Origin of the sequence: Paraburkholderia sp. BCC1884 (assembly GCF_900996225.1) — a bacterium.
Taxonomy (GTDB): domain Bacteria; phylum Pseudomonadota; class Gammaproteobacteria; order Burkholderiales; family Burkholderiaceae; genus Paraburkholderia.
The window spans coordinates 1-114,448 of the sequence record NZ_CAAJGL010000022.1; the positions used below are offsets into that span (position 1 = coordinate 1).

97 protein-coding genes, 1 tRNA gene, 1 pseudogene and 1 riboswitch (1 of these 100 cut by a window edge) are annotated in these 114,448 nt (G+C 61.9%); of the genes and pseudogenes, 46 read left to right on the forward strand and 53 right to left on the reverse strand.

The features are described from left to right. The 3 genes from FQ705_RS01160 to FQ705_RS01170 form a co-directional block, all read left to right on the forward strand. Positions 1–321: electron transfer flavoprotein subunit beta/FixA family protein (locus tag FQ705_RS01160; protein ID WP_409934666.1), on the forward strand; the 321-nt coding region annotated here is incomplete at its 5' end. Between the two features lie 22 nt (positions 322–343). After that, a complete protein-coding gene (locus tag FQ705_RS01165; protein WP_144137641.1) occupies positions 344–1,279 on the forward strand; it encodes an electron transfer flavoprotein subunit alpha/FixB family protein in 936 nt (311 codons plus the stop codon). A gap of 415 nt (positions 1,280–1,694) precedes the next feature. Next, positions 1,695–2,063 (forward strand): response regulator, encoded by a 369-nt coding sequence (locus tag FQ705_RS01170; RefSeq protein ID WP_144137642.1) that lies wholly within the window; start codon positions 1,695–1,697, stop codon positions 2,061–2,063. A gap of 127 nt (positions 2,064–2,190) precedes the next feature. Here FQ705_RS01170 and FQ705_RS01175 read toward each other — a convergent pair whose 3' ends face one another. From FQ705_RS01175 to FQ705_RS01200, 6 genes are all read right to left on the reverse strand, one after another. Next, complete coding sequence (locus FQ705_RS01175) at positions 2,191–3,570, reverse strand: MFS transporter (RefSeq protein WP_144137643.1); 1,380 nt, start codon at positions 3,568–3,570, stop codon at positions 2,191–2,193. 197 nt (positions 3,571–3,767) lie between these two features. After that, complete coding sequence (locus FQ705_RS01180; RefSeq protein ID WP_144137644.1) at positions 3,768–4,580, reverse strand: HpcH/HpaI aldolase/citrate lyase family protein; 813 nt, start codon at positions 4,578–4,580, stop codon at positions 3,768–3,770. Next, a complete protein-coding gene (locus tag FQ705_RS01185) occupies positions 4,577–5,977 on the reverse strand; it encodes an MmgE/PrpD family protein (protein WP_144137645.1) in 1,401 nt (466 codons plus the stop codon). The genes FQ705_RS01180 and FQ705_RS01185 overlap by 4 nt, the downstream gene beginning before the upstream one ends. Positions 5,978–6,046: 69 nt before the next feature. Next, positions 6,047–7,225: a CaiB/BaiF CoA transferase family protein gene (locus FQ705_RS01190; RefSeq protein WP_144137646.1), complete on the reverse strand. Its 1,179-nt coding sequence runs from the start codon at positions 7,223–7,225 to the stop codon at positions 6,047–6,049. 19 nt (positions 7,226–7,244) lie between these two features. Then, the gene (locus FQ705_RS01195) at positions 7,245–8,408 is read right to left on the reverse strand and encodes an acyl-CoA dehydrogenase family protein (RefSeq protein ID WP_144137647.1); all 1,164 of its coding nucleotides are present in this window, start codon (positions 8,406–8,408) and stop codon (positions 7,245–7,247) included. A gap of 29 nt (positions 8,409–8,437) precedes the next feature. Continuing rightward, on the reverse strand, positions 8,438–9,280 hold the full coding sequence (locus FQ705_RS01200; protein WP_144137648.1) for a MaoC family dehydratase N-terminal domain-containing protein: 843 nt from the start codon (positions 9,278–9,280) through the stop codon (positions 8,438–8,440). A gap of 242 nt (positions 9,281–9,522) precedes the next feature. On the opposite strand from FQ705_RS01200, the gene FQ705_RS01205 reads away from it, so the two are divergent. From FQ705_RS01205 to FQ705_RS01225, 5 genes are all read left to right on the forward strand, one after another. Next, positions 9,523–10,266, forward strand: a complete 744-nt coding sequence (locus FQ705_RS01205; protein ID WP_144137649.1) for a 2OG-Fe(II) oxygenase — start codon at positions 9,523–9,525, stop codon at positions 10,264–10,266. A gap of 297 nt (positions 10,267–10,563) precedes the next feature. After that, positions 10,564–12,486 carry an FUSC family protein gene (locus tag FQ705_RS01210; RefSeq protein WP_144137650.1) on the forward strand — a complete coding sequence of 641 codons (1,923 nt, stop codon included), beginning with the start codon at positions 10,564–10,566 and terminating at the stop codon, positions 12,484–12,486. A gap of 348 nt (positions 12,487–12,834) precedes the next feature. Then, on the forward strand, positions 12,835–15,384 hold the full coding sequence (locus FQ705_RS01215; protein WP_260854367.1) for a type VI secretion system Vgr family protein: 2,550 nt from the start codon (positions 12,835–12,837) through the stop codon (positions 15,382–15,384). A gap of 48 nt (positions 15,385–15,432) precedes the next feature. Then, positions 15,433–18,072, forward strand: a complete 2,640-nt coding sequence (locus tag FQ705_RS01220; protein ID WP_144137652.1) for an SH3 domain-containing protein — start codon at positions 15,433–15,435, stop codon at positions 18,070–18,072. Continuing rightward, entirely contained in the window at positions 18,056–18,898 is an 843-nt protein-coding gene (locus FQ705_RS01225; RefSeq protein ID WP_144137653.1) for a tetratricopeptide repeat protein, read from the forward strand. The genes FQ705_RS01220 and FQ705_RS01225 overlap by 17 nt, the downstream gene beginning before the upstream one ends. Positions 18,899–19,239: 341 nt before the next feature. Here FQ705_RS01225 and FQ705_RS01230 read toward each other — a convergent pair whose 3' ends face one another. Next, complete coding sequence (locus FQ705_RS01230) at positions 19,240–19,983, reverse strand: CbtA family protein (protein WP_144137654.1); 744 nt, start codon at positions 19,981–19,983, stop codon at positions 19,240–19,242. 11 nt (positions 19,984–19,994) lie between these two features. Next, positions 19,995–20,216 (reverse strand): CbtB domain-containing protein, encoded by a 222-nt coding sequence (locus FQ705_RS01235; protein WP_144137655.1) that lies wholly within the window; start codon positions 20,214–20,216, stop codon positions 19,995–19,997. A 52-nt stretch (positions 20,217–20,268) separates the two neighbouring features. Next, positions 20,269–20,354: riboswitch (adenosylcobalamin (AdoCbl) riboswitch) on the reverse strand. A 109-nt stretch (positions 20,355–20,463) separates the two neighbouring features. Between FQ705_RS01235 and FQ705_RS01240 the strand changes: the two genes are divergently transcribed. Next, entirely contained in the window at positions 20,464–21,051 is a 588-nt protein-coding gene (locus FQ705_RS01240) for a histidine phosphatase family protein (protein ID WP_144137656.1), read from the forward strand. 103 nt (positions 21,052–21,154) lie between these two features. Here FQ705_RS01240 and FQ705_RS01245 read toward each other — a convergent pair whose 3' ends face one another. From FQ705_RS01245 to FQ705_RS01260, 4 genes are all read right to left on the reverse strand, one after another. Next, positions 21,155–21,598 carry a hypothetical protein gene (locus tag FQ705_RS01245; RefSeq protein WP_144137657.1) on the reverse strand — a complete coding sequence of 148 codons (444 nt, stop codon included), beginning with the start codon at positions 21,596–21,598 and terminating at the stop codon, positions 21,155–21,157. 76 nt (positions 21,599–21,674) lie between these two features. After that, positions 21,675–22,685 carry an alpha/beta hydrolase gene (locus FQ705_RS01250; RefSeq protein WP_144137658.1) on the reverse strand — a complete coding sequence of 337 codons (1,011 nt, stop codon included), beginning with the start codon at positions 22,683–22,685 and terminating at the stop codon, positions 21,675–21,677. Positions 22,686–22,723: 38 nt separating this feature from the next. After that, the gene (locus FQ705_RS01255) at positions 22,724–24,082 is read right to left on the reverse strand and encodes an MFS transporter (protein ID WP_144137659.1); all 1,359 of its coding nucleotides are present in this window, start codon (positions 24,080–24,082) and stop codon (positions 22,724–22,726) included. After that, positions 24,079–25,155 (reverse strand): alpha/beta hydrolase, encoded by a 1,077-nt coding sequence (locus tag FQ705_RS01260; RefSeq protein ID WP_144137660.1) that lies wholly within the window; start codon positions 25,153–25,155, stop codon positions 24,079–24,081. Before FQ705_RS01260 ends, FQ705_RS01255 begins: the two co-directional genes overlap by 4 nt. Before the next feature lie 233 nt (positions 25,156–25,388). Here FQ705_RS01260 and FQ705_RS01265 point away from each other — a divergent pair, with 233 nt between their 5' ends. The 3 genes from FQ705_RS01265 to FQ705_RS01275 all read left to right on the forward strand — a co-directional run bounded on the left by FQ705_RS01265 (position 25,389) and on the right by FQ705_RS01275 (position 29,610). Then, positions 25,389–26,297 (forward strand): LysR family transcriptional regulator, encoded by a 909-nt coding sequence (locus FQ705_RS01265; protein ID WP_144137661.1) that lies wholly within the window; start codon positions 25,389–25,391, stop codon positions 26,295–26,297. A 132-nt stretch (positions 26,298–26,429) separates the two neighbouring features. Then, positions 26,430–27,947, forward strand: coding sequence for an ATPase domain-containing protein (locus FQ705_RS01270; RefSeq protein WP_144137662.1), 1,518 nt, complete (start codon positions 26,430–26,432; stop codon positions 27,945–27,947). 4 nt (positions 27,948–27,951) lie between these two features. Then, positions 27,952–29,610 (forward strand): ATP-binding protein, encoded by a 1,659-nt coding sequence (locus tag FQ705_RS01275; RefSeq protein WP_144137663.1) that lies wholly within the window; start codon positions 27,952–27,954, stop codon positions 29,608–29,610. A gap of 52 nt (positions 29,611–29,662) precedes the next feature. On the opposite strand, the gene FQ705_RS01280 is transcribed toward FQ705_RS01275, so the two are convergent. Then, the gene (locus FQ705_RS01280) at positions 29,663–30,940 is read right to left on the reverse strand and encodes a diguanylate cyclase (protein WP_144137664.1); all 1,278 of its coding nucleotides are present in this window, start codon (positions 30,938–30,940) and stop codon (positions 29,663–29,665) included. Then, entirely contained in the window at positions 30,937–31,308 is a 372-nt protein-coding gene (locus FQ705_RS01285) for a phosphonate transporter (protein ID WP_222105622.1), read from the reverse strand. The genes FQ705_RS01280 and FQ705_RS01285 overlap by 4 nt, the downstream gene beginning before the upstream one ends. Before the next feature lie 242 nt (positions 31,309–31,550). Here FQ705_RS01285 and FQ705_RS01290 point away from each other — a divergent pair, with 242 nt between their 5' ends. The 6 genes from FQ705_RS01290 to FQ705_RS01315 all read left to right on the forward strand — a co-directional run bounded on the left by FQ705_RS01290 (position 31,551) and on the right by FQ705_RS01315 (position 38,547). Then, positions 31,551–32,117 carry a MarR family winged helix-turn-helix transcriptional regulator gene (locus tag FQ705_RS01290; protein ID WP_144137666.1) on the forward strand — a complete coding sequence of 189 codons (567 nt, stop codon included), beginning with the start codon at positions 31,551–31,553 and terminating at the stop codon, positions 32,115–32,117. A 6-nt stretch (positions 32,118–32,123) separates the two neighbouring features. Continuing rightward, entirely contained in the window at positions 32,124–34,232 is a 2,109-nt protein-coding gene (locus FQ705_RS01295) for an FUSC family protein (RefSeq protein ID WP_144137667.1), read from the forward strand. Positions 34,233–34,286: 54 nt separating this feature from the next. After that, complete coding sequence (locus FQ705_RS01300) at positions 34,287–34,496, forward strand: DUF1656 domain-containing protein (protein WP_144137668.1); 210 nt, start codon at positions 34,287–34,289, stop codon at positions 34,494–34,496. Further along, on the forward strand, positions 34,493–35,500 hold the full coding sequence (locus FQ705_RS01305; protein WP_144137669.1) for an efflux RND transporter periplasmic adaptor subunit: 1,008 nt from the start codon (positions 34,493–34,495) through the stop codon (positions 35,498–35,500). Before FQ705_RS01300 ends, FQ705_RS01305 begins: the two co-directional genes overlap by 4 nt. Then, a complete protein-coding gene (locus FQ705_RS01310; RefSeq protein ID WP_144137670.1) occupies positions 35,497–36,987 on the forward strand; it encodes an efflux transporter outer membrane subunit in 1,491 nt (496 codons plus the stop codon). Before FQ705_RS01305 ends, FQ705_RS01310 begins: the two co-directional genes overlap by 4 nt. Before the next feature lie 84 nt (positions 36,988–37,071). Continuing rightward, positions 37,072–38,547 (forward strand): HD domain-containing phosphohydrolase, encoded by a 1,476-nt coding sequence (locus FQ705_RS01315; RefSeq protein WP_144137671.1) that lies wholly within the window; start codon positions 37,072–37,074, stop codon positions 38,545–38,547. Between the two features lie 232 nt (positions 38,548–38,779). Here FQ705_RS01315 and FQ705_RS01320 read toward each other — a convergent pair whose 3' ends face one another. The 3 genes from FQ705_RS01320 to FQ705_RS01330 form a co-directional block, all read right to left on the reverse strand. Continuing rightward, positions 38,780–39,241, reverse strand: coding sequence for a (2Fe-2S)-binding protein (locus FQ705_RS01320; protein WP_144137672.1), 462 nt, complete (start codon positions 39,239–39,241; stop codon positions 38,780–38,782). 29 nt (positions 39,242–39,270) lie between these two features. Beyond that, a complete protein-coding gene (locus tag FQ705_RS01325; RefSeq protein WP_144137673.1) occupies positions 39,271–41,544 on the reverse strand; it encodes a xanthine dehydrogenase family protein molybdopterin-binding subunit in 2,274 nt (757 codons plus the stop codon). A gap of 275 nt (positions 41,545–41,819) precedes the next feature. Continuing rightward, on the reverse strand, positions 41,820–44,564 hold the full coding sequence (locus tag FQ705_RS01330) for a TonB-dependent receptor (protein WP_144137674.1): 2,745 nt from the start codon (positions 44,562–44,564) through the stop codon (positions 41,820–41,822). Between FQ705_RS01330 and FQ705_RS01335 the strand changes: the two genes are divergently transcribed. Further along, positions 44,563–44,859, forward strand: a complete 297-nt coding sequence (locus FQ705_RS01335; RefSeq protein WP_144137675.1) for a hypothetical protein — start codon at positions 44,563–44,565, stop codon at positions 44,857–44,859. The two genes, FQ705_RS01330 and FQ705_RS01335, sit on opposite strands and share 2 nt — an antisense overlap. An 825-nt stretch (positions 44,860–45,684) precedes the next feature. Here the strand turns inward: FQ705_RS01335 and FQ705_RS01340 are convergent. The 4 genes from FQ705_RS01340 to xylA form a co-directional block, all read right to left on the reverse strand. Beyond that, entirely contained in the window at positions 45,685–46,884 is a 1,200-nt protein-coding gene (locus FQ705_RS01340) for a sugar ABC transporter permease (RefSeq protein WP_144137676.1), read from the reverse strand. Further along, positions 46,881–48,440 (reverse strand): D-xylose ABC transporter ATP-binding protein, encoded by a 1,560-nt coding sequence (gene xylG / locus FQ705_RS01345; protein WP_144137677.1) that lies wholly within the window; start codon positions 48,438–48,440, stop codon positions 46,881–46,883. The genes FQ705_RS01340 and xylG overlap by 4 nt, the downstream gene beginning before the upstream one ends. 79 nt (positions 48,441–48,519) lie before the next feature. Beyond that, positions 48,520–49,548 carry a D-xylose ABC transporter substrate-binding protein gene (xylF, locus tag FQ705_RS01350; protein WP_144137678.1) on the reverse strand — a complete coding sequence of 343 codons (1,029 nt, stop codon included), beginning with the start codon at positions 49,546–49,548 and terminating at the stop codon, positions 48,520–48,522. Positions 49,549–49,732: 184 nt separating this feature from the next. Then, positions 49,733–51,055, reverse strand: a complete 1,323-nt coding sequence (xylA, locus tag FQ705_RS01355) for a xylose isomerase (protein ID WP_144137679.1) — start codon at positions 51,053–51,055, stop codon at positions 49,733–49,735. Positions 51,056–51,326: 271 nt separating this feature from the next. Here xylA and FQ705_RS01360 point away from each other — a divergent pair, with 271 nt between their 5' ends. The 4 genes from FQ705_RS01360 (at position 51,327) to FQ705_RS01375 (ending at position 56,124) form a co-directional block, all read left to right on the forward strand. Next, positions 51,327–52,544, forward strand: coding sequence for a XylR family transcriptional regulator (locus FQ705_RS01360; RefSeq protein ID WP_144137680.1), 1,218 nt, complete (start codon positions 51,327–51,329; stop codon positions 52,542–52,544). A 31-nt stretch (positions 52,545–52,575) separates the two neighbouring features. Beyond that, a complete protein-coding gene (locus tag FQ705_RS01365) occupies positions 52,576–53,655 on the forward strand; it encodes an aldose epimerase family protein (protein WP_144137681.1) in 1,080 nt (359 codons plus the stop codon). Positions 53,656–53,826: 171 nt separating this feature from the next. Next, complete coding sequence (locus tag FQ705_RS01370; RefSeq protein WP_144137792.1) at positions 53,827–54,153, forward strand: DUF4148 domain-containing protein; 327 nt, start codon at positions 53,827–53,829, stop codon at positions 54,151–54,153. A 411-nt stretch (positions 54,154–54,564) separates the two neighbouring features. Continuing rightward, the gene (locus FQ705_RS01375) at positions 54,565–56,124 is read left to right on the forward strand and encodes a methyl-accepting chemotaxis protein (protein WP_144137682.1); all 1,560 of its coding nucleotides are present in this window, start codon (positions 54,565–54,567) and stop codon (positions 56,122–56,124) included. Positions 56,125–56,176: 52 nt separating this feature from the next. Here the strand turns inward: FQ705_RS01375 and FQ705_RS01380 are convergent, their stop codons facing one another. From FQ705_RS01380 to FQ705_RS01390, 3 genes are all read right to left on the reverse strand, one after another. Then, positions 56,177–56,914, reverse strand: coding sequence for a hypothetical protein (locus FQ705_RS01380; RefSeq protein WP_144137683.1), 738 nt, complete (start codon positions 56,912–56,914; stop codon positions 56,177–56,179). A 199-nt stretch (positions 56,915–57,113) separates the two neighbouring features. Further along, positions 57,114–57,530 (reverse strand): VOC family protein, encoded by a 417-nt coding sequence (locus tag FQ705_RS01385; protein ID WP_144137684.1) that lies wholly within the window; start codon positions 57,528–57,530, stop codon positions 57,114–57,116. Further along, a complete protein-coding gene (locus tag FQ705_RS01390) occupies positions 57,527–58,072 on the reverse strand; it encodes a helix-turn-helix transcriptional regulator (RefSeq protein WP_144137685.1) in 546 nt (181 codons plus the stop codon). Before FQ705_RS01390 ends, FQ705_RS01385 begins: the two co-directional genes overlap by 4 nt. A gap of 158 nt (positions 58,073–58,230) precedes the next feature. Here FQ705_RS01390 and FQ705_RS01395 point away from each other — a divergent pair, with 158 nt between their 5' ends. Then, positions 58,231–59,391 carry a patatin-like phospholipase family protein gene (locus tag FQ705_RS01395; protein ID WP_144137686.1) on the forward strand — a complete coding sequence of 387 codons (1,161 nt, stop codon included), beginning with the start codon at positions 58,231–58,233 and terminating at the stop codon, positions 59,389–59,391. Positions 59,392–59,440: 49 nt separating this feature from the next. After that, on the forward strand, positions 59,441–59,899 hold the full coding sequence (locus FQ705_RS33905; protein ID WP_186307759.1) for a hypothetical protein: 459 nt from the start codon (positions 59,441–59,443) through the stop codon (positions 59,897–59,899). A gap of 13 nt (positions 59,900–59,912) precedes the next feature. Here FQ705_RS33905 and FQ705_RS01405 read toward each other — a convergent pair whose 3' ends face one another. Then, positions 59,913–60,296: a hypothetical protein gene (locus tag FQ705_RS01405; RefSeq protein ID WP_144137688.1), complete on the reverse strand. Its 384-nt coding sequence runs from the start codon at positions 60,294–60,296 to the stop codon at positions 59,913–59,915. 115 nt (positions 60,297–60,411) lie between these two features. Next, positions 60,412–60,747: a YbjQ family protein gene (locus FQ705_RS01410; protein ID WP_144137689.1), complete on the reverse strand. Its 336-nt coding sequence runs from the start codon at positions 60,745–60,747 to the stop codon at positions 60,412–60,414. Positions 60,748–60,980: 233 nt separating this feature from the next. On the opposite strand from FQ705_RS01410, the gene FQ705_RS01415 reads away from it, so the two are divergent. Continuing rightward, complete coding sequence (locus FQ705_RS01415; protein ID WP_144137690.1) at positions 60,981–61,184, forward strand: hypothetical protein; 204 nt, start codon at positions 60,981–60,983, stop codon at positions 61,182–61,184. Positions 61,185–61,226: 42 nt separating this feature from the next. Here FQ705_RS01415 and FQ705_RS01420 read toward each other — a convergent pair whose 3' ends face one another. After that, positions 61,227–62,237 carry a beta-propeller fold lactonase family protein gene (locus tag FQ705_RS01420; RefSeq protein WP_144137691.1) on the reverse strand — a complete coding sequence of 337 codons (1,011 nt, stop codon included), beginning with the start codon at positions 62,235–62,237 and terminating at the stop codon, positions 61,227–61,229. 316 nt (positions 62,238–62,553) lie between these two features. Here FQ705_RS01420 and msrA point away from each other — a divergent pair, with 316 nt between their 5' ends. Next, positions 62,554–63,057: a peptide-methionine (S)-S-oxide reductase MsrA gene (gene msrA / locus FQ705_RS01425; RefSeq protein WP_144137692.1), complete on the forward strand. Its 504-nt coding sequence runs from the start codon at positions 62,554–62,556 to the stop codon at positions 63,055–63,057. A gap of 111 nt (positions 63,058–63,168) precedes the next feature. Here msrA and FQ705_RS01430 read toward each other — a convergent pair whose 3' ends face one another. Continuing rightward, positions 63,169–66,060, reverse strand: coding sequence for a DNA-binding protein (locus tag FQ705_RS01430; protein ID WP_144137693.1), 2,892 nt, complete (start codon positions 66,058–66,060; stop codon positions 63,169–63,171). Positions 66,061–66,525: 465 nt separating this feature from the next. Continuing rightward, positions 66,526–67,128: a hypothetical protein gene (locus FQ705_RS01435; protein WP_409934667.1), complete on the reverse strand. Its 603-nt coding sequence runs from the start codon at positions 67,126–67,128 to the stop codon at positions 66,526–66,528. A 240-nt stretch (positions 67,129–67,368) separates the two neighbouring features. Here FQ705_RS01435 and FQ705_RS01440 point away from each other — a divergent pair, with 240 nt between their 5' ends. Further along, positions 67,369–68,001: a helix-turn-helix domain-containing protein gene (locus tag FQ705_RS01440; RefSeq protein WP_144137694.1), complete on the forward strand. Its 633-nt coding sequence runs from the start codon at positions 67,369–67,371 to the stop codon at positions 67,999–68,001. 1 nt (position 68,002) lies between these two features. On the opposite strand, the gene FQ705_RS01445 is transcribed toward FQ705_RS01440, so the two are convergent. Further along, the gene (locus tag FQ705_RS01445; RefSeq protein WP_144137695.1) at positions 68,003–71,014 is read right to left on the reverse strand and encodes an FAD-binding and (Fe-S)-binding domain-containing protein; all 3,012 of its coding nucleotides are present in this window, start codon (positions 71,012–71,014) and stop codon (positions 68,003–68,005) included. A 50-nt stretch (positions 71,015–71,064) separates the two neighbouring features. Beyond that, a complete protein-coding gene (locus FQ705_RS01450; protein ID WP_144137696.1) occupies positions 71,065–72,102 on the reverse strand; it encodes a DUF1338 domain-containing protein in 1,038 nt (345 codons plus the stop codon). Positions 72,103–72,212: 110 nt separating this feature from the next. Here FQ705_RS01450 and FQ705_RS01455 point away from each other — a divergent pair, with 110 nt between their 5' ends. Further along, complete coding sequence (locus FQ705_RS01455) at positions 72,213–73,145, forward strand: LysR substrate-binding domain-containing protein (protein WP_144137697.1); 933 nt, start codon at positions 72,213–72,215, stop codon at positions 73,143–73,145. A 24-nt stretch (positions 73,146–73,169) separates the two neighbouring features. On the opposite strand, the gene FQ705_RS01460 is transcribed toward FQ705_RS01455, so the two are convergent. Together FQ705_RS01460 and pcaQ are read right to left on the reverse strand one after the other, a co-directional pair. After that, positions 73,170–74,303, reverse strand: coding sequence for a 4-hydroxyphenylpyruvate dioxygenase family protein (locus FQ705_RS01460; protein WP_144137698.1), 1,134 nt, complete (start codon positions 74,301–74,303; stop codon positions 73,170–73,172). 168 nt (positions 74,304–74,471) lie between these two features. Then, complete coding sequence (pcaQ, locus tag FQ705_RS01465; protein ID WP_144137699.1) at positions 74,472–75,476, reverse strand: pca operon transcription factor PcaQ; 1,005 nt, start codon at positions 75,474–75,476, stop codon at positions 74,472–74,474. Positions 75,477–75,584: 108 nt separating this feature from the next. Between pcaQ and pcaH the strand changes: the two genes are divergently transcribed. Next, positions 75,585–76,289, forward strand: coding sequence for a protocatechuate 3,4-dioxygenase subunit beta (gene pcaH / locus FQ705_RS01470; protein ID WP_144137700.1), 705 nt, complete (start codon positions 75,585–75,587; stop codon positions 76,287–76,289). A gap of 3 nt (positions 76,290–76,292) precedes the next feature. Beyond that, positions 76,293–76,880 carry a protocatechuate 3,4-dioxygenase subunit alpha gene (gene pcaG / locus FQ705_RS01475; RefSeq protein ID WP_144137701.1) on the forward strand — a complete coding sequence of 196 codons (588 nt, stop codon included), beginning with the start codon at positions 76,293–76,295 and terminating at the stop codon, positions 76,878–76,880. Positions 76,881–77,041: 161 nt separating this feature from the next. On the opposite strand, the gene FQ705_RS01480 is transcribed toward pcaG, so the two are convergent. Further along, positions 77,042–77,305, reverse strand: coding sequence for an H-NS family nucleoid-associated regulatory protein (locus FQ705_RS01480; RefSeq protein WP_144137702.1), 264 nt, complete (start codon positions 77,303–77,305; stop codon positions 77,042–77,044). A gap of 427 nt (positions 77,306–77,732) precedes the next feature. Here FQ705_RS01480 and FQ705_RS01485 point away from each other — a divergent pair, with 427 nt between their 5' ends. The 3 genes from FQ705_RS01485 to FQ705_RS01495 all read left to right on the forward strand — a co-directional run bounded on the left by FQ705_RS01485 (position 77,733) and on the right by FQ705_RS01495 (position 79,396). After that, the gene (locus FQ705_RS01485) at positions 77,733–78,368 is read left to right on the forward strand and encodes a LysE family translocator (protein WP_144137703.1); all 636 of its coding nucleotides are present in this window, start codon (positions 77,733–77,735) and stop codon (positions 78,366–78,368) included. 306 nt (positions 78,369–78,674) lie between these two features. Further along, positions 78,675–78,878: a cold-shock protein gene (locus FQ705_RS01490; protein ID WP_144137704.1), complete on the forward strand. Its 204-nt coding sequence runs from the start codon at positions 78,675–78,677 to the stop codon at positions 78,876–78,878. 293 nt (positions 78,879–79,171) lie between these two features. Then, complete coding sequence (locus tag FQ705_RS01495; RefSeq protein WP_144137705.1) at positions 79,172–79,396, forward strand: hypothetical protein; 225 nt, start codon at positions 79,172–79,174, stop codon at positions 79,394–79,396. 31 nt (positions 79,397–79,427) lie between these two features. Here the strand turns inward: FQ705_RS01495 and FQ705_RS01500 are convergent, their stop codons facing one another. Beyond that, on the reverse strand, positions 79,428–81,059 hold the full coding sequence (locus FQ705_RS01500) for an acyl-CoA synthetase (RefSeq protein WP_144137706.1): 1,632 nt from the start codon (positions 81,057–81,059) through the stop codon (positions 79,428–79,430). A gap of 228 nt (positions 81,060–81,287) precedes the next feature. On the opposite strand from FQ705_RS01500, the gene FQ705_RS01505 reads away from it, so the two are divergent. Next, positions 81,288–81,974, forward strand: coding sequence for a Crp/Fnr family transcriptional regulator (locus tag FQ705_RS01505; RefSeq protein ID WP_260854369.1), 687 nt, complete (start codon positions 81,288–81,290; stop codon positions 81,972–81,974). Positions 81,975–82,150: 176 nt separating this feature from the next. Then, the gene (locus FQ705_RS01510) at positions 82,151–83,710 is read left to right on the forward strand and encodes a methyl-accepting chemotaxis protein (protein ID WP_144137708.1); all 1,560 of its coding nucleotides are present in this window, start codon (positions 82,151–82,153) and stop codon (positions 83,708–83,710) included. Here FQ705_RS01510 and FQ705_RS01515 read toward each other — a convergent pair. The 9 genes and pseudogenes from FQ705_RS01515 to FQ705_RS01560 all read right to left on the reverse strand — a co-directional run bounded on the left by FQ705_RS01515 (position 83,688) and on the right by FQ705_RS01560 (position 93,746). Next, positions 83,688–84,035: a transposase gene (locus FQ705_RS01515; RefSeq protein ID WP_144137709.1), complete on the reverse strand. Its 348-nt coding sequence runs from the start codon at positions 84,033–84,035 to the stop codon at positions 83,688–83,690. The two genes, FQ705_RS01510 and FQ705_RS01515, sit on opposite strands and share 23 nt — an antisense overlap. Positions 84,036–84,252: 217 nt before the next feature. Beyond that, positions 84,253–85,398 (reverse strand): porin, encoded by a 1,146-nt coding sequence (locus FQ705_RS01520; protein WP_144137710.1) that lies wholly within the window; start codon positions 85,396–85,398, stop codon positions 84,253–84,255. Between the two features lie 859 nt (positions 85,399–86,257). After that, a complete protein-coding gene (locus FQ705_RS01530; RefSeq protein WP_186307760.1) occupies positions 86,258–86,467 on the reverse strand; it encodes a hypothetical protein in 210 nt (69 codons plus the stop codon). A 431-nt stretch (positions 86,468–86,898) separates the two neighbouring features. Beyond that, a tRNA-Ile gene (locus tag FQ705_RS01535) sits at positions 86,899–86,986 on the reverse strand. Between the two features lie 151 nt (positions 86,987–87,137). Then, entirely contained in the window at positions 87,138–89,534 is a 2,397-nt protein-coding gene (gene rpoD / locus FQ705_RS01540) for an RNA polymerase sigma factor RpoD (protein ID WP_144137712.1), read from the reverse strand. Between the two features lie 91 nt (positions 89,535–89,625). Continuing rightward, positions 89,626–91,497 (reverse strand): DNA primase, encoded by a 1,872-nt coding sequence (gene dnaG / locus FQ705_RS01545; RefSeq protein WP_144137713.1) that lies wholly within the window; start codon positions 91,495–91,497, stop codon positions 89,626–89,628. A gap of 81 nt (positions 91,498–91,578) precedes the next feature. Then, a complete protein-coding gene (locus tag FQ705_RS01550) occupies positions 91,579–92,025 on the reverse strand; it encodes a GatB/YqeY domain-containing protein (RefSeq protein WP_144137714.1) in 447 nt (148 codons plus the stop codon). A 223-nt stretch (positions 92,026–92,248) separates the two neighbouring features. Continuing rightward, positions 92,249–92,460, reverse strand: a pseudogene (gene rpsU, locus FQ705_RS01555) (30S ribosomal protein S21). Positions 92,461–92,528: 68 nt separating this feature from the next. Further along, the gene (locus tag FQ705_RS01560; protein WP_144137715.1) at positions 92,529–93,746 is read right to left on the reverse strand and encodes an NAD(P)/FAD-dependent oxidoreductase; all 1,218 of its coding nucleotides are present in this window, start codon (positions 93,744–93,746) and stop codon (positions 92,529–92,531) included. Positions 93,747–93,856: 110 nt separating this feature from the next. Here FQ705_RS01560 and tsaD point away from each other — a divergent pair, with 110 nt between their 5' ends. Then, positions 93,857–94,885 (forward strand): tRNA (adenosine(37)-N6)-threonylcarbamoyltransferase complex transferase subunit TsaD, encoded by a 1,029-nt coding sequence (gene tsaD / locus FQ705_RS01565; protein WP_144137716.1) that lies wholly within the window; start codon positions 93,857–93,859, stop codon positions 94,883–94,885. A 76-nt stretch (positions 94,886–94,961) separates the two neighbouring features. On the opposite strand, the gene folE2 is transcribed toward tsaD, so the two are convergent. From folE2 to FQ705_RS01585, 4 genes are all read right to left on the reverse strand, one after another. Further along, the gene (gene folE2 / locus FQ705_RS01570) at positions 94,962–95,768 is read right to left on the reverse strand and encodes a GTP cyclohydrolase FolE2 (protein WP_144137717.1); all 807 of its coding nucleotides are present in this window, start codon (positions 95,766–95,768) and stop codon (positions 94,962–94,964) included. A gap of 266 nt (positions 95,769–96,034) precedes the next feature. Beyond that, entirely contained in the window at positions 96,035–97,942 is a 1,908-nt protein-coding gene (gene dxs, locus FQ705_RS01575) for a 1-deoxy-D-xylulose-5-phosphate synthase (protein ID WP_144137718.1), read from the reverse strand. A gap of 85 nt (positions 97,943–98,027) precedes the next feature. Beyond that, complete coding sequence (locus FQ705_RS01580) at positions 98,028–98,909, reverse strand: polyprenyl synthetase family protein (protein ID WP_144137719.1); 882 nt, start codon at positions 98,907–98,909, stop codon at positions 98,028–98,030. Then, positions 98,906–99,214: an exodeoxyribonuclease VII small subunit gene (locus FQ705_RS01585; protein WP_144137720.1), complete on the reverse strand. Its 309-nt coding sequence runs from the start codon at positions 99,212–99,214 to the stop codon at positions 98,906–98,908. The genes FQ705_RS01580 and FQ705_RS01585 overlap by 4 nt, the downstream gene beginning before the upstream one ends. 286 nt (positions 99,215–99,500) lie before the next feature. Here FQ705_RS01585 and FQ705_RS01590 point away from each other — a divergent pair, with 286 nt between their 5' ends. Together FQ705_RS01590 and FQ705_RS01595 are read left to right on the forward strand one after the other, a co-directional pair. After that, positions 99,501–100,607, forward strand: a complete 1,107-nt coding sequence (locus FQ705_RS01590; RefSeq protein WP_144137721.1) for an aromatic ring-hydroxylating oxygenase subunit alpha — start codon at positions 99,501–99,503, stop codon at positions 100,605–100,607. A 139-nt stretch (positions 100,608–100,746) separates the two neighbouring features. Continuing rightward, positions 100,747–101,616 carry a sulfurtransferase gene (locus FQ705_RS01595; protein WP_144137722.1) on the forward strand — a complete coding sequence of 290 codons (870 nt, stop codon included), beginning with the start codon at positions 100,747–100,749 and terminating at the stop codon, positions 101,614–101,616. Positions 101,617–101,731: 115 nt separating this feature from the next. On the opposite strand, the gene FQ705_RS01600 is transcribed toward FQ705_RS01595, so the two are convergent. The 3 genes from FQ705_RS01600 to polA all read right to left on the reverse strand — a co-directional run bounded on the left by FQ705_RS01600 (position 101,732) and on the right by polA (position 106,974). After that, the gene (locus FQ705_RS01600; RefSeq protein WP_144137723.1) at positions 101,732–102,604 is read right to left on the reverse strand and encodes a dienelactone hydrolase family protein; all 873 of its coding nucleotides are present in this window, start codon (positions 102,602–102,604) and stop codon (positions 101,732–101,734) included. Positions 102,605–102,726: 122 nt separating this feature from the next. Next, positions 102,727–104,076 (reverse strand): NAD(P)/FAD-dependent oxidoreductase, encoded by a 1,350-nt coding sequence (locus FQ705_RS01605; protein ID WP_144137724.1) that lies wholly within the window; start codon positions 104,074–104,076, stop codon positions 102,727–102,729. Between the two features lie 156 nt (positions 104,077–104,232). Further along, positions 104,233–106,974 carry a DNA polymerase I gene (gene polA, locus FQ705_RS01610; RefSeq protein ID WP_144137725.1) on the reverse strand — a complete coding sequence of 914 codons (2,742 nt, stop codon included), beginning with the start codon at positions 106,972–106,974 and terminating at the stop codon, positions 104,233–104,235. 1 nt (position 106,975) lies between these two features. Here polA and FQ705_RS01615 point away from each other — a divergent pair, with 1 nt between their 5' ends. Further along, positions 106,976–107,719 carry a TIGR00730 family Rossman fold protein gene (locus tag FQ705_RS01615; protein WP_144137726.1) on the forward strand — a complete coding sequence of 248 codons (744 nt, stop codon included), beginning with the start codon at positions 106,976–106,978 and terminating at the stop codon, positions 107,717–107,719. A 31-nt stretch (positions 107,720–107,750) separates the two neighbouring features. On the opposite strand, the gene FQ705_RS01620 is transcribed toward FQ705_RS01615, so the two are convergent. Next, positions 107,751–108,668 carry a transcriptional regulator GcvA gene (locus FQ705_RS01620; RefSeq protein ID WP_144137727.1) on the reverse strand — a complete coding sequence of 306 codons (918 nt, stop codon included), beginning with the start codon at positions 108,666–108,668 and terminating at the stop codon, positions 107,751–107,753. Positions 108,669–108,765: 97 nt separating this feature from the next. Between FQ705_RS01620 and FQ705_RS01625 the strand changes: the two genes are divergently transcribed. Both FQ705_RS01625 and FQ705_RS01630 read left to right on the forward strand, forming a co-directional pair. Further along, the gene (locus tag FQ705_RS01625; protein WP_144137728.1) at positions 108,766–109,335 is read left to right on the forward strand and encodes a chromate transporter; all 570 of its coding nucleotides are present in this window, start codon (positions 108,766–108,768) and stop codon (positions 109,333–109,335) included. Beyond that, complete coding sequence (locus tag FQ705_RS01630; RefSeq protein ID WP_144137729.1) at positions 109,332–109,862, forward strand: chromate transporter; 531 nt, start codon at positions 109,332–109,334, stop codon at positions 109,860–109,862. Before FQ705_RS01625 ends, FQ705_RS01630 begins: the two co-directional genes overlap by 4 nt. Positions 109,863–109,916: 54 nt before the next feature. Here the strand turns inward: FQ705_RS01630 and FQ705_RS01635 are convergent, their stop codons facing one another. Further along, on the reverse strand, positions 109,917–111,443 hold the full coding sequence (locus FQ705_RS01635) for an AMP nucleosidase (RefSeq protein ID WP_144137730.1): 1,527 nt from the start codon (positions 111,441–111,443) through the stop codon (positions 109,917–109,919). 200 nt (positions 111,444–111,643) lie between these two features. Between FQ705_RS01635 and FQ705_RS01640 the strand changes: the two genes are divergently transcribed. The 4 genes from FQ705_RS01640 to FQ705_RS01655 form a co-directional block, all read left to right on the forward strand. Further along, positions 111,644–112,039, forward strand: a complete 396-nt coding sequence (locus FQ705_RS01640; protein WP_144137731.1) for a hypothetical protein — start codon at positions 111,644–111,646, stop codon at positions 112,037–112,039. 212 nt (positions 112,040–112,251) lie between these two features. Further along, on the forward strand, positions 112,252–113,247 hold the full coding sequence (locus tag FQ705_RS01645) for a homoserine kinase (protein WP_144137732.1): 996 nt from the start codon (positions 112,252–112,254) through the stop codon (positions 113,245–113,247). Beyond that, positions 113,238–114,044, forward strand: coding sequence for a BPSS1780 family membrane protein (locus FQ705_RS01650; RefSeq protein ID WP_144137733.1), 807 nt, complete (start codon positions 113,238–113,240; stop codon positions 114,042–114,044). Before FQ705_RS01645 ends, FQ705_RS01650 begins: the two co-directional genes overlap by 10 nt. A 183-nt stretch (positions 114,045–114,227) precedes the next feature. Further along, positions 114,228–114,448 carry the 5' portion of a MarR family winged helix-turn-helix transcriptional regulator gene (locus FQ705_RS01655; protein ID WP_144137734.1) on the forward strand. The gene runs 232 nt beyond the window's last position, so the window shows 221 of its 453 coding nt (coding positions 1–221); it begins with the start codon at positions 114,228–114,230; the stop codon falls past the right edge of the window.

The following is a 114,448-nucleotide window of genomic DNA, read 5'->3' on the forward strand; positions in this document are numbered from 1 at the left end:
TCGAAAGTCGTGGTGGCCGACGGTAAGGCGACGGTGTCGCGCGAAGTGGATGGCGGCGCTGAAACGCTGTCGCTGACGCTGCCCGCTGTGGTGACGACCGATCTGCGCCTGAACGAGCCGCGCTACGTGACGCTGCCGAACATCATGAAGGCGAAGAAAAAGCCGATGGAAACGATCAAGCCGGAAGACCTCGGCGTTGACGTGTCGCCGCGCCTGAAGACGCTGAAAGTCGTCGAGCCGCCCAGGCGCGCCGCCGGTGTGAAGGTGCCGGATGTGAAGACGCTGGTCGGGAAGCTGAAGACCGAAGCCAAGGTGCTTTAAGTAACACGCGGAGACAGAGCAAATGACGAATCTGGTAATTGCAGAACACGACAATCAGTCGATCAAGGCCGCGACGCTGAACACGATTGCAGCGGCGCAGAAGATCGGTGGTGATATTCACGTGCTGGTCGCGGGTCACAACGCACAGGCTGCGGCGGATGCGGCAGCGAAGATCGCGGGCGTCAGCAAAGTGCTGCTCGCCGACGCACCGCAACTCGAAGCCGGCCTCGCGGAAAACGTCGAAGCGACGGTGCTGAACATCGCGAAGAACTACACGCACATCTTCGCGCCGGCGACCGCCTACGGCAAGAACATCGCCCCGCGTATCGCCGCAAAACTCGACGTCGCGCAGATCAGCGACATCACCGCCGTGGATTCCGCCGACACGTTCGAGCGTCCGATCTATGCCGGTAACGCGATCGCAACGGTTCAGTCGCAGGACCCGATCAAGGTCATCACGGTTCGCTCGACCGGATTCGACCCGGTTGCAGCCGAGGGTGGCAGCGCAGCGGTCGGGAAGATCGAAGCCGCCGCCGATGCAGGCATCGCGCAGTTCGTCAGCCGTGAAGTGACGAAGCTGGATCGTCCGGAACTGACGTCGGCGAAGATCATCGTTTCGGGTGGCCGTGGTCTGGGCAATGGCGAGAACTACACCAAGGTGCTCGAACCGCTGGCCGACAAGCTGAACGCAGCGCTCGGCGCCTCGCGAGCCGCCGTCGATGCGGGCTTCGTCCCCAACGACTATCAGGTCGGCCAGACCGGCAAGATCGTCGCGCCGCAACTGTATGTGGCGGTCGGCATCTCGGGTGCGATCCAGCATCTGGCCGGGATGAAGGACTCGAAAGTCATCGTCGCGATCAACAAGGACCCGGAAGCGCCGATTTTCAGCGTCGCCGATTATGGTCTGGTGGGCGATCTGTTCGACGCTGTGCCGGAACTGGTTAGCACAGTGGCTTGAGTCACGCATTGGGGCGCGGCCATCTTGCCGCGCCTGACGGATCATCGCCGAGCGCCACGCTCGCTACAAAAATCAAACATGGCAACCTGCGCTTACCTGTAACGATTGAACGGCTTACCGCGCGGAAGCACTGGCAATGGTCCCGCCACGACATCTCGTCATCACGCGCGCACGCACTTTGAGCGCCATCGTTCAGCGCGCCCCGCTTCCTGTGCACGGCTAGCCGCCAATTGCGCTCAACGCCGCTTCAAAATCGCTCCCAAACGATCGCCACGCCGACAATGGCACGACCCTTGCTTTAGAAAACGGCTCGACAGACCAAAGCGGTGCCGCCGTCCGGCGCGCCGACCCTGTCAAAGATGGCAGAGCCAACATCCCACCGCCATCTCAACCGATTTTTTCAGGCATAAGCATCATGAGTCGCGTTTTACTGGTCGACGACCAACCCGAGGCATTGTCCGCGCTGCGCGCTGTGTTAGTCGGCCGTGGTTACACCGTTGCCACCGCAGCGGACGGCGCCGAAGCCTTCGAACGTCTGCAGCGCACGCGCGTCAGCGCAGTGGTGTGCGACTGGCGCATGCCCAATATGGACGGGGCCGAGTTGATCGAATCGATGCAGGCAACCAGCGCACTCGCGTCGGTCCCGGTCATTCTGACGAGCGGCAGCGGCGAAGCGCCCGCGCTGCCCGTCAAGGGCTTCCTCAGAAAGCCGTTCGCCCTCGACAAGCTGCTCTCGCTGCTGGCCGAATGCGAAAACGGCGCGGCGGCGCCGGCCGTTTGCTGAACGCGAACACCAACGCTCAAACAGGCAAGCTGAGCGCAACGAGCCGACCACTCGCTGCGCTCACGCACGCCCAAAAATGGGGCACGCGCTGCACGAGCTTGCGCGCTTCCGAAGCATCCGCCGTCGATTAAACCGATCGTCCGACCAACTCCTGCTGCGGCTCCAACTCCGCATCGGGTGAGATGTCTTCCAGCGTCTGTTGACTCGTCTCGATCCGAAGCGCGAGGATCGCGATGCTAAGCAACAGCAGCACCCCGCCGACCATGGTCAATACGCCCGTCACGCCGAATCGCGTGTACAGCAGCAACGCGACATACGGCGTCGACATGGACGCGGCGCGTCCACACGTTCCCGCGATCCCCGTGCCGCGCAACCGGTGCGCAGTCGGAAACAACTCCGGGATATAGCCGAACAGGCCGAGCGTGCACACCGTATAAATCGCCGTGACGAGCGCGAAGCCCACCAGAGAAATCGCCGCCGGCGCGCGCATCTGCACGTACACGAAACCGAGCACGATCGTCACCAGCGAGAACAGCACGATGCCATTGCGGCGTCCAAGCCGGTCCGTCACCAGGTAGCCCACCACGGCGCCGGCCGGCGCGCCGAACGACATCAGCAACACGAAGCCAAGCGACTGCACGATCGTCAAACCTTCCTTGACGAAGAAAGTCGGCAACCACGCAACGAACCCGTACAGCGACATATTGATCGCCATGCAGGTCAGCGCCGCCACCAGCGTGCGGCCGATCATGCCGCGCGCGAACAACGCCGACAGCGGTGCAGCCGGTACTTCGTGACTCATCACGCGCGCCACCGGCGGCAACTTGCCGACGCGAGCCTCGACTTGCCGCTCGATCGCCGACACGGTCGCCTCGGCCTCTTCGAGCCGTCCCACCGTCTCCAGCCAGCGCGGCGATTCCGGCATGCGATGCCGCAGGAACCACACGATCAGCGCGCCGATACCGGCAATCGCGAACATGTAGCGCCAGCCGAGATGCGGGATCACCCAGTAGCCAATCGCGGTCGCGCCGAGCAAACCGGAATTGATGATCAACGCGAGCAACGCCGTCCAGCGTCCCCGTGTGGCGGGCGGCACGAATTCGCACAACGTGCCGGCCGCGACCACCAGTTCCGCGCCGAGCCCCACGCCCATGATGAAGCGCAGCAGAATCAGCCAGTAGATGTTGGGCGCAAAACACGCGGCGATCGACGCGACGCCGAAGATCGCGAGATTGGCCTGATACGAATAGCGACGGCCGAAGCGGTCGCCGAGATAACCGGACAGGCCCGCGCCGATCATCATGCCCATGAAGGTCGCGGAGATGAAGAACGAGCCGAGCCGCAGATCGGTGAAGCCGCTCTTGATCATCGCCGCCAGCGCGCCATTGGCGAGATAGATGTCGAATGCGTCGAGGAAAGCACCCGCGCCGATCAGGCCCAGGATGTTCCAGTGAAAACGGCTGATAGGCAGGCGGTCGAGCCGTGCGCCGGAATTGACGGTTGCCAAATTGTGTCTCCTGAAAGTCCGCGCGCGGCGTGACCGCGAACGCAAAACAGTTCTGCATGGCCGTTTTTCGAGGGCAACGGCTCTGCTGCATGGTTGGGATGACACGGCCCAAGCTCGCCGTGTCGTGTGATGCCTAGAGTGCGACAGCGGGCGTGGCGAGGGAATTGGCATTATTGGAAGCCACTGTTTCGCTACGCTTAACGAGGCGTCAGAATTCTCCGAGCCTTCAGAATCACCGGCATGTCGACCATCTTGCCGTCCACGGCGACAGCCGCGCCCCGGCTCGCCTCCACCGCCGTCAGCACGCGTTGCGCCCATGTCCGATCCGCGTCGCTCCACGCATACGCGCGATGCACGGCCTCGATCTGCTTCGGGTGAATGCACAGCTTGCCGCCAAAGCCGAAGCGCCGCCCACGGCGCGCGTCGGCCTCGATCGCTTCGGTATCCGTGATGCTGGTCGACACGCCGTCCACCGGCGCGCCAAGGCCCGCCAGCCTCGACGCCAGCACGATCTGCGAGCGGAACAGATCCAGCTCCTCAGCATCGCCGTCGATGCCGAGATCAATCTGGAAATCCAGTGTGCCGAATACGATCCGCTGCACACGAGGCGCTGCGCACAACACCGCGAGGTTCGCGAACCCACGCGCCGTTTCGACGATCGGCAACACGTTCAACGACGGATGCGCCTGCGCGAGCACGGCTTCGATCTGCTCGCGCGTCTCGGCTTTCGGCAGCACGATGCCGGCGACGCCCGCCATGCCGACCAGCGCCGCGACGTCGTCGCCGAACCATGTCGTATCCGGACTGTTGATACGCACCCATGCAGGGCGAACTGCATGGGTGGATACAGCGCTCAGCACCGCCTCGCGCGCGAGGGGCTTTTCGTCGGGCTGGACGGCGTCTTCGAGATCGAGGATCACCGCGTCCGCGCCTGCTGCATGTGCCTTTTCGAACCGTTCGGACCGGTTGCCCGGCACGAACAGATACGAACGTGGCAGCGTGGCGCTCATGCCGCCACCGCCGCGTCGGATGGCACGCTCGACTGCGCGCCGAACACGGTTCCGATCTGCGTCTGGCTCGCGACCTGCCATGCGTTGCCGAGCAGACGCGCCGCTTCGCCTTCGGTCGCGGCACCCGAGAACGCCGCGAGGCGATGCAGCTTGGTGGCGATTTCATCACGCGAGAGTGTGTTGCCCGGATCGCCCTTCGGCTCGTCCACGCGACCCTGGAAGGTACGGCCATCGGTGGTCGTCACCGTCACCTTACCGATCCAGCGCGCCGGGTAGGCCGCGTCCACGTCCGCGTCGAAGGCCATCGTGACCTTGTCGCGGAAGGCCGCGATCGCGTCCGCATCGAAACCCTGCTCGAACTCCATCACGCCCGCATAGCCGTGATGCGCGACGAGTCCGAGCACGGTCCCCATGTTGAACTTCGCCTGATGCACGGTGCGCGGCGTCACCACTGCACCGAGCACATCGATCGCGCCTTGATGCACATGCGCGACGACCTGCGCGATATCGCGCGGTGCGAGACGGTGCTCCTGCACCACCGCGAGCAAGGCATCGGCGGCGGGATGCGTATGACGGCATGCCGCGTGATATTTGAAGGACGTCTCCGCCGTCGCCCAGCGGCTGCCGAGACGATCGACGAGGCGCGCCGGATCGGCGTCGCTCGACATGCCCGCCGCCATCCCTTGCGCACCTTCGAGAATGTGCGTCGCGCCCTTGAAACCGTCCGCGGCGAGCTGCGCGGACATCAGCCCGTTGGCGGCGGCCATGGCCGTGTGCAGTTGCTTGGAGTCGGCGGCGTCGCGCAGAAATTCCCACAGCCCGCTAGCTTGCGTGCCCGCCGAGCCGAACGCATCGAGCATCTGCGTCGGCGACAAACCGAGCAGGCGCCCCGCGGTCGCTGCCGCCGCGACCGTGCCGACCGTGCCCGTGGTGTGAAACACCTTGTAGTGGGAGCGCCCCAAAAATTCGCCGATGCGGATACCCACTTCGTAGCCCGCAACGGCCGCCGCGATAAAGTCGCGCCCCGACGCACGACGCGCCTGCGCCAACGCGAGCGCCACCGGAAACACCACCGTCGCCGGATGAAACACCGAGCCGTTGTGCACGTCGTCCTGCTCGGCAAAGTGCGAGGCGGCGCCATTGATCATCGCCGCGAAATACGGCGTGGTGCGACTGCGGTCGATCAACACCTCGCAGAGCCCCGCATGCGGCACGCCGCTCGCCTGACGCGCGAATCGCGCAATCGTTTCGACGGGCCGCGCGCCTTTGCCCGCTAACGCGGAACCGAGCCAATCGACGTAAAGGTTGACGGTGCGCTCCACCACCGGTTGCGGAATGCTGTCGAACTCGAGTTCGGCGGCGAAGGTGGCAAGCGTCAGACTGGGATGATCGTTCATGGGAGTCTCGCGTCGGAGTCGTTCAGGTCGCCGGCATGGCATCGCTCACACGCCGGAAGGAGGCACGCTTCAGATCGTGCCGGCGGCACGCAGCGCGTCGATGCGCGCGCTGTCGTAGCCGAGTTCTCGCAAAATGCTGTCGGTATGCTCGCCAAGTGCCGGCACGGGGTCCATGCGCGCAGCGAAGTCGGTCGGCAAACCTGGCGGCAATAGCGCGGGCACCGGGCCCGCCGACGTGCCGACTTCCTGCCAGCGCTCGCGCGCCTTGAGTTGCGGATGCGCCCATACGTCGTCGAGCGTGTTCATTTGCGCGTTGGCGATGCCGGCACCGTCGAGCCGCTCGATGACTTGCGCCGCGCTCAGCGTCGCGAAGGCCGCGACGATCACTTCGCGCAGCGACTCGCGCGCCGATGTGCGTTTCGAGTTCGACGCGAAACGTTCATCGGTGGCGAGCGCCGGTTGTTCCAGCACGCGTTCGCAGAAGAGCTTCCATTCGCGCTCGTTTTGCAGACCGAGCATCACCGTCTTGCCATCGCCGGCGGGGAACGGACCATACGGATAAATCGTGGCGTGTGCCGCGCCGGACAGCGCGGGCTGCGGTTGACCGTCGATTGCGTAGTACAGCGGATAGCCCATCCACTCCACCATGCTCTCCAGCATCGACACGTCGATGCGACAGCCGCGCCCGGTGCGCCCGCGCAACAGCAGCGCGCTGAGAATGTTCGAGTAGGCGTACATGCCTGCCGCGATATCCGCGATCGAGCAACCCGCTTTGGCGGGCGCGCCGGGCGAGCCGGTAATCGACAGAAAGCCCGACTCGCTCTGGATCAGCAGGTCGTACGCTTTCTTGTCGCGATACGGACCGTCTGCGCCATAGCCGGAAATATCGCAGACGATCAGCTTCGGGTACTGCTCGCTCAGCCTGTCGTAACCCAACCCGAGCCGCTCCGCCGCACCGGGCGCGAGGTTTTGCACCAGCACGTCGGCGTCGGCCACCAGCGCGTGGAGAATCTCCGCAGCCGCAGGTTGCTTCAGATCGAGCGCCAGACTCTCCTTCGAGCGATTGGTCCAGACGAAATGCGACGACAATCCGTGGACACGCTCGTCGTAGCCGCGCGCAAAATCGCCGACGCCCGGCCGCTCGATCTTGATCACCCGCGCACCGAGATCGGCAAGCTGGCGCGTGCAGAACGGCGCGGCAATCGCGTGTTCGAGTGTGACGACCTTGATACCGTCGAGTGGTCTCATATGTATTTCAGTCCACCAGTCAGAACGAACGCGGCAGCCCGAGAATATGCTCGGCCACGTACGAGAGAATCAGATTGGTCGAAATCGGCGCGACCTGGTAAAGACGCGTCTCGCGGAATTTGCGCTCGACGTCGTACTCGCACGCAAAGCCGAAACCGCCGTGAAATTGCAGACACGCGTTGGCCGCTTCCCAGGAAGCATCGGCGGCGAGCAGTTTCGCCATGTTCGCCTGCGCGCCGCACGGTTGATGTGCGTCGAACCGGCGCGCCGCTTCGAAACGCATCAGGCTCGCGGCTTCGACATTGATGAACGAACGCGCGATCGGAAACTGCACGCCCTGGTTCTGGCCGATGGGACGACCGAACACCACGCGTTGCTTCGCGTACTCGGTGACCTTGTCGACGAACCAGTAACCGTCGCCGATACATTCGGCGGCGATCAGCGTGCGCTCCGCATTCAGTCCGTCGAGAATGTATCTGAAGCCCTGCCCTTCTTCACCGATCAGATTCTCGGCGGGGATTTCGAGGTTGTCGAAGAACAGTTCGTTGGTCTCGTGATTGACCATGTTCAGAATCGGCTGCACGGTCATGCCGTGGCCGATCGCTTCACGCAGATCGACGATGAAAATCGACATGCCCTCGGATTTCTTTTTCACGTCCGACAGCGGCGTGGTGCGCGCGAGCAGGATCATCAGATCGGAGTGCTGTACGCGCGAGATCCATACTTTCTGGCCGTTGATCACATAGCGGTCGCCACGCCGCTCGGCGGTGGTCTTGATCCTGGTGGTGTCGGTGCCGGTGGACGGCTCGGTCACGCCCATCGATTGCAGGCGCAAATCGCCGCTCGCGATCTTCGGCAGATACCTGCGCTTCTGCTCTTCGGAGCCGTGGCGCAGCAAGGTGCCCATGTTGTACATCTGGCCATGGCAGGCGCCCGAGTTGCCGCCCGCGCGATTGATCTCTTCCATGATGACCGAGGCTTCCGTGAGCCCGAGTCCCGAGCCGCCGAACTCCTGCGGAATCAGTGCCGCCAGCCAGCCGGCTTTGGTGAGTGCGTCGACGAACTCTTCCGGATAGCCGCGCGCTTCATCGATCTTGCGGAAGTACTCGCCGGAAAACTGCTGACACAAATCGCGGACGGCTTCACGAATGTCCTGGAAAGAATCCTGTTGCGTGGTTTGCATAAACGAATCTCTTGAGATGCTGTCGGAGGTCAGGCGAGCGCAGCGGTAGCGCGCATCGTCAGATAGCCTTCGTGGTCTTTGGCCCAGAGCTCGAGGGTCTTGCCATCGGCCGACGGTTTGCCGCATACCGTGAAGGGCTGGCCGGCGAAAGTCGGACGCAGCGCCTTGAAGGCAAAATTTTCCAGCGTGGCGTCGGGCTGCTCGCGACGCACCAGATCGACCAGCAAGGTCGCGATCAGCGGCCCATGGACGATCAGACCGGGATAGCCTTCGACCTGCGTGACGTAGGGGTAATCGTAATGAATGCGATGCCCGTTGAAGGTCAGCGCCGAATAGCGGAACAGCATGACGGCGTCGGCATCGATCGTGCGACGCCATGTTTCGCCTTCGGGAGCCGGCTCGGCTCGCGGCGCTCGTGCGCCTTCCTCCGGCGCGTCGCGATAGACGATGTCGTGCTCCTCTTCGAGCTTCAGTTCGCCGCCGGCTTCGATCGTGTGTTGCACCGTGACGAACACGAGGCGCCCCGAGCGGCCGGTTTTGTCTTCGATGTTGGCGATCGTCGAGGTCCGTTTGGCGTGCTCGCCCACCTTCAGCGGCGCATGAAACGTGAGCCGTCCGCCGGCCCACATGCGACGCGGCAGCGGCACCGGCGGCAGGAAGCCGCCGCGTTTCGGATGACCGTCAGCGCCGACCTCCGACATCGGCGCAACCGGCAGGAAGTACAGCCAGTGCCAGAGCGGCGGCACGGTGTCGCCGCTTTCCGCGCGGTCGAGTGTGGCAGCCATGGCCGTCAGCGGAAACGCGGTGATGTCGTCTTCGCTGACCGACTGCTTGTCGAGCCAGTCATCGAGCTTCTGTAGGGTCGCGGACATGGGCAAAGTCTCCGGATACGTTTATTGGACTAGATAGGGTCTCACTATGAACCCGCCGGTACATTCCGCGAAGTTCGCATTTTCGAAGCGGGTCTTTGCTTTTGCTTAAGACGCGTGGCATGCCAAGCTGGAGAGGCATTGTGGCTAGACGCGGAATGGGAGAGCAAGAGTCGGAGTGCGAGCCGGAAAGCACACGCCTACACTCGATCCATCGTTCAATACCCGCCTGATGGAGAAGACTGATGAATACGGTGGCGAAAGCACCGCGTGTCGCGACCGGCCCGCTCACGCAGCGAATCGATACGCTCGACTGGTTCGATGTCGAAGAAGAGTTGAACGGCTACGGCTGCGCGATGCTGCCTGATCTGCTGAGCCCGCGGGAATGCGACGCGCTGAGCGCGCTGTATGCGCAAGAGGCGCTGTATCGGAGCCGCGTCGTCATGGCGCGGCATGGTTTTGGGCGTGGCGAATACCAGTATTTCGCTTATCCGCTGCCGCCGCTGATCGCTGAATTGCGTACGGCCCTTTATCCTCATCTCACGCCGGTGGCGAATCGCTGGAATGAGGCAATGGGGCTCGACGTTCGCTATCCGCCCACTCACGCGGCGTTTATCGAGCGCTGCCACGCCGCCGGCCAGACTCGCCCTACGCCCTTGATCCTCCAATACGCGAGGGACGACTACAACTGTCTTCATCAGGATCTGTACGGTGAACACGTGTTCCCGCTGCAGGTCGCGATTCTGCTGTCCGAGCCCGGCACGGACTTTACCGGCGGCGAGATCGTGATGACGGAGCAACGTCCGCGGATGCAGTCGCGCGCGGAAGTCGTGCCGCTCGGCAAGGGCGATGCGGCGGTGTTTGCCGTGCATCACCGGCCGGTGCAAGGCACGCGCGGCCCCTACCGGGTGAATTTGCGGCACGGCGTGAGCCGTCTACGGTCCGGCCAGCGGCATACGCTCGGGGTGATTTTCCACGACGCCAACTGAAGGACGGCGGCAGGCCGTCGGCGTCGCGATTTTGCCGCAGCGCCGCAAAAACTTGATGAGCGTAATTTTGACCCGGTATCATCCGGGAAAACCCGAATTCATCCAGAGCGCTGCGCCACCCTTTGCGGCGCGCCTGGCATGCCGTTCGGGTGTCATCGCCCGTCGTCGGGCGGGGCCTCCAGCCGGTGATCCCGGCGTGGTGCCTCAGTCCGCGATACGAAGGTGGCGGGCCACGGCCCGCCCTGTCGCACTCGGCCAAAAGCCGGTTGCGGCCATTTTGCCTGGATATCATCGATCATGATTGCTGCCGCGTTTTCGCGCGTCGCCGACCGTCTGCTAACCGTGGACCCGGGACTCGTCCGACTTCATACCGCGCTGCGCGTTGCGCTTGCCTGCCTGCTCACCGGCGTGGCCAGCATCGAGTGGACCGTCTCGCATCACCAACCCATTACGCTCGCCGCCCCTGGCATCCTGTTCGCCATGGTCGCGCCGCTGTTCGTGCGCGATGCGCGCAGGCCGGCGTGGTTCGTGACGCTTTTTTACCTCTATTTCGGCGCTTGTACGTGCTTTGCCGTGGCGAGCGTGTTGAGCGCTTACCCGCTCGCGGGCGACGCGGGCTTTCTCGTCGTGATGTTCGTCGGCATGCTCTGCCAGGCGTGCGGTCCGCGTGCGCTCGGCAGCGCGATGCTCGGCGTAGTGTGCTTCTATCTAGGCCTGTATCTGCATCCGTCGACGGCGCATCTCGTGCAATCGTTACTGCTGTCCGCGTTTGCACCGTTGATGGTCGCGCTGGTCGGGCGTGCGATCGTGCCGACCCGGGCGGTGGCGAGTTTCCGCCTGGCTATCCATACCGTGACGCTGCGCGCGGCGCGCGTGCTGCATGCGCCGGCCGCGGCGACTCTCTCTGCGTTGAACGAAGCCGCCCTCTCGCTCGAAGAGCAACTGGCGCTGCTGAATCCCCCCGATGCCGAGACTATCCGCGAGCGCATTGTCGAAGTGGAAGTCGCGGCGGGACAGTTCGCATTTGCTTCAGGACCGGTGGACAACGGCGCCGGCGCCGATGTGCTGCGTCAGGCGATTGCGCGGCTCAGGGCGATCGCCCATCGACGTGATGCGAACCACGCCTCTTCGGCTATGACGAGCCATGGCGTTGCCGCTGGGTTGTCTGTCTCGCAACGCATCGCCAGTTTGCGCGACAAACTCTGCTGGTTGCCCGCTACGCGCGCCACGACTGCCGCGTTTCTCGCGATGCTGATCGGCCACTCGCTGTCTCCCGAGCGATGGTTCTGGGCGGTAATTACAACGTTTGTCGTGTTTCTCGGTACGCGGTCGCGCGCCGATACGATCTATCGGGGTGCGCAGCGACTTGTCGGGACATTGGCTGGGGCACTCGTCAGTGTGTTGCTGGTTGCGCCGCTGCATGATTCGCCGGTGCTGCTAGTAGCCGCGATGCTGCTCTGCGTATTTGGGTGGGCTTATTTCATCCTGAGTGCGTATGCACCGGGCGTGTTCTTTATCACCGTGCTCGTCGGGCTCGTTTATGGCGAGCTGGGTTTTGCGATGGGGCCGCTAGTCGAGATACGGATCGAAGAGGTGCTGGTGGGATGCCTCGTTTCGTTTGCGGTAGCGATGCTGATGATGCCGCTTGCGGCTACCCGGCATGTCGAGACACGGCTTGGCGCAGTGCTGGGCGGGTTGCGTGAGGTTGTGCGGCTGGCTACGTCGAGTGGCGGGCGAACGAGCGCCGAGGCGGGTGTGGCGATGCGTAAGCTCGATCGCATGTGGCACGACCTGCGGATTGCGCTTAGGCCGCTGCAGACGCAGCGCGTCGTGGTGTGGAATCCCGATGTGGAGTTGGCAACGGGCTCGCTGTTGTGTTGCTTGCATTGGGCGCGGGTGTTGAGCGATCCCGCGCGCGGCGGTGAGGTGTCGGGGCATTCGGCACTGAATGCGGCGACGGTGGATGCGGCTCATGTGGAATCGATCGTGGCGCGGCTGGATTCTTTGATTGCGCGGTATAGCGGTGTGGGGGATGGGGCTGCTTTGGGGGTTTTCGATCGGCGGGCGCCGGTGATGACGAGTGTCGATGTGGATCCGGGTAAGGCGCCTGCGCTGGTGCAACTCGATGGCGCTGTCGCGCATTTGTTTGAGCGGCTGACGCGGCCGGTTGTGGGGGCCAGGCGGGTGTTTAATTGGGCGTTGCGGAGTCGGGCGACGTAGGGGGAACGAGTGCAGCTGAAGTTTCTCGATGAGCCGTGGACCGCAAGACACTTGGAGAACAACGCGTCGATGGAAGGCCGTCTGCAGAAGTCGACCCGAAACAGCCAGTGGTCGCTCAAAGCATTCGATGACTTATTTGGAATCTGGTGCGGCCCGTCCTCGGCAAGACGCGCCGAGATCTCCTGGCGAGCTCAGTGTTATCCGCATGGATTTTTGATTGACTTAAACGCATCTCATAATTAGGAACATCGAGCGTCAAACCTGGCGAACCACTTAACCGATCCATTTCATATGAAGTTATGTAGAATGATGCCGTCAGTTTAAAAACGATCAGACATGGGGCGGAAAGTGGGGGCACAGGAACTTACAGCGGCCATTACCGGTAACCTTATACAAACCGGCCGGTTACTCAGGCTCGATACCCCGCTCGGAAATAATGTCCTGCTTCCGCAACGTCTAATTGGGAATTCACGCATCGGTCGCGATTATGGTTTTACGCTCGATGTTGTTTCAACCAGCACGAATATAGAACTCAAGACGCTTATCGCGCAACCCGTCACGCTCTGGCTCCAGCAGACTGACCAGTCCTACCTACCGTACCACGGCTACGTCCATACCGCACGGCGTTTGGGAGCCGATGGCGGTTTGAGCGCCTATCAACTCGAATTCGCTTCCTGGCTGCATTTTCTGAAATTTCGCAAAGATGCCCGCATCAGGCAGGATAAATCGGCGGATGCCATTCTCACCGACGTATTCAATGCCCACCCGCAGGCCAAAGGCGCATTCCGTTTTGCGATTCAGAATGCATTGCCGCAGCGCTCATTTTGCGTGCAATACGAGGATGACTGGAATTTTTGTCAGCGGATTATGGAATTCGAGGGCCTATTCAGTTACTTCGAGCAGGCCGATGATGGTAAGTCGCACATGGCTGTTGTTACGGATAATATCGGCGCATTGCCGGCACTCAGTCCACAGACAGTTAATTTTTACCGGTCATCCGTCACAAGCGCGACCGATTCGCTGGTGCAATGGAGCGCTACGCGCACTCTGCAGAGCGTGACGCTGACCACCCGCACCGTCGACTACAAGTCACCTTCCTCGACGGTGAACCCGAAGGGCACGACCGTGCCCACGCTCGCGACGCAAGGTGCGCTGCCGCAGCAGGCCGAAGTCTACGAGTACACGGGTGCTTACACCTACCGCGAGCAGTCGCGTGGCGATGCACTGTCTGAAATCCGCGTGCAGGAATGGGAATCGCGCGCGAAGCGTTTCGAAGGTGCGGGCGCGATACGCCGCGTTGATGCAGGGCGCTGGTTCGAATTCGCCAATCACCCCGAACACGACAAGGATAGTGCGCAGAACCGCCAGTTCGCGATCATCGAAGCGAACTGGTATGTCGAGAACAACCTGCCCGCGTCCAGCACGCAAGCGCGATCGTTTCCACACAGCCTGCAAGGTGAACTCGCAGCAGCCAAGGCGGCGTATCAAGGCGATGGTGCAGCGCTGACGGTCGCCGGCACAGACGGCAGCGAAGGTTTTCTACTGGTGACGATCGAGGCGCAGCGCAGGGCCGTGGCGTATCGCAGTCCGTTTGAGCACGTCAAACCAGAGATGCAAATGCAGACAGCGACGGTGGCCGGACCTTCGAACCAGGAGGTGTACACCGACCCGCTGAACCGGATCAAGGTGCATTTCCATTGGGACAGGCTGAACGGGGGTGATGAGAAAGCCTCGTGCTGGATACGCGTCGCGATGTCAGACACGGGGGGCAGTTACGGTGGTGTGCATGTACCGCGTGTGGGCGAGGAAGTGATCGTGAACTGGCTGGACGGCGACTGCGACCGGCCTGTCGTGACCGGACGCGTCTACAACGGCGCGAAGAATCCACACTGGCATTCGAACGGCATCCTGTCGGGCTACAAATCGAAGGAACACGGCGGCAGCGGTTACAACCAGATGGTGATGGATGATGCGACCGGCCAGAACCGGATGCAGCTTTACAGCACGAGCGCCAACTCACAGTTGCATCTGGGGTATCTGATCGCGCAAAGCGCCAACGCTCGCGGCGCTTATCTAGGCAGCGGTTTCGACCTGAAGTCCGACGCGTATGGTGCCATCGGTGCCGGCGCGGGGCTCTACGTCAGCACATACGCAAAGCATGCGACGGATCAGCAACTCGACATAAGTGAAGCGCACACTCAACTCACGAACGCACAGAGCTCGATTGAAACACTGTCGCAATCCAGTACGACGCATCAGGCCGAATCACTCGAAGATGGCACGAACGCGCTCAAGACCCTCATTGCCGCAACTCAATCGAACCGGCAAGGCGCAACAAGCGGTGCCAATGCCGCGAGTGGTGGTATCACGGCCGGTGGTGGCACTGGCAGCGCGAATGCGTTCAGTGAACCGGTGATGCTGATGGCGAGTCCGTCGGGCATCGCACTTTCGACGCAACAGTCCACACACATCGCGGCCGATCAACAGATCACCTTCGTCAGCGGACAGAGTACACATGTGGCGACGGGTAAATCCTTGATCGCAAGCGTGGCGCAGACGTTGAGCCTGTTCGTGCAGAACGCGGGAATGAAGCTGTTCGCTGCAAAAGGCAAGGTAGAAATTCAGGCGCAAGGCGACAACATCGAAGTGACTGCACAAAAGAAGGTCAGTTTGATCTCCGCGACGCAGAACGTTGAGGCCATGGCGAAACAGGAAATTCTGTTGACTGCGGGGGGCGCCTACATCCGCCTCAAGGACGGCAACATCGAAATTCATGCGCCGGGCAGCATCGACGTGAAGGGTGCGCAGCACAGTTTTAACGGCCCGACCCGGCTCGATGAAAAGTTCCCATCCTGGAAAGACGGTACTCCGAGCCGGTCGGTCGACTTCTCCGGCTGATCGACCGAGAGATCGAGCCCATCTGACAATAGCCAATAAGGATAGTGTGTGGCGCAACCACCAGAACAACCGTCGAAGGTCGAAAGCTGGGCTTACCCCTTTCCTCTGAAAACCACGAACACGACTTACGCGCCAGAAGACTATCTCGGCGGGCTCGCGGCAGCCGAGGATGGCTTCTATCCGCTCGGCGCCAATGGACTTTGGCACGGGGGAATTCACTTTGGCTCACAGACCGCTGGAAAATTCGATCAGGATGGGAGCGTCAAATGCATCGCGGACGGTGAGGTGGTTGCGTTTCGCCTGGATTCGAAAATTAGGGAACTCGTCTATCCGGACGGAAGCAAAGCGGGATATTCGAGCGGATTCACGCTGGTTCGCCACCGGCTGGTGTTGCCTACGGCTGCCCCGCAACCGTCGAATGGCAACGGCACTTCGCCGGGCACGGCCAACGCGCCACCTCCTGGCGACGTGCTGACATACTTCAGTCTCTACATGCATACGCTGCCGCTGGATGGCTACGACGCGAGCCACCCGCCGCACGGAGCGGCGAAAGCGCTGCCAGCCTATTACGGTGCGAGTCATATTTATAGTGTTGGATCGAAAGCGAACGACCCGCGCCTGACTGCTTCAAATCAACACGACAGCGCGGCGATCGGCTTGCGCGTGCGAGCATCGCATTCTTCGCATGCCTCAGTGCTTGGATGGCTTCCACGCGGCACGAAAATCAAGGTCGGGCAGAAGCATGGCGAGTGGGGCAAGATCGCAAGTTTCGTTGAGGGCGCGGCGCAATCGTATAGAGAAGGCGAAACGCCGAATGCGGCTGCGCGGACCGGCTGGATCTACGTAGGCGAAATGGACGACGAAACCCAGCCGTTAGCGGTGGACGAGGTCTATGTCCTGCCAACGCCCCGCAAGATCGCTGCGGGAGAAACGGTTGCGTATATCGGGGAATATCAGCGGCTCGTGGAGGCGCGTAACCACCATACACTACCTCCAAAGTTGGGCCAGCGGCCATTGATTCATGTCGAGATGTTTACGGGTGACGATCTTGACGCCTTCATCGCACGTAGCAGGACGAGAGCGCAACGAATCGATCCGAAGTCGCGCACGCTGTTGCTGATCTCGAAGGGAGCAACACTGGCGCAGCCCGCGCGACCGGACAGTTCAATCGCCGATGGCGTGGCGATCAAGGTCACGGCAGATTCGCCAGCTAGCGGCCAATGGTGCAAGGTTCAAGCGGTCAACGCATCAGGCCATCCTGTTGCTGGTCAACCCGCCCTTTGGATCGCACGGGCGGATCTCCCACATACGGGTGAGCGCGACGCGTGGAGCGGCTTTCCGCTTAGCGTCAATTCGACAAGTGGTGCCACGGCAGCCTGGACACGTGTGGTGACAACGGGATCAGCCCAACATTGCGTCGAATCCGAAGGTAAGACGTGGTACGCAGTGAGCATCGCCGATGACAACAACGCCCAGATCGACGGCTGGGTTTGCGATCATGGGCACCCCCTTGTTGAACTGAAGAGTCCTTGGGATTGGCCGGGATTCGAGGTGATGAGTCTTGGGACGTCAGTGTCGGATATGTTCCAGCGTGCGTTGTTCATCGCTGACAGTGGCACGCCTGACGAACTCGCGACCTTCGAGGATTCTTTCAATAGTGCCCGTTTGGACGAAACCATCAAAAAACTCGAAGATGCAATCGACAGCGCGGAGCAACGCGATGGGAAGATTACGGCGCACGAACTACAACTGTCGCTCGGCAAACCGTGGCTTGCGGATCGCATCGATCATTTGATCGTGCGGTATGAAAGCGAATGGGGCGGTGAGATGAGCAAGTGGGATGCGCTGGATTCGCATATGCATGCGGGGCTTCCGGTCTGGCAGGCAGAGAAGACGCGCATTGATGCGTTGCGGTTCTGGAATGGCGTGGCGAGCGTGACCGGTTTCCCGGCTTCGTCGGTGGTGTATCACTTGCATCCCATGGGGCTTGTCGGCAATTTCATTTCTGGTCGGAGGCGGCACGATTTCGACCTCGGCAAGCTCTCGAGCCACTTTGAGACCGGCGGACGCGGTTCTATCGTCGTGTCGGGAGGCCAAGGCGATCCGGGCGGAGTTTCGTACGGTGCATATCAGATGACAAGCAAGACGCGTCAGCGAGATGGTACGTTCGTGATTGGAGGTACAGTCCAGAAATTCGTGAATTCATCGGAATTTCCTTGGAAAAATGATTTCGCGGGACTCATTCCGGGAACCACTGCATTTTCCGCAAAATGGCGCGAAACCGTGACAGCCCATCCCGACGAATTCAAGGAGGTCGAGCACAACTACGTCAGGATTACCCACTTCGACGTCCAGATAACTCACGTCATGAGCGAAACTGAAATTGACCTTCGGTACCATGCCCACGCGGTCAATGACGTAGTGTGGTCCACCTGTGTGCAGTTAGGCCCCTCGACCGATATCGTGGTGACTGCAATTCGCAACGTGGATGAAACACCGGCCGAGACGAAAGGCTACGATCGTAAATTGATCGACGCTATTTATGACGAGCGTGGAAGAAAAGATGGGCACGGGAAATTGGTGCACTTCATCCATTCGTCTGACGCTCAACAAGTTGGCGTATCCCAACGTTATGACGCGGAACGCCCCAAGGCTCAAGAAGAACTGACGAATGAAACTGCTTACTAAAATTGCCACGGCCACATCTCTGATTCTGGTTTGCTGCCATGCCTTGTTTGCAGCCGAGCAGATTTCCGCCTATCACGGCCCCCGGGGCGACGTGTTGCTAACCAGGACGGGAGGTCAACCGCAAATCATGATTGCAGGCGGAGCGTTGCCCAAAGGTGGAGCAACAGCGGGCGACTGTTTTGCGCAGGCACCGCTGGCACTAAAGAAGCCGCCGCGATACTACGAAGGCAATTTTTTGCCCGCGCATAACGGTTTGATTAGCGTCGGTGAGGCTGACGTTGCAGGGAAAGGGATCGGCGTCTATTTGTTCGACGATCACATCGACGTTGGGGGCGCGGAAGTCGACGGCATATGCGCCGACGGCATCGACTTTTCCGGGCGCTATATTGGGCAACGAAGCGATAGCGATTCTTATGCCCGCATATTCATCTATTTCATGAGCCTCGCCCACGAAAATGCGAACTACCTTTTCAAGCAGAAGAAAACGAGCGACGCCTTAGAAACGTTACGGCCGTTTGTGGAGGCTTATCAATCTGATTGGCTTGATCGACCAGCGGCGATCAAGGCGATGATCCCCGCGATAAACGATTATGCTTTCATGCTTCAGTCCGTCAAGCGCGACGCCGACGCACTTCCGTTGTTGAAAATAGTTACGCAGAAGGACCCCGCTCGCACGGTCGCATGGCTGAATTTGGCAGATGCGTACTGGCAGGCCAAGGATATTGCCAACGCGCGACAGAGCTATGCGAGATATATTAGCCTCATGAACGGTATCAACCGCACAAACATGATTCCGTCTCGCGCGCTCGAACGAATGCACAATTGAAACGCCTGAAAATAAGGGCTGGTATCGTATTAGCGAATACGGTGCATGTTCCTGCTACGTCAATCAGAGACTCCAACAACAAAGCGCTCAAACAACCCGAGAAGAAGTCGTGGTGGGCAGGTGTTTGTTCACGTATATCAATGGAACGATTACATTCGGGATTGGTGCTTGGTTCGGCAGATCACGAGTGACAAGCCCCTTGCCGATGCCAGCACCCCAAAACTTATCCCCAGTTTTTGTTCGCAAGCCTGTGGATAACAGCCCCACAACCGCGTCAACTTCTTGATCCAACAACCTTATTACGCGCTGCGCTTCGCACAGCACAGCGCGTAATAAAAACCTCAAACCGACTTCGCCACCACCCGTCCCACAACCGGACGCATCAACGCACTACGCTCCACCACCGCACCAAACAGCAGCCCGATCGTGGTCCACATAATCACCTGCATACCGATCGCCGCCACCCGAAACTTCCACAGCAGCACAGCCGGGAAAGCCGCGGGCACTTCATTGATCGTCGGCATCGACAATTGCACGGCAGCGATGATCGCGATGAACACGATCCCCGCCACGATCGACCCGTTCCACACGCCAAACTTCAGCGCAGCGCGACGCCGCACCTTCAGCGAAAACACCATCGCCGCAATCGAAATGACGATCATCAAAAAGAACAAGCCCGTGCGCGCACCAATCGTCTCAGGGTCGCCGACCGAGGGCGGATTCGCCGGATACTTGATATTGGGCACGATCACCAGCGCAATGAACGCGGCAAGCGCCAGCCACGCGGACAACGCACGCGCACTCACCACCGACACACGCCCATACGCATACGCGAACACCAGCGAAAACAACCCACCGACCGCAGCGCCGTAGGTGACCACGCCGGTCAACAACCCAAAACCGGCCTGCGTTTCGCGGCTCACGATTTCCGGCTCAGGGGCTTCGCCCTTCGCGGCATCCGCCTTCGCTTCGAACGAAATCGCCTGATCGACCTGTGGCTCGCCCACCAATCTGGCGAAGCCGAACGTGAGGAGTCCCGCAGCGATGCCCGCAAGCATCCCGCGTACCAACAATTTACCGACCATATTCGACTCCGTCAGTGGCAAGGAAAGCCGAGCAGATGGCGGCCGTCGTGCACGAACTCATGCACATACATACCGGGCACCAGCGACGTGGCACCTTCTTCCGCGCCCACGAAGTAAATGGCGAGCAACAACAACAGGCCCCCGAACACGATCCAGGGGAGCAATTCGCGCAGTGGAATAGGCGTGGGTTGCGCAACCGGTTGGCTGGCAGAATCGAAAACAGCTTCGTTCATGGTGAATATCTCCTGGGGTAACGCGCCCCGTTAGTCGATCGCAAAGGGATAGTGTGAAGCCCGGGTCTGGCTTTTGGCATGCAGGCCAATTACAGTGGCGCGACCGCGCCGGGCTTTCACCGGCTTCCTTGCTTCACAATGCAGCTATTCTACGCGCGAAACCTGGCCCACCGGGAAGCCAAAAGCCAACCCAAACGCTATTCGCCGACTGTTTTTCAGCGCCGTTATCGTTATAAAAAATGAAAGAATGAATACGAGACTGCTATTAATCAGCCACGCAGCAACGGCCGCCATGCGCGCAGCCCGCTGCCCCGCCGACGATCCCCTCGACGCACGCAGCATCGCCGAAGCGCAGGCGGCCCGCCCCCATCTGGCGATTCCGGACAAGGCGAGGGTCCTGACCAGTCCTGCCTTGTGCGCGCGCGAAACCGCCGCCGCGCTGGGCCTGGAGGCCACCGTCGACGAAGCATTGACTGATCTGAACTACGGCGAATGGCGTGGACGGCGGCTTGCCGACCTCGCCTCAGAAGCGCCACAGGAACTCGCCACCTGGACGCGTGACCCGGACGCCTCGCCGCCCGGCGGTGAATCGTTCAGTCAACTCGTCGAGCGGATCGGGGCGTGGCTGGACGCGCTCGACGCGAACGCGCCGAGCGAAGCGAGCGCTTCAGGAAATGTAGTCGCCATTACGCACGCGCCGGTGCTGCGGGCAGCGATCGTCGGTGCATTGGGGGCATCGCCAGCGGTGTTTCCGCGCATCGAAATCGCGCCGCTCTCGGCGGTGGAATTGCGACACACACAACGGGGCTGGACGTGGCGGCCGGCGGCGCTTTAGCGCAACTGCGCGGCAATTGCACCGACAGCGCGGCGACAGCACGGCGACTGCGCGGCGACCTCATGGTGACTGAGCGGCAAGGCCCACGCCACCCAAGCGCCGCTCACTTCCCCGAGATCATCAGGCGCAGCTTGTTCGACCCCGTGGGCGTCAAGGTGATGTCGGTACGTTTGCCTTTGTCGCCGACATAAAAGTGCTGACGTCCCGGCGAATTCTGATCGTGCGTCGCCTCCGGCAAGCACGAAGCAATGTCAGCCGCGACAGCTTGCAGTGCATCGGCGTTCGAACCGGCGTCGTGATGCGGCGTCCACATGCACTGGTAGCTGCCGTGGCTCGCCGAGCATTGGGCGTCATCGCCGTAGGGTTGCGCGACGCCCTTGCCATCGTCCGGTGTCAGCGAGGCCAGTCCGCCGGGGGCAGCCGCGACGATGCGTTTGAGCGAGGCACACGGACTGGGCGCATCGTCGGCATTCGCGCTCAATGGGAACAAAGCGCCGAGCGATGTCACAGCGAGCGCGGTAGCAAGCAATAGTCGGGGCGTGTTCATGTCGGCGCGTTCCTGGAGGCAGGTTGAGAATGGCCTCGAAGCGGTAGCAGGCTTCGTGCCTATCCATCAGCCCGCGTCAAAGCCCATCGCCGAACAAGGCCACGCGTCCTTGCGCCGACGCGAAAATCCCTTTGGCGTCGTGCCCCACCCCAGCGATCACATACGTGCGATGCGCGAGTCCCCGCGGATGGCGCATCGCCATATAACGCGCGTAGGCCAGCCCACGCCCCAGCCGATGATCGCCTTGCGCCATCGCAGCGCAGGAGCGGTCGAGCGCCGGATGCTGCGGGTCGCAATCCGCGCCACCCAAGAGGATGGTCACGTCGCGCTGCGCATAACGTGATTCGAGCGCCCGCGCCGCCACCACGCCGTCGACGCCGCTCGCATAAGCCGGCAAATCCTCGAGCCCGTACTTCCAGCGATTGAACGACGCACACCGCTCGGCACCGAACGTCGCGAAGTCGCCCGACGCCGTCGGCCGCATGGCATCGAAATACACATATGACGACGGGTTCGCGACCACATAGCGTAGCGCGACACCTCGTGCCGCGAGTTGCTCCTCATCGCGCGCCACGACCGCGTAGCGTTGCACGACCTGTCCGCCGCCCGAATGTCCCGCCACCACCACTTCGGCCAGCGACGCAAACTGTTCGCGCGAAGCCAGCGTTTGCACGATCGCATCGAGCACGTCGAACGAACTGACCGGCGCCGGGCCTTCGGCGTTCTCACCACCCATCCAGCTCGTCCAGTCCCAATGCAAGGTGGACGACGGCAACTCATGGGCAGCGACATCGGCACTCGCGAGAAATTGCGGCACGATCAGCAGCGTATCGTCAGGGCCGCCGCCCGCCAGCGCGCACGCCTGCTGCGCCAGATCGAAGTAGGTGTCCGCGTTGCGCAGACGTCCGTGGATCAGGATCACCGCGCGTCGCACGTTGCCCGTCGGAACCAACCAGTCGCCATTGGCGTACACGGGCACGGTGCCGCTGCCTGCCTGCGTCGTGACGCAGAGGTGCCGGCTGGCGACGACCGCGACCGGACGTTCATTCGGCGCGCGTTCGTCATCGGAGTTCAAGGGCTGGGTCATGCAATGGGCTCGTGGTTGATCGAAGAAATCCAGTCTCGCTACGGCGTCGCGGTTCTTGCCGTCGCGCGCAGTGGCTCGCGTCCGGCGCGCGTGAAATACACCATCGCGAGCGAAACGAAGCCGGCAAAGATCAGATAGAACGCCGGCGTGAGACTGCTGCCGGTGAGCCCTGTCAGGCCCGTGATGGTCAACGGCGCCAGGCCGCCGAACAGCGTCACCGCGATGTTGTACGAAATCGCCACGCCCGCCGAGCGGCTGCGCACCGGAAACAATGTCGCGAGCATGCCGGGATGCGCACCCGACATCGCGGCGAGGAACACCGTGGCGACCATCTGCGCGATGAACAGATGCCCCGGCGTCGGGTTGGTGACCACGAAGTGATAGAGCGGATAGACGCAGATCATCCACGCGATCACGACCGGGAAGAACAGGCGGTAAGCGCCGAAACGATCGGCGAGTTTGCCCGTCAGCGGAAACAGGAACAGGTTCAACACACCCGAGACGAACGCGCCGAGCAATGCGGTGGACAAGGGCAGATGCAACTGACGCTCGACATACACCGAGAGATACGAGTGCCACACGTAATTAGTCGCCGCGCCGACGATGATCACGCCCATCGCACAGATTGCCGCATCACCGTTGTCGCGGAAGAACTCGCGGACCGTCACGCGTGGCGGCTTGTCGCCGTGTTCGACGAGACGTTCGAACTCCGGCGACTCGGCCACGCGATGGCGGATATAAAACCCGAACGGCCCGGCCAACGCGCCGAACAGGAACGGCAAACGCCAGCCCCAGGCCACCAGTTGCTCGTGCGTCAACTGCGTAGTGAGCAGATAGCCGACCCCGGACGACAACAGCAACGCAAACGCCTGCGCCGACATGTTGAAGCTGCCATAGAACATCTTCTTGTGCGGCGGAGCGTACTCGACCAGCATCGCCGACGCGGTCGCGAACTGGCCGCCGACCGACAACCCTTGCAGCAGACGCGCCAGCACCACCAGCAGCGGCGCGGCGATCCCGATACGGGCGTAGCTCGGCGTCAGACCCATCAGCAGGGTGCTTCCCGCCATCGAAATGATCAGCAGCGAGAGCGCTTTGCGTCGCCCTGCCCGGTCGGCGTAAATGCCGAGCAGAATGCCGCCGATCGGCCGCACGATGAAGCCGACGGCGAAGGTCGCCAGCGTCAGCATGATCGACACGAAGCCGCTGCCGCCAGGAAAGAACACCTGCGCGATGATCTTCGCGAAGTATCCGTAGATCAGAAAGTCGAACCATTCGAGTCCGTTGCCGAGCACGGAAGCGAAGATCGCGCGCCGCACCATCGACGGACTCAACGTATTCTGGACAGCGGCGCCGGAAGCTGCGCCGTCCTGTGAGTGGAATGTCGCCTCGCTCATTGCTCGCATCCTTGTGTATCGAACATGGCGGCCAACGCGCAGACCGAAGTCAGCATGCGCGCGCCGTCGTGGCCCACGCCGGGCACGATATGAAAACGCTGCGGCAAGCCATCCGGATGACGCGACTGGATATAACGGTAGTACGCCTCGGCGCGCGCCACGCGCTGCGGCCCTTGTGCTTCGGCGGCGCAAGTCGTGTCGAGCGCCTTTTGCCGAGGATCGTTATCCGCGCCGCCGACCAGATAGTCGATCCGGCGCGACGCATAGGTCGCTTCGAGTTGCGCGGGAGAACGGTCGTCGAGATACGGCGGCCGGTTGTCCATGCCGTATTTCCATTGATTGAAACCGGGGCATTGCGCAGCATCGAAGGGCGCGGCGACGCCTTGGGCGTCGGGCCGCTGGGCGTCGAAATACGCATAGGTAGACGGACTCGCCACCACATAGCGCACGTCGATGCCCTCGCTCGTCAGCGCAGCGATATTGCGCGCCGCCACGGCATAGCGCTGCACGACCTGGCCGCCGCCGGAGTGTCCGGCCAGCACCACGTGACGCAGAGTCGGAAACAGCGTGCGATCGGCCAGGCGCGCGACGATCGCGTCGAGCACAGCGTAGGAACTGATCGGCAGCGGCGCGCGCGCTGCTTCGCCGCCCATCCATGCATCGCCTTTCCAACGCAGCAGATCGGCGGGCTCATCATGTATGCGCGTATCGAGCGTGGCGAGAAACTGTGGCGCGATCAGGAGCGTGGCGACTGGGTCTGCATGGGCCGCGTCACGCGCGTTCTGCGCGGTGCGGAAGTACACATCGGCGTTGCGCAGCTTGCCGTGAATCACGATCACCGCGCGCGTCACCTGAGGCTGCGCGACACTCCAGTCTTGTGAAAGGTACAGCGGAAATTCAGCCTGGCCTTGGGGCGTGTCGATCGTGAGACGCGCATCGGCGATCGTCTTCACGGGCTTGAGATGCGACTCGTGCGATTGCGCTGCAAGTGCGGGCCGCGCGAACGACATCAATACGATGGCGATCACTGCGGCGCTTTGCACCGCCGGAGGTCGTGAAAAACGGAAGGTCATGCGACGTGCTCCTGATTACCGTGCGCTGTCCTGAACGCAGCGCATCGGCAAATCCGTCGTCGTAATGCGGATTGCCTGCTCACGGGTGTCTCCTGTCGGTCTTTTCTTTTCTCGCGATGCCACGATCGTAGGCGTGCTCATGCTAAATGTAAAATACCCGTTTTACGCACTGTTCATACTTATACGATATGGCAGCGCGCACACCGTGACAGGCGACCCGGAGCGGAAACACGATGGAACTGCGGCATCTGCGTTACTTCCTGGCGGTCGCCGAAGAAGGCCAGTTCACACGCGCGGCCGAGCGACTGGCGATGCAACAGCCGCCGCTCTCGCAGCAGATTCGCCTGCTGGAAGAGGAGATCGGCTTCGCATTGTTCGTGCGTATGTCGCGCGGCGTCACGCTGACACCCGCAGGACGCGCCTTCGCCGAAGATGCGCAGCGCCTGCTGCAAAATCTGCAGGAATCGGTCGACAAGGCGGCCCGCATCGCACGCGGCGAGCTCGGCACGATTTCGATCGGCCTGACCAGTTCCGCCGCGTTTCATCCGTTCACGACCGAGGCTATCCGCGCATTCCGCACCATGTGCCCGGAGGTCGCAGTCGAGCTTGCCGAGCTCAACGCGGCGGAAATCATCGAGCGGCTGGCTGCGGGGCAGATTCAGGCTGCCTTTCTGCGCAAACCGGTCGACGCGCGTGAGGGCGTCGCCTTCAAGTTGCTGCTCGACGAGCCGATGGTCGTGGTGTTGCCGGTCGGCCATCGTCTGCTGAAGGGCGCGGGCAAGAAACGGCCGCGGATTTCACTGGAGGCGCTGGCGCAGGAGGACTTCATCCTCGTGCGCCGGCCCGGCGCGCCCGGCATGTACGCCGACATTCTGGCCGCGTGCAGGCAGGCCGGGTTCGTGCCGCGTATCGCGCGCGAGGTGCCGCGCATGGTGTCGGGGATCAATCTCGTCGCGACCGGACTCGGCGTCACCCTGGTGCCGGCCTCCATGCAACGTTACGACCAGGTGGGCACGGTGTACTGCACCTTGGCGAACCCCGCGAAGTTGAGCGCTCCGCTGCATCTAGCTCACCCGGGTGCTCTTCACAACAGCGCGGCGACGCGCTTCATCGAACTGGTGATGAAGCGGGCAGGCGTCTGACGGGAATTCAGCGGGGATGGCCGTGTATCGACGCTTCGAGCCCCGTGGCGCGGGGACGGGCACACAAATTGCATTCTGGCCGTACCGGGCTACCGATCACATGCTCATCCAAACGACGCAAACCGCTACGCCATGTCAAATAAATTAGCCGCTGACAAGCCGGCCCGCCTTTCCTCGGGGATCGAGGGCATCAACGACGTCCTGGGAGGCGGCTTTACGCCTCACCGGATGTACCTCGTGGAGGGTGCGCCCGGTACGGGCAAAACTACCCTCGCCTTGCAATTCCTACTGCAAGGTGTGGCCGAAGGCCAGGGCGGTCTGTACATTACGCTCTCCGAAACCCGCTCGGAGTTGATCTCGGTGGCCGAGAGTCATGGCTGGGATATCGGCGGGTTTACGATTCTCGAACTGCTGTCCGACGAAGGGCTCGATCCACAATACGAGCAGACCGTTTTGCATCCGGCCGAGGTCGAACTCGGCGAGACCGTGCGCAATGTGATCCAGCAGGTCGACGAACTCAAGCCGGCGCGCATCGTCCTCGATAGCCTGTCCGAATTGCGCCTGCTGTCGCAGAACCCGCTGCGCTACCGTCGTCAGATTCTGGCACTCAAGCGTTATTTCGCGACTCGTGCCTGCACGGTGCTGCTGCTCGACGACAACGCGTCCGACTCCGGCGACGTGCAACTGCACAGCATCGCGCACGGCGTGATCAGTCTCGACAACCTCGTGCACGACTACGGCGGCAACCGTCGACGCATGCGCATCGCCAAGATGCGCGGCATCAAGTTCCGCGAGGGTTATCACGATTTCACGCTCGATACCGGCGGCATCCATGTCTATCCGCGCCTCGTCGCGGCCGAACACCACACCCATTTCAGCACCAACGTGCGCAGCACCGGCACAGAGGGTCTCGACGCGCTGCTCGGCGGCGGCCTGCTGCCCGGCACCAACGCGCTGATGATCGGACCATCGGGCGTCGGCAAGACGACCACCGTCGTGTCGTGCCTGATCGCCGCGCTCGAGCGCGGCGAGCGCTGCGTGTACTACGTGTTCGACGAAACGCTCACCACGCTGATGATCCGTTGCGCGACGCTCGGCATGCATCTGGCGCCGCACGTCGAAAGCGGTTTGCTGACCTTGCGCCAGATCGATCCCGCCGAAATCTCGCCCGGCGAATTCGCCAGCGACGTGCGCCAGTCGGTCGAGAAAAAAGGCTGCCAGTACGTCGCAATCGACAGCCTGAACGCCTATCTCCAGGCGATGCCCGGCGAGCGTTATCTGTTGCTGCAGATGCACGAGTTGCTCGGCTATCTGAATCAGCAGGGAGTCATTACCATGCTCGTGCTCGGTCAGCACGGCATCATCGGCGAAGTGCAGAGCGATATCGACATCAGCTATCTCAGCGATGTGGTGGTGCTGTTCCGCTATTTCGAGCACCAAGGCGAAGTGCTTACGGCGGTCACCGCCGTGAAGAGTCGCGCCAACGCGCACGAGCGCTCGATCCGTCAATTCCGGCTCGGCGATCGTGGCGTGGAAGTGGGTGAGGCGCTGCGCGATTTCGAGGGCGTGCTGTCCGGCCTGCCGGCCTACCGTGGCAGCACGGCCTTGCTCGGCAGCACCGATCGCGTCATCGACACCTCGAGGTCGTAAGGACATGGAGCACCACGTCCTTATCCTGGCGCCGTTTGGCCGCGACGCCGACGTCATTGCCGAAGTCCTTCAGAAAGACCAGCGGGTCTGCGTGGCCTGCCGCGATGCCGATACGCTCACCGACGCGCTGAACGCAGGCGCGGGCACGGCGCTCATCGCCGAAGAAGCCCTCGCTGACAATCAGGCTGCACGTCTGTTCGGCTGGCTCGAACAGCAGCCGGCGTGGTCCGACTTTCCTTTTATCCTGCTCGCCGCCTCACGCGTCGGACACCGCTCCGCACGCGGACTGGAAGTGCTCGAGCGACTCGGCAACGTGGTGGTGCTGGAACGTCCACTGAACTCGGAAACCTTGCGGCGCGCAGTCGCGTCGGCCCTGCGGGCGCGCGCGCGGCAATATGAATCGCGCCGCCATCTTGCTGAGCGCATCGAGGCGCAAGACGCGCTGGTGCAACTGAACGATTCGCTGGAAAGCCGCATTGCCGAACGCACGCACGAACTCGCCTCGGCCAACAACCGGCTCATGATGGAAATTCACGAACGCGCCAAAGTACAGGCGGTGCTGGTGCAATCGCAGAAGATGGAAGCGCTCGGACAGTTGACCGGCGGCATCGCGCACGACTTCAACAATTTGCTGAACGTCATCATGGTCAACTCGGAGTTGATCGCGCGCGTCAGCAGCGACGAACGGATTCGCGGCATGGCCGCCACCGTCAAACGCGCAACCGAACGCGGCGCCAAACTGACCGGCCAGTTGCTGACTTTCTCGCGCAACAGCAACCTCGATCTGAAAGCCGTCGACGTAGTAACGCTGCTGCAAGGCATGCGCGACATCATCACCGTTTCGCTCGGGTCGAGCATCGCGTACACGAACGAGTTCGACGGCGCGGAGATGTGGACCCAGGCCGATGCCAATCAACTCGAACTCGCCATCCTCAATCTCGCCATCAATGCACGCGATGCCATGCCCGGTGGCGGCAAGCTGAGCATTCGCGTGCGCGACCGCTCGGCGCCCGATCAGACTTTCGCAGACGGCCGCTACGTCGTGCTCGAAGTCGCCGATACCGGCTCGGGCGTGCCGCCCGATGTGGTCTCGCGCGTGTTCGATCCGTTCTTCACGACCAAGCCAGTCGGCAAGGGCACGGGACTCGGCCTGAGCCAGGTCTACGGTATCGCCAAGCAGGCAGGCGGCACCGCGCGCCTCTTCAGTGAAGAAGGCGTAGGCACGACAGTGGAGATCTGGTTGCCGTTGCGCGAACGGGTAGCGTCGCAAACCGAAACGACGTCGAACGCCGAGGCCAACGTGGTCGGCGAGAAGCGCGTATTGGTAGTGGAAGACGACGGCGAAGTGCGGGCCATGCTCGTCGAGTCGCTGAAAATGCTCGGCTATACGGTGACGGAGGCCGCGGACGGACGCGCGGGCCTGAACCGCTTACAGGACGACAAGCCCGACTTGCTGATGGTCGACTTCGCGATGCCCGGCATGAACGGCATCGACGTGATCGCCGAAGCGCGCAAGATGCGCGAAGACTTGCCGGTGATTCTTGCCACCGGCTATGCCGACGTGGATATTTCCGGGCTCGCGGTCAAGCGCTGCACGATTCTGCGCAAACCGTTTCAGCTCGACGATCTGGCGCGTACCGTGCGCCTCGGTCTCGCTGCATGATCACGCGTGGCTGCTCCCGAACGGCCACGCGTCGATGTAGAGCGGCGGGGCTTCAGCGCACGCAGTTACGCCCCGCCGTCTTGGCTTCGTAAAGCGCGAGGTCGGCGGCATGCAGCAGCGCCTGCAAGGTCGAGCACGATTTGCTCAACGTCACGCAGCCGAGGCTCACCGTCACCCGTACCTCGCCCGCCTGGGTCACGACGCGCGCCGCCTCGATGGCCGCGCGCAATCGCTCGGCCACATGCGTCGCGTAGCGTGCATCGGCGCCACTCAGCATCAGCACGAACTCCTCGCCGCCGAGGCGCGCGAACACGTCCTGCGTGCGTAGCAACTGCTTCGCCTCGCTGACGATCCGCTTGAGCACTTCGTCGCCGGCCAGATGCCCGGCCGTATCGTTGATACGTTTGAAATGATCCGCGTCCAGCATCACGAGCGACAGGGCTTCGCCGTCACGCTGCGCCCGCGCGATCTCCGCCTCAGCGGTTTCGAAGAAGTGCGCGCGACTCGATGCGCCGGTCAGATGATCGGTGGTGAGCAGGCGCTTCAGATTGTCCGCCGTGATCTTGCGCTCCGTGATGTCGCGCAGTACCACGGAGTAGCCGGTGAACGCGCCGTCCTCTTCGCGCGAGACCGCGACCAGAATTTGCCCCCAGTAACGCGTGCCCTGCCTCGTTTCGCACCAGCATTCTTCGACATGCCAGCCCTGGTCGCGTGCGAAAGCCAGATGCTCGGGCGAGCGATGCGGCAGGAACTGGCCCGGCGCATAAAAACGCGCGAGTGTGCTGCCCAGCGCTTCGACTTCGCTGTAGCCGGTCACGCGCGTGACCGAGTCGTTCCAACTCTCTACCCGCCCTTGCGCGTCGAGTGAGAAGAAAGAAAAGTCTTTAACGTTGGTGTAGATCGCGGCGAGCCACGACTCGGTCTGACGCGCGCGCCGCTCGGCCGCCACCTGGCGGGAGACGTCCGTAAGCACGGTCATCAGCAGTTGCGCGTTGATCTTGATGATCGAACAAGACAACACCACGGCGCGCTCGTGCGCCGGCGTGACGAAGATGCGATGGTTCTCGCAAACGGGTCCGCGCACCGCCGTAAAACTCTCGACCAGATTGCGCAACTCGGGCGCCACCGAACTCAAACTCTCGAAGATATTGTCGATGCCGTGCGCGCCCACCAGCGGCATGAGCAACTGCGAGGCGAGCGGATTCATCATGTCGATCCTGCCCGCCGCGTCGCTACGCACGAGACCGACCGGTGACATGTACACGAACGAAAGCAGTGCCTCGTGCTCGGTCTGAAGCTCGTCGTCCTGGGCCTCGTCGGACGACTTCACTGGGCGGGCTCCCGCTCGATCAGCAGAAAGCGCGTGGCACCTTGCGGCCCGCGCAGAAGACGCAGGCGCACGGGCGTCGGCCGCATGCGCAATGTCAGCACGTAGGGCAGCGTTGCATCGAGTTCAGGTTCGTCTTCGAAACGTTGCGCGACCATGAAGTTGTTCATACACGGCGCGACCTCGTAGAACAGATGACGGCCCAGCACGTTGGCCGCACGCAAACCGGCACCCGCCGACTCGAACTTGTTGTAGTGCGTGACGAGACTGTCGGGCGCAAAGCCGATCACGCCGAATGGAAGCGCATCCAGCGTCTCGTTGTCGGCAGCATGAAGTGTCGCGAGCGACACGGTGTCAAATTCCTGGGTCACGATACCTTCCATATAGATTCTGTCGCCTTTCTAATTCGATGCGCGTGCAACAGGCTAGCGGCAACGATCAGGCGCGCGTGGCCAGCGGTCCTTGCATGCAGCTTACTGGCTCACAGAACAGATAACGGCATACATCCTCATAATTTTAGGTGGTTGGGCGTGGTGGGCGCAAAGGGGCTGTCCCTCTACAAAATCCAATTCAATAGTTTGCTAACGAATATTTAGCCCCTACAATACCGGCCATGACGAATCTCGATGCCCTGCGCCGCACCGTCAGCAGCACGCTGGTCGTGGCTGCCAGAAAATGGCGGCGCACGAGCCACGGCGTGCTCGCGGCCTTCAACGTTTCCGAAGCGTGCGCCACGCCGCTGCTCACCGCCGGCCGGCTTGGCGAGGCGGTGCGCCAGGTGACGCTGGCCGATCACGTCGGGATCGAAGGGCCCTCGCTGGTGCGGCTGCTCGATCAACTGTGCGCGGCCGGCTTGATGCGCCGCGACGAAGATCCCGAAGACCGGCGCGCCAAGACCGTGGCGCTCACTGAAGAAGGCCGCGCCGTCACCGCAAGGATGGAAGAAGAACTGGTCACACTGCGCGCGCAAGCGTTGAAAGGCGTCTCGCGCAGCGATCTCGAAGCGACCTTGCGCGTGCTGGCCGCGTTCACCTCGGACAACGACACGGGCGGCGAAGAACGCGCCGCGAACGAACGTACGCAAGCCTCGGGGGCCGCGCACAAAGCCGTCAAAGCGAATAAATCCAACAAGCGCAAAGCAGACACCGCCGCGCCCCACGAGGCCGGCGATCCGGCGTAACAGATCATGGTCTATCCCACTCTTCGCGATTGGCTGTTCTCGGTCAAGACGTTTGCCGCGGCGATGATCGCGCTCTACATCGGTCTGAAGCTCGAACTGCCGCGGCCTTACTGGGCGATGGCCACCGTTTACATCGTGTCGAATCCGTTTGTCGGCGCCACGCGTTCCAAGGCGCTCTATCGTGCGCTCGGCACGGCGCTCGGCGCATCGGGCGCGGTGTTGCTGGTACCGCCGTTCGTCGAATCGCCCTATCTGTTCAGCGTGATCGTGGCCTTGTGGACCGGCACGCTGCTCTATCTGGCGGTGTCCGACCGCACCGCGCGCAGCTACGTGTTCCTGCTCGCCGGCTACACCATGCCGATCATCGCCTTGCCTTCGGTGACCAACCCGGGCGGCGTGTTCGATCTCGCCATCAGCCGTACCGAGGAAATCCTGCTCGGCATCGTCTGCGCAAGCGTGGTGGGCAGCGCGTTGTTTCCGAGCCGCCTCGCGCCGACCATCATCGAGCGCACCGACGCCTGGTTTCGCGACGCGGCGTTCTACGCGACCGAAACCCTGTCCGGCCGTATGGCCGGCTCGGCAATCTCGGGCGCGCGGCAGCGGCTCGCGGCCACCATCAATGGTCTGGAATTGCTGTTGAGCCAACTCGCCTACGATCACACGCGACCCGACGTTCTCTCGCGCACGCATGAAATGCGGGGGCGTATGCAACTGCTGCTGCCCATCATGTCGTCGCTCGCCGATCCGCTGATGGCGCTTTATAACAGCGGTCGTCAGAGCTGGCCCGAGGGTCTCGACACCCTCATCGCCGACGTCATCAAATGGTTCAACGAACCGCTGCCCACCGCGAGCAGCGGCTCCCAATCCGACGCAATCGCAGACGCGTTGCGCGCCCGTATCTCGGCCATGCAGCCGCCGTCCGCCGCACTCGCGAACTGGGACGGGGCACTCCTTTCCAACGCGCTGTGGCGTATGAGACAGGTGATCGACGTCTGGCAGGATTGCCGCTCGCTGCGCAGCATCATCACGCGTGAAGAAGGGTCGTGGCGTCCGCGCTTTCGCCATTGGCGGCTCGGTGGCACCGAGCGCTTCTACGATCGCGGCATCATGCTGTTCTCGACCGGCTCGGCCGCCGCCGCCGTGGTTCTCGCCTGCAGTTTGTGGATCAGCTCGGGCTGGAACGATGGCGCCAGCGCGGTGACGCTGGCGGCAGTGGCCTGCTGCTTCTTTGCCGCGCTCGACGAACCCGCGCCATTCGTGTTCCGCTTTTTCGTGGCGACCGCGATCAGCGTGGTGGCCGCCGGTGTGTATCTGTTCGTCGTGCTGCCGAACGTCCATGACTTTCCGATGCTGGTGGTCCTGTTCGCCGCGCCGTTCATCTTTGTCGGCACGCTGATCCCGCGCCCGCAATTCAACCTGGCCACGGTGCTGGTCGCGGTGAACACGGCCACCTTCATCAGCATTCAGGACGCGTACGACGCCAACTTTCTGATCTTCATGAATAGCAATCTCGCGGGCCTCGCGGGATTGCTCTACGCGTATCTGTGGACCCGCGTCACGCGTCCGTTCGGCGCCGAACTCGCCGCTTCGCGGCTGTTGCGTTCGAGCTGGGCCGACGTCGCGCTCACGGCCTCGAACCGGCCGATCGACGACCCGCGCAATCTGGCCGCGCGCATGCTCGACCGCTTGATGCAGTTGATCCCCCGCCTTGCCGCCACCGACGACTATCGTCATCCGTCGATCGAAAGTTTCCGCGATCTGCGCATCGCCTTCAACGCACTCGATTTGCGCCGCGTGACCCGCAAGCTCGGCGGCGAAGCGCCCGCCGCGATCGACCGCGTGCTCGACGGCGTGCGAAGCTATTACGAACACTGCATCGAGCGCCGCAAGCGCGAGCCGGTGCCCGAGAACCTGATGGTGTCGATCGACGCCGCCGTGGCGCGCGTCACCGCGCAGGGCCTCGCCAACGCCGACGTCGAGGTCCCCACCGCGAATTCGCGAGCCTCGGCACGCCAGTTGCGCGAGGCGTTGCACGCGCTGGTCGGCTTGCGTCTATCGCTGTTTCCGGCCACGCTGACGTCACCGGCGCCGCCCGCACCGGAGGCCGCTGCCTGATGCGCCCGTTCCGCGAGCCGGCTCGCCCCTTTCCCTTCTTTTCCACTCCCCGCGATGATCGGTGAAATCGATATCTTCGGCGTGTTCGTTCCGGCCGTGCTGGTGCTGATGTTGGTCGCGTATCTGATCAACCTGGTGCTGCGTACGGTGTTCGCGCGCGTCGGCCTTTACCGCTTCGTCTGGCATCGCTCCATCTTCGATCTCGGCATCTACGTGCTGGTGCTGGGCCTTGTCGTCGTCGTTTCGCACAGACTAATAACGTGAAAAAAACCTGGTTCTCCGTCGGTCAAATTCTGCTGACCCTTATCGTCGTCGTCGCCGCGGCCTTCGTGCTGTGGAAACTGGTCGGCTACTACATGTTCGCGCCCTGGACGCGCGACGGCCACGTGCGCGCCGACGTGATCCAGGTTGCGCCGGATATCTCGGGGCTCATCACCTCGGTCGACGTAGTCGACAACCAGCAGGTCAAGCAAGGCCAGGTGCTGTTCGTGATCGACCAGGCCCGTTATACGCTCGCGCTGCGACAGGCGCAGGCCACCGCGCAACAACGCCGCGCCACGCTCGATCAGGCGCGCCGCGAAGATACGCGCAACCGCAAGCTCGGCGACCTGGTCGCAGCCGAAGTGTCGGAAGAAAGCCGCTCGCGGGTCGAGGCGGGCGAAGCCGCGCTGGCCGATGCGAACGTCGCCATCGACACTGCGAAGCTCAATCTGCAGCGCGCCACGATCATGAGCCCGGTGGACGGTTATCTGAACGACCGCGCGCCGCGCGTCGGCGAATTCGTCGCAGCCGGGCGCGCGGTGGTCGCGGTGGTCGATATGCATTCGTTCCGCGTCGACGGCTATTTCGAGGAAACCAAGCTGGGTGGCATCGACATCGGTCAGCCGGTGGATATCACCGTGATGGGCGAGCCGACCGTGCTGCGTGGTCACGTGCAGAGCATCGTCGCCGCCATCGAAGACCGTGACCGCACGCAAGGCAGCAATCTGCTGCCGAACGTGAATCCCGCGTTCAGCTGGGTGCGTCTCGCGCAGCGGATTCCGGTGCGCGTCGCGCTCGATGAAGTGCCGCCCGACTTCCGCATGATCGCCGGCCGCACCGCGACGGTGTCGGTGCGCGACCTGTCGCCGGCCAGCAAGAAACATCCGGCGATGACGGCCACGGGCGCAGTGGATGCCTCGGCGGCTTCGGCTTCGGCTGCCTCGGTTCGCGCCGCTTCGTCGGCGCAGCCGGCGTCCGCCGCCGTCAACCCGGGCGCCTCGCAATGAAGCTGTCGCGCGCCCTACCCTTATTGCCGCTGCTGCCGTTGGCCGTCGCGTTGAACGGCTGCATCAACGTCGGCCCGAATTACTCGCTGCCGCAACAGGCGCTCGTCAATGCGCCGCTCGCGAATGAACCGATCGAAGGCGCCGACACCCGGCTAACCACCACTCAGAACGTGCCGGCCGTGTGGTGGAAACTGTACGACGACCCCGTGCTGAACAGTCTCGTCGACGAAGCCTTGCAATCGAACACCGACTTGCGGGTGGCCGCTGCGAATCTCGCGCGCTCGCGTGAAGCGCTCGGCGTGGCACAAGCGCAGGGCGGCTTTTCAGGCAAGAGCTCGGTGCTGCTCGAACGCGCGCAGGAATCCGCCGAACAATACCTGCTTACCGAAAAGCTGCCGGTGGCCAATGAAGGCGATATCGGCATCAGCATCTCGTACGAAATCGATCTGTTCGGCAAGCTGCGGCGCGGCGTGGAAGCCGCCCAGGCGGACACCGAAGCCGTGCAGGCCGCGGGCGATCTCGCGCGGATGACAGTGGTGGCCGACGTGGTGCGCTCCTACGTCGAACAATGCTCGGCGGCCGAAGAACTCAGGATCGCTCAACAGTCGCTCGCCTTGCAGAAGCAGCGCGTGGACGTATCGCGCCGTCTGCGTGATGCGGGCCGTGGCAATCAGCCCGATGTGACGCGTGGGCAAACGCAGGTCGATACGTTGTCGGCGGATATTCCACGTTATACGGCGCGCCGCAAGATCGCGCAGTACCGGCTCGCGGCGCTGCTCGCGCGTGCGCCATCCAATTTGCCGCCGGCCGTGCTGGCATGCGACCGGCTGCCGCAATTGCGTCAGCCGATTCCCGTCGGCGATGGCGCCGCGTTGCTCAAGCGTCGCCCGGATGTGCGCGAGGCCGAACGTCAACTGGCGGCATCTACAGCACGGATCGGTGTCGCGACGGGCGCGTTGTATCCGACGGTGAGCATCGGGGCATCGGCGGGTTTGACCGGGATTCTGGAGGACCTGGGCACGTCGCCCACCGCGCGCTGGGGCTTCGGTCCGCTGATCAGCTGGACCTTTCCGGCGAACGGCGCGCGTGGCCGCGTACGTGAAGCGCAGGCGTCGAGCCAGGTGGCGCTGGCGAAATTCGACGGCGTGGTGCTGACCGCGTTGCGCGAGACCGAAACCAGCCTCGCGACTTATGCCTCGGATTACGCGCGCGCCGATGCATTGCGCGCGGCGGTGAAGTCGGCGGCCGAGTCGGCGGATGAAACGCATCGGCTGTATATCGCGGGGCGCGAGTCGTTCATCTCGGATCTGGATGCGACCCGCACGCTGACGTCGACCAAGTCACAGGTGGCGGCGGCCGAAGGTCAGGTGTCGATCGATCAGGTCAATCTGTTCATGGCGCTGGGCGGTGGCTGGGAGATGCCGCCGCAGAATGCCGCGGGAGCCGGGCCTGCGGCTGGCGCTGCTGCCGCGACGAAAGCACCGTAGACTCCGCTCTATCCTGAAGCATGCAAAAAGGCGTTGCCGCAGAGCAAACCTACTGACAAAGCAGGACTCGACAAGGTGACACTGATGGCAGACGTTTCAACAATCCGGGCGCTCGACGCCGTGAAGGCGCTGGCATTCATCGGCGATCTCAGCATGGGGCAGCCGACCGACCACTCGCTTCGCACCAGCTGGCTTGCCGCGCGGCTCGCAGCCGAAGCCGGTCACGACGACGCGCAATGCGGCGTCGTCAAGGAGGTCTCGCTGCTGCGCTGGTCGGGTTGCACGGCGAACGCGGCGGGCTTTTCGGAGATGCTGGGCGACGACATCGGCGGCCGCGAAGCCATGCTCGCGATGCGGCCGGGCTGGGGCGGCGCGGCCGAAGCGCAAGGACGGCTCGATGTGACCATCACACCGCTCGCGGAGATTCATTGCGAAGTGTCGGGTGAAATTGCCCGCATGCTCGGTCTCGAAGGCGCCACCCAAACCGCGTTGCGGCACATTTTCGAAGCGTGGGACGGTGGCGGTTTTCCGCAACAACTCGAGGGCAGACGTGTCCCCGACGCCGTGTTTCTGGTCGCGCTGGCGGGCGACCTCGAAATCCTGAGTCGCGTGTATGGATTGGAGGCGGCGCAAAAACTCATCGCGCAGAAGGCGGGCCGCCAGTATCCCGAGACGCTGGCGCGCATTGCCTGCTCGCAAGCCCAGACCTGGCTCACCGAACTCGATCGGCAAAGCGCGACGGGACGCGACGAGCCGCTCGACGCATTACCGATGCAACAAGGCACCGCGCCCGAAATCATCGCCGACGTGATCGATCTGAAACTACCGTGGATGGCCGGCTACTCGCGCCGCGTGGCAGGCGCAGCAGCAGGCCTGTGCACGCGCATGGGATTCGACGAAGAGGCGCGGCGCAGCACCTATCTCGCCGGTTTGATTCACGGCATGGGACGCATGGCGGTGTCGAACGCGATCTGGAATACGCCAGGGCGGCTCTCTTCGGCGGCGTGGGAAAAGGTGCGTCTCGTGCCTTACTGGACAGCGCGTGCCGGCAAGCAGATCGGCGCGCTCGCGCACGAATCGGAGATCGCCTCGCAAGCTTATGAGCGGCTCGACGGCTCGGGTTATTTCCGTGGCACGGCGGGCATCGCGCTCGGACGCGAGGCGCGGGCGCTGGCGGTCGCGGCGAGTTGGGTGGCGTTGCGCTCGCCGCGACCGTGGCGCGCAGCCTTATCGGCGAATGAAGCGGCGGTCCTGCTCGGCGAAGAAGGCTCGGCAGGCCGCTTCGATGCCGACTCGGTGCGGGCTTTGCTGGCCTGCGAAAAAGATGGCTACGACCAGGGCGCCGAATCCATCAAGCCCGCGCGCGCGGCGTTGCTCTCGCCGCGCGAGTCCGAAGTCTTGCGGCACATCAGTCAAGGTGCGAGCAACAAGGAAGTGGCGAAAACGCTGCAGATGAGTCCCAGCACGGTACGCACGCATGTGGAAAGTGTGTTCCGCAAGCTCGAATGTTCGACGCGCGCGGCCGCGACGCTAAAGGCCTCGACGCTCGGATTGATCTGAGCGCCGGGCAACGCGCCCACGCCGGCAGACTTACGATTTATTTTTGACAAGCTTTCTTTTACCTTTCATTTCGCGTTAAATACAGATCACCAACCACATCGTTACGGGGTCCCCGTATGTCGCACTTCATGCAGAACGTAGTCACTTTGGGCGGATGCATCGGCATTTTCACGGCCGTGGTCGCGGTGGTGGAAGTCTTCGCGAACTAAGTCCCGCAGTCGCGCCGGCCGTATCACATGGCGTGGCGCTTCGCGGCGGCTTCGTGAATCGCGGCGCGCACGCGTGGATACGTGCCGCATCGGCAAACGATGTTGGACATGGCGGCATCGATGTCGGCATCGGTTGGATTGGGCTTTTGCCTGAGCAGCGCACAAGCCGCCATTAGTTGAGCGCTCTGGCAGTAGCCGCACTGCACCACGTCGAGGTCGATCCACGCCGCCTTCAAGGCTTGCGCTTCGGCGCCCTGCACGCCTTCGATCGTGGTGATCTTCTGCGCGTGCAGGCTCGACATGAGCGTCTGACACGCGAGATGCGCGGCGCCGTCCAGATGAAATGTGCAGGCGCCGCAAATGCCTACGCCGCAGCCGAATTTGGTGCCGGTCATACCGAGTTCGCAACGCAGCACCCACAGCAGCGGCATATCCGGTTCGGCCTGCACCGCCACTGCCCGGCCGTTGATGTTCAGCGATCCCATGCTTGTCTCCTTCGATTCGCGCAAGCGCTCTAAACCATCTTCAACGGCAACGCTCGAAGCCGCTTGCCCGTCAGCGTGAAAACCGCATTCGCCACAGCCGGCGCCACCGGCGGCACGCCGGGTTCGCCGACGCCTTGGGGATGCAACTGGCTCGGCATGATGTCGGTTTCGATCAGCGGACAGTCGTTCATGCGCACCACCGGGAAATCCACGAAGTTCTTCTGCTGCACCTGACCGTTAACGATCGTGATCTCGTCCTGCAACGCCGTGGACAAACCGAACACAATGGCGCCCTCCATCTGCTGCCGGATCAGATTCGGATTCACCGGCAAACCGCAATCGATCACGCAAAACACCCGATGCACCCGAATCGCCTTGTTCGGTCCAATCGACACTTCCGCCACCTGCGCGACCACGCTGCCGAATGCCTCATGCAATGCGACGCCTCGCGCGCGCGGCGCGCCGTCTGCTGCGTGCGACAACGGATGTCCCCAACCCGACATCGCCGCGATCCGCTTCAACACCGCCAGATGACGCGGATGCTGCGCGAGCAGCGCAACGCGAAACGCAATCGGATCCTGCGTGGCGGCGAAGGCCAACTCGTCGGTGAAGCTCTCCGTGAAGAAGGCCTGATGCGAATGGCCGACCGAGCGCCAGAATCCCACCGGCACCGCAAGCTCGACGATCTTGTGTGCCACGCGCGCAGCGGGCCATTCGTAGGGCTGATCGAACGCGCCCTCGCAAGTGGTCTTGTCGATGGGGATGCGCGGCACGCCGTAATAGCGTGCGAGCGCTTCCGGCACGATCGCCTGACTCGCCGACGTGCCGCGCCACGCCACCACCTTGCCGTTCTGATCGAGTCCTGCACTCAGGCGCGACACGCATGCCGGACGGTAGAAGTCATGCGTGAAGTCCTGCGCTCGCGGCCAGATGGTTTGCACCGGCCGACCGCCGGCTTCGCGAGCGATCACCGCCGCCTGCGCAATGAAGTCGAGTTCCAGTCGACGCCCGAACGCACCGCCGAGCAATTGCGATTGCACGTCCACCTTGTCGGCGTCGAGGTCCAGCACCTTGGCCACGTGATGACGGGCGAGCGCGGGCATTTGCGTCGAGACCCACACGGTCGCCGCGCCGTCCACGATCTGTACGGTGCAGTTAAGCGGCTCGACTGCGCCATGGGCGAGATACGGCGCGTGGTATTCGGCCTTCACGACGCGCGCTGCGTCACGCAGTGCAGCATCCACGTCGCCATGTTCGTAGTAGGCGTGGCCATCGCTCTTGTCGAGGGCCTGCGCGAGTTCGCTGTCGACTGACGTGCTCGAGAGATCCGCTGCCGCGCCGTTGTCCCATTCCACCTTGATCGCGAGGACCGCGTTCATCGCGCGAAACGCATTCCCGGCAATGACTGCGACGCCGCCCGTGCCGCCGTTGTATGGCGCGAAAGCCAGCGCTTTGATAAAGCCCGGCATTGTCGCGGCGGCGCTCGCGTCGAAATGCGCGACCTGGCCGCCCAGGGTTGGACACAGCAGGACACTCGCGTACAACAGGCCGTCGGGCAGCGCGTCGATGCCAAAGCGCGCCGAGCCGTTGATCTTCGAAGGAGCTTCGATGCGGTGGACTGGTTTGCCGATCAACTTGAAGTCGGCGGGATTTTTGAGCGCCACGTTGCGCGGCAAGGATTGCTGCGCCGCAAGAGAAGACAGCTCGCCGAAACTTGCTTGATGTCCGGACGGATGCAGCACACGACCGCGTTCCGCACGGCATTCGCCTGGCGCAACGTGCCATTGCGCGGCGGCCGCGCCGATCAGCATCGCGCGCGCCGAGGCGCCGGCTTCGCGCATGGGTGTCCACAGATCGTTGATGCTCGACGAACCGCCGGTCATCATCGTGCCGACGTCGCGCACGGCTTTGCGCGTGAACCAGACCGTCGTGCGTTTGGCGATGCCGTCGTCATCGGGACGAAACGGCAGGTCGTCGATGATGTTCTGCACGCTGTTGTAGATCCTGTCGATCGGCGAATTCTCGACGCGTACCTGCGACCAGTCGGCGTCGAGTTCCTCGGCAAGCAGCATCGCAAGGCCAGTGTGAATGCCCTGCCCCATCTCCGCTTTGCACATCATGATCGTCACGCTGTTGTCGGCGGCGATCTTGACCCAGCCATTGAGCGCGACTTGCGTGCCTTGCGCGGGCAGTGGCGCGGCGGGCGTGAGGCGTTGCCCCGGCGGCAGCACCGACCAGCCGACCAGCAGCGACGCGCCCAGGACGCTGGCGCCGCCGAGCAGGAAGGTTCTGCGCTTCAACATGTCGGGGCTCGGTGAGCTTGCATGGTGACAGAAGTCGGGAAAGCGCACGAGGACGCTGGTTTTAGCGTTGCGCGTGTTCGGATAGTAGTAAGACGGATGAGTGATTGCGGGACTTAAATTCGCGGATTTAAGTCAATCTGTCGCGGCGAGGAATCGCCGCACATTGCGGAGGTGAAGCGTGAAGAAAGAAAGCGCCGCTTCCTTCCACGACACGTGGACGGAAAGCGGCGCCTTTGTTCGCTCGCTAGCGAGCAGGTTGCATTGCGTTCAACTCATCAGAACCGGTACGTTGCCCCGACCTGGAAGAAGCGGCCAAGCGCCGTGTACAGCGACTGATCGTAACCGGTGATGTCCGGCGACGCTTGCCACTCGACGTCGAACGGCGGCTTCTTGTCGAACAGATTGGTGATGCCGCCGTAGATCGTCCAGTGCTTGATGCCGCGATAGCTCGCCACCAGGTTGAACTGGCTATACGACGCCACCGAACCCGTTCCACCGTCGCCAAACTCCGCCGACACGCCGTTCGTGTACGGACCCGTGTATTGCCAGGTCAGCGACGTCGTCACGTTGTGGAAATCCCACGTCAGCGTGGTATTGCCCTTCCAGCGCGGATTACTTGCGCCGAACGGTTGCAGCAGCGCGAGGTTGTTACCCGCAAAGTCCTGCGGTGCCGAACCCGGGCTGTGCAGCTTGAAGTGCCACACATAAGCCCAGTCGCCCGTCAGCGTGAACTGACCGTAGGACGTACGAACCGCCTTGCGGAAGTTCATGTCGAAGCCGTCGGTATCGAGCGCGCCCAGGTTCACGAAAGGCTGCACGATGTAGCGGATCGTACCGTCCGGATTGCGAACCACCGTCGCCGGATTGTTTTGCTGCAGCACTGCGTTTGGATCTGCCGTCCCGATCACCCCGTCGATGCGCACTTTGTAGAACGCCGCGCCGATATCGGTCAACGCGTCCGGCGACAACTGGAAGCCGATGTTGTAGTTCTTGGTGTGCTCCGGCTGCAGATTCGGGTTACCCGTGGTCTGCTCGGTCGTGAAGTGCTTCGTCGGCGCGCCGCTCGGATCGTTCGGATCGACCAGGTTCTGGTGACCGAGATAGACCGCTTGCGAGTTTTCGACACCTGTCGGCGCGCGGAAACCACGGCTATACGACGCGAAGGTCGTCAGCATACGCACCGGCTGGAAGCGCAGTGCGAAGCTCGGCGAAAACGCACCGCCAAAGTCGCTGTAGTGGTCGTAACGCGACGCTTGTGTGAACGTCAGGTTGTGGATGATCGGAATGTCGATCTGATAGAACGCCGCTGCCACGTTGCGCGTGCTGTCGACCGACTGCACGTTGGCCGGTGCCGTGATGCCTTGCGACGCCAGCGTCTGCGGGCTGATCAGCGACGACTCGTGACGGAATTCCGTACCGAAGCCCAAGCCGACGTTGCCGGCCGGCAGCGCAAACAGGTTCGCGGTCGAGGTTTTGGCCGTTAGGCTGTCGACTTTCGAAATCGCCTGCTGATTGTCGTCGCTGAACACGCCGTTCAGGCCGTTCGGCGTCGAGCCCGGGTTCGCGAAGTTGTACGTGCCGTTCATCAGCATGTTCTCCACGCCCGCCACGTTCAGGCGGTTGGAGTAGGTCGTATCGACCGTGCTTTGCGAATGACCGTAATCGGCGGACCAGTCCCAGTTACCCAGCGACGAGGTATTGTACGAACCCTTGATGCCGGTCGAGGCCATCCAGAAGGTCGACACCGTATCTGCAACGCCGACGTTGTTCGGGAACGTCAGGTTGATCGGCGTGCCGACGCCGTACGGGTTGAACGGATTGGTCGCCGAGACCGTGCGCGAGAGCGGTGCGACCGAGCCTGCCACCGGATCGAACACGTTCGAATTCGCGGTGAGCGCTGCGGGGCCTTGCAACTGCACGTTTTCGTCACGGCTTACCCAGAAGCCGGCGTACGCTTCCTTGTCGTCGTCGATCTTGAAGGTGCCGCGCACCTTCGCGTTCAGGCGCGTCACGGCCGGCGTCAAAGACGTGCCGGCGGCGACGTTGTACACGCACGACGCACCGCCCGTCTTTGCCGACGTGCTGCCGGGCGGGCACGGATTCAACGCCGCATTGCCGCCGGGCGTGGTCCAGTACGACTGCTGGTTCGGTCCGAGCGGCGCTGCGAGGCCACCGGAGTACTGCGTGAAATCCTGACCCGACGTCATGTCGCGATCAGCCAGCGTCGACCCGCTGTCGCGGTAGTAGCTTGCTGCGGCGGTGACGTTGAAGCGATCCGAATTCAGGTCGCCGAAACCGCCGAGGGCGCTAAAGCTGCCCTGGCCGTTACCCGGATGCTGCGCCTTGCCCAATTGGGTGTCGAGCTGCAGACCTTGAAAGTTCTTTTTGGTAATAATGTTGACGACACCGGCGATTGCATCGGAGCCGTAGATCGACACCGCGCCCGTCTTCACGATGTCGATGTGATCGACGATGTTCAGCGGAATCGAGTTGACGTCGAAGAAGGTGTCGGTGAAGTTCACCGCTTGCGCGTAGTTGGCGACGCGTTGGCCGTCCACCAGCACGAGCGTGTACTTCTCGCTCAAGCCGCGCAGTGCGATACCGGCTCCGCCCGGGGCGGCGCTGTTCATCGTCGACTGCGACCAGCTACTGGCCGAGTTGGCAGCCGTACCGCGCAGGAAGTCGGCGACGGTGGTATAGCCGCTTTGCTCGATGTCCTTTTGCGAAATGGTCTGCACTTCGGTATTGCCGACCTTATCCGACGTGCGGATAAGCGAACCCGTGACTTCGAATTTCTTGAGCTGTTTGACGTTCGAAGTGGCGGCCGCGCCCGATGCGGCATCGGGTGCCGCCGCGCCGGTCGGCGTACCGGCCTGTGCGACAGTCACCGACGAAGCGGCCGCCGCACCTGCCGCCGACGGCTGGCTTTGTGCGAATGCCGACGTTCCGACCATCGCGGTTATCGCCACTTCAGCCCAGATTATCTTCCGAATGGCTGATGCTAGATCCCTCTGTTTCATGTTCCTCTCTCTTGCCATTAACGCCAAGTTGTTATTCGAAGAGACCTGGCAAGCCTCTTCGGTTGCGGCACCCCACCGCCTCGCTTCGAACGCCCTGTTTTCCTTCGAAACTCCAACAACGACCTACCAGATCAGCGATTCGGAATCCTGCTCCGTAGTTATACTAATTAAGCATCTTGGTGCTCATACGTCGGGTACATCGGCCAACAATGCCTTCCACTTATCTATCCGCTTTCGCCTGGTTAATTGGCAACGAAACGGATTTCTTTATGCCGAACTTGCTATCAATGCGTAACGAGACTTTTAGAGCAATCAATCAACATCGGTAATTACACCTATTTTTATAAGCATGACTAACTGCTCGTCACCGACAAATAAATTCAATAAACGACCATTTCGCCAAAGTAACGGAGGGCTCGGCGTAAGAAGGCGTGTCACACCATCATGGCGAGATGCTGCGATCGACGGCACGACCGTCGACGCACAATTTCCCATCACTTATCCTTCATTTATCTTACGCATTGAGACAGCCATGAAAGCCAGCTCTCCCCCCGTTTGCGCGCCACCCCATTGCTTCCGCCTGACACCGGGCTGCACTTATCTTTCATTTAGTGGACGCAAACATATCAGGACAGAATCGCTCCGTCAAAATTTGTTTGATGGAAGTAAAAAATATGTGCGATTCACGTAACACCCCAGCTTACGTCATTAGCGACTCAATGCACCGCTTCAGTGCTCAATGTCCAAGCCGGTTATGGATTGCACCAATTAAGGCCGGCGCTATAAGAATTCTTTCAACTTGAACAAGCTGACGAAAAAAAACCTGCGCGCCTAGGGGAAGGCGGCAGGTTGAGGGCACTGACGAGTGCACTTATCTCAGCGATAAGTTGAGCGCATTGTAATACTGATGAAAATAATATGTAAATAACGAAATGTTGAAATGGAGGCGAACGCTCGAGAAGAGAATGCGACGCATCGCAGCGCGTACTGCCTCGCACCGGACACGGAGGGAAGAGAGGATATTTGTACGGATAACTAATCTAACAAGCACTAACAAAGGCATGCAGCAAGCCATTTCGATTGCTGCATGCCCAAGGCGTTTACTCGTGTTCCCAGCGACTCAGCGCCGGTTCGACCCGGAGACAACGTCGATCCACACCGCGAGCACGAGGATGCTGCCCTTCACGATCATTTGCCAATATGCGTCGACGTCCAGCATCGACATGCCGTTGTCGAGACTCGCCATCACCAGCGCGCCGATCAACGCGCCATACACCGTGCCGGAGCCGCCGCGCATCGACGTTCCGCCGATAAAGCACGCGGCAATGGCGTCGAGTTCGCCCATCGATCCTGCAGATGGCGATCCCGCCGCCAACCGTGCGGTATTGACGATCCCACCGAATGCGCACATTAAACCCATCAGCGCGAAGATCGCCAGCTTCACGCGATTGGTATTCACCCCCGAAAGCCGGGTCGCTTCGAGATTGGAACCTACTGCGTAAATGCGACGACCGAATACGGTCTGCGTCGCGATCCACGTGAAGATGCCCAGCAGCGCCAGCAGCAACAAGACGGGTACGGGGATGCCGCCGTATCGATCGAGCGTAGCGACGAATCCGGCCAGAATCACGCCTGCGCCCACCACCTTGGCGACGTCCTGCCACACCGGCACCACGCGCAGTTGATAACGTTCGCGGTTGCGTCGCTGACGCAGCGTCAGAAACGCCAGCAACACGAACAGCACCACCGCGAGCGAATCACCCGCGAGTCGTGGCAAGTAGCCTTGCCCAACGAACACGAAGCCGTCCGACACCGGCGCGATCGTCGACCCACCCGTCACGCCGAGCAGAATGCCGCGATACGCGAGCATACCGCCCAGCCCGACAATGAACGACGGCACGCGTCGATAGGTCGACCACCATCCGTTGAACAGGCCGACGAGTACACCGAGCAACATCACCACCGGCACGGTGACGCCAATCGGCCAGTGCCGGTTCACATCGAGTATGGCCGCCACGCCGCCCAGCAACCCCAGCAGCGAACCCACCGACAGATCGATCTCTCCCGCGATAATCACGAACACCATGCCGCACGCGAGCATGCCGGTGATCGACATCTGCCGCAGCAGGTTCGATATGTTGCGCGGCGTGACGAATGCGCCGTGCGTGAGGAAGGAAAAGAAAATCCAGATCACGGCCACGGCGATCAGCAACGCGAGAATCTTGTAGCGCGCGAACAGTTGCTGAATGCGTTGCGAGCCGCCGAATGTGCCGCGCGGCACGGTATCGTCGGCGCGTTGAGAAGTTACGTCGGGCGTCATGCGGCACTCACTGCGGTTGGGTTCGGGGATCGCTGCACGGGACGGATCGCGGCGCTGAGAATGTCTTCCTGCGTGAGGCCGTCGTTGACGAAATCCCCTCGCAATTCACCTTCGCCGATTACCAGCACGCGATCGCTGATGCCGAGCACTTCGGGCAATTCGGACGACACCATCACGATCGACATGCCGCGCTGCGCCAACTGGAAAATCAGTTTGTAGATTTCATACTTCGCACCGACGTCGACACCGCGTGTAGGTTCGTCGAGGATCAACACTTTAGGATTGGTCAGCAGCATGCGCGTCAGCACGGCCTTCTGCTGATTGCCGCCCGATAGACTCGCGATCGACAGCATCGGATGAGCCGCGCGGACCGATAGCCGCTTCATCTCCGTGTGAATCGTGTCGAGTTCCGCGGCGGAATCGATGCGACCGCCTTTTGCAAAGCGTTGCAATACCGCGAGCGTGATGTTGTGACCGACACTCAACCCCGGCACGATGCCGTGGCGTTTTCGGTCCTCCGGCACCATGCCGATACCGGCGCGAATCGCATCCACTGGGGCGCGGATTTTCAGCGGCTTGCCTTCGAGTTGCACCGTCGCTTCGCTCACACCGGAATAAGCACCGAAAATCGCTTCCATCAACTCCGTGCGCCCCGCGCCCACCAATCCGGCGACGCCGAGAATCTCACCTCGTCGCAGCGCGAACGACACATCGTTCACGCGTTTTCGGCGCGGATTGGTCACGTCGAAACAGGTGACGTGACGCGCTTCGAAAACCACCTCGCCAATCGGATGCGGCTCACGCGGAAACAGGTTCTTGATTTCGCGCCCCACCATCAGCGAGATGATGCGATCGGTGGTGAGCGCATGCATGGGCTCCGTCGCAACATGACGGCCGTCGCGAATCACGCTGATCGTGTCGCACACCGCCGCGACTTCATCGAGCTTGTGCGAGATGTACACGCAGGCCACGCCGCGTCGCTTCAGATCACGCACGATATCCAGCAGAATCGCGATCTCCGAAGCCGTGAGCGACGACGACGGTTCGTCGAGAATCAGCAGCTTCGCCCGCTTGTTCAGCGCCTTCGCAATTTCGATCAACTGCTGATGGCCGCCGCCATAGTTCATCACTGGCTGTGCGGCATTGATGCCGCTGATGCCGAGTTCACGCAGCAACTCGTCGGCGCGTTGGTACATGGCGGCGTAATTCATGCGGCCGCCGGGCAGCGTGATCTCGTTGCCGAGAAAGATGTTTTCCGCGACCGAGAGTTGCGGCACCAGCATCAACTCCTGGTGGATGATGATGATGCCCGCGCGTTCGGTGTCGCGGATACTGGCGGCCCTCAACGGCGCGCCTTCCCAGGTGATTTCACCCTCCCACGTGCCGTGTGGATAGACGCCGGAGAGCACCTTCATCAAGGTGGACTTGCCCGCGCCGTTCTCGCCGCACAAGCCGACGCATTCGCCCGGCGAGACCGTCAGGTCGATGCCGTCGAGCGCTTTTACGCCAGAAAACGCCTTCACGATGCCGCGCATCGTCAGTAAGGGTTGCGTCATTCGCTATGCCTCGCTGCAAGTCGCGCGGCGGCCGCGATACGCGTGACACGTATCGCCGCCTGCCGCGCGCACGTTACGCTCATTGGCTCGCGAGCTGGGCCTGGGTATAGAAGCCGTCCTTGACGACTACATCGACATTGCTCTTGGTGAGCAAGGTGGGTTGCAGGAGCACTGTGTCGACTTTCTTCTTGCCGTTATCGTATTGCGAGTTGAAGGCGGGCTTTTCGCCCTTCGCAAGCGCGACCGACAGTTTCGCGGCTTCGCTGGCAATCAGCTTGAGTGGCTTGTACACAGTCATGGTTTGCGTGCCGGCGACCACTCGCTTGACCGCCGCGAGGTCCGCATCCTGACCCGACACCGGTACTTTGCCCGCCATGTGTTGCGCCGCGAGCGCCTGAATTGCACCGCCTGCGGTGCCGTCATTCGATGCGACGATGGCGTCGATCTTGTTGTTATTGGCGGTCAACGCGTCTTCGACGATGCGCAGCGCCGTCGATGCGCTCCATTCCGGCACCCACTGCTGACCGACCACCTTGATGTCGCCCTTATCTATCGCCGGCTTCAACACTTTAAGCTGACCTTCACGCAGCATCTTGGCGTTGTTGTCGGTCGGCGCGCCGCCTAGCAGAAAGTAATTGCCCTTCGGTTGCACGTTATAGACGCCTTGCGCCTGCAGTTCGCCGACCTTCTCGTTGTCGAACGAGATGTAGGCATCGACGTCGGCGTCGAGAATCAGGCGGTCATACGAGACGACCTTGATGCCCGCTTTCTTCGCTTCGGCGACCACATTGCCGAGTGTTTTCGAATTGAACGGCACGATCACGATTACATCCACGCCGCGCGAGATCAGGTTTTCGATTTGCGAAATCTGCCGCTCTTCGCTCGCGTCGGCGGATTGCACGGACACTTTCGCGCCGAGTTTTTCCGCTGCGGCGACGAAATAGTCACGATCGCGCGACCAGCGCTCGACGCGCAGATCGTCGATACAGAAGCCGATTTCCGGATGATCCTTGCTTGCGTGCGCGAGCGGCGCGGCAAGCGACAGGCTGGCGAGCACCGCTCCACATACGAGCGAACTCAGGACGGTACGACGTTTTGCGAATTTCATCTCTGTCTCCTTCTTCTGATAGCCGGAATACCGGATTGGACGATCTGCGCTGCGAGCTGCCAGACCGGACAAGCGACAACCCAAAGCTTCTTTTGAGTCGCGCGGTCGACGTGGCCGCGCGATTGTTTTATGTAATGCCTTTAACTTCCCACTTCTAACTTCCGGTGCGCACGCTCAAGAGAGCCTAGCGTCCGCTGTAAATCGCCTGATTCACGATGTTTTCCATGCGCTCCTGCTGACCGCTGGCATGTTGCGGGTTCAGGCCGCGCGCCAGGGCGTCGGTGGCCAGGGTCGACAGTGAATAGTCGCCGGACAGGATCTTGCGGCCGAATTCTGCTTCCCAGCCCGCGTAGCGCTGACGCTTGAACTGATCGAGACGTTCGTTTTCAATCAGCACCGCCGCACGCTCGACGGCGAGCGCGAGGTTGTCGATGGCACCGATGTGGCCGTAGAACAGATCTGCCGCATCGACGCTTTGTCGCCGTACTTTCGAATCGAAATTCATGCCGCCCGTTGTGAAGCCGCCATGTTTGAGGATTTCGTAGAACGCCAGCGTGAGTTCTTCCACACTATTTGGGAACTGGTCCGTATCCCAACCGTTTTGCGGATCGCCGCGATTTGCGTCGACGCTACCGAAAATGCCCAGCGCATAAGCCGTCGCGATCTCGTGATGGAACGAGTGCCCCGCGAGCGTCGCGTGATTGGCTTCGATGTTCACGCGAATGTCTTTTTCGAGTCCGTATTGCAGCAGAAAGCCATGCACGCTCGCGACGTCGTAATCGTATTGATGCTTGGTCGGCTCCTGCGGCTTCGGTTCGATCAGCAGCGCGCCTTTGAAGCCGATCTTATGCGCGTGGTCCACCACCATATGCAGGAAACGGGCGAGTTGATCGCGCTCACGGACGAGATCGGTATTGAGCAACGTATCGTACCCTTCGCGGCCACCCCACAGTACGTAGTTTTCACCACCGAGCCGTTGCGTCGCATCGAGTGCGTGACGAACCTGAGTCGCGGCAAACGCGAACACTTCGGGGTCGGGACTCGTCGCGGCACCCGCTGCGTAACGCGGATGCGAGAAAAGATTAGCCGTGCCCCACAGCAATTTGATGCCCGTGTCCTGTTGCTTGCGCGCCAGATAGTCGGCGATGCGTGAGAAATTTTCGCTGTATTCCTTCAGGCTCGCGCCTTCCGGAGCAACGTCGGTGTCGTGAAAAGTGTAGTACGGTGTGCCGAGCTTCGAGAAGAATTCGAAAGCGGAATCGGCTTTCATATGGGCCATTTCCATTGCGTCGCCGGCTTGCTGCCAGGGGCGCTTGAACGTCCCCTGCCCGAATATATCCACGCCCGGCCAGACGAATGTGTGCCAATAGCACACCGCGATACGCAGATGTTCTTCGAGTGTCTTGCCGAGTACCTTTCTACTCTTGTCGTAATGGCGATACGCGAGCGGGTTATCCGATTGCGGGCCTTCGTAGCGGATCTCGGGAATGTGTTCGAAATAGGACATCAGCGTCTCCTGTTATGTTGCACTGCAACCGGTGCGACGTCGTCGCGCCGGTCGACAAGGTGACGCCATGCTGACGCTTGCACGATGCATCGGCAATTGCGAAATTGCGCAGCTTGCTTAACGTTTCTCACCGCCCGCATTTTTGTTTAGTACCCGCGCGCGATTCGAGGCCTAGAATAACCAGACGCTTAAAAACGGCGCCGCTTGAAAGACGCGGCCAACAGGAGACGAAGGCGTAGCGGGTCAACCGATCCGTGCGCCGCTTACTGCCATGACCCGTCCGCAGACACCACAGACGACCCATCGGATTGCACTGCTGTTCAACGCGAACAAGGTCTACGACCGCGAGATCATTACCGGCATCGGCAACTACCTGCTGTCGACGCGCGTGGCGTGGGATCTCTTTCTCGAAGAAGACTTCCGCTGCCGGCTGACGGGTATCGAGCGCTTCGACGGCGACGGCATCATTGCGGACTTCGACGATCCGGCCGTGGGCGAAGCGCTGCGCGATTGTCAATTGCCGGTGGTGGCGGTAGGGTCGTCGTTTGAAGATCCGGCGCACTATCCTCCGGAATTACCCTATATCGCTACCGATAACAGCAAGCTCATTTCGCTGGCTTACACGCACCTCATCGGCGCAGGTCTGGAGCACTATGCGCTGTACAGCTTGCCGCAGGCGCAAGAAAACCGCTGGGCACAGCAGCGAGAACTCGCGTTCGCGCACTTGCGTAAAACGGATGGCCGCAGCGACGAGCAGATCGATAGCGAGATCTATCGCGGTCTGTCGACCAGTGCGCCGTCGTGGAATCAGGCGACCGAGCAACTGACGGCGTGGCTACGCGATTTGCCCAAACCCGTTGGCATCATCGCCGTGACCGATGCGCGTGCGCGGCATTTGCTGCAAGCGTGTTTGATCGCGGGTATTCCCGTACCTGAAGAAGTGGCGATCATCGGCATCGACAATGACCCGCTAACGCGCACGTTGACGCGCATTCCTTTGTCGTCGGTGATCCAGGGCACCGACGAAATGGGCCGCACCGCCGCCCATCTGTTGCATCAGATGCTGCGTGGCGCGCGCTTTCCGGGACGGCGTATTCTCGTGCCGCCGGTCGGCATCAACGTACTTGAATCGACCAGGCATCAGCCGCTCGCGAGTCCCTACGTGATGCGTGCGCGGCATTTCATTCGGCAGTACGCGTGTCAGGGTATTCGCACTGAACAGGTCGCCGATTACGTGGGCGTGTCGCGTTCGTCGCTCGAAGAATACTTTAGGCGCGAGAGACAGTGCACCGTGCATCAGGAAATTCTGCGCCACAAACTCGATGTGGCGAAGGCGCTACTCGCAAAGCGAGATGCGTCGAGTGCGGAAGTAGCGATCCGTTGCGGCTTTACGTCGTTGCAGTACATGTACGCGGTATTTCGTCGTGAACTCGGATGTACCCCGCGCGAATACCAGGAGCGCGCGAGTTCGACGCCGGCGCAGAGCTGAGCGTGCCTTTCTCTTTCATTGATACCGACACATGATCAGCATCGCACAACTTTCTTCCGAGCCGTGGGGCACTTTGCACGGCGGCGATCCAGTCCGGCTCTTCACGCTGCGCAACGCGCATGGCATGAAAGTCGCCATTAGCGATCTGGGCGCGACGCTGGTGTCGTGGCACGCACCGGATCGCGCCGGACGTCTCGGCGATATTCTGCTCGGGCACGACACACCCGCTGAGTACGTGGCGGCCACGACTTACATGGGTGGATTGATCGGGCGATGGGCGAACCGCATTGCCGATGCTCGCTTCACACTAGACGGCATTGAATACACGCTCGACCGCAATGAAGGCTCGAACCTGTTGCACGGTGGGACGGTGGGTTTTCATCGTGCGATGTGGGAAGCGAGTGAGGACAATGGCGCGCTGTTGATGCGTCTGGAGTCGCCTGAGGGCGACGCCGGTTTTCCGGGGAACGTCACGACGCAAGTGCGCTATTCGCTCGATGACGACGGTACGTTGACCATCGAATACGAAGCAATCACGGACGCCGCAACACCGCTCAATCTGACGAGTCATGCGTACTTCAATCTGACTGGACGACCCGGCGCCGATGTTCGCGGGCATGTGTTGTCGATTGATGCGGACAAGTTCTTTGAAGTCGATGCGGCGATGATTCCGTGCAAGCTGGCCGAGGTGGCGGGTAACGCATTCGACTTTCGGCAGAGTGCGCCGATCGGTGCGCGATTGGATTGGCCGCATGCGCAACTGGCACGCGCCGGAGGCTTCGATCATTGCTATGTGTTGCGCGATGCGGCTGGCGATGACGCGGAGACATCGCGCGCGCGTCAAGTGGCGTGCGCGTATGACCCGGGTAGCGGACGCGAATTGACCGTGTCGACCGATCAACGTGGTTTGCAGTTTTATAGTGGCAACTGGCTCAATGGCGATTCCGGTCGCGGCGGTGTGGCGTATCAAGCGCATGCCGGATTGTGTCTGGAAGCCGGAGGCTTTCCGAATCAGGTGAATATGCCGGACCAGGATCTGGTGATCGTGCAAGCGGGCGATACGTATCGGCAGACGACAGCCTATCGCGTGGGTGTGCGCGAGGGTGTGTGATGCACTTCGTCGGATTGAGCGTGGAAAATTACATCTCGCCGACTTATTGTTTGTCGCAAGACTGAATTCCCCGATTAGCGGTTTGAGCTGGATTAACGGCTTCCTACAATTCCACAATTGGCGCCCTCGATTGCTGCGGCGCCAGAAAAACAATTGTCGGAGGGAAGCATGATGAAATCGGTTATGCAGGCCGTGGCGTTGGCAGTGGTTCTGGCCGCGCCGGTGGCGTCGTTTGCACAGTCCGATCAGCCGCTCACGCGCGCGGATGTCAAGGCGCAACTGAAGCAGATCGAGCAGGCGGGTTATAACCCGGCTGTCGCGACTGAAGCGAGTTATCCGGCGGATATTCAGGCTGCTGAGGCTCGGGTCGCTGGGCAGAATGCCATGGCTCCGGCGGGGACGACGGGGTATGGGCCGTCGACGGCGGGGTCGTCGGAGACTGGGTCTCATGTGCCGGCTGGAAATCCGTATATGCCGGTGACGGGGGGCGGGCAGTAAGGCTGCTATTCGTTTTTGGATTGTTGGGGCGAGCGCGTGCCTTTGAGCATGCGTTCGCGAGAAGACGCCTTGCGTGGTTGGCTGCGATGCGCTGATGCGCGATGCCCTTCGCGAAAAGTGCGATCACCTGAAATAACACGCGGTCGTATTCGAGTTCTTCCTGAAGCACACTGTCCAGTGCCGCTTTCCTGTCCTTTATCATGGTCTGCCTATCGGAAGCAGGCGAATAATTCCTCGCGGCGCATTCCCGCGCTATCACGTCATCGAACTTTTTAATAAAAGCGCCAAAATAAGCGGCTTTTCTGCGAGTGTTTTTTGTAAGCGACCAACGTTTGGGCTACGGATTCCGTCTTACCTGCCGTTATGCATCTACGGCCGGCAATCCCTCCAGCCCCGCGTCAGGAAAAAAGCGTGAACCGTCTCACTCTGAACACCAAGCTATGGCTAGCCCTCCTGATCACCTGGCTGGGCCTTCTCTTCCTCGGTGGCTGGGCTGCCATGCAGTCGCGCGACACCATGCTGACCGGTCGTAAAGCCGCGATTGAAGACGTGGTCAACGCAGCGAATGGCATCGTCGCGGATTACGCCAACCTGGCCGACCGTCACGAATTGACGCAAGCGCAAGCCCAGCAGCAAGCCATGGCCCGTCTCTCGGCCATGCGTTTCCCCGGCAACGGCTACATGATCATCACGACAGCGCAGCCGGTTGTAATCATGCACCCGGTGCTTGCCGATCTGCGCAACAAGGACGTCAACCACTACGCGGACACCAACGGCAAGCTGCTCTTCGTGGAGATGGTCAAACTCGCGCAGGCCAAAGACGAGGGCTTCGTCGACTACATGGCGCGTTTGCCGGGCAAAACAGATCGCGTGCCGAAGATCGCCTTCGTGAAGCGCTTCGCGCCGTGGGACTGGTATCTGATCTCAGGCGTCTATGTAAACGACATCGACGAAGCTTTCCGGGCCGATCTACTCCGATATCTGGCGATGATCCTCGTGATCGGCAGCCTCGGCTCCATCGCGCTCGTGATGATCATCCGCAATGTCAAACGCAGCCTTGGCGGCGAGCCCGCTTACGCGGCCACGGTGGCAGAAGCGATCGCCGATGGCGATCTTTCGCACGACGTCACACTCGGCACAGGCGACAACGCCAGCATGCTGTTCGCGATGCAGCGCATGCAGCACCGCCTCGCCGACACGATCAAGCGCATTCGCGGCGGCACCGAAACGATCACCGTTGCCGCCGAACAGATCGCAGCAGGCAACCTCGACCTCTCGGCGCGCACCGAACAGCAGGCATCGTCGCTGGGCGAAACGGCGGCGAGCATGGAAGAGCTGACCGCCACCGTCAAACAGAATGCGGACAACGCACGTCAGGCAAATCAGATGGCGCTCACCACGTCGCGTATTGCCGGGGAAGGTGGCGAAGCCGTGCAGCAGGTGGTCGATACGATGCAAAGCATCGCGAGCAGTTCGGTGCGGATCGTCGACATCATTTCCGTCATCGAAAGCATCGCGTTTCAGACCAATATTCTGGCGCTCAACGCGGCTGTCGAAGCTGCGCGCGCGGGCGAAGAAGGCCGGGGTTTCGCCGTGGTCGCCGGCGAGGTTCGCAACCTCGCGCACCGCAGTTCTGAAGCCGCCAAAGAGATCAAGCGCCTCATCGAAGACTCGGTCGAGCGAGTGGAAAACGGCAAAGCGCTGGTGGAAAAAGCAGGCAATACGATGCACTCGCTGGTCGACTCGGTGCAGCACGTGACCAACATCATTAGCGAAATCTCGACGGCGTCGGAAGAACAGACGCGTGGCATCGAGCAGGTGAATGTCGCGATCGCTCAAATGGATGAAACGACGCAACAGAACGCCGCGATGGTCGAACAGGCAGCGGCTGCCGCGCAGTCGATGCAGGAACAGGCCCAGATGCTCCGCGACATCGTCAACGTGTTCCGTCTCAGCGGCATGGTCGCGTAAGAGGCACGAGGCGTGACCGTGCGATCACGCCTCGTGCATGCGTTACCTGAGATCAGGCCGTCGTCGATACCAGACTGCCCACCGGTTGCATGTGCGAATTCCCCTGCAGGTTAGTCGCCAACGTCTGCACGAACGACTGCAACGTCGTGCCCGAACCGCTATCGCCAAGCGAACTCAACAGGTTCTGAAAATCAGTCTGCAGCGTCGACGCCTGCGAAGAAGACGAAGAGGAGTCGCTGCCCGACTCCGCGGTCGTGGTGGCACCGCTCGAATTCGTCGTGCTGCCCGAACCGAGTTGCTGTGCAAGCGCATTCAGCGCGCCGCCGATATCCCCGTATGACGACGCCGCGATCGAGTTCGTCGAACCGCTCGTGCCATTCGACGTGGAACCGTCGCTGCCACCCGGTTGCTGCTGTGATCCGAGTGCCTGGAACAGCGCGCCAAGAAAGCTCTGCAATGCCACGGCAACCGAACTGGTCGACGAAGCATCGCTCGCGGACGAAGTGGACGTCGAAGCCGCAGACGAGCTAGCCGCACTGACCGAACTCGAAGCAGCCGTGGTACTCGCGGTGCTCGACGTTGCCGTCGTCGACGACGTGCTGCCAATCCCCAGCGACGACAACGCCGCCTCAAGGGCTGACAGCAGCGGATTCGAATCCGTCGAACTCGCCGACGAAGACGACGTCGAGGACGACGCCTCTTCGCTGCTGCCGCCGCCCGAGCGGCGAGCGTGGCCGACGTGATGCACGGTCGGGGTAGTTTGAGAACTGCTTACATTCTGTATGCTCATGACGCTGGGTCTCCTTACGGGTTGAGCATTTAGAGTAAGTGATGGCAATACTTCCAAATGCCTGGTAAGGAGGTGATTTCCCGCTAATCCGGGGCTCCGGTAAGTCGCGGAAAGTTTTCGTCGGGCAGTGGGCTCGTTTTTGACGCCGTGGCGCGTTGACGCGGATTTGAAAATGTGCCGACGGCAATGAAACCCGCGTTCATGTCGAACTCCGCGCGGCCTGAATCATCTTCCAGCCATTACCGGCGGGATCGCGGAATCCGGCGTCGACGCTACCGAATCGTTCCACCGGTTCCTGGGTGAATTCCACGCCGCTGGCTTTGAGTTTTGTATAGCTGGCCCGGCAATCGGACACCGAGAGAACGAGCGGCGGCATCGCGCCCTTGGCGACCATCGCACGCAAGGTTTGCGCGGTGGCGTCGTCATGAATGGGCGGCCCGGGCACGAACAGACCGAGTTGGAACGAAGGCTGGTCCGGATGCTGAACCGTCAGCCACCGGTACGAACCGTTGCGCACGTCCGTGTGAACGCTGAAGCCGAGTTTCCCGACATAGAACGCGAGCGCTTCGTCCTGATCGTCGACGTACAGGCCCACCACATTGATACCCTGGTTCATGACACCTCCTTGGTTGATGGCCGGACTTTATCCCCGGCCACGCGGCGGCGCTTCTCCAAAACTGCGATCGTCAGATCCGGACGCTGCGCGGCCTTCACGACACAGCCAGGCACCTGGTCGAGTTGATGCATGGCCGCCTGCACCTCGCGTCGCATGGCACCCGGGCTGTGTCCCGTGATATCGCGGAAGATACGACCGAAGGTGCCGAGGCTCTCCCAACCCGTGGTGAAAGCGATTTCCGTGATGCTGAGTTCGGTATCGCGCAACAGCGTCGTAGCCTGCTCGATACGCCGCGTCAGGAGATAACGATGGGGCGGGATACCAAAAGCCCGCTTGAACGACCGCGCGAAATGCGCCGCGGAGACGCCACTGACCTCGGCCAGACGCTCGACGGGCCACGCCTCGTGCGATGCAGCATCCATGCGGTCCCTGGCGCGCAGCAGGCGCCGCAGCAACGCCGGGTCCAGCAGGGGTTCTGCGCCTGCCGCTGCCGCGGTTGCGGCGCGGGGCCCGCCGTTAATAAGGCATTCGCGATGTGGCATGACTTCCAGTGGCGCGGACGGTAATCACGTAGTGTAGGCCCAACAGGTTGACCCGCAAGCAATGCACCGGCCGTCCCCGGACCCCGTGCGCTTCGACGTAGCGCGGACCATACCGTGGCAGAATCACCACCACTGCAACATGAGTCCGGAGGGACACCATGGGCGATCAGACGCACGGCGAGCCGCACACGCATCCTGCTTCCCAGCCGGACGACGTGCCCGGGATTCCCGGCCAGATCGTCCTCGTTCTGCAGGGCGGCGGTGCGCTCGGCGCGTACCAGGCCGGCGTGTATGAGGCGCTTCATGATGCCGGGGTCGAACCTCAGTGGGTAATCGGCACGTCGATTGGGGCGATCAACGGCGCAATCATCGCAGGCAATCGACCCGCGAACCGGATGGCGCGGCTGACGCAGTTCTGGAACGGCGTAGCACGTCACGGGTCGGCGGCGGCGAGCTGGTTGCCGGGGCTCGAAAACTGGCTGCGTGACGTCTCCACCGTCACCCAGGGCGTGCCGTCGTTCTTCACTCCGCAGTTGGCGTCCTGGACCAGCATGCACGCGCAGGTTCGTCCCGAGGAGGCGGCGTTCTATTCGACAGGACCACTGCGCGAGACCCTGTTATCTCTCGTCGACTTCGATTACCTGAATGAAAAGAAAACGCGTTTGACCGTGGGCACAGTCAACGTCCAGAGCGGACGTATGCGCTATTTCACGAATCGCGACGCAGCCATGGAAGTCGATCACGTCATGGCATCCGCCGCCTTTCCACCAGGCTTTCCCTCCGTGCAACTGGAAGGCGAATCGTACTGGGATGGTGGCATCTATTCGAACACGCCGCTCGAAGCGGTACTCGACGACCGACCACGCCGCGACTCGGTGATTTTCTCGGTGCAATTGTGGCCGTCGAGCGGCCCGCAGCCCGAATCGATCCTGCAGGTGATGAGCCGGCAACGCGACATCCAGTATTCGAGTCGTGCCGAAAGCCATCTCGATCGACAGAAGCAGATTCACCGGCTTCGTCATGTGATCCGCGAACTCGGCCAGTACGTCTCCGAAGAACACCGCGAAGCGCCGGCAGTCCAGGAGCTTCTCGCCTGGGGTTGCGGCACGACCATGCAAGTGCTGGAACTCGACGCTCCGGCCTTCGATAACGACGACCTGAACCGGGATATCGATTTTTCGGCAAGTGGCATTAAACGCCGCTGGCTCGCAGGCTATGAGGACACTGCGCGTCTGTTGAAGCTGGCGCCCTGGCGCGGCACACCGGACCCGATGGAAGGCATTTCGGTGTTTCGAATGGCGTCGAGGTCAGAACCCTGAACAGGAAGATCGTAGCTGCAGTCATTCCTACAATCACACAGGAGACGGTATGAGCACGAAGCACAGCAAGAAAGCCCACCTCGAAGCTGCGGCATCGCATCACGAGCAGGCAGCGCAACATCACCGTGGTGCGTCGCGGCATTTCGAAGCGGGTCAGGACTATGCCCACGCGGCACACGAAGCGCTGATCGCCCAAGGACACGGCTTGCACGCGATCGATCAGGCACACGACGCCGGCGCACACAACGCCGCCACACCACCGAGCATGCCGGCCTCGACCGGTTCAGAAGCCAGCAATGCGAACATGGCCAAGCATCACGCATTGGCCGCGGAGCTTCACGAGCAGGCGGCGCAGCATATGCGCCATGCCGCCAGGCTCTTCGAGCAGGACCGCAGCGCCGCAGCTCACGACGCGCAGTTGGCGCTCACCCTCGCCTTGCGCGCGGTGGCCCACGGCAATGAAGCGGCCAGGCTGTTCGTCAAGCTCGCTTCCGCCGAAGCTTCTTAAGTGCAGTTGAGGGCTAGGCTTTCCGGTTCAGCAGGTCCGCCGCAACGGATTTCGCGTGCGCGACGGCCTCCTGCGCGTTGAGAAAAACGTCGAGCTGGTCCCAATGTTCCTCGACCGCGTAAGTGCCCCGCGTGCCGAGCGCGCGCTGTATGCGCAATTGCGCCGCATACCGGCCGTCCTCCAGCGGCCGGGCCGCTGCAATGACTTTGTGAGGGAGCCCGGAACTCTCCGGCTGAATCAACTCGATGGGACCGTCCGGCGCGCCGGTCTCTTTCAACTCGTTCCTCGCTTTACAGTCGGGGCAGTAGAAACACCAACCTGCGTCCTCGTGAACGGTTTTCACCTGCCCGCGGGCCAGCACAGCGCGACATTCAACGTTTTCACAGATGAACGGCATAGCAGTCTCCGGAGTTGTTTGCGGAAATCCTAGCATGAGGATCGGCGCGCAACCATCGGTTATTAGACTGGATACGCCGGCTTTTTTTGAGCCGCGGTGCAGGTCCGGTGGCGCACTAAAGCGTCCGCGTCGCCAGCACGGCGGTTCCGTAACACAGGACTTCGGTGATCCCCGACGCGACTTCCGTAGCGTCGTAGCGCATGGCGACGATCGCGTTGGCTCCGGCGGCTTCGGCCTCCGACACCATGCGCTCGTATGCGTCCCGTCGCGCCCGCTCGCACAGCGACGTGTAGAGCGTGATATTGCCGCCGAAGATCGTCGGAAGGGATGCGCCTATCGAGCCGACGACCGAGCGCGACCGCACGACGATGCCACGGACCACACCATACGAGCGATCGATCCTGTAAGCCGGAATCTCGAGTGTCGTCACGACCAGGTGATGTTCGATCAATGTTCTCTCCTCAGTGATTCGATTTTCTGCCTGGCGTCGATGTTACTGCCCTGGACGACAGTGTTGGACCGAACACGACTGAAATCGCCGGAGTGCCGGTCGTCGACCCACTGCGCACGTCGCCGATGCCGCTACGACGGCACGCCGCCGCGATGGCATAGCCTATGCATTAGCTCCTGCAAGCGGCCGGCCGCTTGCCTATCCTCATCGTCCATCCACGCAAGGAGCAAATCATGAACACACTCATCGTCACCGATCTGGCCACGAGCATCGACTTGAAGCGCGAGGAAATGACTGCGATCAGCGGCGGCCGGATGAAGATCATCGGCCAACATACCAGCGGCACCTTGTTGACGTCCGCCGACGGCGAGCCCGTCAGCGTCTATGTCGATGGCGTGCTACAGAATTCCGTGACCGACGGTTTCTATCACGGTTGATCTGCACCCGGTGCGGCGCGCTCCCTGTAGCGCGCCCATCGCTTAGTCTGGATTGGGCGACACGACCGGCGCGCGATTGTCGAAAAAGATGCCGTGCGGGGAGCGCCCCACCGCGATCGTGTCGATCAGCTTGCGAGTGGTCAGATCGATGACGCCCACGTGCTTCGCAAAGCGGAATCCGACCCACAGATAGCGCTTGTCCGGCGTGAGCTCCATGTCGTCGGGGCCGGGCATGAGCCCCGTGATGTCGCCGACATTGGTGAGCGCGGTGTAGTCGAGAATGCTGATCGTGCTGTCGACACGATTCGAAACCACCACGTGCTTGCCGTCGTCGAGATTGCGGAAGTTGTGCGCGCCGCGTCCCGTGTGAATCTTCTTCAGGATCTGCTGCTTGCGCCAATCCACCACGGTCACGTCGTCTTCGCCGGTCATGCCGACCAGCAGATAGCGGTCGCCGGGCGTCATCCACAAGCCGGCGGGCTCTCTGCCGACAGACATTTTCCACAGCACGGTCTGGGTCGGCAGATCGATTGCCGCGAGTTCGCCCGAGTCCTGCAGCGTGACGAACACCGTGCGATTGTCGGAGGCAAACGTCATGTGACTAGGCGTCTTCGCCAGTTCGATATGTTTGGCCAGCGTCATATTCGCGCCGTCATAGTGATAGATGTCGACGCGGTCCATCCGTAAAGCCGCCGTGACGAACCACTTGTGATCCGGCGAAAAGCCGAGCTGATACGGATCTTCGATGTCCGGCACGATGCGCTGCACCTTGGCGTTGTGCGGATCGACGAACATCAGGTTGTTCGAGACCGAATCGGCGACGATCAGGGAGCGGCCATCCGGCGTGATCATCAGATGGTGCGGTTCCTTGCCGGTCGGCTCCGTGCCGACGACCTTATGCGTGGTCTCGTCGATCAGCGTGAGTTGTGCCTCACCGGAGTCGAGCACGATCACGTTATCGGCGGCCTGCGCGTAATTCGCGACGGCGAGCATGCCGAACAGCGACGCGCCAAGCGCGGCGATCCTTGTAATGGAAACGATAGGAGATGGCATGGGGATCGTAGTCAGAAACGGGGAAATCGAGGTGGAATGTAATGAAGATGTCGGACGTTCGTCGGATATCGACCGAAATCGAGAGGCAGTCCCTGTCTAACGTTTGTACCGACTCTGTCGATGACACGAAAATTCACGGATATCTGCATTGCCATCCAGATCGATTGCCGACCGTCGCGATAGCTGATCCCATTCGACCACGCGTGCGGCGCAGCCGACCCTCTTCCACGAAAAAACAGATAATGCTGAATCGCCGCGCGAACTAACCAAGGTGCTGTGACTCAGTGAAACAGCACCTTCAATGAAAGGGATCGATATGACGACGCAAACCGAAACCGCCCTGCTGGCCGGCGGCTGCTTCTGGGGCATGCAGGACCTGGTGCGCCGCTATCCGGGCGTGCTGTCCACGCGCGTGGGCTACACCGGTGGCGAGACACCCAACGCCACGTATCGCAACCACGGCACGCACGCGGAGGCGATCGAGATCGTGTTCGATCCGAGCCAGATCAGTTATCGCCAGATCCTCGAATTCTTCTTCCAGATTCACGATCCCACCACGAAGAACCGCCAAGGCAACGACGTCGGCACGAGCTATCGATCGGCGATCTTCTATCTCAACGAAGAGCAGAAGCAAGTGGCCTTGAACACCGTAGCGGATGTCGATGCCTCCGACCTGTGGCCTGGCAAGGTCGCCACGGAAATCGTGCCCGCAGGCTCTTTTTGGGAAGCTGAACCGGAACACCAGGATTATCTCGAGCGCAATCCCGGCGGCTACACGTGCCACTTCATCCGGAAGGACTGGAAGCTGCCCACTCGCTAAGAGGAGGTCGGCGCAAAGGCTGCACCACCCTGAGGACCGGCGTCAGATACGGGTCGGTCTCGGGAAAAGCGCAGAGCGGCCCGACGAAGCAACGTTCGCCGGGCCCGGCGATCACCCCGCGATCTTCGACATGACCGCGGTACTCGGGTCGTAGCGATAACCCTTCTGAGCCAGTTGCTGGTTCATCGTCGCGCCGATCAGCTTCTGCTGGGTCTCCCGCGCGACCAACTCGTGATCCGGCTTGAGCCGCTCGAGTTCGGATGCCAGCCGCCGAACCAGCGCCACCTCGCCCGTGCTGCGTGCATCGATAAACAGAATCTTCTCGCCGGCCACGCCGAGTCGCTGCTTCAGGTCCTTGGCATGCGTGACCCACTGCTCCACATTCGTGCGAACCTCGTCGAGTGCCTTGGCGTGCGACTTCGCTTGCGCTGCTATCTGACGTTGCAATGCGGCGATCACCTCTGCATTTTCCGACTCGACAGGCGCGCTGGCTGGATGCTGGCCTCGCTGTTCGGCCTTCGCCACGGCCTCGCTTAGCGCCGCAACGCGTTGTTCCAACTTCGCCGCGCGCTGTTCGGCGAGCTCCGCCCGCTGTCTGGCCGCCGACATCTCTTGCGATACACGATCCAGTTCGGCGCTCGTGGCCGTCTTCGCCTCGGTCGCAACGCTGACGCGTTGCTGAGCCTCTTGCAACTCCGCCGTCAGGCGGCGCAATTCGTCGAGTTGCGCCGACGCATCGCCGGTGCGCGCCTCAGCGGCCTTGCGCTCTGCGGAAAGCGCCGTGCGAGCCTCCTGCAGACTGGCCTCCAACCCAGCAAGCCGCGCGAGGCTCTCGCTTGCCTGTGTGCCGGCGGTTTGCTCGCGCGAGGTGGCCGCGCTCAACTCTTCCGACAATTGCGCCGCTTCTGCGGCTTTCGTCTGATACGCCTTGCTCGCCGTGGCGAGTTCCTGACGCGCCTGATCGCGATCCTGCGCAACTTGCGCCAATTCATCGCTCTTTGCCGAAACCAGCGTCGCCAGTTCCTCGCGCGCCTTACGCTCTTCTTCAAGCGATGCCTTCGTCGCTTCGAGCGCTGCGTCTTGCGTCGAAGCCTGTTGCACGTGTTCCGCGATGCGCGCCTCCGCCGACTCGGCACGTGCGGACGCCGCATTGGCTTCCTGCGACCATCGCGCTGCCTCGGCCGACTTGACCTCATGGGCGTCGGCCAGATTCGAAGCCTCCTGGCGAGCCACCTGAAGCGCCGCGGACGCGCGCGCGATGTCGCCATCCTTGCTGGCGACAACCGCATTCAACTCGTCGCGCGCCTTGCGCTCCTCTTCAAGCGTCGCCTTCAGCGCCTGCAAATTGGCGTCGCGCGCCAACGCGCTTTGCACGAGTTGTTCGATGCGCGATTCGGCCGCTTCAGCACGCGCGATCGCCGTGCTGGCTTCCTGCGTCCATTGCGTGACTTCTTCGGTTCTGGCTTGCACTGTCTCGCTCAACGTTGCGGCATGCTGCAACGCCTGGTCGCGTTCCTCGGTCACGCGCGTGATGTCGTCAACCTTGCTTGCAACGTCCGCTTGCAATGCGGCATTCGACTCGCGCGATTCTTCGAGCGTCGACTTCACGGCGGCGAGATCGGCTTCGAGTGCCGCTCCGCGCTGCGTAAGTTCCGCGTTGCGGGTTTCCGCGGCTTCGGCGCGCGCAACCGCCGCATTGGCGTCCTGCGTCCAACGCGCGACTTCTGCCGTCCTGGCCTGCACCGCGTCGTTCAAATTCGCGACGTTGTGCAGCGCCTGATCGCGCGCGCCCGTGAGCAGCACGATTTCGTCCGTCTTGCTCGCGACTTCGGCGAGCAACTCCCGGTGCGCCTTGTGCTCTTCTTCAAGCAACGTCCGGGTCGATTCCAGTTTGGCGTCTTGTGCCAATCCGCTCTCGATGAGTTGCTCGATACGCACGTCCGCCAATTCAGCGCGCGACGTCATCGCGTTGGCATGCTGGGTCCAATGCGCGACTTCGTCCGATTTGACCCGCACCGTATCGTTCAGATTCGCGACGGTTTGCAGTGCGTGATCGCGTGCCTCGGTGAGTAGCGCGATCTCGTCCGTCTTGCTTGCGACCAGCGCGACCGACTCTTCGCGCGCCTGGCGCTCTTCGTCTAGCGCCTGCCGCGTCGAGTCGAGCGTCGACTTCGTCGCGTCGAGATCGGCTTCCAGCGCCGACCCACGTTGCAACAATGCTTCGATCCGCGCCTCGGCGGTATCGGCGCGCGACGAAGCCATGCTGGCTTGCTCGGTCCATCGTGCCACCTCATCCGACTTCGCCTCACAGGCGTCGTCCAGAGCAATGACTTCCTGGCGCGCCAGATCGCGCTCCTCGGTCAAGCGCGCAATCGCATCGCTCTTGTTCGAGACGACCTCGGTCAACTGTTCGCGTGCGGTCCGTTCTTCGTCGAGCGTCGTCCTGGTGGTGTCCAGATCGGCATCTTGTATGGCGATTCGCTGCAGCAGTTCGTCGATGCGAAATTCCGCCGCCTCTGCGCGGCTGGTCGCGGTCACGAGTTCCGCGCCGAGCTGAGCGGCGGTGTTCTCCGACGCAGTCAACGCGTTCGTCACGCTGGCAAGCCGCTCGCGCTCCGCGTCGACCTCTTCAACCGTCTTCTGATATTCGGTGAGCGCTTCGTCCCGATCCGCGCGCGCGGTGTCGACTTTCTGGCTCGCTTCCGTCAGGCGATGATGAAAAGCCTTCTCCGCTTCCGTTTGGGAGGCGGCCCAGATGCGTCCCGCAGCGCTCATCATGGTTTCGGCGAGGTCTTCGGGCACGGCGGCCTGGACCTGCGATTCCGCAGCGCCCGTCTGCCGCGCTTCGCGCCAGCGCTGCAACGACGCAACGATCTCGACAAGCGATCCGCCCTGAACCTCCGTCCAGATCGTCACGGGAGAAACTCGTTTGCCTTCGTCGACCATGCGATCCGCGATCGCGGCGATCCGTTCGTCGGTGATTGTGTCTGCGTCCGTGGACATAAAGCGCCTCAAGAATCAATGTGACCGGGCGGAAGATCAAGTCTTCGATACGGTACTACGTCACGCAACGTCCGCGAAATACTCATGGGACGCCTGTAGCAACCTCGACTTCTCCTGCGCGTTACCGGTTTCCGCCCTGCTGCGACTGACTAGCTTCTGTAGACGAATCGACATGGCCATGCGAGTCGCTACCGCGTGAATCGTCGTTGCCGGGGGTGGCCAATCAGTCGCGTCTCCGTGCGGGCTGGCTGGCCAGCGTTCAATAATAAGCCAGTATTATTGCAGGCGAAGCTCGTGTGGGCTCATGGGGCTGCCGATCGCGTCGCCAGCCGATGTGGCGAACGCCGGTTCACTTCTGTTCTTACTACGGCAACGCGGCCATGAAGTTTAGAGCGCGCGGTCACAAGCCGCGTCAATTCGCGCAAAGCGGAATGGCGAATAAGGAATACGGAAAAGGCATTGCGCTTACCAAGGCGATTTTTTGTCGCTTCGCCCAAAACGCACGAGACTTGATTCCGCTTCGTCGACTGCGAACACGGGCGCACAGAGCAATTGCTGTTCGTGCAAATCGAGAAGCCGGGTAATCGGCGAACAATCGGCGGGATCGATCCGCCACACGTCTTTATTCGCGCCGCGAGCGGCAGCGTCCAGAATGCGCTCGGCATCGAGATAGAAATCACGGTCGAGTGCGCCAAAACCGGCCTGCTGGAGAAACCAGGCGAGATAAAGCGCCTTAACCAGTTTGGCGAGTAGATCGCCATTGCCCTTACCCGTCTGGAACGCCGCCAGTGCGACGTGCCAGCGCAGCGACTGCTCACGCACATAACTCGCCGGATGCGGCAATAAGTCGGCTTTACCAAGTGGTTTTCTACGCGACTGATTCCCCGAAGGCCGTTTTTTTCGATTCTGCGACATGGACCGTGTGTGATCTGATTGACACTGTTCTATTAATCCCAGCATCGTAATGCATATGACGGATAAAAATACCCAACCGAGTGGCAATTTAACAGAATTAATCAATATGCTTCGCGCATATTGGGATTTAACTGTGAGCACAGTCGAAATCATCAAGTTATAAATTACCGATTCGAGTTAATGACAAACTCATGAAAATGTAAAAAATCGCGACACGAGTTGAATAATGCCGCTCGCCCTTTGCGCGGGCAGGTGTTTCCAATACGAAAAAGCGGCGCGGCTTACGCGGGCTCAAGGGCCGACCAAGCCAGTCCGACCGTGCGCCAAGCCTCGAATGTTATTATCGGAAACATCGAGCGCCGCCAAAGGCGCGCATCCCAGCCGCCGGACCCCATGGACACGCATCTCACCAAACCCGCCGATCCTTCCACGACCGACCTCGGCCGGCGCGTACGCGCCGCCCGTCAGGCGCAGGACCTGACGCTGGAAACGGCGAGCCGCCTGTGCGGCGTCTCCCGCTCCACGCTGTCGAAGGTCGAAAACGGCCTGATGTCGCCCACTTTCGACGTCCTGCAAAAAATCGTGCTGGGTCTGAAGATCGAAATCGGCGAGTTGTTCGGCTCCACGCCGAAGGTGAGCGCCAGCGGCCGGCGCGCGCTGACGCGCAAGGACGAGGGTCAGCGGCACGCCTATCGTGGCTACCAGATGGAACTGCTCGCCACCGACCTCGCGCATAAGGCGATGCTGCCGTTTCGCATCCGCATCTCGGCGCACACGCTCGACGCCTTCGACGACTGGGGTCGTCACGAGGGCGAAGAATTCCTGTACGTGATCAGCGGCAGCGTGTGCCTGTATTCCGAGCTATACGCGCCGACGCATCTGAACGCTGGCGACAGCCTCTACTTCGACAGCCGCACCGGTCACGCTGCGGTTTCCACCAGCGACGAAGACGCCGAAGTGTTGTGGATGGCAACCAGCGCGGACATTCCGCAGGTGCCGTCCACGGTCGAATCGCAGAAGAAATAAGCTAGCGCGCCGCCAGGGCCCGTTGCGCCAATTGCGCAATATGCAGCGCGTGACGACCTGTGCCCTGCTCGATCTGTTCACGGCAACTAAAGCCGTTGGTCAACACGATCGTCTCCGCGTTCGCCGCTGTCGCGTCGCGTACTGCGGGAAACAGCGCGTCCTCGCCGATCTTCTCCGACAGCGCGTGATGCTCCGCGTTGAAGCCGAACGACCCTGCCATTCCGCAGCATCCCGTGTCGAGCAGTTTCCATTTCACGCCGAGCTTGTTCAGCAGCGCGGTGTCGCCCTGCATGCCGAACAGGGCCTTCTGATGACAATGTCCGTGCACGACCACGTCGGCGGCAAGTGCCGGCCATTCGAACGGCTGACGCGCGACGAAGTCGGAGAAAAGAAAGGTTTGCGCCGACAGCTTCTTTGCCAACGGATGGTCGGGCAGTTGTTTCAGCAACTCGTCCTTGAACACGGACAAACAACCGGGTTCGAGACCGACCACCGGCACGCCGGCGGCGATATCGTCGGCGAGGTCGTCCAGGATATGCGTAAGCAGTTCGCGTGCACGATCGAGCAGACCGAAGTCGTACAGCGGACGTCCGCAACACAAGCGTTTTTTCGGCAACACGACCTGCCAACCCAATTGCTTTAAGACATCGGCGGCGGCCTGCGCGATCTCGGGTGTGAAGTGATCGTTGAAGGTGTCGACCCACAGAATGACTTTCTTCACGTCGCCGCGCGTATCCGCCGATGTTCTCGCCGCGTCGGAACGCTGCGCAATCTGCCTGTAGGTCGTCGTAGCGAAGCGCGGCAACTCGCGCGCCTGCGCCACGCCCGCCACCCACTTGCCGATCGACGCCAACCCCGGCGCCGACGTCACGAAATTCGTCAGACGCGGAAAACGCGCCGCCCACGGCGCCCATTCGCCGATTCGCCCCATGAACAACGCCTGACGTGGCCGCCGATTCGTCTCGTAGTAATGCGAGAGAAATTCGGCCTTGTACGACGCCATATCCGTATGCGTCGGACAATCGGATTTGCAGCCCTTGCAAGCGAGGCAGGTGTCGAGCGCGTCTTTCACCTCGCGGCTTTGCCAACCGTCGGCGATCACCTCGCCTTGCAGCATTTCCCAGAACAGATGCGCGCGGCCACGCGTCGAGTATTGCTCTTCGCGCGTCGCGCGATAGCTCGGGCACATCGTGCCGCCGTCGAGCGAGCGGCACTTGCCCATGCCGATGCAGCGCTCGATCTCGCGCTGGAAGCCGCTGCCTTCCGGGCTGGCGAAGGTCAGCTTCGTTTGCAGCGTCACCGGTTTATAGGCGGGCCCCATACGCAGGTTGTCATCGGCGCGATAGGCATGCACGACCTTGCCCGGATTCAATCGATTGGCCGGGTCCCAGATGGCCTTGAACTGCTCCATCGCCTGCATGAGTTCGGGGCCGTACATGATCGGCAGAAACTCGGCCTTGGCCTGGCCGTCGCCATGCTCGCCGGACAGCGAGCCGCCGAATTCCACCACCAGTTGCGCCGCTTCGCGCAGAAACGTGCGCCATGTTGCGATGCCGGCCGCGCTGCGCAAATCGAAGGTGATGCGCGCGTGCACGCAGCCGTCGCCGAAATGGCCATAGAGACTCGTCTCGTAGCCGTGGCGATCCACCAGCGCCTGGAAGGCGCGCAGGTAATCGCCGAGGCGCAGCGGATCGACCGCGGCATCTTCCCAGCCGACCACCGGGTCCGGCTTGCCGGGATCGACCGACAACGCCACCGCCGAGGCCCCTGTCTCGCGAATCGACCACACCTTGGCCTGCAACGCGCGCTCTTCGACGAGCATGGCCGAAATGTTCGGCCCCGCCTCGCCTGACGAAAAATACGCCGCGGCTTTCTCGGCCTGCTGCATCACCGCCTGCTGGGTGTCCGCGCCGAATTCGAGCACGACCCACGCATCGCCTTCGGGCAGCAGCGCAATCTCGTCCTTCTTCAAACCACGCGCCTGCAGGCCGCGAATGATCGCGCGGTCGAGTCCTTCGATCGCGATCGGCTCCCAGCGCATGAAACTCGGCACGGCATCCGCCGCCGTGTAGATATCCGTGAAGCCGACCACCACGATCACGCGCCTGGCGGGACTTTTCACGAGGCGCACTTTGGCCTGCAACGTGACGGCGCACGTGCCCTCCGTACCGACCAGTGCACGCGCAACGTTGAAGCCGTTTTCCGGCAACAACTGATCGAGATTGAAGCCCGACACGCGCCGCTTGATCCGCGGGAATTTCGCGCGTATCTGCCCGGCGTAGGTGTCGCGCAACTGCTTGAGTGCAGCGTAGATTTCGCCCTGGCGTCCGCCCGCTGCAATGATGCGTTCGAGTTCATCGTCCGATGTCGGACCGACCCAGAAGCGCGCACCGTCGAAGGTCGCGATCTCCAGCGCCTCGACGTTTTCGACGGTCTTGCCGGCCATCACCGAATGCGCGCCGCACGAGTTGTTGCCGATCATGCCACCGAGCGTGCAGCGGCTATGCGTGGCGGGATCGGGGGCGAAGGTCAGGCCATATTGTTCGGCGGCATCGCGCAAGGTATCGCAGACCACGCCGGGCTCGACGATGGCAGATCGCGCGGCGGGATCGATCGACACGACGCGGTTCACGTACTTGCTGGCGTCGGCGACAACCGCGACGTTCACGCATTGGCCGTTCTGCGAGGTGCCGCCGCCGCGCGCGAGAAACGGCACGTCGTTGCGATGGCAAGCGGCGAGCGTGGCGAGCAGATCGTCGATGTCCGCCGGCACGACGACCGCGAGCGGCACTTGTCGATAGTTCGAGGCATCCGCTGCGTACAGGGCCTTCGAGCCCTGATCGAAGCGCACTTCGCCGCGTAGGTGACTACGCAGATCGGTTTCGAGCGCCTGCATCACGGCGTCGGTGCCTTTGAAAGGCGTGGCGACGCGCGGCACCTTCGCCGCGTCGGGCGAGGCCTCTTTTGGCGTCTCGATGCCCGCGCCCTGCTCTTCATCCAGCGATGTGCCCACTGTTGCGCCCCCTTGTCTCATCTCCTGCGTGGAGCGCGGACGCTCCATCCTCACGCGGCCTGATTCGCGGTCATCCTGAAGATGCCCTGCGCGTTGCCCGCGTCGAAACGCAGGTCGGTTTCCCAACGGCGCGCGTCCTGATCGAACGTCCGCTTGCGCGTGATGAACTCGTAGAACGAGCCCGGCACCTCGCGCGTCACGGTGCTGCCATCCATCGCGCGGAATTCACGGCGCACGATATCCGCGCGATACGCGGTCTGGAATACGCGGCCCGAACGCGAGCGCTCCACTTCCGGTTTCATCGGACGGTCTTTCGCCTTTTCGTCGTCGGACAGTTTGAAGACGTCCGCGACGCGATCGGTGGCGTGATTGAAGGCGTTGCCTTCGGTGGCGATCCACGCCATTTCCGCCGATTCCTTCAACAATACTTCGTAATCGGCTTCGCGTGGCGTCTCGTGCTGACGCGCGAAGGCGCCGACGATCACCGGCAGCAACTCATGCGCCGCGTCGAGCGGCAGCACGCCGTCGCGTTCGAGCTCCCACAACTGGCCGGTGGCGCGCGGCGTCAGCGGATCGCGCGAGGCGCCGATCACGTTCGTCACCGCCTGCTGAAACTCCGTCGAAAAACGCTCAGGGTGCAATTCGCTGACGAAGAATTGCGCGATCTCGTCGGGCGCGTCGTCATGCGCCCACGCGCGGCCGGTCATGCCAAGGCGGTCGAGCGGATAGCGCCCGTTGATGCTGAAGCCGAGCGGCCTTAGAATGCGCGCAAATGCCGCTTCACCCGGCGGCAACGCGCCGCTATGCGCCCAACGCACCGTGCGCAACGCACCGTGGTCGAAGTACACGCCACCGCCTGCCGCAAGGGTTTCTTCCGTGTATTGCCGGCCGTTCGCCGAGCGCGCCAGCAGGTCTTCGAACAACGCCATGTTCATCGCCTGAGCCAGTTCGGCGCGCGTGACGCTGCTGTCTTCCCACTCGTTCAGAATCTGCGGATGGTTCAATGTCGCGAAGAGCCGCGCGGTTCGTTCAGCGCCCAGCCATTTCAGCAGCAGTTGTTCGACATTCGCATTCTTCACGTTTCGCATTACGGTTCCTCTAAGGCGTACAGGAGCAAGGTAAATGCGTGATTATTCAAATCTGCGGGCCTGCCGTAAAGCGAGATAAAATCGCCACTTGATGCGTTTTTGGAATCAACGTGCGAAAGTTCAAGATCCCCAGCATGGGTGCGCTGCTCGCTTTCGAGGCCGCCGCACGGCACGAAAGCTTCACGCACGCGGCGCGCGAGTTGTTCCTCACGGAGAGCGCGGTGTCGCGGCAAGTCAATTCGCTGGAAAACAATCTCGGCGTGCGGCTGTTCGTGCGGGTCAAACAGCGCGTGGTGCTGACGAAGGCGGGCAAGGTGTACAGCGCGCAAGTGCGGCGCTCGCTGGAACAACTGGACCGCGACACGCTGTCGATCATCGCGCATGGCAGCGGGGGCGGCTACCTGGAACTGGCCGTGTTGCCGACGTTCGCATCGCAATGGCTGATTCCGCGGCTCGCGGCGTTCAATGCGCACTACCCGGACGTGCGCGTGAACATGGGCGTGCGCACCGGCACCTTTCCCTTCACCGACACGCACTTCGAAGCGGCGATCCACTACGGCAAACCCACCTGGCCGGGAACGTCAGCGGATTTTCTGTTCAGCGAAGAGGTCGTACCGGTCTGCACCGCGAGTCTGCTGAAGCGGCCCGTCGAGCACGCGGCCGATCTGCTGGACTATCCGCTTCTGCACTCGACCACGCGGCCGGATGCCTGGGCAACCTGGTTCGAAGACCTCGGCGTCGACGACAATCGCACCATGCAAGGCGTGCGCTATGAACTGCACACCATGCTGATCAGCGCCGCAGCAGCGGGTCTCGGGATCGCGCTGGTGCCGCGTTTTTTCGTCGAGACGCAACTCGAACAACTCGGGCTCACGATTCCACTGCACACGCCCGCCGTCGCCGACGCCGGGTACTACCTCGTTTATCCGACCGAGTCGAGCCACGGTAAGCCGCTGGCGAGTTTTCGCGAGTGGTTGTTGCAGGAAGCGGCGTCTTATAGCGCGATCAATCCCGAGTTGGGCGGCGATCCTGATGGAGCCTGAGCGGCGGCAGCTGAAGCCGACGCACTAAGCCCCGGCTTGCTCGCGCGCCTGCGCGAGCGCGCTGAGATTGCCTTCGCCGAAACCGTGATGGCCTTGGCGCTGGACGATCTCGAAGAAAATTTCCCCACTGCCCCGGCGTACAAAGGTCTGGAAAAACAGCAGCGGTACGCCGTCGGCGCCGATCTCGCCATCCACCAGCACATGCGTGCGCCTGAGCCGCTCGACGTCGAGCCCATGACCCGGCAGCCGCGCGTCGAGTTGCGCGTAGTAGCGCGACGGCGGTTCGACGAATTCGACGCCGTTCGCGAGCAACTGCTCGACGCACGCGAAGATGTCGTCCGTGGCGAGCGCGATATGTTGCACGCCTTCGCCCGGATGATCGGGCAGATATTCGTGCATCAGATGAGTCCGGCGCGTGCCTTCTTCGTACAAGGGCACGCGGATCGCGCCGCATGGGGACACCATCACGCGCGATTCCGCCGACACATGCCAGTTCGCATGCAACTCGTGAATCTCACGGAAGTTGAGCAGGTCGCGATAAAAGTCGAGCCATTCCTGCATGCGGCCCTCGCCGACCGTTTGCGTCAGATGGTCCACGGCGACAAGGCCAGTGCCCGCGTGACTCAGGTCGGCGTGCGCCGTGTCGATCTCGACCGGCCGGAAGTCGATGTCGAAGATCGAGATATCGCCGAGACCGCCGCGCTGGCCGCCGCGTCCGCGCCAACGGTCGACGAAATAGATGTGCGAGTCGCCAATGCCCTGGATGGCCGGAATCAGTAATTCGCCCACGCCGAGCTTTTCGCCTTCGAAGGCCCACGCGCCGAGTTCGATCGCGCGGTCGAAGGCGCGCTGCGCGTCGGCCACACGAATGCCGATCGCGCAGATGCCTGCGCCGTATTCCTCGGCATAGCGCGCCGCGAAAGAATCCGGCTCGGCGTTGATGAGAAACTGCATCTCGCCCTGGCGATACAGCGTGACGTCCTTGCTGATATGACGCGCAATCGCCTTGAAGCCGAGTTTGACGAAAGTCGCGCCGAGTCCCTGCGGGTCGCGCGAGGCGAACTCCACGAATTCGAGGCCGGCGGTGCCGAGCGGATTGTGCTCAGGCGCCGACACGGCGCGCAGCGCGGCGTCTGGAGTGGGCAAGTCGCTGGGCATGGCAATCTCCTTGTACAGTCTTTCGACGCTGTGTGCGGTGCATCAGATATACGCTGCCGCGATGTGCGCCGCAGCAACGCAGCAGGCGCGACGGCATTTGCACCGTGTTTGTACACCGGCTCACCGCGCCTTCGCAACCTTCATTTTGTACTGAATGGTTCACAGACGTTAAATCTGCGCCGGCTTGCTACGCCGCCGCTCGCGCGTGCCTTTGGGTCTGACAGCCGACTTGCCTGCAACAGACGCCATGCGCTGCTGCGCCACCTCGCGAACCGCCTCGATAAAAGCCCGTCCCACCGGCGAAGGCTGCGTATCGGAGCGGCGGATCAGACCGACCGGCTCGTCCGTCCCGGTGAACGGCAACGGCAAACGTACCAGCATGCCGTGCGCCAGTTCGTATTCCACGGCGCACAAGGGCACGAACCAGACCGCGTCGTTCTCGAGCGTCAACGCGCGGCCCGTGGACACCGACAGCACTTCGACAAAAGCCGATAACGGCGGCACGCCCCACGCACTCAGCAAACTGTCCGCCGATTGCCGGATCAGCGTGCCGAACGGCGGCAGGACGACCGGGAAATCGTCCAGCGACGTAACCGGCAGAGCCGCGCCAAGCGCCAGGGGATGCCCGGTGCGCACCACGGCGATCAACGGCTCACTGAACAGTTGCTCGAAGCTGAGGCCGACCATACGCTCAGGATCGGCCAGACGTCCGATGGCGAATTCGATCGTGCCCGCTTTAAGGCGCTCGAGCAATTCGGGGTTGGCACCGGTTGCAAGCCGCACGATCACGCGCGGCCACAGCGTGGCGAAGCGCTTCAGCACCGGCGGCATCAGCGCGGCGGCGACGGTCGGCAGAATGCCGATTTCGAGCGTGGCGGCCGTCGCGCCTTCCGCGCGCGCCAGCAAATCGACGCCCTGCCGCAACGCGCTGACACAGGCGCTCGCGTGCGGCATGAAAAGCTGCCCTTCGCGGGTCGGCATGGCGCCGTGCCGGCCGCGTTCGAACAGCTTCACGCCGAGAATCGCCTCGAGTTCGGCAACGGTCTTGGAGACCGCGGGCTGGGTGATCGACAGGCTGTCGGCGGCGCGCTGGACGCTGCCGAACTGGGCTACGGCCAGAAAGCACTGGAGGTGACGGAATTTGACGCGGCTGTCCGCGAGGCTGCGTTGCATAACGTCAGGTTATACGAAAAGGGCGAAAACGTCATTTTGCATAACCGCTCGGGTTGGATAAAGTCACTTTCATAAACCGTATCCCACAATTCCCCGAAGGAGACAGAAATGGACGAGTCCTTTCTCACCGCGCGCGACTTCGCGTCCCACCCCGAATACGTCTATCCTGGCTACGGTTCGTCGGTTAAACGTGGCCCGACGCGTCCGCTGATTCCGCTGAAGGAAAAACTGCGCGACCAGCGCGTGCCGGTCTACGGCACCGAAGACCTCGGCGCGCTCGATCACGACCTGACACGCAATGCCGTGCGCAACGGCGAGCCGCTGGGAGAACGCATCATCGTGACGGGCCGCGTGCTCGACGAAGGCGGCCGCCCGGTGCGCAATACGCTGGTCGAAATCTGGCAGGCGAACGCCGCCGGCCGCTACGTGCACAAGGCCGACCAGCACGACGCGCCGCTCGATCCGAATTTTCTTGGCGCGGGCCGCTGCATCACCGACGACGAAGGCCGTTATCGCTTTCTGACGATCAAACCCGGCGCGTATCCGTGGGGCAATCACCCGAACGCCTGGCGCCCGAACCATATTCACTTCTCGCTGTTCGGCGACCATTTCGGCTCGCGCCTCGTCACGCAGATGTATTTCCCCGGCGACCCGCTGCTGGCGTTCGATCCGATTTTCCAGGGCACGCCGGAACAGGCGCGTGACCGCCTGATCGCGAATTTCTCGCTCGACACCACACAAGAGGCCTATGCGCTCGGCTATGACTTCGACATCGTGCTGCGCGGCCGCAACGAAACGCCGATGGAGCGCTAAGCCATGACCACTTTCAAGCAAACGCCTTCGCAAACCGTCGGACCTTACTTCGCCTACGGCCTGTGCCCGCAGCAATACGATTTCGACTTCAAGAGCCTGTTCACGCCGGTTCTGGCTGACCGCGAAGCGGCCGGCGAGCACATCACGATCGTCGGCCAGCTTTTCGACGGCGACGGCAAGGTGATCGGCGACGCCATGCTCGAAGTGTCGCAAGTGGACGCGGACGGCCGCTATCCGGCATCGCGCGAGGAGATTCTGAAGTCGGGTTTTCGCGGTTTCGCGCGCGTCGGGACGGGAACGGACCCGCACAAGCGCTTTGTCGTGGAGACGGTGAAGCCGGGCTGCGCCAGCCCGGATGAAGCGCCGCACCTGAACGTGATCGTGACGATGCGCGGCATGCTGCTGCACACCTTCACGCGCATCTATTTCGAGGACGAAGCCGAAGCGAACGCTCGCGACGCCGTGCTCGCAGCAGTGCCGACCGACCGGCGTGACACGCTGATCGCAAGACGCGAACCGAATACGGCCAACGTCTACCGGTTCGATATTCATATGCAGGGCGACAGGGAAACCGTGTTTTTCGACCTGTGAATAGATTTTCTATACTTTCACCAAGCTTTCAACTAGACTGAAATTGATCCGTCTGGCGACTGGATCGCAATACTCCAAGTAGTTGAGCCCGCCTTGTGCGGGCTTTTTTTCGCTTGCGTGTCAATCTGGATGCCGAAGCGATTCGGTATTCCCCGCCCTCATTAACAGCGGAAGTGATCGATGTTCTGTCCGGCGTAAATCGCGCGCGCTAGCCAGTCGGGTTTGTCGCCACGGCCGTCCCATGTATTACCGTAGGCGTCGCGGTACATCACGGCGCGGGTGGCGGCGGCATCGGCTTCGATCGCCTCAGCGAGCGCTTCCATCGAAATGCCATATTCGTCCATCCGTCGGCGTATCCAGACGATCAGGCGCTCACGCGCATTCCCGTCGAAGTCGAGTTGCCCTTGTTCTTCTCGCTCTTTCATAACGTACCGGTATCGCGGCTCATAATGCGCGCATTAGAAAAAACAAAGGCTTCGCGAAACAACGCGAAGCCTATGCGCGATTCAGATAGGTCGAGTGCCAGGCGAACCCACGATTTCGCCCGATACGACCTGAATCGCACCTTGAAATCATGCCCAACCAAATTGGGAACTGGGGGAACGTAGGCAAGCGGCTCGAATCGCGCCCGTGTCTTGCACCTCGTTGCGGTGAGGCTGCTTCTGCATAGGGAAAGCAATTCTAGCATCCAATTTCTTTTGCCTGCAGTAGCGAAATGGCTTGTTCAGCGTATCGCTCAATTCAATTCTTTTAAGTTAATTCGACTCTTGTTCTACAGGTCAATAAGCGTAGAGCTAGCGTCCCCGTGCTATGTTCCCGGAATCAAAATCCGAATGCACGAGACCCGCCATCATGTCCGCCTCGACCGCCAGCCTCACGATTCTCGTCGCGTTGTTGCTGGGCGCAATGAGTCCAGGTCCAAGCTTTGTGATCGTCGCCCGCAATGCAATCGGCCTTTCGCGCGGCGACGGTCTCGCCACGGCGTTGGGCATGGGCATCGGCGGCGTGTTCTTCAGCGGGATCGCGCTGCTCGGTCTCTATACGCTGCTGGCCACCGTCGAATGGCTTTACGTCGGCCTGAAGGTGGCGGGCGGCCTTTATCTGATCTATCTGGCGTCGAAAATCTGGCGCGGCGCGGCAAAGCCGCTCGCATTCGACGCCTCGCAAACTGCCTCGACGAATCCGCGCAAATCGTTCTGGATTGGCTTGAGCACGCAACTCAGCAATCCGAAGACCGCGGTCTACTACGGCAGTATTTTTGCGGCGCTGCTGCCGCAACATCCGCCACTGTGGTGCTACTTCGCGCTGCCGCCCGCGATCTTCGCCATCGAAGCCGGTTGGTACACGATGGTGGCACTGTGTTTTTCGAGCAAACGACCACGCGACGTCTATCTGCGCTGGAAGGCCTGGATCGATCGCGTGGCAGCAAGCGCCGTCGCCGCGCTCGGACTGCGCCTGATCCTCACCGCACACAAAGTGGGCATCTGAATCGGCGCCATCGGCACAGTTTGAATTGCCGCCGAGCCGAGCCGCGCGGCCCGGCAGGCACCGACTCCAAGTCGCGTCTGCATGCGTTGAACACCTGCGCGCCGGGCTGCCAATAAAAAAGTTACAAGATAAGTATTGACGCTGCGGTACCGCCCCGGTTAATGTTGCGTCCGAAGTTCAAGAAGTTCGATTGCTGTTCATCAATGTCTCGCTCTCTCAGCGGTATTCGTTGTCCTCTCCCTCCTTGACGCTTCAAGCGCTCTTTTCTTAGAGCATATTTTTCTATTTTTACCTCAAGGATTCTTCATGGATACCGGTACCGTTAAGTGGTTCAACGACAGCAAAGGCTTTGGCTTCATCACCCCGGACAAGGGCGGCGACGACCTGTTCGCACACTTCTCCGAAATCAGCGCAGACGGCTTCAAGACGCTCGCTGAAAATCAGAAGGTGAGCTTCGAAACGAAGCAAGGCCCGAAGGGTCTGCAAGCGGCTAACATCAAGCCGCTGTAAGTTTGAAGGGCTCGGTGTCCGGCAACGGACATCGGGCTGCAGCGACAATCCTCGCGGAGCTTCGTCTCCCACAGTTGGCGCGCGAATCGCTTTATTGGCTGCATACATTTCAGCAGCCTGCCTAAGCGCCAAACGCCTCGTTGCACCTCATTCTCCCCTCCGGCTTCAACGCCCATTTTTCGCTTTCCGACTGCGTCAGAATTCAGCTCGCAATGGCTCGAATCAGCTCGTCCGCGTGACTCGCATAAGAGATCGCACGGCTGCGCGCACTCGAACAAACATTAAAAAATAAAATGCAAAACAAACATATTCAGCATTACAACGGCTATGCCGTCCAACCCTCGGCGCACCGCTTGCCCGACGGTAGCTTCTCCTCCAACCTGCTGCTCGAACGCGCTGACAGTGCGCGAGCCGAAGGCCGGTACCAGTTCTATTCGCTCGACTACTTCACGAACGAAGAACAGGCACTGCAGCACTCGGCACGCTGGGCACGTCATTGGGTCGATACGCGCGGTTAAACACGCACATTGCGCGCCCCGGTTGAGCGCGTCACTGGCTGCCTTCAGCCTTGATGCGCGCGCGCAATTCGAACTTCTGAATTTTCCCCGTCGACGTCTTCGGCAATTCGCCGAAGCGCACCGCTTTCGGCAGCTTATAGCCGGCGAGAAATAGCCGGCAGTGAGCGATGATCTCTTCCTCGCTCGCCTGAGCGCCCTCTCGCAGTTCGACGAAGGCACACGGGACCTCACCCCATTTCGGATCGGCCATCGCCACCACGGCGGCAACCGATACGGCAGGATGACGGTACAGCGTGTCTTCCACCTCGATACTCGAGATATTCTCGCCACCCGAAATAATGATGTCCTTGCTGCGATCACGAATCCGCAAATAGCCGTCAGGCATCCGCACGGCTAGATCGCCGGTATGGAACCAGCCGCCGCTGAACGCGGCTTCGGTGGCGCGCTCGTTCTTCAGATAACCCTTCATGCAGATGTTGCCGCGGAACATGATCTCGCCGAGCGTTTCGCCGTCGGCGGGGACGGGTGCGAGCGTGTCCGGATCGAGCACGCTTACGGCTGCCTGCAAGTGATAGCGCACGCCCTGCCGCGCATTCAGTTCGGCGCGCATGCTGTCGTCGAGCGCGTCCCATTCTTCCTGTTTTGCACAGACTGCCGCCGGCCCGTAGGTCTCGGTCAGTCCGTACACGTGCGTCAGGTCGAAACCGATCTCCTTCATCTTCGCGATCACGGCCGGTGCGGGCGCTGCGCCCGCCACCATCGTCGACACGCGATGCGTGATGCCGTCGCGCCATTCGGCCGGTGCATTGGCAAGCGCGCTCTGCACGATCGGCGCGCCGCAGTAGTGCGTGATGCGTTCGCGGCGAATCAGATCGAATACCGTCTTCGCGTCGAACTTGCGCAGGCAGACGTTGACGCCGGCACGCGCGGCCACGGTCCACGGAAAGCACCAGCCGTTGCAATGAAAGAGCGGTAAGGTCCAGAGATAAACCGCGTGCTTCGGCATATCCCATTCGAGGATATTGCTAAGCGCATTCAGATAAGCGCCACGGTGATGGTAGACGACGCCCTTCGGGTCGCCAGTCGTGCCCGAGGTGTAGTTCAGCGCGATGGCGTCCCATTCGTCCGCAGGCGTGCTCCACGCGAATTCGGGGTCGCCGGATTGCAAAAAGGCTTCGTAGTCGGTGCCACGGATGAATTTGTCGGGATCGGCGGGCATCGCATCGGCGACGCTGATCACGCGCAGCTCGGGAAACTCCAGCGCGGCGCGATGCGCGAACTCGCCATATTCCGTATCGACGATCACCGCCTTCGCTTCGCCATGGCGCAGCATGAATAGCAACGACGACACATCGAGCCGCGTATTCAGCGTATTCAACACGGCGCCGGCCATCGGCACACCGAAATGCGCTTCGATCATCGGCGGAATATTGGGCAGCAACGCAGCCACCGTATCGCCGCGTTCGATCCCGGCCTGTCGCAGCGCGCTAGCCAGACGCCGCGCCCGCTCGAAAGTCTCGCGCCAGTTCCGGCGGATCTCCCCATGGACGACCGCCAGCCGCTCGCCATAGACTTCCGCTGCGCGCACGATGAAGTCGATGGGTGTCAGCGGAACATAGTTGGCCTCACGCCGCCCGAGACCTTCTTCGAACATGTGTTTCATTGCAAAGTCTCCTAAGGCGCGCGCCGCGCCATCGATTATTCTGATTGGCAACTAGCCTAGCAATTGTCATGGTGAACTGTCTGTCATTCAAATGACAGAGTGGTACGCCCTGGCATGCGCGAGCCGCGCCCGCCGCCTCCATTCACGCCTTCGGCCCGCTTTGTGCCCATGAACGACGCTCTGCTCACGCCCTTCGCCGACGCCCGCCCGCACCGTCCTGAGCGGGTTATGCGCGCCGAACTGCCGCTGCTCTTCGGTAGCTGCGCGTGGTTTCGCGCGCTGGCCCCCGAGCATCAGGCGACGGTTCTCGCCAGCGGCCACGCCGAGCATCTCGAAGGCGGCGCCTGGATCGCGCGCCGCCAGGAGCCGTCGGACTACTGGATCGGCGTGCATTCCGGCCTCATCAAACTGGCCATCTACAATGCCTCGGGGCGCAGCTGCACGCTCTCGGGCGTGCCGCCCGGCGGCTGGTTCGGCGAAGGCAGCGTGATCAAGCGTGAACTGCGCAAATACGATGTCGCCACCATTCAACCGTCGCTCGTCATGTTCGTGCCCTCGCAGACGTTCCACGCCTTGCTGGCATCGAGCCTGCCGTTTACCGGCTTCGTGATCCGGCAACTGAATAACCGCATGGGCGAATTCATCGCCTCGATCCAGAATAGCCGGCTGCTGGACGTGGATGCGCGCGTCGCTCAATCGCTCGCGCAGTTGTTCAATCCCGATCTGTATCCCGACACCGGTCGCACGCTCGCCATTTCGCAGGAAGAAGTCGGCTTGTTAGCCGGCGTTTCGCGCCAACGCATCAATCAGGCGCTGCAAAACCTCGAAAAGCTCGCGATTCTGCGGCTGTCGTATAACCAGATCGACGTGCTCGATCTCGAGCGTCTCTGCGCGTTCGGACAAGAACAGATTTAACGCGACGCACACCGTCCGCCTCATTTCAAACGTTCGCACCTCGCATCGCCCAGACGAATCGACCGCCCGTTTTTGAGCGTTCGCATAAAGAAAGCGCGGCGCCCGCCGTTATGCCGCATACGCAGCGCAGACTGCAGCCCCCTTTTTCCGAGCTCAATGCACTGTCGAATCCAACAATGAATCGTCTGACACTGAAACAGAAACTCTGGGTACCGCTCCTGCTCTGCTGGGCGGCACTCCTGATCGTGACCGTTGTCAACGCGTTCGAAGCGCGTAACGCACAAATGGACTCACGACGCGCGGATCTCGCCGACGTGATCGACATGTCGGTATCGATCGTCGCCGACTACGCGAAGTTGGCTGACGCCGGCAAGCTGTCCGTCGACGAAGCCAAACAACAGGCCATCGCGCGCGTCGACGCGCAGCGTTACGGCTCCTCCGGCTATGTGACGATCGTGCGCAGCGACTCGGTGATGCTCGATCACCCGATGAGCCCGAAGCTGAATGGCAAGGACATGAGCAGCTTCCGCGACGCCAAAGGCAACGCGCTCTACCAGGACATCGCCCAAGCCGGCGCCTCGTCGGCAAATTCTGGCTACCTGCGGTACTGGTGGCCCAAGCCCGGCGAAACGACGCCGAGTGAAAAGATCGGTTACGTGAAGCGCTTCGTACCGTGGAACTGGGACTTCATCGCCGGCGCCTACATGGACGATATCCAGGCGCAGTTCTATGCAACCCTGACCCGCTCGGCCGGCATGCTGGTGGTGCTGGGCGTACTCGTGTCGTTCGTCGCCTCGCGAGTGGTCCGCAACGTGTCACGCTCGATTGGCGGCGAGCCGTCGGCTGCCGCACGGATCGCCATGCAGATCGCGCGCGGCGATCTCGCCACACGCATCGAACTGAGCCGCGCCGATACGTCGAGCCTGCTGTTTTCACTACGCGAAATGCGAAATCAGCTAGCAACGACGGTCGCGCGAATCAAGACGTCCGCGGAAACGATCACGGTCGCCTCGAAAGAGATCGCCGCGGGCAATCTCGATTTGTCGAGCCGCACCGAGGAACAGGCGGCGTCGCTGCAGGAGACGGCCGCCAGCATGGACGAGCTCACCAAGACGGTCACGCAGAATGCCGACAACGCGGCGACTGCGTCGCAGCTGGCGACCGATGCTTCGTCCATCGCTGCGCGCGGCGGCCAGGTGGTCAACGACGTCGTCGAGAAAATGGCCGGCATTACCGATAGCTCGCGCAAGATCGGCGAGATCATCAGCGTGATCGAAGGCATTGCGTTCCAGACGAATATCCTGGCCCTGAACGCGGCGGTCGAAGCGGCGCGTGCCGGCGAAGAAGGCCGTGGCTTCGCCGTGGTCGCAGGCGAAGTGCGCAATCTTGCGCAACGCAGTGCGACGGCGGCCAAGGAAATCAAGGTGTTGATCGATCAGTCGGTCGCACAAGTCGGAGAAGGCTCGACGTTGGCCGGCAAGGCCGGCAACACGATCGGCGAAGTGGTCGATGCGGTGCGTCGCGTCACGGCGATCATGAACGAGATCTCGGCGGCCTCGAGGGCGCAAAGCTCGGGCATCGGTGAAGTCAATCTCGCCATCCGTCAAATGGACGACGTGACGCAGCGAAATGCCGCGCTCGTCGAACAGGCTGCGGCGGCGGCCGGATCACTCGATGAACAGACCGAGCGGCTGCGTACCGCCGTCTCCGTATTCAAGGTCGAGCAGCCGGCCTGATCGAAGGGCGCTCCAGGATCGCATCGGTGTCGAACAGCGCGAGGGCGATATCGGTCAACACGCCCGAGTTCTTCCAGCGCAGGTAGTAGCGATGGGCGGTTTGATACGGCGCGTAACGCTCGGGCATCGCGCTCCATGGCGCGCGCGCACGCAGCACCCACATCACGCTATTCACGACCCAGCGGATGTCGATACTCGGACGGCCGCGTCGCGGCCCATGCTCGCGCATCTCGGGCAGCAGCGGCACGATGCGCTGCCATTGCTCGTCCGTCAGATCGGGACTAACCGGCGCAAAGGCCGGCGGGTTTGCAGTGGGGGTGTTCATGCAGTGAGGCCGCGCATCTGCCGCCCAACGGGTGGCATCGACGCGGAAATGAGCCTGGTCAATCGACAGTCTTCAGGCTAACCGAAGCGCGCCGCCGCGAAAGTCAACTTTTGTCAGACTCGTGCGCAGAATTGTCAGAGATGGCAATGGCTCACGGCAATAAAAAAAGGTGCCGCGAACGGCACCTTTTTTCCAACAACGAAGCTTCTGCGGAAGCTTAGAAGCGGTGACGCAGACCGACCGTAGCAGCCGTCTGGTTCTTCGACGACGACGGCAGCGTGGATGCATCGCCGTTGTAGATCGAAGCGACACCGCCGTCGCCCATTGCGTGCTGGTACACGGCTTGAGCGTAGACGTCCGTACGACGCGACAGCGAGTAATCAGCCTGCACGCCGATCTGGTGGTAACGGACCGAATCCGAACCGCCGTCCGTGTTGATGCCGTAGCCCTTGGCATCCGTGAACGTGTAAGCAACGCCCAGGCTCATTGCCGGGGTCACGTTGTACTTGCCGTTGACTTCATAGTTGTTAGCGCGCAGCGACTGTGCACCACCGATGAAGTTGTCCGAACGCGACTGCGTCCAGGCCAGACCGAGGGTAGCCGGGCCGAATGCATACGAACCAGCAGCGCCGAATTCACGTTGACGGAAGTTGCCAGCGTAGCCGAGGTACGAACCGTCCGACGCGCCGCCGTTGCTAGCCGTGCCAGCTGCGTTGGTTGCGCCCGGGTTGTTCTGCTGGGCGTAAGCCGCGCCCAGGTGCAGACCTTGCCACTGGTATGCAGCACCGACGCTGTATTCGCGGTTGTTTGCGAATGCGCCAGCCTGGTTCGAGAAGCCGTACGTGCCGCCGAACGTGAAGCCAGCGTAGTTAGCGCTCGAGTACTTGATCGAGTTGTTAACCGAGTAGCCGTTGTTCGTGCTCAGGTTGTCGTTGTTGAACGGGTGAGCGAAGTACGTACCGCCCCAGCTGCCCGTTGCCGTCAGCGGTGCCAGGTAGTCTTGAGCTGCGTCGTATTGACGACCCAGCGTGACCGTACCGAATTGCGCGCTCGACAGACCGACGAACGACTGACGGTTGAACATGCCGTTGTTGTTAGCGAACTTGCCGTTGTTGATGTTGAAGCCGCTTTCCAACGTGAAGATTGCCTTCAGACCGCCGCCCAGATCTTCCGAACCGCGCAGACCGAACATGCTTTGGTTGATGCCACCGCTACCCGCCTGGTATTGCGAGTTGTGGTTGACGTTGCTCGTGTACGTCAGGCCCGCGTCCAGCAGACCATACAGGGTCACGCTGCTTTGTGCGTGAGCGGCGACGGAAGCGAACGATGCGGCAACCGCAACGACGATGAGACTCTTTTTCATGCGTGGGACTCCTGTTCGATAAATTTACGCGGGGAGCGGGACCTGCCTCAGCCGCCTGTGCATCGCACACGCTGCCGCCTGTTGCCGATCTGTTCGGGACCGGCCGGGCACCCTTGAAACGAAGCGTGAGTGTAGGGGGACACCCTAGTAGCGGCGTTGGCAATTTCCACAACAGGATTTTTCAGAATCAGCAACAATGCAATTGCCGATATCATTAAGTCTTTGTTTTATAGGCATTTATCGGCAAATTGGCAGCATTATCGAGCTGCTATGGACATAAGTAATTTGCAACTTATCAATATTAAAGTTGTGCATATGCAACAGCGTTTTAATACTGTTGACGTAATCGGGTCGGAACATTTGAAAGTGAAACGTCGCCGATTGCTCGAAAATCGGGCAAATGAATTCCGCCCATTCAAGCGGGCTGTAGATTTATTTCAAAAAGACGGGAACTTAATATAGTTAATAAGGTCGCGCAATTCTCGATCAATTAGTTAGCGCGCTGATTGCGCCGATTAACTTTGATCGAGTCGAGATAAGCGAAGGCTTACCGGCAGAGGCATGCCACGGGTGGCAAGTGAGGTGTACGCTGAAGAGATGAAGCCTCCAGCACGGGCGTTGCCCGGAGGTGAGTTGCGGCGCCGGCCGCCGCGTGACAAAACCCGTGCTGAAAGCGGACGGCAAACATCGAACAGCCTTCCAACTCTAATAACGGCACGGACGTGCCTTTTTTTACACGGAGTTTCCCTAGTTGCAGACCGGCGCCGCGCCAGAATTCGCGGCTGTAGAAGTTGCTTGGCCAAGCGGCGAAAATTTCAACGCCCGCACGATCCCCGCGCAACGGGCCATGCGGCTCGCGTTAATGGCGATCGTACAGGGAACGCGGCGCGTTATCGTCTGCCGAGCCCGCCAGGAAAGGCTCCAGCCCAAACAGCCAGGCAAAGCAGAAGGTCACGCGCGCCAAGGCGCCGGGGTGCCGCTGCGGCACAGTCTCGCCGATACCGTCGAGCGGCGTGGCCAGCATCGGTTGCGGTTGGGCAAACTCGGTAGCGCTGTGGTCGGATCGCATGGTCGTTCTCGTTATTTAATTTGGTATGGAAGCCGAGCTTACGCAAACGACGTGCCACCACTACGGGGCGACGCTCAGAACAAGCGGTGCGCGTCAGATCACCCGGCGCGCTGCAGCACGCTGCCCCGGCGAATTCAGGCATGAGTGCTTAAATCGTGGGGATTTTTATTCGACAGCCACGGATAAATGACGAAATAGTCACGACGCGAACGGCGCTGTTTAATACGGGCATCTGACGGAACCGCAATCAATCTGAAGCGCTTCTGAAAGCACTTAATGGCCGCATCGCCGCCGCGTTACTCGTCCGTTTGAAATCCCGGCACGCGAATTAACGGCAGGGGCGGAAGTGACAAATCGCCGCACGTTTTATCGAGGGCCAACGCCATAAAACAAAAGGGCTCCGAAATCTCGGAGCCCTTTCATTACGTCTTTGGTGGGCCGGGTCGGAGTCGAACCGACGGTGTCCTTTCGGAGGCGGATTATGAGTCCGCTGCCTGCAACCAGCACGGCGTCCGGCCCAAGAAAAAGACCCGGTCTGGAGGCCGGGCCTATTCACTGATTGGCCGACATACTACACGAAAAAGGGGCCCCCGCAACCGCTTCGCCATCGCGAAACGACCGGGAAGCCCCTTTGAACCGCCACATCTTTCATACAACCGCAAGGCCTCGATCAGTTCCCTTCGAGGAACGACTTCAGCTTGTCCGAGCGGCTCGGGTGACGCAGCTTGCGCAGCGCCTTCGCCTCGATCTGACGAATCCGCTCACGCGTGACGTCGAACTGCTTGCCGACTTCTTCGAGCGTGTGATCGGTGCTCATCTCGATACCGAAGCGCATACGCAGCACCTTCGCTTCGCGCGGCGTGAGCGAGTCGAGCACGTCTTTCACGACGTCACGCATGCTGGCGTGCAAGGCGGCGTCGGCCGGTGCGACCGTGTTCGTGTCTTCGATGAAATCGCCCAGATGCGAATCGTCGTCGTCACCGATCGGCGTTTCCATCGAGATCGGCTCCTTCGCGATCTTCATGATCTTGCGGATCTTGTCTTCCGGCATTTCCATCTTTTCAGCCAGCGTTGCCGGGTCCGGTTCGAGACCGGTTTCCTGCAAAATCTGACGCGATATGCGGTTCATCTTGTTGATCGTTTCGATCATGTGAACCGGAATCCGGATCGTGCGCGCCTGGTCCGCGATCGAACGCGTAATGGCCTGACGGATCCACCACGTTGCATACGTGGAGAACTTGTAGCCACGACGATATTCGAACTTGTCCACCGCCTTCATCAGGCCGATGTTGCCTTCCTGAATCAGGTCGAGGAACTGCAGACCACGGTTGGTGTACTTCTTCGCGATCGAGATCACGAGGCGCAAATTCGCCTCGGTCATTTCGCGCTTCGCCTGACGCGCCTTCAGTTCGCCAGCCGCCATCTGACGGTTGGTTTCCTTCAGATCTTTCAGCGGCAATACCACGCGCGCCTGGAGATCGAGGAGGCGTTGTTGCTGTTCGACAATCGCCGGAATGTTCCGCGTGAGGATTGCGCTATAAGCGTGACCTTCACCGACGATTTTGTCGGCCCAGTCGAGATCCGTTTCGCTGCCCGGGAACCGCGCGATGAACTCGGCACGCGGCATGCCGCACTTGTCGACCACCGTATGCAGAATCTGACGCTCGACCTGACGCACTTCGTCCACTTGCGCGCGCAGCGTATCGCACAGACGCTCGACCGTCCGTGCGGTGAAGCGGATGGTCATCAGTTCGTTCTGGATCGTTTCCTGAGCCTTCAGGTACGACTTGGACTTGTAGCCTTCCTTCTCGAACGCGCGACGCATCTTGTCGAACCATTCGCTGATCATCGCGAATTTTTCGAGCGACGCACGCTTGAGCGCTTCCATCTGCGCGGCGTTCGCCGTGGCTTGCGCCGTGCCGTCGTCTTCTTCCTCGTCCTCTTCGCTTTCTTCCTCGACTTCTTCGTCTTCGCTCTCGATCGCTTCTGCTTCCTGCGCGGAGAAGCCGTCGGCGTCTTCCGCGTTGGCGTCGATCAAACCGTCGACCAGTTCGTCGATGCGGATTTCCTCGTTCGCCACGCGCTCGGCCATCGCCAGGATGTCGGCGATCGTGGTCGGGCAAGCGGAGATGGCCATCACCATGTGCTTCAGGCCGTCTTCGATCCGCTTTGCGATTTCGATTTCGCCTTCGCGCGTGAGCAGCTCGACCGTACCCATTTCGCGCATGTACATGCGGACCGGGTCGGTGGTGCGGCCGAATTCGGAGTCGACGGTGGAGAGCGCTACTTCCGCTTCCTCTTCCACTTCGTCGTCCGACGAAGCTGCCGGTGCGTTGTCGTTCAGCAGCAGCGTTTCAGCGTCGGGGGCCTGCTCGTACACCGCCACGCCCATGTCGTTGAACGTGCTGATGATGCCTTCGATCGCCTCGGTCTCGGTGAAGTTGTCCGGGAGGTGGTCGTTGATTTCAGCGTACGTGAGGAAACCGCGCTCCTTGCCGAGCTTGATCAGCGCGCGCAGTTTAGCTCGGCGTTCCTCGAGTTCCTCGACCGTGCCAGGCTGCGATGACGCAAAAGCGTCTTTCAGCAGCGCTTTTTCCTTTGCACGACGGTCGCGAGCCTTAACCTTTTCCACCTTGGCTGGAGGTGCGGCCGCAGGGGTTTCTTCGCTTTGGGTTGCGTCGTCATCAACGGGTGCTTCGTTCAGCTTTTTCGTCATGGAGTTCGCCGTACCGGCTGTAGTCTCGACTCGCGGCTGGTGGACGCCAGCCGGTTGAACCGTGGATACTGGAACCTCGCGCACTGTCGCATCGTCCTGCGCGACAGCCGCTTCCCTTGCGCTTCTGACACCCGGCCGCTGCCTCGTGACCGGTGGTGATACCGCTTTCGCCGCCCTGACCGGCTCCGCTCGCGCAGCCGAAGTGGTCGAGGACGTCTTCCCGGCAACCGGTGCAACACTGGCAGTAGACGTTTTTCTGGCGGAAGAAACTAACTTGGCCTCGGTGACCTTTCTGGTCGACTCCCTGGAGTTCGTGCCTGTTGATGTCTTTCCGCCCGTAGTCTTTGCCATCGCATCGCCTTTTCGCCTTTGCTAGGAAAACCCTTGAAAAACAAACCGCTGGAAACCTTTAATTATACCACTCAGGTTTCTGCGACCCCGCTTACAACCCAAGCTGGCGCTTCATGTCAGCCCGTTTCCGATTCAGCTCCGACAGCTCCGCAAATTCTTCCGGCGTGTGCCGCGACTGCCGCGAAAGCTGCTCGAGACGATCGCAATACGCGTCGTACCGCATCTTCAGAATGGCCGCCATCAACTCCTCGCCGACAATGCGTTCCTGCTCGCGCCGTTCCTCGATGACGGTCGCATCCTCCGGGTCCTTCAGCAGCAAATCCCGGACATTTTCATCATAGTCTAGAATTTTGCGAAAGATTTCCTCGAAAGTTGGGGCGTTTGCGCCGTTTCGCAATAGGTCCGACAGCAGCTGAAACTCTGCCGAATCGCCCAGCGCACGCGCATGCGTCGTCACTTCCTCGAACAGTTCGCCGTGCCGGGTCACGGTCAGAAGCGCCTGTTCCGCCTCCTCGTCGAGCACCGTCACGGTGCGCGGATACATCACGAGATTGCGCAGCGTCTTCTCTTCAATCCCGGTCACGCTACGCCGGTCCTTGCGGGCCGGCGCGGAGCGCGCGGCCGCGGCGATGCGCGAATCGACTTCGCAAAGCGCGGCCACTTCGTCGAACGGCACGTCCAGCCGGTCGGCGAACATATGCATGATCTGCGCGCGCAACGCATTGGCCGGCAGCGCCTGCAACAGCGGCTTGGCGTCGAACAGCGCGCGGGCCTTGCCTTCCGGCTGATCCAGTTCCTTGCCCGTCAGCACTTCGTTGAGCATGAATTGCGACAGCGGCATGGCACGCTCGACCTGCTCAGCAAACCCTTCGGTGCCGAATTCACGCACGTAGCTGTCCGGATCGTGCTCGGACGGCAAGAACAGAAAACGGATGGTGCGATTGTCGGCCGCGTGCGGCAAACAGGCGTCCAGAGCGCGGCGCGCGGCGCGTCGGCCGGCCGAATCGCCGTCGAAACTGAAAATCACCGTGTCGGTCTGACGCATCAGTTTCTGCACATGAATCGGCGTGCAGGCCGTGCCGAGCGTGGCGACCGCGTTCTGGAACCCCAATTGGGCCAGCGCGACCACGTCCATATAGCCTTCCACGACGAGCACGTAATGGTGTTCGCGGATCGCAAGACGGGCCTCGAACAGACCGTACAACTCGCTGCCCTTGTTAAATAGCGGCGTTTCCGGCGAATTCAAATATTTGGGCTCGCCGCCATCCAGCACACGGCCGCCGAAACCGATCACCTGCCCCTTCACATTGCGGATCGGGAACATGATCCGCTCGCGGAAGCGGTCGTATCGGCGGTTCTGGCCCTGCGCGTCGGACTTCTCGCTGACGATCACGAGACCCGATTCGACCAGCGCGTCGTCCCGATAATTCGGAAACGTGGCTTCGAGGTTCTGCCAGCCGTCGGGCGCATAGCCGAGCCCGAAGCGGGCCGCGACTTCGCCGGTCAATCCACGTTTCTTCAGATATTGAATCGCGGTCGGCGCACCGCGCAGTTGCTTGCGGTAAAAGTCGCAAGCTGTCTGCATGACATCGGAGAGCGCCGTCGTCACCGCTTTGGACGCTGCTGGCGCATAACCTCCGGAACCACCCGCGCCGCCATATCCCGGCGACGGTTCGTTCGGCACGGTCAAACCGACCGACTGCGCCAGATCGTTGACGGCCTCGGGAAACGAGGAGCCGACATGCTCCATCAGGAATCCAATCGCCGTACCATGCGCGCCGCAGCCGAAGCAGTGATAGAACTGTTTAGTCGGACTAACGGTAAACGAGGGGCTTTTCTCGTTGTGAAACGGGCACAGCCCCATGAAGTTCGCGCCGCCCTTTTTCAACTGCACATACTTGCCGACCACGTCGACGATATCGACGCGGTTGAGCAGATCCTGCAGGAATGACGGAGGAATCACAGTAAATGACGCTACCTGAAAAGCTCAAGGCTGCGCGCGCCGCCTTCGAACGGCGAGGCACGCAGACTGGATAAACGTGAATTACCTGGCGAGCGCGGCTTTGACTTGCGCGGACACGGCGGTCATGTCGGCGCGGCCGGCCAGCTTCGGCTTGAGCACGCCCATGACTTTGCCCATGTCCTGCGGGCCGGCTGCGCCGGTTTGCGCGACCGCGGCCTGCACTTCGGCGACAATCTCCGCCTCGGACATCTGCGCCGGCATGTAAGCGGCCAGGATGGCCAGTTCGGCCTTTTCCTTGTCGGCCAGATCGGTGCGGCCAGCGCCTTCGAACTGGCTGATCGAGTCCTTGCGCTGCTTGATCATCTTGTCGATGACCGCGGTGATCGCGGTGTCGTCGAGCGTGATGCGCTCGTCCACTTCGCGTTGCTTGATCGCGGCGAGCAGCAGGCGGATCGTGCCGAGACGCTCGGTTTCACGCGCCCGCATGGCGGCTTTCATATCGTCGTTGATCTGGTCCTTGAGGCTCATTGCTCACCCGAATACGTTGGAATTTGAAAAACCGGCCGGGCCCACCCCATCAACACGAATACCCGCTTGGGACTGCTTCCTCAAGCGGGTTGGCGCGATTTGCGTAGTGGATGCGACCCTGCCGACTGGCCCGAAGGGCCGTGTTTTCCGCGAAAGCGCCTGCAGCGCCCTCACCGGTTGGATGTCGCCGCCCCGCTCGACGGGAACCGCGGCAACGCCAGAATCAGTAGAACTTCTTTGACAGCATCTGGCTACGCAGATGCCTGAAATGACGCTTCACCGCCGCAGCCTTCTTGCGCTTGAGTTCAGCCGTAGGCTTTTCGTAAAACTCGCGAGCGCGAAGTTCCGTCAGCAAGCCGTTTGCTCCCTCGCGCGCTTGAAACGGCGCAGCGTAACTTCAAACGGCTCGTTGTCTTTTACGCGGCAGGTCGTCATTTTTCAATAACGGAACTTTGTAAAGGTTCAGGAGTATATCAGAGCTTTCTCACAAAGCTACTTGGCCGTCAAGCCCCCTGGACGTACTCCGCGGCCGCCTGGCCGGCCGCTACGCCCGACGCCCAGGCCCACTGGAAATTGTAGCCGCCGAGCCAGCCGGTCACGTCGACGGCCTCGCCGATGAAGTACAAACCCGGCGCGCGCGCGCTCATCATCGTCGACGACGACAGGTCGCGGGTATCCACGCCGCCACGCGTTACTTCGGCTTTGCGGTAGCCTTCGGTGCCGTTCGGGGTGAGCGTCCAGCGCGACAAGGCTTCGCCGACACGCCGCAGCGTCTTGTCCGGCAGGTCGGCCACGCGGGCTTCGGCGGGAATCTGGTGGGTTTCCAGCCAGACGTGGGCGAGACGCTGCGGCACCCGCTCCGACAGCAGATTGGCGATCTGGCGCTTCGTGCCGGTTTTGGCTTCCAGCAGGGCGGTGGTCGCGTCCTCTTGCGGCAGCAGGTTGATGTGGATCGGCTCGCCGGGTTGCCAGTAGCTCGAAATCTGCAGCACGCCCGGGCCGGAAAGGCCTCGATGCGTGAGCAGCAGGTCTTCGTTGAATTCGGCACCGGTCTTCTTGTTGCCGGTCGCGAGCTGCACTTCCAGCGACACACCGGACAGCTGCGAGAACGGTTCCCAGTCGGCCGGCGCGAAGGTCAGCGGCACCAGCGCGGGGCGGGTGTCGATCAGCTTGTGGCCGAACTGTTTGGCCAGACGGTAAGCGAAATCGGTGGCGCCGATCTTGGGGATCGACAGTCCGCCGGTCGCGATCACGAGCGCGCGCGCCATGATCGGACCCGACGGCGTATCCAGCGTGTAGCGGCCCTCGGCGTCCTGCCGCACCTGTTCGACCGACAGCGGCGTGCGCCAGGCAACACGTCCCGTGTCGCATTCGTTTTTCAGCACGTCGATGACCGCGTCGCTCGACTGATCGCAGAACAGTTGCCCCTTGTGCTTCTCGTGCCACGTCACGTGATGACGTTTGAGCAGCGCCATGAAGTCGCGCGGCGTGTAGCGCGCCAGCGCCGAGCGGCAAAAGTGCGGATTCGCCGACAGGTAGTTGGCCGGTCCGGCGTACACATTGGTGAAGTTGCACCGGCCGCCGCCGGAGATGCGGATTTTCTCCGCGAGACGCTGCGAGTGGTCGATCAGCACCACGCGACGGCCGAGCTGCCCGGCCACGGCCGCGCACATCATGCCGGCCGCACCCGCGCCGATCACTGCGATATCGAAGGATTCCATGGGGCCGCATTGTACCCGCGCGTCTGCGGCGGCTTGTCGGCACTGCTATACTTTCAGGCTTGCTTTTTCACTTTCCGGCGCCTGTTTGCGGCCGTTTAAACCCATTTACCATGCTCGTTCTCGGCATCGAAAGCTCCTGCGACGAAACCGGTCTCGCGCTCTACGACACGGAGCGCGGCCTGCTCGCGCACGCGCTGCATTCGCAAATTGCGATGCATCGGGAGTACGGTGGCGTCGTACCGGAACTGGCGTCGCGCGACCATATCCGGCGTGCGCTGCCCTTGCTCGAAGAGGTGATGGAGCGCGCAGGAGCGGTCCGCAGCGACATCGACGCGATCGCCTTCACGCAAGGTCCGGGACTCGCGGGCGCGCTGCTGGTCGGCGCGAGCGTCGCCAATTCACTGGCGATGGCGTGGGACAAGCCGACCATCGGCATTCACCATCTCGAAGGGCATTTGTTGTCGCCGCTGCTGGTGGATGAGCCGCCGCCGTTTCCGTTCGTGGCACTGCTGGTGTCCGGCGGCCACACGCAGTTGATGCGCGTGACGGACGTCGGCGAATACGAAACGCTCGGCGAAACGCTCGACGACGCCGCCGGCGAAGCCTTCGACAAAACCGCCAAGTTGCTTGGCCTGGGTTATCCGGGCGGCCCGGAAGTGTCGCGACTTGCCGAATCGGGCACGCCCGGCGCGGTCGTGCTGCCGCGTCCCATGCTCCATTCCGGCGACCTCGATTTCAGCTTCAGCGGCTTGAAAACCGCTGTGCTCACGCACGCAAAGAAGATGGGTGGCGCCGCGATCAGCGACCAGGACAAGGCCGATCTGGCGCGCGGTTTCGTCGACGCGGCGGTTGAGGTTCTGGCAGTGAAATCGTTGGCCGCGCTGAAAAAGACCAAGCTCAACCGACTGGTGGTAGCGGGCGGTGTCGGCGCCAACCGGCAACTGCGCGAGGCGCTTTCCGCCGCTGCCAGGAAGCGTAACTTCTTTGTGCACTACCCGGATTTGTCGCTGTGCACGGACAACGGCGCGATGATTGCGCTGGCTGGCGCATTGCGATTGCAACGCTGGCCGGATCAATCGGGCAAAGATTACGCATTCACGGTGAAGCCGCGCTGGGATTTGACTTCGCTCGCACGCTGAGCGCCGTTAGTGCCGCGCTGAAGACGTAAAAAAGCCGCTTCGAGAAGCGGCTTTTTTACGTCCAAAGGGCCACGCTTCAACCCATGCGCTTATCCCGCTCGATCACCGCATATGCGCTGTGATTGTGGATCGACTCGAAGTTTTCCGCTTCGAGTACATACGCGACGATCCGTTCATCAGCATTCAGACGCTGCGCGACGTCGCGCACCAGGTCTTCGACGAACTTCGGATTTTCGTACGCGCGCTCGGTCACGAACTTCTCATCAGGACGCTTGAGCAGACCCCACAGTTCGCACGAGGCTTCTTCTTCGGCGATACGGATCAGTTCTTCCACGGCGACGTCACCGACCAGTTCGGCGTTGATCGTGACGTGCGAGCGCTGATTGTGTGCGCCGTACTGCGAGATTTTCTTCGAGCACGGGCACAGGCTCGTGACCGGCACCAGCACTTGCAGGAACAGACGCGTCGCGCCATTGCGCGTGTCGCCCGTCAACGTGACCTGATAGTCCAGCAGGCTTTGCACGCCCGACACCGGCGCGGTCTTGTTCACGAAATACGGGAACGCTACCTCGATCCGGCCGGCCTCGGCTTCGAGCTTTTCCAGCATCGCGGCGAGCATCGTGCGGAACGTGGCGGCCTCGAGTGGCGCCTTGTTCTCTTCGAGCAATGCGACGAAACGCGACATATGCGTGCCCTTCTGCTCGGCCGGCAGATGCACGTCCAGATTCCACGTGCCAACCGTCGGCTGCGCTTCGCCGTTTGGCGTACGCACCGTCAACGGATGACGCACGGCCTTCACACCGACCCGTTGAATCGGGATCTGGCGGGTGTCGGGCGTGCTTTGCACATCGGGCATCACAAAGGCGGGATTCATCTGATTCATTGTCTTGTCCTTTCGAGAAAACGCCCGGCCGCCCCAAAATATTCCACCTCGCAGGAAGTTCCATTGAAAGACTGGCGGATGGCCGATGCGGCGCTATTGCGCGGCGACAGGCTGGGTGGCGCTCAGCGGCCGTGCGGATCAACTCACGCAATGGCGAACGCCGGCCTGAGCCGGCGTTGGATGATGGGCCCGAAGGCCCACCGATTCAAGTTGGAGATTGCTATGGCCGCCATAGCACCGTGACGGCCCAGCGAGTCGGGACCGCTTTACGCGACGCGCTTCACCGACGATTGACCGGCGACTGCACCGCCCGACAGAAAGCGCTCGCGAATCGACTTGGCGATACCCGTAGCGTCGAGACCGCACGCGGCAAGCAGCTTGCCCGGATCCCCATGATCGATGAACTGATCGGGCAGACCCAACTGCAGCACGGGTCGCACAACCCCGCTTGCCAGCAGTGCTTCGACGCAGGCCGAACCCGCGCCGCCCATCACGCAGCCTTCTTCGACCGTGACGATCGCGTCGTGCGTTTCGGCCAGTTGACGAACCAACTCGGCGTCCAGCGGCTTCACGAAGCGCATATTCGCGACCGTGGCATCCAGTTGCTCGGCCGCCGCCAGCGACGGCGCGACCATCGTGCCGAACGCCAGAATCGCAATGCGCTTGCCGGCCGGCTGCGACGTCTCGCGACGAATCTCGCCCTTGCCGATCGGCAGAACGCTCATCTGCTTGACGGTTGCCACGCCCGTTCCGGCGCCGCGCGGATAGCGCACGGCCGTCGGATTCGGCTGCTGCAGCGCCGTGTACAGCATCTGACGACATTCGTTTTCGTCCGATGCCGCCATCACCGTCATGTTCGGGATGCAGCGCAAGAACGCCAGATCGTAAGCGCCCGCGTGCGTGGCGCCGTCTGCGCCGACCAGACCGGCTCGGTCGATGGCGAACACCACCGGCAGGTTTTGCAGCGCGACGTCGTGGATCAGCTGGTCGTATGCACGTTGCAGGAAGGTCGAATAGATCGCGACCACCGGCTTCATGCCGTCCGCAGCCAGACCGCCGGCGAACGTCACCGCGTGTTGTTCGGCGATGCCGACGTCGAAGTAACGCTCCGGGAAGCGCTTCTCGAACTCGACCATGCCCGAGCCTTCACGCATGGCGGGCGTGATGCCGACCACGCGCGCGTCCAGCTCGGCCGCGTCGCACAGCCATTCGCCGAACACTTGCGTGTAGGTCTTCTTCGACGGCGTGGTAGCCGGCTTGATGCCTTCAGCCGGATTGAACTTGCCCGGACCGTGGTACAGCACCGGATCGGCCTCGGCCAGCTTGTAACCTTGACCCTTCTTCGTCACGACGTGCAGGAATTGCGGACCACGCAGTTCCTTGATGTTCTGCAGCGTCGGGATCAGCGAATCGAGGTCGTGACCGTCGATCGGACCAATGTAATTGAAGCCGAACTCTTCGAACAGCGTAGCCGGCACGATCATGCCCTTGGCGTGCTCTTCGAGCTTGCGCGCGAGGTCGAGCATCGGCGGCGCGACGCGCAGCACGCGTTCGACGCCGGCACGCGCCGCTGCGTAAAAACGGCCTGACATCAGGCGCGCCAGATGGCGATTCAGCGCACCGACCGGCGGCGAAATCGACATGTCGTTGTCGTTCAGGATGACGAGCAGCGGCACGTCGTCTTCGACGCCGGCGTTGTTCATCGCCTCGAAGGCCATGCCGGCCGTCATCGCGCCGTCGCCGATCACGGCGATGCCCATGCGGTTGTCGCCCTGCAGCTTGCTCGCGACCGCCATGCCGAGCGCGGCGGAGATCGAGGTGCTGGAGTGCGCCGTGCCGAACGTGTCGTATTCCGACTCGTCACGCTTCGGGAAGCCCGAGATACCGCCCAGCTGACGCAGCGAGTGCATCTGCTCGCGGCGGCCGGTCAGGATCTTGTGCGGATAGGTTTGATGGCCCACGTCCCAGACGATCCGGTCGCGCGGCGTGTCGAACACGTAGTGCAGAGCAATGGTCAACTCGACCGTGCCGAGGTTGGACGAAAGATGGCCACCCGTCTGCGATACGCTGTCGAGCACAAAGGCGCGCAACTCGTCGGCAAGCGGTTGCAGTTGGCGGCGATCGAGGCGGCGCAGGGCCGCCGGGTCGTCGATGGTTTTCAGCAAGTCGTACATCGTCGTTCCATTGTAGGAAAACTTACGCGCCCGCACTTCATACATGCACCCGGTGGAGAAGGTGCGCGGCGGCGGGCTTTCGCGTTCAGCTAACCCGGTTCACCACCAGATCAGCCAATTCGGCAAGACGCTGTGCGCGCGCGCCGAACGGCGCAAGCGCAGCGTGGGCGTCGCTGCGCAGCTGTGCTGCGAGCGAACGCGAGGCGTCGAGCCCAATAATCGACACGTAGGTCGGCTTGCCGTCCTTCGCGTCTTTACCTGCGGTTTTGCCAAGCGTCGCGGAATCGGTCGTGACATCGAGAATATCGTCGACCACCTGAAACGCGAGGCCGACAGCGGCCGAATAGGCGTCGAGCGAACGCATCGCTTCTGCGTCCGGCGTTTCGCCAGCCAGTGCGCCCATGCGCACCGCGGCGCGCAACAAAGCGCCCGTCTTCATGCGATGCATGGTTTCGAGCTGTTCGCGGGTCAGCGCGTGGCCGACGCTCGCCAGATCGATCGCCTGACCGCCGCACATGCCGATCGAGCCGCTCGCCAACGCGAGTTCGCGCACGAGCGAGGCTTGCTGCGCCGGCGCCAGCACGTCCGAGGTCAGCGCGACGAACGCCTGCGACTGCAGCGCGTCGCCGACCAGCAGTGCCGTGGCTTCGTCATATTGAACATGTACCGTGGGCTTGCCGCGTCGCAACGCGTCGTCGTCCATACAGGGCATGTCGTCGTGCACCAGCGAGTACACGTGGATCATTTCCAGCGCCGCCGCTGCCGCATCGAGGCATTCGGCGCGCGCGCCGGTCAACTCGCCGGCCGCGTGACACAGCAGCGGGCGAACCCGCTTGCCGCCGCCCAATACGGCGTAACGCATGGCTTCATGCAGCTTGGCGGGCGCCGTGGCCTCGGTGGGCAGGTAATGCTCTAGTGCCGTTTCGACACGCTCGAGTACCGAGCGCATCCATGGTTCGAATGTCATAGGTCGTCCCCGCTTTCAGTAGCGGCTGTGCCTGCGGTATTCATGGGCAGCGGTTTGAGCGTCTCGCCGTCGAGCACGCGAACCTGCTGCTCGACCTTTTCGAGCTGCTGCTGGCAAAACGCCACCAGAGCCGCACCGCGCCGATAGGCGCCGAGCGACTCCTCGAGGCTGAGGTTGCCCCCTTCCATGCGCGCCACCAGCCCTTCCAGCTCCGCCTGGGCAGTTTCGTAATTCTCGGGCAGCGGCGTGGTGTCGACGCCTTCGGCAGGCGCGGCAGCAGTATCTTTCGACGCGGTCTTCGCCATGAATAGTCGCAAAATTAAAACAAGTCGGACATTCTACGGCAAAAGCGACATTTCCGATCTTCTGGCCGCCCGCCGCTCTGCCTTGACCCTATGCTCGCCACCCGAGTGTCGCAGAAAAGAATCTTCAGGTCTGCCTCAAAAAACCACGAACTTCCCGGGCAATTTTGATCCAAATTAACTACTTACACGCCCCCGGGAAGGGGAAACGGGTATAATCGCGGGCTCCCTAAATCGAATATTCGATGGTTGGGTTGTTCACTGCTTTCACGTCTTCACGGGAGTGGGAATGTCCAATCTGAGCAATGCATTGCAGTTGCGGTCTGTCCACAGCCAGCTGCCAGTCACGGCTTACTTTGACGAAGCGCTTCTAACGCGCGAAATCGACACCCTTTTCAAGAAAGGTCCTCGTTACATCGGCCACGATCTCATGGTGCCCGAAGCGGGGAATTATTTTGCCTTGCCCAGCGAGAGCGAAGGGCGTGTGCTCGTCCGTAACCAGCAATCGCAAGTCGAACTGCTGTCGAACGTGTGCCGCCACCGGCAAGCCATCATGCTCAACGGCCGCGGCCAGACGGAGAACATCGTCTGCCCCCTGCATCGTTGGACGTACGATCTGAACGGCCAACTCCTCGGGGCTCCGCATTTTGCGGACAACCCCTGCCTGAATCTCGGCGCCACGCCATTGCAAAACTGGCAAGGCCTGCTGTTCGAGTCACAGGGGCGCGACGTCGCGCGCGATCTGGCGCGTCTCGGCACCAAGCATCACTTCGACTTTTCGGGCTTCATGTTCGATCACGTCGAGGTGCACGAGTGCAACTACAACTGGAAGACCTTCATCGAGGTCTATCTGGAGGATTACCACGTCGCGCCGTTCCATCCGGGGCTTGGCAGCTTCGTCAATTGCGACGATCTGACGTGGGAATTCGGCGAGTGGTACAGCGTGCAGACGGTCGGTGTGCACAAGGATCTGGAACAGCCGGGCAGCCCGACGTACCGTAAGTGGCACGACGAGGTGCTGCGCTTCCGCGGCGGCAATCCGCCGGAGTTCGGCGCGATCTGGATGGTGTATTACCCCGGCATCATGATCGAGTGGTATCCGCACGTGCTGGTCGTGTCGTGGTTGATTCCGCGCGGGCCGCAACAAACCACGAATGTGGTGGAGTTTTATTATCCTGAGGAAATCGCGCTGTTCGAACGCGAGTTCGTCGAAGCCGAGCGCGCCGCCTATATGGAAACGGCACGCGAAGACGACGAAATCGCCGAACGCATGGACGCCGGCCGCCGCGCGCTGATGAATCGCGGCGAATCGCAGGTCGGCCCTTACCAGAGCCCGATGGAAGACGGCATGCAGCACTTCCACGAGTTTTTGCGGCGCGAGCTCGGCACGATCTGACGGTTTCGATTGACAAGGAAAGACGGGCTTCGGCGCGTCTTTTTTTGTTTAGACTAGCGGGATAGTCCCGGCCGTCCTCTCGCTGCGTTCAGTCGACCCAGCAGAGCGGAGCCGTCATCGCCCGAATCGAGGAGACGTCATGCCCCACACTCATTACACCACTCTGATCTCCGCGACAAACCTCGCGGAACGCCTCGCCGCAGCACCTGGCAGCGTATTCGTGATCGATTGCCGGTTCGATCTGGCCGACCCTGAAGCGGGCGAAAAAGCCTATCTCGCCGGACATCTGCCGGGCGCGCATTACCTGAACCTCGACCGCGATCTGTCCGGGCCGAAGAACGGCACGAATGGGCGCCACCCGTTGCCGGACCGTGCTCGCCTCGTGGAGACGCTGGAATCGCGCGGTCTGAAGCAAGGCCAGCAAGTGGTCGCGTATGACGCGCAAGGCGGCATGTACGCGGCCCGTGCTTGGTGGCTGTTACGCTGGCTCGGGCACGACTCGGTGGCGCTGCTGGACGGCGGATTGCAGGCATGGCAGGCCGCCGGTCAGTCGCTCACACAAGACGTGCCGGCCCAAAACACGGGCGATTTCAAAGCCGCCGCGCCGCTGTCGGTCACGGTCGATGCACAGACAGTCGAACGCAATCTCGGGACGAAGGAGCGCGTGGTGGTCGACGCGCGCGCGAACGACCGTTATCGCGGCGAGAACGAAACGCTGGATCGCGTCGGCGGCCACATTCCGGGCGCACTCAACCGCTTCTTCAAGGACAACCTCACCGCCGACGGCCGCTTCAAGCCCGCCCACACGCTGCGCGAAGAATTCCACGCGCTGCTGGGCGACATCACGCCGGAGCACGTGGTGCTGCAATGCGGTTCGGGCGTGACGGCATGCGTCAATGCCGTGGCGATGGAAGTCGCCGGCCTGCACGGCGCGGCGCTGTACGCGGGATCGTGGAGCGAATGGAGTTCGGACTCGAAGCGCCCGATTGCGACCGGGCCGAATCCGTAAGCACATCGGAAGCAAGGGTTTGTCAGAAAAAAAGCCGTTGCCGCGATAAAGCGGCAACGGCTTTTTTCATCTCAACCGCGTGACAGGGTTCACGCGCCGCAACGGGACTTCAATCTCAAGCCACCCCATGCTGCTTGAACCACACCAGCGCCCGACGCCAGCCATCCTCGGCATCGGCCTTCTTGTAGCTCGGCCGGTAGTCCGCGAAAAAGGCGTGGCCCGCGTCGTCGTACACGACGAACTGCGAACCGCGCCCGACTTGCGGACCTTGCGCGATGGCCTGCTTCATCTGCTGCAGCGTGTCTTGCGGAATGCTCTGATCCTGCAAGCCGTAAAGCCCTAGCACCGGCGCATGCAATTGCGCGACTTCATCGAGCGGGTTGGCTGGTGTCATCGCGTTTTTGGCGCCGGTCACGCGCCCATACCAGGCCACGCCCGCCTTCAATCGAGGATTGTGTTCGGCATACAGCCACGCTATCCGGCCGCCCCAACAGAAACCATTCACGCCGAGCCGGTTCAGATCGCCGCCATGTTCGCCCGCCCACGCCACGGTCGCATCCAGATCGCCCAGAACCTGCTCGTCCGGCACCTTGCTGACCAGTTGCTCGTTGAGTTGCTGCATGCTCGTATAAACCGTCGGATCGCCCTCACGTTCGTACAGATTCGGCGCGATCGCCAGATAACCCTGCTTCGCGAAGCGTCGGCAGACGTCGGCGATATGCTCGTGCACGCCAAAAATTTCGTGTACGACGATGATCACCGGCAAATGCGTCTTGCCCTTCGGCTGTGCGCGATAGGCGGGCACCAGCGTGCCGCCCGAGCGCACCGCGATTTCGCCCGCTTCGAGACCGTCGCTATCCGTATGGATGGTTTGCGCCGACACCGGCATCACGGCCGCGGCGAAGCCGGTGCCGAGAGCGGCTTTGATGAAGGTGCGTCGGTTGAAGGGAACGTGCGGGACCAGGCTGTCGATCTCGGGTTTCAGCATGCGGCGCTCCTCGATTGAAGGTTTGAGGCAACAGGATACGCCTTGCGCGCAGCCTGCTGCAGAAGCCACTTTCCCAACCGCCCCGTCTGCGCGCTGGCGCCCTGCACAGCACGCCGGCAAGCTCAGTGCAGCTTGACGCGCGGCAGCGTAGTGCGGCGCAGCCAGTGTGCGAACGTGTCGAGCACCATGCGCGCGTAGCCGTGTAGCGCAGCGATATGCAGCCGATACAGCGACATATACATGAAACGCGCGAACAGCCCTTCGATCAGCATGTTGCCGCCGATCACGCCGCCCATCAGATTGCCGACCGCGCTGAAGTGCCCGAGCGACACCAGCGAGCCGAAGTCGCGATAGGTGAATTCCGGCAGCGGTTTGTTTTCGAGCCTCGCTGCAAGCGCCTTCATCAGAAAGCTCGCTTGCTGATGAGCGGCCTGCGCACGCGGCGGCACATTGCGCTCGTTGCCCGGCCACGGACACGCCGCGCAATCGCCGAGCGCGAAAATGTTGTCGTCGATTTCGGTTTGCAGCGTACGGCGCACGATCAGCTGACCCAACCGGTTGACCGGCAGGCCGTCGAGTTCGCTGAGAATCGCTGGGGCCTTGATGCCCGCCGCCCAGACGGTCAGATCGGCACGCACGGTCTTGCCGCTCGCGGTGCGGATGATGCCGGGCGCGACCTCTGCCACCGTCTCGCCGATCATCAGCTTCACGCCGAGTTTGGTCAGCAACTCGGCGGTGGCAGTCGAAACACGCTCCTGCAAGGCCGGCAGAATGCGCGGCCCCGCTTCGATCAGCACAATGCCGACGTCATGCCGCGGATCGAGCTTATGCAAGCCGTAAGCGGACAACACCTGCGCCGTGTTGCGCAATTCCGCCGACAATTCCACCCCCGTCGCGCCGCCGCCCACAATCGCCACCTGAATACGCGGTTCGGTAGGTGCACCGGTGTCGGGCAATGCTTCGACCGGCTCATGCACTTGATGCTCGGCGCGCATGCAAGCTGCGATCAAGCGCTTGCGGAAGCGCTCGGCCTGGCTGACCGTATCGAGTGCGAGGGAAAATTCGGGCGCGCCTTTGACACCGAAAAAGGCGGTCGTGCTGCCGATCGCGACGATCAGCGTGTCGTATTCGAGCTCGCGCTCGGGTAGCAGTTCGGCGCCATCGTCGTCGAGCACCGTGCTCAGCGTCAGACGTTTACCCGCACGGTCGAGGCCGGTCAATTCGCCTTGCTGGAACTCGAAGCCATGCCAGCGCGCTTGCGCGGCGTATTCGAGTTCCTGCGTGAACGGGTCCATGCTGCCCGCCGCCACTTCATGCAACAGCGGCTTCCAGATATGCGTGGGATTGCTGTCCACCAGCGTGACTTGCGCCCGCACACCGCCTTTGTTCTTATGGGGCGAGTAGCGATCTCCCAACCGTGTCGCCAGCTCCAATCCCCCCGCGCCCCCGCCAACGACGATAAATCGATGCATGGAACTCTCCGTGTTTGCCGATGGGTGATGCGTCGCGACGGCGCATGGCAACGCGCCACCTCTCAGCGATTGTCCGCGAGCAACATGGGTTGTCACAAGCCATCAATGCGCATATGTGACATGCGCACGACGATATCGCGTCCCGTCACACCCGCGTCAATGCGCTTCTTCCCAGTTCAACCCCGCGCCCACTTCCGCGACTAGCGGGACTTTCAGATCGGCGACGCCGCACATCAACTCGGGCAGGCGCTTGCGCACATCCGACAATTCCGCGTCCGGTACTTCGAGAATCAGTTCATCGTGCACCTGCATGATCATGCGCGTGCCGATCTTCGATTCTTCGATCCAGTTCTGCACGGCGATCATCGACAGCTTGATGAGGTCGGCAGCCGTGCCCTGCATCGGCGCGTTGATGGCCGCGCGCTCCGCTGCCTGACGGCGCGGACCGTTGCCGCCGTTGATCTCCGGCAACCACAAACGGCGGCCGAATACCGTCTCGACATAACCCTTGGCTTTCGCGCTCACGCGCGTCTCGTCCATGTAACGGGCGACGCCCGGATAACGTGCGAAGTAGCGGTCGATATACAGCTTGGCCGCGTCGCGCGTAATGCCGAGGTTCGACGCAAGGCCGAACGAACTCATACCGTAGATCAGGCCGAAGTTGATGACCTTGGCCACCCGCCGCTGATCGTTCGACACTTCGAGCGGCGTCACGCTGAAGATTTCCGCCGCAGTGGCCCGGTGAATGTCTTCGCCCTGCGAAAACGCGCGCAGCAAGGATTCGTCGCCGGAAATGTGCGCCATGATGCGCAATTCGATTTGCGAATAATCCGCGGACACCAGCTTGTGTCCCGGCGGCGCAATGAAGGCCTCGCGAATGCGGCGGCCTTCGCCGGTTCGCACGGGAATGTTCTGCAGGTTCGGATCGTTCGAGGCGAGACGCCCCGTGACCGCCACGGCCTGCGCGTAGTTCGTATGCACGCGGCCGGTATTGGCGTTGACCATGCGCGGCAGCTTGTCGGTATAGGTCGACTTCAGCTTCGACAGGCCACGGTGTTCGAGCAGGATCTTCGGCAGCGGGAAATCTTCGGCGAGCTTTTGCAGCACCTCTTCGTCGGTGGACGGTGCGCCGCTCGGCGTCTTCTTGATGACCGGCAACTCCAGCTTCTCGAAGAAGATCTGCCCGATCTGCTTGGGCGAACCGAGGTTGAATTCGCCGCCCGCCAGCACATACGCTTCGCTTTCCAGCTGAATCAGACGCGTGCCGATTTCGCTGCTTTGCTGACGCAGTTTTTCCGCGTCGATCAGCACGCCGGTGCGTTCCATCTTGCGCAGCACACGCGAGGTCGGCACTTCGATATCGCGGTAGACGTACTCGAGTGCCTTCTCCGCGGTCACTTGCGGATACAAGGCCTGATGCAAACGCAGCGTGACGTCGGCGTCTTCTGCCGCGTATTCGGCGGCCTGGTCGAGCGCGACTTCGTCGAAGCCGATCTGGCTCGCGCCCTTGCCCGCCACCTCTTCGTACTTGATCGTCTTGATGCCGAGATGTCGCAGCGCGAGGCTGTCCATGTCATGCGTGCGATGCGATTCGACCACGTACGATTGCAGCAGCGTATCGTGTTCGATACCGCGCATTTCGATGCCGTAATTGGCGAGCACCTGCTCGTCGTATTTGAGGTGCTGACCGACCTTCTTGTGGTCGGCGTTTTCGAGCCACGGCTTGATTTTCGCGAGCACTTCGTCGCGCGGCAATTGCACCGGCGCATCGGGACCGCGATGCGCGAGCGGCACATAAGCGGCATATCCCGGCTCGACCGACAACGACAAGCCGACGATCTGCGCCGTCATCGGATCGAGCGACGTGGTCTCGGTATCGAACGAAGTTAATTCAGCCGCGTTGATCTTCTCGAGCCACGCGTCGAATTGCTCCCACGTCTGCACGGTGTCGTAGTGCCGTTCGTGATCAACCGACAAAGCCGGCGGCACGTCCGTTTCCGGACCTTCCACGGCGTCCGCGATTTCCACTTCGCGCAGCCACGTTTTGAAGCCGTGGCGCGCGAATACGTCGCGCAATTCTTCGCGCGATTCCGGGCGGCTTTGCAGACTCTCTTCGATCGACACGATATGGCCGGTCATGTCGCAATTGCGCTCTACCGTGACGAGTTTCTTCGCCATCGGCAGGAAATCGAGCGCACGGCGCAGATTGTCTCCTACCGCACCTTTGATTTCGTCCGCGTGTGCGACGATGCCATCCAGCGAGTCGAATTGCGTGAGCCATTTGAGCGCGGTTTTCGGCCCGCATTTCTCGACGCCCGGCACGTTGTCGACCGTGTCGCCGATCAGCGACAGATAGTCGATGATGCGCTCCGGCGGCACGCCGAACTTGGCGATGACGCCTTCGCGGTCGAGCTTTTCGTTGGTCATCGTATTGATGAGGGTGACATGATCCGACACGAGCTGCGCCAGATCCTTGTCCCCGGTCGAGACGATCACGTTCATGCCGAGCTTTTCCGCCGCGGTGCTGAGCGTGCCGATCACGTCGTCGGCTTCGACGCCTTCGATCATCAGCAACGGCCAGCCGAGCGCGCGCACGGCCACGTGAATCGGCTCGATCTGGCGCGAGAGGTCGTCGGGCATCGACGGGCGATTCGCCTTATAGTCGGCATACCAGTCGTCGCGAAACGTTTTGCCCTTGGCGTCGAACACGCACGCGCTATACTCTGCAGTGACTTCCTTGCGCATGCGCCGCAGCATGTTGATCATCCCGTAGAGCGCACCTGTCGGACCGCCGTCGGGGCTGCGCAGATCAGGCATCGCATGGTAGGCCCGGTACAGATAACTCGAACCGTCGACCAATAGCAGGGTCTTACCTTCAAGGCTTCGTTCTTCAGGCATTATGACTAAGAGAAAAGTGATTCCGAGTCTGCGATCACTCGCAGATCAAGAGCGCGCAACGGCCAAGAAGGCCCGCGCATCGTGGCAGATGTTCACGATTATGGCAGAGTTTATCGAGGCGACCGAGTACCTCTCGGAGATTCGCCCGGCTGTCAGCATCTATGGTTCAGCGCGCCTGAAACCGAACTCGCCGTACTACAAACTCGCCACGCAGATCGCCCGCAAGTTGTCGGACGCGGGCTTCGCAGTGATCTCGGGCGGCGGCCCCGGCATCATGGAGGCGGCCAACAAGGGCGCCCATGCCGGCAAGGCGCCGTCGGTCGGCCTGAACATCGAACTGCCGCACGAGCAATCGGGCAATCAGTGGCAGGACATCTCGCTGCGTTTCCGCCATTTCTTCACGCGCAAAGTCACGTTCGTGAAGAACTCGGACGCGGTGATCGTGATGCCCGGCGGTTTCGGCACGCTAGACGAACTGGCCGAAGTGCTCACGCTGATTCAAACGAAGAAGTCGCGCCACGTGCCGATCATTCTGGTGGGCGCCGAGTTCTGGGAAGGCCTGCTCGCGTGGTTCAAGAACTCGCTCACGCCAATGGGCCTGATCAATCCGACCGACATGGATTTGATGCAGGTGATCGACGATCCCGATCAGGTGCTCGAAGCGGTGCTGAAGTTCTACGAAGACCGCGAAGACACAGATCCGCAACCGACCAAGTCGGACGAAGACCGGATGTTCTATCTGTAATGCATTGCGCCTTGCAATGATTGCGTGAACGCTAGCGGGCGGCCTCAAGGCTGCCCGTTTCGTTTTCGTCGGTCTGATCGCCTTGCGCTTGCAGCCAGTCGCAGAACTGCGCCACCAGCGGCGCTTGCGCGACTTCACGCCTGGCCACCCACCAATAGCCGCGCGCATCGATACGCGGACCCGCCAGCGGCACGACGAGCCGCCCTGACGCGAGTTCGTCCGCGAGCAGGGGCAACGGGCCGAGTGCTACGCCGAGCCCATCCACTGCGGCTTGCAAAGCCAGATAGAAGTGATCGAACGACTGCTTCTTGCGGCATTTCACCGTCACGCCCGCCGCCGACAACCAGTTGGCCCACGCATCCGGCCGCGTATCGGAATGCAGCAGCACGTGTCGCGCGAGATCGTCGGCGACCTTGATCGGCGAGCGTTGCAGGAGCGCGGGACTGCACACGGGAAGCTCGCTTTCACCAAGGAAATGGCCGCTCACGCAGTTCGGCCAGTGCGCCGGTCCGCGCCGCACCGCGACGTCGAAACTCTCCAACGTCTCGACCGGCGCTTTCGACGTCGACAACCTCAACTCCACATTTGGCACCTTGCGCTGAAACTGGTGCAAACGTGGCAGCAGCCACTTCATGGCGAACGTGGGCAACGCATTCACCCGCAGCACGTGCACGACGCCGGTGTCGCGCAGCTGGTCCGTGGCGAGCGCGATGCTGTCGAACGCGGCTTTTACCGTGGACAAGTAGCGGCGGCCGTCGTCGGTCAGACGTACGCGCTTGCCGCGCCGCTGGAACACCTGCACGCCCAGCCACGTTTCGAAAGCGGCCACCTGACGGCTGATTGCACCGTGCGTCACATGCAGTTCGTGCGCCGCGGCCGTGAAGCTTTCATGCCTTGCAGCGGCTTCGAAGGCGCGCAGCGCCGGAAAGGGAGGGAGATTGCGAGCCATGCTTGTGATTCTAGATCACAAAGGCAAGCCAAAAAATCGTTTTGCATGTCACCGGTTCGGCGCTAACCTGCTGAGCTTGAACTGGAAGCTTGGCGATATGGATCACGACCTCACCTCGTCCCGGCCGGCATTGGCCCCGACGCCCACGCTGCGGGAAATCTTCGGCGGCTTTCTCGGCCTTGGGCTGATCTCATTCGGCGGCGCATTGCCGCTGGCGCGCCGCGCCCTGGTCGAACAACGTCGCTGGCTGAGCGCCGAGGATTTCACCGACCTGCTCGGCCTCTGCCAATTCCTGCCCGGCGGCAACGTCATCAATCTGTCGGTCGCAATGGGGATGCGCTTTCGCGGCGTGCCGGGCGCGCTGGCCGGATTGCTCGGGCTGATCGCGGGGCCGTCGCTGGTGGTGATCGGGCTCGGCGTGCTGTACGAACACACGCAAAACGACCCGCATGTGCGCCATCTGTTTGCCGGACTGGCCGCCGCGGCGGCCGGCCTGCTGATCTCGATGGCCGTCAAAATCGTGCTGCCGCTGCGGCACAAACCGTTGGCCGCGCTGATCGCGGTGCTCGGTTTCATCGCCATTGCGGTGCTGCGGTTGCCGCTCTTGCCCACCATGCTGGTATTGACGCCGCTCAGCATCTATATCGCGTCGAGGAGCGCACGATGAACGAGACGCTCGTTGCCCTCGCGGTCATTTTCAGTCAGCTTTCGCTGCTCGCATTCGGCGGCGGCAACACGATTCTTCCGGAGATGCAGCGGCAAGTCGTGGACGTGCATCACTGGATGCCCGCCAGCGAGTTCAGCGCCCTGTTCGCGCTCGCGCAAGCCGCGCCGGGGCCGAATCTGATGATCGTCACGCTGATCGGCTGGCATGTGGCCGGCTGGGCCGGCATGCTGGTGACGTCGGTGGCGAAGTTCGGGCCGTCGTCGATCGTGACGATCCTGGCGCTGCACGCGTGGGAACGCTTCAAGGACCGCCCGTGGCGGCGCTATACGCAGTTGGGCCTGGTGCCGGTGACGGCCGGCATCGTCGCGGCGAGCGCGGCGCTAATCGCAAGGGCGTCGGACCCGACGGCGATTGCGTGGGCCATTACCGCATTCACCGCCGTCATGGCGATGAAAACGAAGGTTCATCCGCTATGGTTATTGGCGGCGGGGAGTTTGATCGGACTGACGGGATTCGGCCAGATGTAGCCGGGTATGAGCGAGCCGAACCCGCGCTCGCTCATACGCGATCCTGGCGCGAGATTACTGGAACGCCACCTCGGCAAAGCTGCGCAATTTACGACTATGCAATCGATGTAGTCCGTTCATCCGCAGCAACTCCATCGCCTTCACACCGATCTGCAAATGCTGATCGACCTGCGCGCGATAGAACTGATCCGCCATGCCGGGCAGTTTCAACTCGCCGTGCAAGGGCTTATCCGACACGCACAGCAAGGTGCCGTAAGGCACGCGGAAGCGGAACCCGTTCGCGGCGATCGTCGCGCTTTCCATGTCGAGCGCAACTGCGCGGCTTTGCGACAACCGCTGGACCGGTTCGCGATGATCGCGCAACTCCCAGTTGCGGTTGTCGACACTCGCGACCGTGCCCGTGCGCATCACACGCTTCAACTCGACGCCATCGAGTCGCGTGATCTGCGCGACCGCGCGTTCCAACGCCACCTGAACTTCGGCGAGCGCCGGAATCGGCACCCACAGCGGCAGGTCGTCGTCGAGCACGTGATCCTCGCGCACATAGCCGTGTGCCAGCACATAGTCGCCCAGGCGCTGCGTGTTGCGCAGTCCCGCGCAGTGACCGAGCATGATCCACGCATGCGGACGCAGCACGGCGATGTGATCGGTGATCGTCTTCGCGTTCGACGGCCCGACGCCGATGTTGATCATCGTGATGCCGCTGCCGTCCGCGCGCTTCAGGTGATACGCGGGCATTTGCGGCAGACGCGGCGGCGCCGTGCCTTCCTGCGCCTGTTCGCCCAGATTCTCGTTGTACGTGACGACGTCGCCCGGTTCGACGAACGATGTGTATTCGCTGCGATAGGCGCGCAGTTCTTCGTCGTCGGTATGGGCCATCATCGTGCGGCCCAGTTTGACGAACTCGTCGATATAGAACTGGTAGTTCGTGTACAGCACGTAGTTCTGGCAATGCGTGGGCGACGTAGCCGTGTAGTGCTTCAGCCGATGCAGCGAAAAATCCACCCGTGCCGCCGTGAACAGCGCCAGCGGATGCGGCTCGCCCGGCAGCGGTTCATACGTGCCGTTCACAATGCGGTCGTCGAGCAGCGCAAGATCCGGCGTGTCGAACACGTCGCGCATCAGGAACAGGCGCTCGCGGTCCAGATCGCCTTCGAGGTGAATGCCTTCGGCGAACGCGAAATGAATCGGAATCGGCTGGTCCGACACGCCGACTTCGAGCTTCACGTGATGATTCTTCGTCAATAGCCGCAACTGCTCGCGATAGTAATTGCCGAACAGATCGGGACGCGTGACGGTCGTCTCGAACACACCCGGACCCGCGACGAAACCATACGAGCGACGTGAGTCGATATGCGTGTTGACTTCAGTGCGCACGCGCACGAACGGATAACAGGCGCGCACCCGGCGCTCGAACAGTTCGTTGCGGCGATAGCGCGCGAAGGCGTCGCGCAGGAACGAGGTATTCGCTTCGTAGATTGCCGAGAGGCGGGTGACGGCCTCGGTCGCATCGTCGAAGGATTCAGTTGGGAAGCTGTTGGCGGGGGTCTGCACCGCGCGTTGATTGGTATCGTTGTTCATCTTCATTCGCCTCGGTTGGTGAGACGACATTACCACGGAACCGATGATCGCCAAATGACCTGGGGGCGCTTGCAACGTGTGCCGCCGCACCGCCCGCAAGATTGCACACACGCGGCGCGAAAGCGGCGCAAAATAAGGCGGTCGCGCCCGAAGCCCAGGCTGGATTTGCTAGAATCGGGGCACCATATCGGAGAATCACCATGAAGCCGCTCCTTCCCGTCGCCGTTGCACTGGCCCTCGCCTTTGGCAACGCCGCGATGGCTGCCCAGCCTGTCGACGACACGCCGGACCCCAGCGCGCCCCAGTCGGCCAACGAACGCGCCGGCTTGCCCGACCTGAACAAGATCAACCGGCCGGCCGCCGAGGTCAGCTCGAAGGTCGAAATCAACGTGCCGCGCACGCCGAGCTTCTATGAACGCAGCGCCAACGGCACCGAAATCACCGAGTATCGCGACAAAGGCAAGCCCGTTGAGATCAACGTGCAGTCGAACCTGGGCACGCGTTACCAGATGAGCGCGCCGCTCGACACGTCGCCCAAGGTCCGCGACAACGGTCAGGCCAGCACGCGTTTGCCGTCGGTCCATCTGACCTATTGATCCTTGGCGGGGCGCTGGCCGGTGCAGGCTGCCGTCCCGAATCCACGCGACTCGCGAAGGTCGTATCGAACGACCCGCGCGGCCGTCGAGCAAGCCTCCTGACTGAAAGCGCTTCAACACCGTTTCCGGCAACGCACGCGTCGCCACCTTTGCACCCAATCGCACTAGCCGCATCGCGGCAAGCCCGACCAACCTGATCCGACGCTTCCCGCATGGCTGTCTTTACCGCTGTCACCGAAACCCAACTTGCAGAATGGATGCGCCATTACGATCTCGGCGAAGTCGTCGAATTTCGCGGCATCTCTTCCGGTATTGAGAACAGCAACTTCTTTCTGACGACGACGCGCGGCGAATACGTCCTCACGATTTTCGAAAAGCTGACGGCCCAGCAACTGCCGTTCTATCTCAACCTCATGCAGCATCTGGCCGCGCATCGCGTGCCGGTCCCGGACCCGATGCCGCGCGAAGACGGTGCGCTGTTCGGCACCTTGCACGGCAAACCCGCCGCCATCGTGACCAAGCTTGAAGGCGCGCCGGAACTCGCACCGGGCGTCGAGCACTGTGTCGAGGTCGGGCAAATGCTCGCGCGCATGCATCTGGCCGGGCGCGACTACACCGGCTATCAACCGAATCTGCGCAGCCTGCCGTGGTGGCAGGAAACCGTGCCGACGGTCATGCCGTTTCTGGAAGGCGAACCGCGCGCGTTGTTGTCGTCCGAACTCGCCTACCAGGAGGCGTTCTTTGCCTCGGCGGATTACGCCGCGCTGCCCTCGGGCCCGTGCCACGCCGACCTGTTCCGCGACAACGCCATGTTCGCCCACGCCGCGCCCGGGTCGGGCCACGAAGTGCGCCTCGGCGGCTTCTTCGACTTCTACTTTGCCGGTTGCGACAAGTGGCTCTTCGACGTCGCGGTGACGGTCAACGACTGGTGCATCGACCTCGCCACCGGCAAGCTCGACACCGTGCGCACCGAAGCCATGCTGCGCGCCTACCAGACCGTGCGCCCCTTCACCGCGGAAGAAAACCGCCACTGGGGCGACATGCTGCGAGCCGGTGCGTACCGCTTCTGGGTGTCGCGCCTGTATGATTTTCATTTGCCGCGTGCGGCCGAGCTTCTCAAACCGCACGATCCCGGCCATTTCGAGCGCATTTTGCGCGAGCGCCTATCCGGCGTCGCACTTCCAGGCATTCATACCTCATGCAACTGATCGAAGTCCCCGCGAAAACCGGCTATGTATGGTTCCGGCAGGGTATCTGGCTGTTTCGCAAGAACCCGCTCGCGTTTCTGACGCTGTTCTTCACCTACCTACTGGTGATGACGCTGGTGTCGCAGATTCCGGTGATCGGCGGCGTGTTGCCGCTGATGTTCATTCCGGGCGTCGCGGTCGGCTTCATGGCGGCCTGCCGTAACACGATTGCCGGCAAGCCGGTGTTCCCAACCATCCTCGTGGACGGCTTTCACTCGTACGGCCAGGCGGCCGCCAAACGGCTGCTGGTGCTCGGCGTGCTTTACGTCGTCGCGATGGTGCTGGTGCTGGCGGGCTCGGCGCTCGCCGACGGCGGCATGCTGGTCAAAGTGATGCTCGGCTTCGCCACGATGGATCAGGACGCGATCGCCAACAGCAATATTCCTCTCGCGGTCATCACCGCCTTCGCGTTCTACATTCCGGTGGCAATGATTTTCTGGTTCTCGCCGATTCTGATCGCGTGGCACGATGTGCCGCCCGTCAAGGCGATGTTCTTCAGCATCGTCAGTTGCTGGCGCAATCGTGGCGCGTTCATCGTGTTCGGCGCGCTGTGGTTCGCCGTGGCCACGACCGTCTCGCTCGGTCTGTCCGCGTTGATGCAGGCCATCGGCGCGGCCGACTTCGCCTTCGCGATCCTGATGCCCGCGACGATGATCGTCACGACCATGCTGTATTGCTCGTTTTATGCGACCTACCGCGGCTGCTTCGGCGTGCAAACGCCCGAAACACCCGACCTGCCGACCACGCCGGCGGCTTGAACTGTCTTCTGGTGCGGGCGCTGGTCAAGCGCCCGCCCGTGCGCCGTCCCGACGATGGCACCCGCTGCAGTTCACCCGCGCTGTCACGCGCAACCTCCCCTCAGCACTCGTCACCCTGCGCCGATTTGCGGCACAATGGTTTGCGCGCAAGCGATTTGCACGCTCTTTTCTACGAGATGCATCATGACCCAGCGCCCCGCCTTACCCTTCACGCTCGACGAACAACTCTGCTTCGCGCTCTACTCGACCTCGCTCGCGATGACGAAAGCGTACAAGCCGCTGCTCGAAAAACTCGGCCTCACGTATCCGCAGTATCTGACGATGCTGGTGCTGTGGGAGCAGGACGACGTCACGGTCAAGGACATGGCCGCCCGGCTGAATCTCGATTCGGCGACGGTCACGCC

What these genes read in the sequence shown, in the direction of transcription:
- FQ705_RS01165 (WP_144137641.1), top strand. Translation starts at nt 344, where the DNA reads ATGACGAATCTGGTAATTGCAGAACACGACAATCAGTCGATCAAGGCC.
- FQ705_RS01170 (WP_144137642.1), top strand. Translation starts at nt 1,695, where the DNA reads ATGAGTCGCGTTTTACTGGTCGACGACCAACCCGAGGCATTGTCCGCG.
- FQ705_RS01180 (WP_144137644.1), bottom strand. Translation starts at nt 4,580, where the DNA reads ATGAGCGCCACGCTGCCACGTTCGTATCTGTTCGTGCCGGGCAACCGG.
- FQ705_RS01185 (WP_144137645.1), bottom strand. Translation starts at nt 5,977, where the DNA reads ATGAACGATCATCCCAGTCTGACGCTTGCCACCTTCGCCGCCGAACTC.
- FQ705_RS01190 (WP_144137646.1), bottom strand. Translation starts at nt 7,225, where the DNA reads ATGAGACCACTCGACGGTATCAAGGTCGTCACACTCGAACACGCGATT.
- FQ705_RS01195 (WP_144137647.1), bottom strand. Translation starts at nt 8,408, where the DNA reads ATGCAAACCACGCAACAGGATTCTTTCCAGGACATTCGTGAAGCCGTC.
- FQ705_RS01200 (WP_144137648.1), bottom strand. Translation starts at nt 9,280, where the DNA reads ATGTCCGCGACCCTACAGAAGCTCGATGACTGGCTCGACAAGCAGTCG.
- FQ705_RS01205 (WP_144137649.1), top strand. Translation starts at nt 9,523, where the DNA reads ATGAATACGGTGGCGAAAGCACCGCGTGTCGCGACCGGCCCGCTCACG.
- FQ705_RS01210 (WP_144137650.1), top strand. Translation starts at nt 10,564, where the DNA reads ATGATTGCTGCCGCGTTTTCGCGCGTCGCCGACCGTCTGCTAACCGTG.
- FQ705_RS01225 (WP_144137653.1), top strand. Translation starts at nt 18,056, where the DNA reads ATGAAACTGCTTACTAAAATTGCCACGGCCACATCTCTGATTCTGGTT.
- FQ705_RS01230 (WP_144137654.1), bottom strand. Translation starts at nt 19,983, where the DNA reads ATGGTCGGTAAATTGTTGGTACGCGGGATGCTTGCGGGCATCGCTGCG.
- FQ705_RS01235 (WP_144137655.1), bottom strand. Translation starts at nt 20,216, where the DNA reads ATGAACGAAGCTGTTTTCGATTCTGCCAGCCAACCGGTTGCGCAACCC.
- FQ705_RS01240 (WP_144137656.1), top strand. Translation starts at nt 20,464, where the DNA reads ATGAATACGAGACTGCTATTAATCAGCCACGCAGCAACGGCCGCCATG.
- FQ705_RS01245 (WP_144137657.1), bottom strand. Translation starts at nt 21,598, where the DNA reads ATGAACACGCCCCGACTATTGCTTGCTACCGCGCTCGCTGTGACATCG.
- FQ705_RS01250 (WP_144137658.1), bottom strand. Translation starts at nt 22,685, where the DNA reads ATGACCCAGCCCTTGAACTCCGATGACGAACGCGCGCCGAATGAACGT.
- FQ705_RS01255 (WP_144137659.1), bottom strand. Translation starts at nt 24,082, where the DNA reads ATGAGCGAGGCGACATTCCACTCACAGGACGGCGCAGCTTCCGGCGCC.
- FQ705_RS01260 (WP_144137660.1), bottom strand. Translation starts at nt 25,155, where the DNA reads ATGACCTTCCGTTTTTCACGACCTCCGGCGGTGCAAAGCGCCGCAGTG.
- FQ705_RS01265 (WP_144137661.1), top strand. Translation starts at nt 25,389, where the DNA reads ATGGAACTGCGGCATCTGCGTTACTTCCTGGCGGTCGCCGAAGAAGGC.
- FQ705_RS01270 (WP_144137662.1), top strand. Translation starts at nt 26,430, where the DNA reads ATGTCAAATAAATTAGCCGCTGACAAGCCGGCCCGCCTTTCCTCGGGG.
- FQ705_RS01275 (WP_144137663.1), top strand. Translation starts at nt 27,952, where the DNA reads ATGGAGCACCACGTCCTTATCCTGGCGCCGTTTGGCCGCGACGCCGAC.
- FQ705_RS01290 (WP_144137666.1), top strand. Translation starts at nt 31,551, where the DNA reads ATGACGAATCTCGATGCCCTGCGCCGCACCGTCAGCAGCACGCTGGTC.
- FQ705_RS01295 (WP_144137667.1), top strand. Translation starts at nt 32,124, where the DNA reads ATGGTCTATCCCACTCTTCGCGATTGGCTGTTCTCGGTCAAGACGTTT.
- FQ705_RS01300 (WP_144137668.1), top strand. Translation starts at nt 34,287, where the DNA reads ATGATCGGTGAAATCGATATCTTCGGCGTGTTCGTTCCGGCCGTGCTG.
- FQ705_RS01310 (WP_144137670.1), top strand. Translation starts at nt 35,497, where the DNA reads ATGAAGCTGTCGCGCGCCCTACCCTTATTGCCGCTGCTGCCGTTGGCC.
- FQ705_RS01315 (WP_144137671.1), top strand. Translation starts at nt 37,072, where the DNA reads ATGGCAGACGTTTCAACAATCCGGGCGCTCGACGCCGTGAAGGCGCTG.
- FQ705_RS01320 (WP_144137672.1), bottom strand. Translation starts at nt 39,241, where the DNA reads ATGGGATCGCTGAACATCAACGGCCGGGCAGTGGCGGTGCAGGCCGAA.
- FQ705_RS01325 (WP_144137673.1), bottom strand. Translation starts at nt 41,544, where the DNA reads ATGTTGAAGCGCAGAACCTTCCTGCTCGGCGGCGCCAGCGTCCTGGGC.
- FQ705_RS01335 (WP_144137675.1), top strand. Translation starts at nt 44,563, where the DNA reads ATGTTCCTCTCTCTTGCCATTAACGCCAAGTTGTTATTCGAAGAGACC.
- FQ705_RS01330 (WP_144137674.1), bottom strand. Translation starts at nt 44,564, where the DNA reads ATGAAACAGAGGGATCTAGCATCAGCCATTCGGAAGATAATCTGGGCT.
- FQ705_RS01340 (WP_144137676.1), bottom strand. Translation starts at nt 46,884, where the DNA reads ATGACGCCCGACGTAACTTCTCAACGCGCCGACGATACCGTGCCGCGC.
- xylG (WP_144137677.1), bottom strand. Translation starts at nt 48,440, where the DNA reads ATGACGCAACCCTTACTGACGATGCGCGGCATCGTGAAGGCGTTTTCT.
- xylF (WP_144137678.1), bottom strand. Translation starts at nt 49,548, where the DNA reads ATGAAATTCGCAAAACGTCGTACCGTCCTGAGTTCGCTCGTATGTGGA.
- xylA (WP_144137679.1), bottom strand. Translation starts at nt 51,055, where the DNA reads ATGTCCTATTTCGAACACATTCCCGAGATCCGCTACGAAGGCCCGCAA.
- FQ705_RS01360 (WP_144137680.1), top strand. Translation starts at nt 51,327, where the DNA reads ATGACCCGTCCGCAGACACCACAGACGACCCATCGGATTGCACTGCTG.
- FQ705_RS01365 (WP_144137681.1), top strand. Translation starts at nt 52,576, where the DNA reads ATGATCAGCATCGCACAACTTTCTTCCGAGCCGTGGGGCACTTTGCAC.
- FQ705_RS01370 (WP_144137792.1), top strand. Translation starts at nt 53,827, where the DNA reads ATGAAATCGGTTATGCAGGCCGTGGCGTTGGCAGTGGTTCTGGCCGCG.
- FQ705_RS01380 (WP_144137683.1), bottom strand. Translation starts at nt 56,914, where the DNA reads ATGAGCATACAGAATGTAAGCAGTTCTCAAACTACCCCGACCGTGCAT.
- FQ705_RS01385 (WP_144137684.1), bottom strand. Translation starts at nt 57,530, where the DNA reads ATGAACCAGGGTATCAATGTGGTGGGCCTGTACGTCGACGATCAGGAC.
- FQ705_RS01390 (WP_144137685.1), bottom strand. Translation starts at nt 58,072, where the DNA reads ATGCCACATCGCGAATGCCTTATTAACGGCGGGCCCCGCGCCGCAACC.
- FQ705_RS01395 (WP_144137686.1), top strand. Translation starts at nt 58,231, where the DNA reads ATGGGCGATCAGACGCACGGCGAGCCGCACACGCATCCTGCTTCCCAG.
- FQ705_RS33905 (WP_186307759.1), top strand. Translation starts at nt 59,441, where the DNA reads ATGAGCACGAAGCACAGCAAGAAAGCCCACCTCGAAGCTGCGGCATCG.
- FQ705_RS01405 (WP_144137688.1), bottom strand. Translation starts at nt 60,296, where the DNA reads ATGCCGTTCATCTGTGAAAACGTTGAATGTCGCGCTGTGCTGGCCCGC.
- FQ705_RS01415 (WP_144137690.1), top strand. Translation starts at nt 60,981, where the DNA reads ATGAACACACTCATCGTCACCGATCTGGCCACGAGCATCGACTTGAAG.
- FQ705_RS01420 (WP_144137691.1), bottom strand. Translation starts at nt 62,237, where the DNA reads ATGCCATCTCCTATCGTTTCCATTACAAGGATCGCCGCGCTTGGCGCG.
- msrA (WP_144137692.1), top strand. Translation starts at nt 62,554, where the DNA reads ATGACGACGCAAACCGAAACCGCCCTGCTGGCCGGCGGCTGCTTCTGG.
- FQ705_RS01430 (WP_144137693.1), bottom strand. Translation starts at nt 66,060, where the DNA reads ATGTCCACGGACGCAGACACAATCACCGACGAACGGATCGCCGCGATC.
- FQ705_RS01435 (WP_409934667.1), bottom strand. Translation starts at nt 67,128, where the DNA reads ATGATTTCGACTGTGCTCACAGTTAAATCCCAATATGCGCGAAGCATA.
- FQ705_RS01440 (WP_144137694.1), top strand. Translation starts at nt 67,369, where the DNA reads ATGGACACGCATCTCACCAAACCCGCCGATCCTTCCACGACCGACCTC.
- FQ705_RS01450 (WP_144137696.1), bottom strand. Translation starts at nt 72,102, where the DNA reads ATGCGAAACGTGAAGAATGCGAATGTCGAACAACTGCTGCTGAAATGG.
- FQ705_RS01460 (WP_144137698.1), bottom strand. Translation starts at nt 74,303, where the DNA reads ATGCCCAGCGACTTGCCCACTCCAGACGCCGCGCTGCGCGCCGTGTCG.
- pcaQ (WP_144137699.1), bottom strand. Translation starts at nt 75,476, where the DNA reads ATGCAACGCAGCCTCGCGGACAGCCGCGTCAAATTCCGTCACCTCCAG.
- pcaH (WP_144137700.1), top strand. Translation starts at nt 75,585, where the DNA reads ATGGACGAGTCCTTTCTCACCGCGCGCGACTTCGCGTCCCACCCCGAA.
- pcaG (WP_144137701.1), top strand. Translation starts at nt 76,293, where the DNA reads ATGACCACTTTCAAGCAAACGCCTTCGCAAACCGTCGGACCTTACTTC.
- FQ705_RS01480 (WP_144137702.1), bottom strand. Translation starts at nt 77,305, where the DNA reads ATGAAAGAGCGAGAAGAACAAGGGCAACTCGACTTCGACGGGAATGCG.
- FQ705_RS01485 (WP_144137703.1), top strand. Translation starts at nt 77,733, where the DNA reads ATGTCCGCCTCGACCGCCAGCCTCACGATTCTCGTCGCGTTGTTGCTG.
- FQ705_RS01490 (WP_144137704.1), top strand. Translation starts at nt 78,675, where the DNA reads ATGGATACCGGTACCGTTAAGTGGTTCAACGACAGCAAAGGCTTTGGC.
- FQ705_RS01495 (WP_144137705.1), top strand. Translation starts at nt 79,172, where the DNA reads ATGCAAAACAAACATATTCAGCATTACAACGGCTATGCCGTCCAACCC.
- FQ705_RS01500 (WP_144137706.1), bottom strand. Translation starts at nt 81,059, where the DNA reads ATGAAACACATGTTCGAAGAAGGTCTCGGGCGGCGTGAGGCCAACTAT.
- FQ705_RS01505 (WP_260854369.1), top strand. Translation starts at nt 81,288, where the DNA reads ATGCGCGCCGAACTGCCGCTGCTCTTCGGTAGCTGCGCGTGGTTTCGC.
- FQ705_RS01510 (WP_144137708.1), top strand. Translation starts at nt 82,151, where the DNA reads ATGAATCGTCTGACACTGAAACAGAAACTCTGGGTACCGCTCCTGCTC.
- FQ705_RS01515 (WP_144137709.1), bottom strand. Translation starts at nt 84,035, where the DNA reads ATGAACACCCCCACTGCAAACCCGCCGGCCTTTGCGCCGGTTAGTCCC.
- FQ705_RS01520 (WP_144137710.1), bottom strand. Translation starts at nt 85,398, where the DNA reads ATGAAAAAGAGTCTCATCGTCGTTGCGGTTGCCGCATCGTTCGCTTCC.
- FQ705_RS01530 (WP_186307760.1), bottom strand. Translation starts at nt 86,467, where the DNA reads ATGCGATCCGACCACAGCGCTACCGAGTTTGCCCAACCGCAACCGATG.
- rpoD (WP_144137712.1), bottom strand. Translation starts at nt 89,534, where the DNA reads ATGGCAAAGACTACGGGCGGAAAGACATCAACAGGCACGAACTCCAGG.
- FQ705_RS01550 (WP_144137714.1), bottom strand. Translation starts at nt 92,025, where the DNA reads ATGAGCCTCAAGGACCAGATCAACGACGATATGAAAGCCGCCATGCGG.
- FQ705_RS01560 (WP_144137715.1), bottom strand. Translation starts at nt 93,746, where the DNA reads ATGGAATCCTTCGATATCGCAGTGATCGGCGCGGGTGCGGCCGGCATG.
- tsaD (WP_144137716.1), top strand. Translation starts at nt 93,857, where the DNA reads ATGCTCGTTCTCGGCATCGAAAGCTCCTGCGACGAAACCGGTCTCGCG.
- folE2 (WP_144137717.1), bottom strand. Translation starts at nt 95,768, where the DNA reads ATGAATCAGATGAATCCCGCCTTTGTGATGCCCGATGTGCAAAGCACG.
- dxs (WP_144137718.1), bottom strand. Translation starts at nt 97,942, where the DNA reads ATGTACGACTTGCTGAAAACCATCGACGACCCGGCGGCCCTGCGCCGC.
- FQ705_RS01580 (WP_144137719.1), bottom strand. Translation starts at nt 98,909, where the DNA reads ATGACATTCGAACCATGGATGCGCTCGGTACTCGAGCGTGTCGAAACG.
- FQ705_RS01585 (WP_144137720.1), bottom strand. Translation starts at nt 99,214, where the DNA reads ATGGCGAAGACCGCGTCGAAAGATACTGCTGCCGCGCCTGCCGAAGGC.
- FQ705_RS01590 (WP_144137721.1), top strand. Translation starts at nt 99,501, where the DNA reads ATGTCCAATCTGAGCAATGCATTGCAGTTGCGGTCTGTCCACAGCCAG.
- FQ705_RS01595 (WP_144137722.1), top strand. Translation starts at nt 100,747, where the DNA reads ATGCCCCACACTCATTACACCACTCTGATCTCCGCGACAAACCTCGCG.
- FQ705_RS01600 (WP_144137723.1), bottom strand. Translation starts at nt 102,604, where the DNA reads ATGCTGAAACCCGAGATCGACAGCCTGGTCCCGCACGTTCCCTTCAAC.
- FQ705_RS01605 (WP_144137724.1), bottom strand. Translation starts at nt 104,076, where the DNA reads ATGCATCGATTTATCGTCGTTGGCGGGGGCGCGGGGGGATTGGAGCTG.
- polA (WP_144137725.1), bottom strand. Translation starts at nt 106,974, where the DNA reads ATGCCTGAAGAACGAAGCCTTGAAGGTAAGACCCTGCTATTGGTCGAC.
- FQ705_RS01615 (WP_144137726.1), top strand. Translation starts at nt 106,976, where the DNA reads ATGACTAAGAGAAAAGTGATTCCGAGTCTGCGATCACTCGCAGATCAA.
- FQ705_RS01620 (WP_144137727.1), bottom strand. Translation starts at nt 108,668, where the DNA reads ATGGCTCGCAATCTCCCTCCCTTTCCGGCGCTGCGCGCCTTCGAAGCC.
- FQ705_RS01625 (WP_144137728.1), top strand. Translation starts at nt 108,766, where the DNA reads ATGGATCACGACCTCACCTCGTCCCGGCCGGCATTGGCCCCGACGCCC.
- FQ705_RS01630 (WP_144137729.1), top strand. Translation starts at nt 109,332, where the DNA reads ATGAACGAGACGCTCGTTGCCCTCGCGGTCATTTTCAGTCAGCTTTCG.
- FQ705_RS01635 (WP_144137730.1), bottom strand. Translation starts at nt 111,443, where the DNA reads ATGAACAACGATACCAATCAACGCGCGGTGCAGACCCCCGCCAACAGC.
- FQ705_RS01640 (WP_144137731.1), top strand. Translation starts at nt 111,644, where the DNA reads ATGAAGCCGCTCCTTCCCGTCGCCGTTGCACTGGCCCTCGCCTTTGGC.
- FQ705_RS01645 (WP_144137732.1), top strand. Translation starts at nt 112,252, where the DNA reads ATGGCTGTCTTTACCGCTGTCACCGAAACCCAACTTGCAGAATGGATG.
- FQ705_RS01650 (WP_144137733.1), top strand. Translation starts at nt 113,238, where the DNA reads ATGCAACTGATCGAAGTCCCCGCGAAAACCGGCTATGTATGGTTCCGG.